Annotated in this window: 93 protein-coding genes, 2 tRNA genes, 2 other RNA genes, 2 pseudogenes and 2 riboswitches (1 of these 101 running past the window's edge); of the genes and pseudogenes, 51 read left to right on the top strand and 48 right to left on the bottom strand. The window is 56.3% G+C overall.

The window, feature by feature from the left end; translation table 11 throughout:
• The 6 genes from NP590_RS05000 to NP590_RS05025 form a co-directional block, all read left to right on the top strand.
• Positions 1-338: hypothetical protein (locus NP590_RS05000; protein WP_256601158.1), on the top strand; the 338-nt coding region annotated here is incomplete at its 5' end.
• 98 nt (positions 339-436) lie between these two features.
• Positions 437-661 carry a hypothetical protein gene (locus tag NP590_RS05005; RefSeq protein WP_256601159.1) on the top strand — a complete coding sequence of 75 codons (225 nt, stop codon included), beginning with the start codon at positions 437-439 and terminating at the stop codon, positions 659-661.
• A 4-nt stretch (positions 662-665) separates the two neighbouring features.
• A complete protein-coding gene (locus NP590_RS05010) occupies positions 666-1,085 on the top strand; it encodes a hypothetical protein (RefSeq protein WP_256601160.1) in 420 nt (139 codons plus the stop codon).
• A gap of 157 nt (positions 1,086-1,242) precedes the next feature.
• Positions 1,243-1,485, top strand: coding sequence for a DUF2442 domain-containing protein (locus tag NP590_RS05015; protein WP_256601161.1), 243 nt, complete (start codon positions 1,243-1,245; stop codon positions 1,483-1,485).
• Between the two features lie 136 nt (positions 1,486-1,621).
• Entirely contained in the window at positions 1,622-2,842 is a 1,221-nt protein-coding gene (locus NP590_RS05020; protein ID WP_256601162.1) for an aspartate kinase, read from the top strand.
• A 203-nt stretch (positions 2,843-3,045) separates the two neighbouring features.
• A complete protein-coding gene (locus NP590_RS05025; RefSeq protein ID WP_256601164.1) occupies positions 3,046-4,095 on the top strand; it encodes a type I glyceraldehyde-3-phosphate dehydrogenase in 1,050 nt (349 codons plus the stop codon).
• Between the two features lie 16 nt (positions 4,096-4,111).
• On the opposite strand, the gene NP590_RS05030 is transcribed toward NP590_RS05025, so the two are convergent.
• The 6 genes from NP590_RS05030 to NP590_RS05055 all read right to left on the bottom strand — a co-directional run bounded on the left by NP590_RS05030 (position 4,112) and on the right by NP590_RS05055 (position 7,470).
• The gene (locus tag NP590_RS05030) at positions 4,112-4,876 is read right to left on the bottom strand and encodes a Fic family protein (RefSeq protein WP_256601165.1); all 765 of its coding nucleotides are present in this window, start codon (positions 4,874-4,876) and stop codon (positions 4,112-4,114) included.
• Between the two features lie 21 nt (positions 4,877-4,897).
• The gene (gene tgt, locus NP590_RS05035; RefSeq protein WP_256601166.1) at positions 4,898-6,007 is read right to left on the bottom strand and encodes a tRNA guanosine(34) transglycosylase Tgt; all 1,110 of its coding nucleotides are present in this window, start codon (positions 6,005-6,007) and stop codon (positions 4,898-4,900) included.
• A 62-nt stretch (positions 6,008-6,069) separates the two neighbouring features.
• A complete protein-coding gene (locus NP590_RS05040; RefSeq protein WP_256601167.1) occupies positions 6,070-6,582 on the bottom strand; it encodes a hypothetical protein in 513 nt (170 codons plus the stop codon).
• A 169-nt stretch (positions 6,583-6,751) separates the two neighbouring features.
• A non-coding RNA gene (gene ssrS, locus NP590_RS05045) (6S RNA) lies at positions 6,752-6,931 on the bottom strand.
• Between the two features lie 21 nt (positions 6,932-6,952).
• Positions 6,953-7,246, bottom strand: coding sequence for a cell division protein ZapA (locus NP590_RS05050; RefSeq protein ID WP_256601168.1), 294 nt, complete (start codon positions 7,244-7,246; stop codon positions 6,953-6,955).
• A complete protein-coding gene (locus tag NP590_RS05055; protein WP_256601169.1) occupies positions 7,243-7,470 on the bottom strand; it encodes a TIGR02449 family protein in 228 nt (75 codons plus the stop codon). The genes NP590_RS05050 and NP590_RS05055 overlap by 4 nt, the downstream gene beginning before the upstream one ends.
• 108 nt (positions 7,471-7,578) lie before the next feature.
• Between NP590_RS05055 and NP590_RS05060 the strand changes: the two genes are divergently transcribed.
• The 18 genes from NP590_RS05060 to NP590_RS05145 all read left to right on the top strand — a co-directional run bounded on the left by NP590_RS05060 (position 7,579) and on the right by NP590_RS05145 (position 28,544).
• Positions 7,579-8,103, top strand: a complete 525-nt coding sequence (locus NP590_RS05060; RefSeq protein ID WP_256601170.1) for a UPF0149 family protein — start codon at positions 7,579-7,581, stop codon at positions 8,101-8,103.
• Positions 8,104-8,116: 13 nt separating this feature from the next.
• Entirely contained in the window at positions 8,117-9,427 is a 1,311-nt protein-coding gene (pepP, locus tag NP590_RS05065; protein ID WP_256601171.1) for a Xaa-Pro aminopeptidase, read from the top strand.
• On the top strand, positions 9,428-10,636 hold the full coding sequence (ubiH, locus tag NP590_RS05070; protein WP_256601172.1) for a 2-octaprenyl-6-methoxyphenyl hydroxylase: 1,209 nt from the start codon (positions 9,428-9,430) through the stop codon (positions 10,634-10,636).
• A gap of 86 nt (positions 10,637-10,722) precedes the next feature.
• Positions 10,723-11,211, top strand: a complete 489-nt coding sequence (gene sixA / locus NP590_RS05075) for a phosphohistidine phosphatase SixA (protein WP_256601173.1) — start codon at positions 10,723-10,725, stop codon at positions 11,209-11,211.
• A 124-nt stretch (positions 11,212-11,335) separates the two neighbouring features.
• On the top strand, positions 11,336-14,077 hold the full coding sequence (gene secA / locus NP590_RS05080) for a preprotein translocase subunit SecA (protein WP_256601174.1): 2,742 nt from the start codon (positions 11,336-11,338) through the stop codon (positions 14,075-14,077).
• A 118-nt stretch (positions 14,078-14,195) separates the two neighbouring features.
• Complete coding sequence (locus tag NP590_RS05085) at positions 14,196-16,700, top strand: glycogen/starch/alpha-glucan phosphorylase (RefSeq protein ID WP_256601175.1); 2,505 nt, start codon at positions 14,196-14,198, stop codon at positions 16,698-16,700.
• 3 nt (positions 16,701-16,703) lie between these two features.
• Entirely contained in the window at positions 16,704-17,174 is a 471-nt protein-coding gene (gene trmL, locus NP590_RS05090) for a tRNA (uridine(34)/cytosine(34)/5-carboxymethylaminomethyluridine(34)-2'-O)-methyltransferase TrmL (protein ID WP_256601176.1), read from the top strand.
• 715 nt (positions 17,175-17,889) lie between these two features.
• Positions 17,890-19,512 (top strand): VPLPA-CTERM-specific exosortase XrtD, encoded by a 1,623-nt coding sequence (gene xrtD, locus NP590_RS05095; protein ID WP_256601177.1) that lies wholly within the window; start codon positions 17,890-17,892, stop codon positions 19,510-19,512.
• A gap of 252 nt (positions 19,513-19,764) precedes the next feature.
• On the top strand, positions 19,765-21,453 hold the full coding sequence (locus tag NP590_RS05100; RefSeq protein ID WP_256601179.1) for a glycosyltransferase family 4 protein: 1,689 nt from the start codon (positions 19,765-19,767) through the stop codon (positions 21,451-21,453).
• A 132-nt stretch (positions 21,454-21,585) separates the two neighbouring features.
• Entirely contained in the window at positions 21,586-22,311 is a 726-nt protein-coding gene (gene pyrF / locus NP590_RS05105; protein WP_256601180.1) for an orotidine-5'-phosphate decarboxylase, read from the top strand.
• Positions 22,312-22,396: 85 nt separating this feature from the next.
• Positions 22,397-22,942 carry a shikimate kinase gene (locus NP590_RS05110; RefSeq protein WP_256601181.1) on the top strand — a complete coding sequence of 182 codons (546 nt, stop codon included), beginning with the start codon at positions 22,397-22,399 and terminating at the stop codon, positions 22,940-22,942.
• The gene (gene aroB / locus NP590_RS05115) at positions 22,923-24,005 is read left to right on the top strand and encodes a 3-dehydroquinate synthase (protein WP_256601183.1); all 1,083 of its coding nucleotides are present in this window, start codon (positions 22,923-22,925) and stop codon (positions 24,003-24,005) included. Before NP590_RS05110 ends, aroB begins: the two co-directional genes overlap by 20 nt.
• On the top strand, positions 23,995-25,527 hold the full coding sequence (locus tag NP590_RS05120; protein WP_256601185.1) for an SPOR domain-containing protein: 1,533 nt from the start codon (positions 23,995-23,997) through the stop codon (positions 25,525-25,527). The genes aroB and NP590_RS05120 overlap by 11 nt, the downstream gene beginning before the upstream one ends.
• Positions 25,528-25,589: 62 nt before the next feature.
• Positions 25,590-26,654, top strand: a complete 1,065-nt coding sequence (gene hemE / locus NP590_RS05125; RefSeq protein WP_256601186.1) for a uroporphyrinogen decarboxylase — start codon at positions 25,590-25,592, stop codon at positions 26,652-26,654.
• A gap of 2 nt (positions 26,655-26,656) precedes the next feature.
• A complete protein-coding gene (locus NP590_RS05130; protein WP_256601187.1) occupies positions 26,657-27,088 on the top strand; it encodes a hypothetical protein in 432 nt (143 codons plus the stop codon).
• Positions 27,089-27,143: 55 nt separating this feature from the next.
• Positions 27,144-27,522: a transfer-messenger RNA gene (ssrA, locus tag NP590_RS05135) on the top strand.
• 234 nt (positions 27,523-27,756) lie between these two features.
• The gene (locus tag NP590_RS05140) at positions 27,757-28,047 is read left to right on the top strand and encodes a type II toxin-antitoxin system TacA family antitoxin (RefSeq protein WP_256601189.1); all 291 of its coding nucleotides are present in this window, start codon (positions 27,757-27,759) and stop codon (positions 28,045-28,047) included.
• Entirely contained in the window at positions 28,044-28,544 is a 501-nt protein-coding gene (locus NP590_RS05145; RefSeq protein WP_256601190.1) for a GNAT family N-acetyltransferase, read from the top strand. The genes NP590_RS05140 and NP590_RS05145 overlap by 4 nt, the downstream gene beginning before the upstream one ends.
• Here NP590_RS05145 and NP590_RS05150 read toward each other — a convergent pair.
• The 4 genes from NP590_RS05150 to NP590_RS05165 all read right to left on the bottom strand — a co-directional run bounded on the left by NP590_RS05150 (position 28,537) and on the right by NP590_RS05165 (position 33,381).
• Positions 28,537-29,943, bottom strand: a complete 1,407-nt coding sequence (locus NP590_RS05150) for a 3'-5' exonuclease family protein (protein WP_256601191.1) — start codon at positions 29,941-29,943, stop codon at positions 28,537-28,539. The two genes, NP590_RS05145 and NP590_RS05150, sit on opposite strands and share 8 nt — an antisense overlap.
• Positions 29,944-30,110: 167 nt before the next feature.
• The gene (locus NP590_RS05155) at positions 30,111-31,727 is read right to left on the bottom strand and encodes a diguanylate cyclase domain-containing protein (RefSeq protein WP_256601192.1); all 1,617 of its coding nucleotides are present in this window, start codon (positions 31,725-31,727) and stop codon (positions 30,111-30,113) included.
• The gene (locus NP590_RS05160; protein WP_256601193.1) at positions 31,727-32,134 is read right to left on the bottom strand and encodes a type 2 periplasmic-binding domain-containing protein; all 408 of its coding nucleotides are present in this window, start codon (positions 32,132-32,134) and stop codon (positions 31,727-31,729) included. The genes NP590_RS05155 and NP590_RS05160 overlap by 1 nt, the downstream gene beginning before the upstream one ends.
• A 2-nt stretch (positions 32,135-32,136) precedes the next feature.
• Positions 32,137-33,381, bottom strand: a complete 1,245-nt coding sequence (locus NP590_RS05165; protein ID WP_256601194.1) for a hypothetical protein — start codon at positions 33,379-33,381, stop codon at positions 32,137-32,139.
• A 361-nt stretch (positions 33,382-33,742) separates the two neighbouring features.
• On the opposite strand from NP590_RS05165, the gene NP590_RS05170 reads away from it, so the two are divergent.
• Both NP590_RS05170 and NP590_RS05175 read left to right on the top strand, forming a co-directional pair.
• Complete coding sequence (locus NP590_RS05170; protein WP_256601195.1) at positions 33,743-35,350, top strand: alkaline phosphatase; 1,608 nt, start codon at positions 33,743-33,745, stop codon at positions 35,348-35,350.
• Between the two features lie 183 nt (positions 35,351-35,533).
• The gene (locus tag NP590_RS05175; protein WP_256601196.1) at positions 35,534-36,295 is read left to right on the top strand and encodes a hypothetical protein; all 762 of its coding nucleotides are present in this window, start codon (positions 35,534-35,536) and stop codon (positions 36,293-36,295) included.
• A gap of 180 nt (positions 36,296-36,475) precedes the next feature.
• On the opposite strand, the gene NP590_RS05180 is transcribed toward NP590_RS05175, so the two are convergent.
• The 4 genes from NP590_RS05180 to NP590_RS05195 all read right to left on the bottom strand — a co-directional run bounded on the left by NP590_RS05180 (position 36,476) and on the right by NP590_RS05195 (position 42,287).
• Entirely contained in the window at positions 36,476-37,207 is a 732-nt protein-coding gene (locus NP590_RS05180) for a VPLPA-CTERM sorting domain-containing protein (protein ID WP_256601197.1), read from the bottom strand.
• Between the two features lie 348 nt (positions 37,208-37,555).
• Complete coding sequence (locus NP590_RS05185) at positions 37,556-38,650, bottom strand: metallophosphoesterase (protein ID WP_256601198.1); 1,095 nt, start codon at positions 38,648-38,650, stop codon at positions 37,556-37,558.
• A 305-nt stretch (positions 38,651-38,955) separates the two neighbouring features.
• Positions 38,956-39,537 (bottom strand): hypothetical protein, encoded by a 582-nt coding sequence (locus tag NP590_RS05190; protein WP_256601199.1) that lies wholly within the window; start codon positions 39,535-39,537, stop codon positions 38,956-38,958.
• Between the two features lie 227 nt (positions 39,538-39,764).
• Positions 39,765-42,287, bottom strand: a complete 2,523-nt coding sequence (locus NP590_RS05195) for an ExeM/NucH family extracellular endonuclease (protein ID WP_256601200.1) — start codon at positions 42,285-42,287, stop codon at positions 39,765-39,767.
• A gap of 219 nt (positions 42,288-42,506) precedes the next feature.
• Between NP590_RS05195 and NP590_RS05200 the strand changes: the two genes are divergently transcribed.
• Entirely contained in the window at positions 42,507-44,570 is a 2,064-nt protein-coding gene (locus tag NP590_RS05200; protein WP_256601201.1) for a PhoX family protein, read from the top strand.
• A 555-nt stretch (positions 44,571-45,125) separates the two neighbouring features.
• Here NP590_RS05200 and NP590_RS05205 read toward each other — a convergent pair.
• From NP590_RS05205 to NP590_RS05240, 8 genes are all read right to left on the bottom strand, one after another.
• On the bottom strand, positions 45,126-45,782 hold the full coding sequence (locus NP590_RS05205; RefSeq protein ID WP_256601202.1) for a hypothetical protein: 657 nt from the start codon (positions 45,780-45,782) through the stop codon (positions 45,126-45,128).
• Positions 45,783-46,043: 261 nt separating this feature from the next.
• On the bottom strand, positions 46,044-46,697 hold the full coding sequence (locus NP590_RS05210) for a PEP-CTERM sorting domain-containing protein (protein WP_256601203.1): 654 nt from the start codon (positions 46,695-46,697) through the stop codon (positions 46,044-46,046).
• 102 nt (positions 46,698-46,799) lie between these two features.
• On the bottom strand, positions 46,800-48,917 hold the full coding sequence (locus NP590_RS05215; protein WP_256601265.1) for an alkaline phosphatase PhoX: 2,118 nt from the start codon (positions 48,915-48,917) through the stop codon (positions 46,800-46,802).
• Between the two features lie 538 nt (positions 48,918-49,455).
• Complete coding sequence (gene tatC / locus NP590_RS05220) at positions 49,456-50,229, bottom strand: twin-arginine translocase subunit TatC (protein ID WP_256601204.1); 774 nt, start codon at positions 50,227-50,229, stop codon at positions 49,456-49,458.
• A complete protein-coding gene (tatB, locus tag NP590_RS05225) occupies positions 50,222-50,542 on the bottom strand; it encodes a Sec-independent protein translocase protein TatB (RefSeq protein WP_256601205.1) in 321 nt (106 codons plus the stop codon). Before tatB ends, tatC begins: the two co-directional genes overlap by 8 nt.
• A 5-nt stretch (positions 50,543-50,547) precedes the next feature.
• Positions 50,548-50,757 carry a twin-arginine translocase TatA/TatE family subunit gene (tatA, locus tag NP590_RS20565; RefSeq protein ID WP_371927246.1) on the bottom strand — a complete coding sequence of 70 codons (210 nt, stop codon included), beginning with the start codon at positions 50,755-50,757 and terminating at the stop codon, positions 50,548-50,550.
• Between the two features lie 343 nt (positions 50,758-51,100).
• The gene (locus NP590_RS05235; RefSeq protein WP_256601206.1) at positions 51,101-51,835 is read right to left on the bottom strand and encodes a PA4824 family protein; all 735 of its coding nucleotides are present in this window, start codon (positions 51,833-51,835) and stop codon (positions 51,101-51,103) included.
• A gap of 196 nt (positions 51,836-52,031) precedes the next feature.
• Positions 52,032-53,642, bottom strand: a complete 1,611-nt coding sequence (locus NP590_RS05240) for a choice-of-anchor I family protein (protein ID WP_256601207.1) — start codon at positions 53,640-53,642, stop codon at positions 52,032-52,034.
• Positions 53,643-53,894: 252 nt separating this feature from the next.
• Between NP590_RS05240 and gspG the strand changes: the two genes are divergently transcribed.
• From gspG to NP590_RS05275, 7 genes are read left to right on the top strand one after another with little or no spacing between them, the layout of a single operon-like run.
• Positions 53,895-54,326, top strand: coding sequence for a type II secretion system major pseudopilin GspG (gene gspG / locus NP590_RS05245; RefSeq protein ID WP_256601208.1), 432 nt, complete (start codon positions 53,895-53,897; stop codon positions 54,324-54,326).
• Between the two features lie 8 nt (positions 54,327-54,334).
• Positions 54,335-54,841: a type II secretion system minor pseudopilin GspH gene (gspH, locus tag NP590_RS05250; protein WP_256601209.1), complete on the top strand. Its 507-nt coding sequence runs from the start codon at positions 54,335-54,337 to the stop codon at positions 54,839-54,841.
• Positions 54,838-55,236 carry a type II secretion system minor pseudopilin GspI gene (gene gspI / locus NP590_RS05255; protein ID WP_256601210.1) on the top strand — a complete coding sequence of 133 codons (399 nt, stop codon included), beginning with the start codon at positions 54,838-54,840 and terminating at the stop codon, positions 55,234-55,236. Before gspH ends, gspI begins: the two co-directional genes overlap by 4 nt.
• A complete protein-coding gene (gene gspJ, locus NP590_RS05260) occupies positions 55,233-55,814 on the top strand; it encodes a type II secretion system minor pseudopilin GspJ (RefSeq protein WP_256601211.1) in 582 nt (193 codons plus the stop codon). Before gspI ends, gspJ begins: the two co-directional genes overlap by 4 nt.
• Positions 55,811-56,728: a type II secretion system minor pseudopilin GspK gene (gene gspK, locus NP590_RS05265; RefSeq protein ID WP_256601212.1), complete on the top strand. Its 918-nt coding sequence runs from the start codon at positions 55,811-55,813 to the stop codon at positions 56,726-56,728. Before gspJ ends, gspK begins: the two co-directional genes overlap by 4 nt.
• Positions 56,721-57,914 carry a type II secretion system protein GspL gene (gene gspL / locus NP590_RS05270; RefSeq protein ID WP_256601213.1) on the top strand — a complete coding sequence of 398 codons (1,194 nt, stop codon included), beginning with the start codon at positions 56,721-56,723 and terminating at the stop codon, positions 57,912-57,914. Before gspK ends, gspL begins: the two co-directional genes overlap by 8 nt.
• On the top strand, positions 57,895-58,413 hold the full coding sequence (locus NP590_RS05275; RefSeq protein ID WP_256601214.1) for a type II secretion system protein M: 519 nt from the start codon (positions 57,895-57,897) through the stop codon (positions 58,411-58,413). Before gspL ends, NP590_RS05275 begins: the two co-directional genes overlap by 20 nt.
• Before the next feature lie 229 nt (positions 58,414-58,642).
• On the opposite strand, the pseudogene NP590_RS05280 reads toward NP590_RS05275, so the two are convergent.
• Positions 58,643-59,176: pseudogene (locus NP590_RS05280) on the bottom strand (REP-associated tyrosine transposase).
• A 361-nt stretch (positions 59,177-59,537) separates the two neighbouring features.
• A riboswitch (cyclic di-GMP riboswitch) is annotated at positions 59,538-59,610 on the top strand.
• A gap of 108 nt (positions 59,611-59,718) precedes the next feature.
• On the opposite strand from NP590_RS05280, the gene NP590_RS05285 reads away from it, so the two are divergent.
• From NP590_RS05285 to NP590_RS05330, 10 genes are all read left to right on the top strand, one after another.
• Positions 59,719-60,519, top strand: a complete 801-nt coding sequence (locus tag NP590_RS05285) for a hypothetical protein (RefSeq protein WP_256601216.1) — start codon at positions 59,719-59,721, stop codon at positions 60,517-60,519.
• 199 nt (positions 60,520-60,718) lie between these two features.
• Entirely contained in the window at positions 60,719-62,287 is a 1,569-nt protein-coding gene (locus NP590_RS05290) for a hypothetical protein (RefSeq protein ID WP_256601217.1), read from the top strand.
• A gap of 360 nt (positions 62,288-62,647) precedes the next feature.
• Positions 62,648-64,264, top strand: coding sequence for a ShlB/FhaC/HecB family hemolysin secretion/activation protein (locus tag NP590_RS05295; RefSeq protein ID WP_256601218.1), 1,617 nt, complete (start codon positions 62,648-62,650; stop codon positions 64,262-64,264).
• Between the two features lie 48 nt (positions 64,265-64,312).
• A riboswitch (cyclic di-GMP riboswitch) is annotated at positions 64,313-64,391 on the top strand.
• Between the two features lie 44 nt (positions 64,392-64,435).
• A complete protein-coding gene (locus tag NP590_RS05300) occupies positions 64,436-75,082 on the top strand; it encodes a filamentous hemagglutinin family protein (RefSeq protein ID WP_256601219.1) in 10,647 nt (3,548 codons plus the stop codon).
• Between the two features lie 360 nt (positions 75,083-75,442).
• On the top strand, positions 75,443-77,230 hold the full coding sequence (locus NP590_RS05305) for a DUF2341 domain-containing protein (protein WP_256601220.1): 1,788 nt from the start codon (positions 75,443-75,445) through the stop codon (positions 77,228-77,230).
• 17 nt (positions 77,231-77,247) lie between these two features.
• Positions 77,248-77,652, top strand: coding sequence for an ExbD/TolR family protein (locus NP590_RS05310; RefSeq protein WP_256601221.1), 405 nt, complete (start codon positions 77,248-77,250; stop codon positions 77,650-77,652).
• Between the two features lie 7 nt (positions 77,653-77,659).
• Positions 77,660-78,316, top strand: coding sequence for a TonB C-terminal domain-containing protein (locus NP590_RS05315; RefSeq protein ID WP_256601223.1), 657 nt, complete (start codon positions 77,660-77,662; stop codon positions 78,314-78,316).
• Between the two features lie 16 nt (positions 78,317-78,332).
• Entirely contained in the window at positions 78,333-80,051 is a 1,719-nt protein-coding gene (locus NP590_RS05320; protein WP_256601224.1) for a putative porin, read from the top strand.
• A gap of 11 nt (positions 80,052-80,062) precedes the next feature.
• A complete protein-coding gene (locus NP590_RS05325) occupies positions 80,063-80,713 on the top strand; it encodes a hypothetical protein (protein ID WP_256601225.1) in 651 nt (216 codons plus the stop codon).
• A 251-nt stretch (positions 80,714-80,964) separates the two neighbouring features.
• Positions 80,965-81,636, top strand: a complete 672-nt coding sequence (locus tag NP590_RS05330; RefSeq protein WP_256601226.1) for a TVP38/TMEM64 family protein — start codon at positions 80,965-80,967, stop codon at positions 81,634-81,636.
• A 15-nt stretch (positions 81,637-81,651) separates the two neighbouring features.
• Here the strand turns inward: NP590_RS05330 and eutC are convergent, their stop codons facing one another.
• Positions 81,652-82,431 (bottom strand): ethanolamine ammonia-lyase subunit EutC, encoded by a 780-nt coding sequence (gene eutC, locus NP590_RS05335; protein WP_256601227.1) that lies wholly within the window; start codon positions 82,429-82,431, stop codon positions 81,652-81,654.
• Positions 82,431-83,810 carry an ethanolamine ammonia-lyase subunit EutB gene (locus tag NP590_RS05340; RefSeq protein WP_256601228.1) on the bottom strand — a complete coding sequence of 460 codons (1,380 nt, stop codon included), beginning with the start codon at positions 83,808-83,810 and terminating at the stop codon, positions 82,431-82,433. The genes eutC and NP590_RS05340 overlap by 1 nt, the downstream gene beginning before the upstream one ends.
• A 195-nt stretch (positions 83,811-84,005) precedes the next feature.
• Between NP590_RS05340 and NP590_RS05345 the strand changes: the two genes are divergently transcribed.
• The 3 genes from NP590_RS05345 to NP590_RS05355 all read left to right on the top strand — a co-directional run bounded on the left by NP590_RS05345 (position 84,006) and on the right by NP590_RS05355 (position 85,655).
• Complete coding sequence (locus tag NP590_RS05345; protein WP_256601229.1) at positions 84,006-84,218, top strand: DUF6447 family protein; 213 nt, start codon at positions 84,006-84,008, stop codon at positions 84,216-84,218.
• A 27-nt stretch (positions 84,219-84,245) separates the two neighbouring features.
• Positions 84,246-85,088 (top strand): endonuclease/exonuclease/phosphatase family protein, encoded by an 843-nt coding sequence (locus NP590_RS05350; RefSeq protein WP_256601230.1) that lies wholly within the window; start codon positions 84,246-84,248, stop codon positions 85,086-85,088.
• 108 nt (positions 85,089-85,196) lie between these two features.
• Complete coding sequence (locus tag NP590_RS05355) at positions 85,197-85,655, top strand: hypothetical protein (RefSeq protein ID WP_256601231.1); 459 nt, start codon at positions 85,197-85,199, stop codon at positions 85,653-85,655.
• A 290-nt stretch (positions 85,656-85,945) separates the two neighbouring features.
• Here NP590_RS05355 and NP590_RS05360 read toward each other — a convergent pair whose 3' ends face one another.
• The 5 genes from NP590_RS05360 to NP590_RS05380 all read right to left on the bottom strand — a co-directional run bounded on the left by NP590_RS05360 (position 85,946) and on the right by NP590_RS05380 (position 91,355).
• Positions 85,946-86,542, bottom strand: a complete 597-nt coding sequence (locus tag NP590_RS05360; protein WP_256601232.1) for a hypothetical protein — start codon at positions 86,540-86,542, stop codon at positions 85,946-85,948.
• Between the two features lie 7 nt (positions 86,543-86,549).
• Positions 86,550-86,885, bottom strand: a complete 336-nt coding sequence (locus tag NP590_RS05365; RefSeq protein WP_256601233.1) for a DUF1508 domain-containing protein — start codon at positions 86,883-86,885, stop codon at positions 86,550-86,552.
• 259 nt (positions 86,886-87,144) lie between these two features.
• The gene (locus tag NP590_RS05370; protein ID WP_256601234.1) at positions 87,145-90,480 is read right to left on the bottom strand and encodes an NAD-glutamate dehydrogenase domain-containing protein; all 3,336 of its coding nucleotides are present in this window, start codon (positions 90,478-90,480) and stop codon (positions 87,145-87,147) included.
• 104 nt (positions 90,481-90,584) lie between these two features.
• A complete protein-coding gene (locus NP590_RS05375; protein ID WP_256601235.1) occupies positions 90,585-91,007 on the bottom strand; it encodes an ATP-binding protein in 423 nt (140 codons plus the stop codon).
• Between the two features lie 9 nt (positions 91,008-91,016).
• On the bottom strand, positions 91,017-91,355 hold the full coding sequence (locus tag NP590_RS05380) for an STAS domain-containing protein (RefSeq protein WP_256601236.1): 339 nt from the start codon (positions 91,353-91,355) through the stop codon (positions 91,017-91,019).
• Positions 91,356-91,630: 275 nt separating this feature from the next.
• Between NP590_RS05380 and NP590_RS05385 the strand changes: the two genes are divergently transcribed.
• Positions 91,631-93,283, top strand: a complete 1,653-nt coding sequence (locus NP590_RS05385) for an alpha-keto acid decarboxylase family protein (RefSeq protein WP_256601237.1) — start codon at positions 91,631-91,633, stop codon at positions 93,281-93,283.
• Positions 93,284-93,302: 19 nt separating this feature from the next.
• Positions 93,303-95,543, top strand: a complete 2,241-nt coding sequence (locus NP590_RS05390) for a PAS domain S-box protein (protein WP_256601266.1) — start codon at positions 93,303-93,305, stop codon at positions 95,541-95,543.
• Between the two features lie 125 nt (positions 95,544-95,668).
• Here NP590_RS05390 and NP590_RS05395 read toward each other — a convergent pair.
• The 5 genes and pseudogenes from NP590_RS05395 to NP590_RS05415 form a co-directional block, all read right to left on the bottom strand.
• Positions 95,669-96,706, bottom strand: a pseudogene (locus tag NP590_RS05395) (tyrosine-type recombinase/integrase); the annotation flags it as partial.
• 17 nt (positions 96,707-96,723) lie between these two features.
• On the bottom strand, positions 96,724-99,177 hold the full coding sequence (locus NP590_RS05400) for a hypothetical protein (protein WP_256601238.1): 2,454 nt from the start codon (positions 99,175-99,177) through the stop codon (positions 96,724-96,726).
• Positions 99,174-100,913, bottom strand: a complete 1,740-nt coding sequence (locus tag NP590_RS05405; RefSeq protein ID WP_256601239.1) for a hypothetical protein — start codon at positions 100,911-100,913, stop codon at positions 99,174-99,176. Before NP590_RS05405 ends, NP590_RS05400 begins: the two co-directional genes overlap by 4 nt.
• Positions 100,910-103,468 carry a transglycosylase SLT domain-containing protein gene (locus tag NP590_RS05410; RefSeq protein WP_256601240.1) on the bottom strand — a complete coding sequence of 853 codons (2,559 nt, stop codon included), beginning with the start codon at positions 103,466-103,468 and terminating at the stop codon, positions 100,910-100,912. Before NP590_RS05410 ends, NP590_RS05405 begins: the two co-directional genes overlap by 4 nt.
• 3 nt (positions 103,469-103,471) lie before the next feature.
• Entirely contained in the window at positions 103,472-103,999 is a 528-nt protein-coding gene (locus NP590_RS05415) for a virion core protein, T7 gp14 family (protein ID WP_256601241.1), read from the bottom strand.
• Between the two features lie 496 nt (positions 104,000-104,495).
• Between NP590_RS05415 and NP590_RS05420 the strand changes: the two genes are divergently transcribed.
• On the top strand, positions 104,496-105,053 hold the full coding sequence (locus NP590_RS05420) for a recombinase family protein (RefSeq protein ID WP_256601242.1): 558 nt from the start codon (positions 104,496-104,498) through the stop codon (positions 105,051-105,053).
• Positions 105,054-105,120: 67 nt separating this feature from the next.
• Positions 105,121-105,378 (top strand): hypothetical protein, encoded by a 258-nt coding sequence (locus NP590_RS05425; protein ID WP_256601243.1) that lies wholly within the window; start codon positions 105,121-105,123, stop codon positions 105,376-105,378.
• 727 nt (positions 105,379-106,105) lie between these two features.
• Here the strand turns inward: NP590_RS05425 and NP590_RS05430 are convergent.
• The 13 genes from NP590_RS05430 to NP590_RS05490 all read right to left on the bottom strand — a co-directional run.
• A complete protein-coding gene (locus NP590_RS05430; RefSeq protein WP_256601244.1) occupies positions 106,106-106,777 on the bottom strand; it encodes a hypothetical protein in 672 nt (223 codons plus the stop codon).
• Positions 106,778-107,202: 425 nt separating this feature from the next.
• Entirely contained in the window at positions 107,203-109,149 is a 1,947-nt protein-coding gene (locus NP590_RS05435; protein ID WP_256601245.1) for a cell wall-binding protein, read from the bottom strand.
• Positions 109,150-109,177: 28 nt separating this feature from the next.
• Positions 109,178-110,122 (bottom strand): toprim domain-containing protein, encoded by a 945-nt coding sequence (locus NP590_RS05440; protein ID WP_256601247.1) that lies wholly within the window; start codon positions 110,120-110,122, stop codon positions 109,178-109,180.
• A gap of 113 nt (positions 110,123-110,235) precedes the next feature.
• Positions 110,236-110,607 carry a hypothetical protein gene (locus NP590_RS05445; protein ID WP_256601248.1) on the bottom strand — a complete coding sequence of 124 codons (372 nt, stop codon included), beginning with the start codon at positions 110,605-110,607 and terminating at the stop codon, positions 110,236-110,238.
• A gap of 2 nt (positions 110,608-110,609) precedes the next feature.
• Positions 110,610-110,897: a hypothetical protein gene (locus NP590_RS05450; protein ID WP_256601249.1), complete on the bottom strand. Its 288-nt coding sequence runs from the start codon at positions 110,895-110,897 to the stop codon at positions 110,610-110,612.
• Positions 110,894-111,283: a DUF7673 family protein gene (locus NP590_RS05455; RefSeq protein ID WP_256601251.1), complete on the bottom strand. Its 390-nt coding sequence runs from the start codon at positions 111,281-111,283 to the stop codon at positions 110,894-110,896. The genes NP590_RS05450 and NP590_RS05455 overlap by 4 nt, the downstream gene beginning before the upstream one ends.
• A gap of 289 nt (positions 111,284-111,572) precedes the next feature.
• Positions 111,573-112,064 (bottom strand): hypothetical protein, encoded by a 492-nt coding sequence (locus NP590_RS05460; RefSeq protein ID WP_256601252.1) that lies wholly within the window; start codon positions 112,062-112,064, stop codon positions 111,573-111,575.
• Positions 112,061-112,282, bottom strand: coding sequence for a helix-turn-helix transcriptional regulator (locus NP590_RS05465; protein ID WP_256601253.1), 222 nt, complete (start codon positions 112,280-112,282; stop codon positions 112,061-112,063). Before NP590_RS05465 ends, NP590_RS05460 begins: the two co-directional genes overlap by 4 nt.
• Positions 112,283-112,515: 233 nt before the next feature.
• Positions 112,516-113,187 carry a phospholipase D-like domain-containing protein gene (locus NP590_RS05470; RefSeq protein ID WP_256601254.1) on the bottom strand — a complete coding sequence of 224 codons (672 nt, stop codon included), beginning with the start codon at positions 113,185-113,187 and terminating at the stop codon, positions 112,516-112,518.
• A 3-nt stretch (positions 113,188-113,190) separates the two neighbouring features.
• On the bottom strand, positions 113,191-114,408 hold the full coding sequence (locus NP590_RS05475) for a tyrosine-type recombinase/integrase (RefSeq protein WP_256601255.1): 1,218 nt from the start codon (positions 114,406-114,408) through the stop codon (positions 113,191-113,193).
• A gap of 162 nt (positions 114,409-114,570) precedes the next feature.
• Positions 114,571-114,644, bottom strand: a tRNA-Cys gene (locus NP590_RS05480).
• Positions 114,645-114,690: 46 nt separating this feature from the next.
• A tRNA-Gly gene (locus NP590_RS05485) sits at positions 114,691-114,766 on the bottom strand.
• A 60-nt stretch (positions 114,767-114,826) separates the two neighbouring features.
• Positions 114,827-115,343, bottom strand: partial view of a hypothetical protein gene (locus NP590_RS05490; RefSeq protein ID WP_256601256.1) — the 3' portion only. 11 nt of this gene lie beyond the right edge of the window; the window shows 517 of its 528 coding nt (coding positions 12-528); its start codon lies beyond the right edge, outside the window; it ends in the stop codon at positions 114,827-114,829.

The following is a 115,343-nucleotide window of genomic DNA, read 5'->3' on the forward strand; positions in this document are numbered from 1 at the left end:
TTGTGTATGAAGTCGCCATATGGAGTTATGACAAAAATTTATTGGATTCCATAAATGAATTGGAAATGGATGGTGTTGAATATGGAAGTATTGTTTTTGATGATGCTTTTTCAGCTGAAAACATAACAGCATATATCAACATGGGTGCGGCTCAGATTAATTTTCTTGCTATCGCATTACCACTTCTTGTTTCAAGAAAAAAGCAAGAGGACAATAAAACTGAAATTTATATTAGGACAAGCGAAGTAAATATCGATCTCAAAAACCTTGTTGCTAAATACACAAAGCAAATAAAAATTCAGATTATAGAAATGTCAGATAAAAAAGAGGGAAAATAAACGTGCACGATTGTAAAAATATATTGCAAACTTTCGAGTATTTGGCTCCTTGCAAAGTTTATTAGGTCGACCTTTTTAGAGCTTTTAGGTAGAACATAATGAGTAAAGGCTTTATATGTAGCGTGTTATCAACTCAAAGACAGCGGCAACGTTTTTATTGGATCCGCAACTTTGTTGCCCTATTTTGTGCGGCGGGAACATTTAAAGTAGTTGGTGGTACATTAGGCGGAATTGTCGCTATTGGTGCTTTATTGGGTGGATATTTTACTATTGCGCCAGTGATAGCATTTCTTGTCTGTCTATTTGAACAAATGAATTCGTAAAACCATGGCTAAAAAAAGCTCTGGAGGCATCGGCCTCATGATTGTTGTTGGACTATGTGTTGCCGCTTACAAGTGGACACAAGAAAACATGGATACTGTTCTTATAGTTGGCGGAAGCATGTTGTTAATTTATATTTTGCTGTGGAGTCACAAGAGAAAAAAACATGCTGCGTGGATGAAGCATCTTTATGACAAGTACAAGGATGCTGAAGTCGTCGATGGAATTCTTAATTCTATGTTCTGGAAAGGTATGACGGAAGAGCAATTGATAGATTCTCTCGGTAGCCCAGATGCAATTGATACTCAGGTTTTAAAGACCAAGCGTAAAGAAATTTGGAAATATAACGAAGTTCGAAAAGGTCAGTTTGCCACCAAGATTACAGTTGAAAATCATAAGGTAATTGGCTGGGATAAAAAGTCATAGGCAAAGGGGGCTAGGGCGCTGGCTATCTTACGCTTTAACTCGTATGCCACTTTCGGGTGTGGGGACGAACCAAGCCAAGGGTACGCATCGCGTACCTTATTTAAACGGATGGTTTGGAAATGGCACACGATTAGTATTGCCCCGCTGGAGTAACGAAATGAAACTAAAGCAGATTGAACATATTGAAGCCTACCGTTTTATATTGACATTCGAAAACGGCGAAATCATACAGGCTGACTTGAAAGGGTTGATTGGTTCATTTATAGCCGAGGATGCCTTGCAAACAGCCCGAATTGATCCGGATTGGGGGTGTTTGGAATTTAATCAGGGGGCGGCCGATATAGAGCCTAAAACCTTGTATCGATTCGTTTGCGAAGCGTGTCAGCAGGAAGCTGCTTAGTTTTTGAAAGTTTACTGGTGTTATTCGGTATTAAAGTAACCGTCGCGATAGCGACACATTATTCCCCTCACCCTAGCCCTCTCCCTGAGGGAGAGGGCATTTAGGGGGTGTTATAAAGCCAAAAGGTCAATAAAACATGGCATTGTACGTCTATAAATTCGGCGGTACCTCCGTCGGCACGGTCGAACGCATTAAAGCGGTGGCCGAGAAAGTCAAAAAAGCCCACGACTCGGGCGATCGGATTGTGGTGGTGGTGTCGGCGATGAGCGGCGAAACCAATCGCTTGGTGGCGCTGGCCAAGGAGATGCAAATGCAGCCGACCGATCGCGAGCTGGATGTGCTGTTGTCCACCGGCGAGCAGGTCACCATCGCGCTGTTGTCGATGGCGTTGCACAATCTGGGTTGCGAGGCGCGCTCGTATACCGGGCCGCAAGTGCGCATACTCACCGATAGCGCTCATACCAAGGCGCGGATTCGCGAGATCGACGAAGCCAAAATCCGCGCCGATCTGGATGCCGGCCGGGTAGTGGTTGTCGCCGGTTTTCAGGGTGTGGACGAACATGGCAATATCACGACATTGGGGCGTGGCGGTTCCGATACTACCGGCGTGGCGCTGGCGGCGGCTTTAAAGGCCGACGAATGCCATATCTATACCGATGTCGACGGCGTCTATACCACCGACCCGCGCGTGGTGCCCAAGGCGCGCCGCCTGGAGCAGATTACCTTCGAGGAAATGCTGGAAATGGCCAGCCTGGGCTCCAAAGTCCTGCAGATCCGTTCGGTCGAATTCGCCGGCAAATACAACGTTAAATTGCGCGTGTTGTCTTCGTTCATGGAAGGCAACGGCACCCTAATTACCTACGAGGAATCAGAAATGGAAAGAGCGTTAATTTCAGGCATCGCGTTTAACCGGGACGAAGCCAAGCTGACGTTGACCGGTGTGCCCGATCTGCCGGGAGTGGCGTCGAAAATTCTGGGGCCTATCGCCGCCGAGAACATCGAAGTCGATATGATCGTGCAGAACATTTCCGCTCACGGCACCACCGATTTTACCTTTACCGTCAACCGCAACGATTTCGCTCGTGCCAAAAACGTGTTGGAAGGCTTGCGGGCCGAACTGGGCGGTAGCAGCCAGGTGATCGGCGACAACAGCATCGTCAAGGTGTCCATTGTCGGCGTCGGCATGCGTTCGCACGCCGGTATCGCTAGCACTATGTTCAAAACCCTGGCCGATGAGGGTATCAACATTCAGATGATTTCCACCTCCGAGATCAAGATTTCCGTAGTGGTGGACGAGAAGTATCTGGAACTGGCGGTGCGGGCCTTGCACAAGGCGTTTGGTCTGGACCAGGACTAAAGCTTTAAGGGAGCGAAGCGGCGGCCAAGCCGGCGCTTGACTTGAATCGGTTATTGCCCTAGTTTGATTTTGCTTTTTAATAAATCAGCTACCCATAACAATAACAAATTCGCCATGACCTTAAAGCCATTCTCATCTACAGCGTATCCCTTGCCTTACCCGCCGGGTTTGCCGGTTTTTCCAATCGCCAAGGATGAATGGTCATGAGTTTGAGTGTGGGGATAGTCGGTTTGGGCAGGATAGGCGGCGGGGTGTTGCGGAACAACTTCGCCGAGGAGCCTGGCGGGAAATACGATATTCGGGTGGTATGCGATGTGATGCCCATCGATCACGTCGCTTATCTGATCGCCCATGACAGCACCTACGGGCGGCCGCCGTTTACGGTGGATTATCAGGGCAGCGATTTGATATTGGGCGGCAACAGAGTGCATTATCAGCGCGTCGACCGCCGCCGCAGTCCGCCCGAGGACGACAGTTTTGCTCCGCTCAGGGAATTCGATCTGGACGTGTTGTTCGATGCCACCGGTACCGCGTCGATCACGGACTTTCGGGCCCTGATACGGCAAAAAGTCGCCAAAAAGATTCTCTGTACCTGGAACGTGGCGGGAGGCGACATCAGCATGGTGTTCGGCGTCAACCATCACAATTACAATCCGGCCCTGCACGATGTGATTTCCGCCAGCACCTGCACCGGCAACGCCATGGTGCCGTTGTGCTACATTCTCGACAAACATTTCGGCGTCGATTACGCCCGCATCATCACTATCCATCCGGCGCTGTCGGATCAAAAAGTTCTGGACGGCTACCATCCGTCCTCGCAATTGGGCCGCGCTTGCGCGGTGTCTATTGTGCCGACGCCCACCAATGTCGGCAAATCCACCGCGCTGGTGCTGCCGGAATTGGACGGCAAGCTGGATTCCTTGTCCTACCGGGTGCCGACCGCGATCGTTTCGGTGATCGACTTTACCGCCAATTTATCGCGCGAGACTAGCCTCGAGGAAGTATCCGACCTGTTCAATGCTTATGCCGCCGGCGAGTTGGCGGGGATTCTGCACTGCGAATACGGCGCCTGGGGGCATCAAAAGGCCAGTATCGATTATCAGCAAACGCCTTATTCGGCCATTGTGTTGATGGAGCATTTGACCCTCAGCAATTGCCGACAGCTAGGCGTGGCCTTGATGCACGATAACGAATACGCCTATTGCCGCAGGGTATTGGATGTCCTGGGCGTGCTGGAAAGACGTAAGCAGTAATGGCGGCTTACGGCTATCAAATAGTGGCTTGATGTTCCAACCGGTGTAATAAATTTTGAGCGTTAAGCACGGCTTGCTTGGCGATAAACGCTTGCCATGCTTGCGGTTCGCCAGTTTGCGCGGCATTGAATGAGGCCGTGTAGTCGCTCCAAACCACCCGATTGGCGACAATATTTAGGACGGGAAAGCCTTCGCTCAATAAAACCAGGTTCATCAACAAGCGCGCGCACAGGCCGTTATAGTTTTGAAAAGGCAGTAGCGATAACAGCCGGAAATGTGCTTCGGCGGCAAATACCACTGGGTGTAAAAACGGTCCCTCCAGGTTGAGCCAATGCAGATGTGTTTCCAGCAAATGCGCTATCTGTTCCGGCGGAGGCGCGGTTTGGCCGCCTATCAACCGGCCTTCTTGGCTGCGAAAGGCGCCGCCGATCTGATGTTGCACGCCTCGGGACAGCATGATATGGAGTTTTTGCAGCAGGCTGGCCGACAGCAGATTTTGTTCCCGGGCTTGGTCGCGGATGAAGTGAATGGTTTGGTAGTGGTTCAATGCCGTCAGATTTTCCCCCATCGGTTTACCCGGCAGCATCAGGCCGTTCCTGATCACCATGTCGGTTTCGGCCAGATTCAGGCTGCTGCCTTCCAGTGCATTGCTGTCATGGGTGTAGTCGATGTCCAGATTTTTTTGCAAAGCCGGGGTAATCTCATGCGCATGCAGTTGCAACTCCGCCTTAAGCAGGTCGATTTCGGCGAGCAATAAATCCAGACTATCGTTAATGGTCATCGGCAAGTCCCCCGGGGCAGCTTAGTTGGGCGGCTTTGCGCCGCGCAGTTCGTAAAATTCACCTACAAAGTCGCCGAAGCGCTGTTCGGCTATTGCATCGCGCATGCACCGCATCAGCTCCAGATAATAATGCAGGTTATGAATGGTATTCAGGCGCGACCCCAGCATTTCCTTACATTTATCGAGATGCTTCAGATAGGAGCGAGAGTAGTTGCGGCAAGTGTAGCAACTGCAAGCCTCATCCAAGGGGCGGGTGTCGAACTGGTATTGGTTGTTGCGGATTTTGATAACGCCATGACGGGTGAATAAATGGCCGTTACGGGCGTTGCGGGTCGGCATCACGCAGTCGAACATGTCAACGCCGCGGCGCACGGCTTCCACCAAGTCTTCCGGAGTGCCTACGCCCATTAAATAGCGCGGTTTGTCGCCCGGCATGTCCGGCATGATGGCGTCCAGCGTGGCCAGCATTTCGTGCTTGGGTTCGCCGACCGACAAGCCGCCGATGGCGTAGCCGTCGAAGCCAATCCGAGTTAAACCATTGATCGATTCGCGGCGCAGTTCCGGATACATGCCGCCCTGCACGATGCCGAACAGCGCGGAGGGGTTGCCGTCGTGGGCGACCTTGCTACGTTCCGCCCAGCGCAGCGACAGCCGCATCGAATCGGCGGCTTGCTGGTAGGTGGCGGGATAGGGCGTGCATTCGTCGAAAATCATCACGATGTCCGAACCCAGATCGCGCTGTACCTGCATGGATTCTTCCGGACCCATAAAAATCTTGCTGCCGTTGACGGGGGATTTAAAGGTCACGCCCTGTTCGCTGATTTTGCGCAGGGCACCGAGGCTGAAAACCTGGAAACCGCCGGAATCGGTCAGAATCGGTTTTTGCCAGCGCATGAAGTCGTGCAAATCGCCGTGGGCCTTCATGACTTCCATGCCGGGGCGCAGCAGCAAATGAAAGGTGTTGCCGAGTATGATTTGCGCGCCCAGATTTTCAAGGTCTTCCGGCGTCAGCGATTTTACCGCGCCATAGGTGCCGACCGGCATGAAAATAGGGGTTTCCACCGCGCCGCGGTCAAAGGTCAGTTGGCCGCGACGAGCAGCGCCGTCGGTGGTTTTGAGAGTGAATTCCATAGCTTATAAAAACATAAATGCCCGGTATTATCCGGGTTGAGCATGAGTCGGGCCGGCGGTGTTTAGATGTCCATCAGCAGCATGGGGACGCCGTAGGTCAATACAAAATAACTGAAGGCGAAAATCAGGCTGACGCTGAAGCGGTAGTTGAAAAATTGTCTGAAAATATAACTGACGATGGCGATATACCACGCGACCAGAAATGCGGCGGCGGCGATATTGATGGTCTCGCGGGACTCGATGTGTTCCATGGTCATCCATAAATCCAGCATCTCCGCGGCCACCGCCAAGGTCATGATGAAATTTTCGCACACGAAGATCGAGGTGTATAACTGGTTGAAGTAATGCCATTTTTTCTCGACCAGCAGTAGCGTGGCTATCGATGAAAATGCCATGATGAAGCGCCCCAGCACTTCCAGGGTGCCGTCGGCCGGGTCTGAAATTAGCCCTTCGACGATGCAGCCGGAAACAATGTAGAAGCTTACATTTTTCCACATGAAGGAGCGGGGTGGGACCAAGTCGGCCGGGTTGTTCAGAAACCAACAGCTGGAAAGATACTTCAGCAATAAATTCATAATGTCAGGCCGGCGCGGCGCCGAAAAGGTAATGGAAAAAATCAGTCGCGCATTATAACCGCCGGGAAGGAAAGAAAAACCGTTGTTGTAAGGACGAGTAGGTTAATCGCCGAGCCGGTCGCGCGGAGTGACTTGTCGCGGGGATGGGGAATTGCGGGGAAGGGAATTGAGATCTCCCGCCTGCGCCGTCTCATGCTTTCGTCCTTGAACCGGAGGTTCAAGTGGAAACCAAATCCAGTCAATCAGGCTTCCTGAATAAACAGGCATGCGCACCATGAAAGGCAAAAAGTTTCCGGGGTAAAAACAGGTTCAGGAAACACCCAGCATTGCTCGAACGCTGCAGGAGATAGGCTTGCTATTTTAAACAGGTTTAGGAATTTTCTAAAACCTTTTCTATTTTTTGGCGTAAATCGATTATGCGGTCACAGAAATCGCCATCGACGGCCGGGCTTTTGCCGGTGACCGCATCATGGGTCAGGTTCAGGGCGGCCAATACGGCAATCCGGTCGGCGCCGGCAACCTTGCCAGTGTCGCGAATTTTGCGCATTTGCCTGTCCAATTCCTGAGCGGTCTGAATCAAGCCGGCCTGTTCCTCCTTGGCGCAGGCGATTTTGTATTCCTTGCCGAGAATGTTCAGTGATACCGCTTGAATGGTTTTGCTCATGAATCGTGTTCCATTGCTTTCAGGCGGGCAATCATGGCTTCGACGCGAGCCTTGGCCTGTGTGGTTTTTTCCAATAGTTTGGCTTTTTCCTTCACCAATGCATCTTGTTTGACTTTCAGCGATTTGTTCTCGCTCTTCATCAGATTGTATTGCGCAATCAGCGTATCCAGTTTCGCTTCCAGCGATGCCAATTCCGTATAAGGGTCTTTTTCCGATTGGGACATAGTAAAGTGTTGGCCGATACGACATTAAAATCATTCAAAACGACGATCAATGTTAGCATAAGAGCCGGTTTTAAACAGCTTTAACAAAGAAGGAAAGTCAGGAAAATCATGTATCGGGCCGTCAGTTCAATTTTGCAAAAATACGATGCCGACATGGGTGCGGCCGAAGCCCATGGTATCGCGGCGGGTATGTTGTGCGTCGAGCACAAAGTGGATGCGGCCGGTTGGTTGCATGAATTATTTACCGATCAAAACGATTTGTTCGATGAAGATCAAACGGTGTTGCGGGAATTGTTCGAAGGCAGTCGGAACTTGCTGGATCCGGACAATGGCGAATTCAGCTTCGATTTATTGCTGCCGGATGAGGACGAGCCTCTTGCTGACAGGGTGGAAGCTCTGCGGGTGTGGTGTCAGGGGTTTTTATTCGGGGTCGGCTATGCGCATACCGATGCGGATTGGCCCGGCGACAGCGCCGAGGTGATGCGCGATTTGATCGAGTTGACCAAAATCGATAGCGATGCCGAGGGCGAGGAAGATGAAGCCGCGCTGGTGGAAATCCACGAATACGTGCGTGCCGCTGTATTGACCGTGCGGGATCAGTTTGCCGAATACAAAAACACCACCATGCATTGATAGGGATGCCGGAATGAAACAAGCCGAGTTTAAAAAACGCCGCGCCACGCTGATGAAGCAGATCGGCAAGGGCAATATCGCCATTATCGCCAGCGCACCGCATCAAACCCGTAATCGCGACGTACAGTACCCTTACCGGCAGGATAGCGATTTTTATTATCTGACCGGCTTCAACGAAGCCGAATCGCTGGCGGTGTTCATTCCGGGCCGCGAACAAGGCGAATATGTGTTGTTCTGCCGCGAGTTCGATCAGACCAAGGCGCTGTGGGAGGGCGCCCATGCCGGTCTGGAAGGCGCGACCAAGCATTACGAGGCCGACGACTCGTTTCCGATCGACGATCTGGACGATATTTTGCCGGGCATGCTGGAGAACAAAGGCAAGGTGTTTTACCCGATGGGCAAGGACAGCGAACTGGATCACAAGTTGCTGGACTGGATTAACAATATCCGCAAGCAATCGCGCAGCGGCGTGACGGCGCCGGGGGAGTTGGTGTCCCTGGAGCATGTGCTGCATGAAATGCGCTTGTTCAAGAGTCCGGAAGAACTCAAATTGATGCGCCGCGCGGCCGAGGTATCGGCCCGCGCGCATGTGCGGGCCATGAAAACCTGCCGGCCGGGCCTGTACGAATATCAAGTCGAAGCCGAGCTGCTGCACGAATTCATTCAGGAAGGCCTGCGGGCGGTGGCTTATCCGTCCATCGTCGCCGGCGGCAAGAATGCTTGCGTGCTGCATTACATCGAAAACAAGGACAAACTGCATAAAGGCGATCTGCTGCTGATCGACGCCGGGGTGGAATGCGACCATTACGCCGCCGACATCACCCGCACCTTTCCGGTATCCGGGAAATTCAGCGAACCGCAACGTTTGCTGTATCAGCTGGTGCTGGATGCCCAGGCCGCCGCGTTGGAGCAGATTCGGCCGGGTGTTGCCTGGAATAAGGCCCACGAGGCATCGGTGGAAGTGCTCACCAAAGGTCTGGTGGAATTGGGCTTGTTGAAGGGGCGGGTCAAAAAACTCATCAAGGACGAAAAATACAAACAGTTTTATATGCATCGCATCGGCCACTGGTTGGGCATGGATGTGCACGATGTGGGGGATTATAAAATTAAGGACGACTGGCGCTTGCTGGAGCCGGGCATGGTATTGACCGTGGAGCCGGGCTTGTATGTGCCGGCCGACTGCGAAAGCGTGGACAAACAATGGCGCGGCATCGGTATTCGTATCGAGGACGACGTGCTGGTAACCAAGGGCGGCCATGAAATTCTTACTCATGGCGTGCCGAAGAGTATCGCGGATATCGAAGCCTTGATGCGGGGTGACTGAATGCGACATCACTATGATCTGCTTATTGTCGGTGCCGGTCTGGCCGGTAATTGTCTGGCATTGGCTCTGAAAAATAGCGGTCTCGACATCGCCGTGGTGGAAGCCGCCGGCCACCGGCAGTTAAGGGATGCGCCCGGCGGCGATCGGGCTCTGGCCCTGGCGGCCGGTACCGTGCAATTATTGCAAGGTCTGGGTGCCTGGGAAGGAGTGGCCGATAAAGCCACCGCCATCAAAAACATCCATATCTCCGATCGAGGTCATTTCGGAAAAACCCGCCTGTCCGCCGCGGAGCAGCGTGTGGAGGCCCTGGGTTATGTGATTGCCGCCCGAGACATAGAAGAGCATCTGGCCGATCTGGTTTCCCAAACATCGGTGACCTGTATGTACGAAACACGGGTGGCGGGCTTGATGTCCGGCCACGATGCGGTCAACGTCAGTCTCAAGCAGCAGAATCAATCCTTGAATTTGACCGCGCAATTGTTGGTCGGCGCCGATGGCGGCCAGTCCACGGTGCGCAAATTGTTGGACATTCCCCAGCAAATCACCGAGTACGGCCAAACGGCCTTGGTTACCACGGTGCAAGCCGGCTTGCCGCATCTGCATACCGCTTACGAGCGTTTTACCGAGCAGGGGCCGTTGGCCTTGCTGCCGACGGCCGGCCGGCGGTTGGCGGTGGTGTGGACGCGGGAACACGAGCACGCGGCTGCCCTGATGGCGAGCGGTGAAGCCGAGTTTATGACGGAATTGCAGGCCTGTTTCGGCTACCGTCTGGGTGAGTTGAAACTGGCGGCGCCGCGGCGGGCATTCCCGCTCAGTCTGATTCGGGCCGACAGCATGGTGTCCGGACGCGCGGTCATCATCGGCAATGCTGTGCATCAACTGCATCCGGTGGCCGGGCAGGGTTTTAACCTGGGTATCCGCGACGTGGCCGAATTGGCGCAACTCGTGCTCAAGCAGGCGCAACAACGGGGCGATATCGGCGCGGCGGAATTATTGGACGCTTACGCTGGCCAGCGCATGGCCGATCACAATAAAACCATAGGCTTTACCGATAACGTGGTGCGGATATTTTCCAACGATTGGCTGCCGGTCGCGGCAATGCGCAATACCGGGCTGGCGCTTTTGGACCAACTGCCGTTCGCGAAAAAACTGTTGGCCCGGCATGCCATGGGAATTGCAAAGCCCTTGCCCAAGCTCGGGAACGGCTGAATGCCACGACATTTTTCGCGCCCCGCTGCTAACGTGCTCTTTGGGGCTGGGGAAGGCGTGTTTGCTTTTGTTGAAGAGGAGATTCCATGCTCATTACCTGTTTAAGGCATGCCACGGCCGAACCTCATGCCGATCCGGACGCCGATGCCGAGCGGGCCCTAATTAAAAAAGGCAAGGATCAGGTGCTGCGGGTGGCCGAATTTTGCCGCAAGCATGCGCTGCTTCCCGCCGTGCTTTACTGTAGTCCGCTCAGGCGCGCGCAGCAGACCGCCAAGTTGCTGCATACGCATTTGCCGGACTGTCCGGCCGTCGAAACAGTCGATTGGTTGAGTTTGGGAACGGGCCCGGACGAGATCATCGCCGAGCTGAAAATACTGGCGGACGCCGGCGTCAACGACGTGTGGCTGGTGGGTCATGAGCCGGCCATGTCCGGCTTGATCGCCGGACTGATAGGCGCCGCCGGCGACGGCATTCTGATCAAAAAGGCCTCCTTGACCCGGGTTGAGGCGGACTTCTCCCGTTCGGCGGCGCAATTGCTCTGGAGCATGCCTTGCGCATTGATGACGGTGAAATAAGCGGTCTGCCGGTTTTCGTTAGCCTGGCAGGTCGTCCCGCCCGCTGGCGCGGTTGTTTTCTGGCGGCGGGAGCGGGATAAGGTTTATAATCGCCAGCTTTGAATTCAATAACATTGGAAGTATCATGCTGGGTAAGCTGGTTAAATTGGTAATTGGTAGCCGCAACGATAGGCTGATCAAGAAAAAACGCAAGCTGGTCAAAAAAGTCAATGCCTTGGCGGCTGATTATGAAAGCCTGTCCGACGCGGCCTTGCAAGCCAAAACGCAAGAGTTTCGCGACCGTCTGGCGGCGGGCGAGAAACTCGATAACCTGATACCCGAAGCCTTCGCGCTGGTGCGCGAAGCCTCCACCCGCGTTTTCGGCCTGCGCCATTTCGACGTACAGCTGATCGGCGGCATGGTGCTGCACAGCGGCAAAATCGCCGAAATGAAAACCGGCGAGGGCAAAACCCTGATGGCGACCTTGGCGGCCTATCTGAATGCCTTGCCGGGCAAGGGTGTGCATGTGGTTACCGTCAACGATTATCTGGCCCGCCGCGATGCCGAAACCATGGGCAAGCTCTACGGTTTTCTGGGCTTGACCACCGGCGTCATCGTCAGCGATCTGGATCACGACCAACGCAAGGCCGCCTATGCCGCCGATATCACCTACGGCACCAATAACGAATTCGGCTTCGATTATCTGCGCGACAACATGGCTTTCAGCCTGGAGCATAAAGTACAGCGCGAGCTGTTTTTCGGCATTGTCGACGAGGTGGATTCGATTCTGATCGATGAAGCCAGAACCCCGCTGATCATTTCCGGGCAGGCCGACGGCAGCACCGACATTTATCTGAAAACCAATCAGGTTATTCCGCACCTGACCCGCCAGCAAAAAGCCGACGACCCCGAGCAACAGGACCAAATGCCGGGCGATTATTTCGTCGACGAAAAATCACGTCAGGTGCATTTGACCGAAGCCGGTTACGAAAAGGTTGAGCATTTGCTGGTCGAGCAGGGTTTGATCCAGGAAGGTTCCACGCTGTATGACCCCGCGAATATCCGCCTGATGCATTATTTGAATGCCTCGTTGCGCGGCCACGTGTTGTTCCAGAAGGATGTCGATTATGTGGTCAGAAACGACCAGATCATCATCGTCGACGAATTTACCGGCCGGATGATGACCGGGCGGCGCTGGTCGGAAGGCCTGCATCAGGCCATTGAGGCCAAGGAAGGCGTGACGATTCAAAACGAGAATCAGACCCTGGCCTCCATCACCTTTCAAAACTATTTCCGCCTGTATCAGAAACTGTCCGGCATGACCGGCACCGCCGATACCGAAGCCTTTGAGCTTAACAAAATCTACGGTTTGGAAGTGGTGGTGATTCCGACCCACCGGCCGATGATACGCAAGGACATGGGTGATTTGGTCTACCTGTCGGCGCGGGAAAAATACACCGCCGTCATCGAAGACATCAAGGATTGTTACAAACGCGGGCAGCCGGTTCTGGTGGGCACCACCTCGATCGAAAAATCCGAACTGATTTCCGCTTTATTGGCCCAGCAAAACATTCCGCACGAAGTATTGAATGCCAAGCAGCACGAACGCGAAGCGCATATCGTCGAAAACGCCGGTATGCCGGGCGCGGTGACCATTGCCACCAATATGGCCGGACGGGGTACCGATATCGTGTTGGGCGGTAACTTGAGCGCCGAACTTGCCGCGCTGGGCGAGGAAGCCGACGATGCCGAAAAAGAGCGGGTACGCGGCGCCTGGTTGGACAGGCACGAAAAAGTCATCGCCGCCGGCGGTTTGCATGTGATCGGTTCCGAGCGGCACGAGTCGCGCCGTATCGACAACCAACTGCGCGGCCGTTCCGGCCGGCAGGGCGACCCCGGTTCCTCGCGGTTTTACCTGTCGCTGGAAGACGATCTGATGCGGATTTTTGCCTCCGACCGGGTGGCCGGTTTGATGCAAAAACTGGGCATGCAGGAAGGCGAAGCTATCGAGCATCCCTGGGTAACCCGTTCCATAGAAGGCGCCCAGCGTAAGGTGGAAGGACGTAACTTCGATATCCGTAAGGAAATCCTGGCTTACGACGACGTGGCCAACGACCAGCGCAAGGTCGTGTATGCCCAACGTAATGAATTGATGGCCGCGGAAGACATTTCGGACATCATCTCCGCCATCCGCTCCGATGTCATCAACGACGCCATCACTCAGTTCATTCCGCCTAAAACCATGGAAGAGCAATGGGACATAGCCGGACTGGAAGCCTATTTGCAAAAAGATTTGAACATGCCGTTACCGATTGCGCGGATGCTGGACGAAGACCGCACGCTGAACGAGCAAAAATTACGCAAACTCCTGGTCGAGAGCGCTGAACAGGAAAGCGCGACCAAGGCGGCCGCCATCGGGGCCGATGTGATCAAGCATTTCGAAAAATCCGTGATGCTGCAGGTGCTGGATAATAGCTGGAAAGAACATCTGGCGGCCATGGATCAGTTGCGTCAGGGCATCCATCTGCGCGGCTACGGTCAAAAAGACCCCAAGCAGGAGTACAAGCGCGAAGCGTTTGAAATGTTCAACAGTCTGCTGAACCATATCAAGGTCGAGGTGGTGACGATTCTGGCCAAGGTCCAGGTTACCAAGGAAGAGGATGTGCGGGCCATCGACGAACAGCGCCAAGCGCCGGTGGAAATGCATTACGAACATGCCGAGGCGCATTCCGCTTTCGAGCCGGAGCAGGAGCAACTGCCGCCGGCCGATGAAGCCGACGGCGCCGAACAACCCTTTGTTAGGGATTCGCAAAAGGTTGGCCGGAACGACCCGTGCCCCTGTGGTTCAGGTAAAAAATACAAACATTGCCACGGTAAATTGAGTTAAGTAAGCCTTTCGATTTCCACCAAGCAAAATGCGCCAATGCTGTAAAGCTGGCGCATTTTGCTTTGTAGTGTTAAGTTTTTGCCATTCAAGCATTCACAGCCAAAAAGGGAAATAAATGATGCCGCATAAAGTCTTCAGTAAGAGCAACCCTAAAGCCGATATCACCAAGCTCCCCAAACTGGGCATGGAAAGAAAACATATCACGGCCGATTTCAAACACTACTACAGCCACCGCCTGGGACGGGACGAAAACTGCCGTTCTCCGCATTATGCCTATGAGGCATTATCGCTCGCCATCAGCGACCGACTGGTCGAACGCTGGAAAAAAACCTACAACGTTTACCGCGACGAAGACTGCAAGAAAGCCTTTTACCTGTCCATGGAGTTTTTGATGGGGCGCTCGTTGAGCAACGCCATGCTGAACCTGGGCATAGACGACGAAGTCAGCAAGGCTCTGTATGACATGGGCCTGGAAGCCGAAGAGCTGTTGGAAAGCGAACCGGATGCCGGTTTGGGCAACGGCGGTCTGGGCCGGTTGGCGGCCTGTTTTATCGACAGTTGCGCCACGCTGCAATTGCCTGTTACCGGTTACGGTTTGCGTTACGAATACGGCATGTTTACCCAGGAAATCGTCAACGGCGAGCAGGTGGAAAAACCCGACCATTGGTTGCGCAACGGCAATGTTTGGGAAATCGAACGTCCGGAATACATGACTCGCGTTAAATTCGGTGGCCATACCCAAACTCATATCGACGAACGCGGCAATAAGCGTACCAGTTGGGTGGACACGCACGACGTATTGGCCATGCCTTACGACACGCCGGTGCCGGGTTACAAAAACGGCACGGTCAACACCTTGCGCCTGTGGAAGGCCATTGCCACCGAAGAATTCAACCTGCAGGAGTTCAACGCCGGCGATTATGCGGAAGCCGTGGCGCAAAAAAATACCGCCGAAAACATCACCATGGTGTTGTATCCCAACGATGCCAACGAAAACGGCAAGGCGCTGCGCTTGCAGCAACAGTATCTGCTGGCCTCCGCCAGCCTGCAGGACGTGATTGCCAACTGGGTGGGACGGCACGGCAGGAACTTCGCCAAATTTGCCGAGAAAAACTGCTTTCAACTGAACGACACCCATCCCAGCATCGCGGTGGCGGAATTGATGCGTCTGTTGATGGATATACACGGCTTGTCCTGGAATGAAGCCTGGGGCATTACCCGAAAAACCATGGCTTACACCAACCACACCCTGTTGCCTGAAGCGCTGGAGAAATGGTCGGTCAATTTGATGCAGAGTTTGTTGCCGCGGCTGATGGAGATCATTTTCGACATCAATGCCCATTTTCTGGCCGAGGTATCGGCGCGCTGGCCGGGCGAAAGCGAGCGATTGACGCGGATGTCGCTGATCGAGGAAGGTCATGTCAAACAGGTTCGCATGGCTTATCTGGCCATCGTCGGCAGCTTTTCAGTGAACGGAGTGGCCGAATTGCATTCCAAATTATTGAAGGAAGGCCTGTTCAAGGATTTTTACGAATTATGGCCGGACAAGTTCAACAACAAAACCAATGGCGTCACTCCGCGGCGCTGGTTGGCGGGCTGCAACCCGGAGTTGGCTGAATTCATCACCGCCACCATAGGTGACGGCTGGATCACCGATCTGTCGCAATTGGAAAAACTGAAACCCTATGCCGAAGACGCCGCGTTCCGAAAAACCTGGCGAGATCTGAACCAAGCCAGCAAACAGCGTCTGGTGGACTTCAAAAAAGCCGAGCTGGACATCGACATCAATGTGGAAGCGATGTTCGACGTGCAGGTAAAGCGCATACACGAATACAAGCGGCAAATATTGAATGTGCTGCACGTGATCCATTTGTACGACCGCATCAAGCGCGGCGATACCCAAAACTGGGTGGACCGCTGCGTATTGATCGGCGGCAAGGCGGCTCCGGGTTATGTGATGGCCAAAAAAATCATCAAGCTGATCAACAATGTGGCCAGCGTGATCAATAACGATCCCGAAGTGGGCGATAAATTGAAGCTGGTGTTCCTGCCCAATTACCGGGTGTCGGCCATGGAAAAAATCTGCCCGGGCGCGGATTTGTCCGAACAGATTTCCACTGCCGGCAAGGAGGCCTCCGGCACCGGCAACATGAAATTCATGATGAACGGTTCGTTGACCATCGGTACCCTGGATGGCGCCAATATCGAAATTCGCGAGGAAGTGGGCGAGGAAAATTTCTTTCTGTTCGGCTTGACCGAGCAGGAAGTGGAAGCCTTGAGGCCTAATTACAATCCGCAAACCTATATCGACCGGGATGCTGATTTGCAGGGAGTATTGCGTTTGCTGGAATGCGGTCACTTCAACCAGTTCGAACCCGGCATCTTCGACGATGTGATCGGTTCGATCAAAAGTCCGCACGACCCATGGATGACCATTGCCGATTTTCGCGGTTACCTGGATGCGCAGAAACGCGTGGACGAGGCTTGGCGCGATCAGGAATACTGGACCAAGATGAGTATCATGAATACGGCGGCCAGCGGCAAGTTCTCCACCGACAGAACCATTAGCGATTACAACCGTGAGATATGGAAACTGTCGCCCATCGATGTCAACAGCAAATAACGCATGCTGGATATTGTCCTGTACGAGCCCGAAATTCCGGCGAATACGGGCAATATCATTCGCTTGTGCGCCAACACCGGCGCACACCTGCATTTAATCCAGCCGTTGGGCTTCGAACTGGACGACAAACGGCTGCGCCGGGCCGGATTGGATTACCACGAATGGGTCAGCGTCAGGCAGTATGCGGACTTAAGCGACTATATCGAACGTAATCGGCCCGGACGGGTGTTTGCCCTGACCACCAAGGGCCGCCAGAGTTACGGCAAAATCAAATTCCAACGCGGCGACGCTTTATTGTTCGGGCCCGAATCGCGCGGCCTGCCGGCCGATTTCCTGGCAAAACATCCCGAGGCTTTAAAAGTCTATTTGCCGATGCGTCAGGAAAGCCGCAGTCTTAATCTCTCGAACACGGTGGCTATCGTGCTGTACGAAGCCTGGAAGCAACTAGGTTTTCCGGGAGCGCATAGCCGATAATTTTGGAATAGATTTAGATGCCTTGGCAAAATCCGCCGCTCGGGTGCCGCGCATTCCGGTGACTATCGCGACATGGGTCGGGACTGGCTTGCAGTGATTAATGCCGATATCGCTAACCGGGTTGCCGAGTAGTCCTCCGACTTGGGAAAAACAACACGGTTTACGTCGTAAGGGTCTTTTTCGGCTGCCGTCAGAGAGGCCGCGCGATAAAAGCAAGGTGCTTACGCTTAGCTGATGCAGTATCAAGCGTTTGTTCCATTAGAATTTTAAATATTGCTGTAATCAGGGAATGGCAGTATGGTTTGGCCGGTTTTTGCGTGAGACAAATCGTCGCACTGAAATTTGGGGCTACTTACTTATAATGGCCGCCTGCTTCGGCATGCGAATTATTCCCGGCCCTATGCGTGGGCTCGGCGATGTCGGAAGTGGCTTGTCCTTCGACTCGTTCCGGGTGAACGGTATTTAAGCAATCGGTCGCTGTGTGGCAAGGCAACTCGCGATTTCGCCCCCCCTTGACGGAGGCGTAAAGTGCGAGCCGGAATGAGTCTGTGCGGAGTTGACGGGAAGGATGTCCGCGGCAAGCGCTTGATTGCGCGGAGACGTCTATCGAATGGGCCGGTTGCGCTTGGTGCAAGATAACGACTGAATTTCGGGCCGTTAACTGGGTTGTTCCGCTGTTTGCGGGGCTTGTATGGACTTAACTTAATTTTTGCACATGGACTCTCAAGACACTACTTTAATCTCATCCGGCTCTTCGTCTTATATCTTCGCATGGTGGGGCTTGGCCTTGCTGCTGCTTGGCTTGGTGTTCCACGAAAGCTTGGCTGAAATGGCCGGTATCTGGATGGGGAGCGAGGAATACAGCCACGGTTTTTTTATTCCCGCCATCAGCGTCTATTTGATCTGGGTGCAACGCAATGAACTGAAATGCACGCGGGACTTTAAGTCGTCTATCTTGGGCGTCGCCATTTTGTTGCTGGGGTTGCTGCTGTTTTTATTGGGCGGCTTGGCCACCATACGCACCATTCAGCACTACGCCTTTATAGTGGCCGTTACCGGGATTTTTGCCGCCGCCTTCGGTAGACAGGGTTTAAAGACTGCTTGGGTGCCGCTGGTTTTTCTGCTGTTCATGGTGCCGTTTCCACAATTCATCATCAATAACCTGTCCTCCAAGTTGCAGCTGATGTCGTCCTGGCTGGGGGTTGAATTCATTCGCGCCTGCGACATCATGGTGTACCTGGAAGGCAACGTCATCGATCTGGGCGGTTATAAGCTGCAGGTGGTGGAGGCCTGTAGCGGGCTGCGCTATTTGTTTCCGCTGGCCAGTCTGTCATTTTTGTGCGCTTATCTGTTCAAGGGGCCCGTTTGGCAAAAGCTGTTGATATTTCTGTCTTCGGTACCGCTGACCATATTCATGAATAGTTTTCGTATCGGCGTGATCGGTATTCTGGTGAACCACTGGGGTACCGAAATGGCGGAAGGTTTTTTGCACGATTTCGAGGGCTGGGCGGTGTTCTTGCTTTGCATGGTATTGTTGTTCATCGAAATGTGGCTGTTCTCGCGCCTCAGCGGTAGAAAAACCGCTTTTGCCGAATTGGTGCAATTGCCCGATGAATGGTTCGCGGCCGGTAAAAGCGTCCAAATGGATTGGTATTTGAATAAATCGGTATTCGCGGTGTTGGCCTTGATCGTCGCGGTTGGCGTGGCGGGCGTGTTTGTGCGCGGCGACGAGGAGATTATTCCGCAGCGCAAGGCCTTTCTTAATTTTCCTATGCAATTGGGCGACTGGCGCGGGCACCGAGATTACATCGAGAAGAAATATCTGGATGCCCTGAAGTTGACCGATTACGTCATTGCCAATTACGTAACGGAGGACGCGGCCAGCGCGGTGAATTTTTACTCGGCTTATTATCAATCGCAACGCAAGGGCGCTTCCGTGCATTCGCCTCGCAGTTGTATCCCGGGCGACGGCTGGCAGATTACCAGCTTCGGTCAGCGCGATTTTCCCGATCTACAGGTGCAGGGTAGTCCATTGCGGATTAACCGCGCGGTGATCGAAAAAGGCGATTACCGGCAATTGGTGTATTACTGGTTTCAGCAACGCGGTCGTTCGATTACCAATGAATACATGGTGAAATGGTATCTGTTCTACGACGCCATCGCCATGCACCGGACCGACGGCGCCTTGGTACGGCTGGTCACCTCCCTGGACAAGGGTCAGGACATCGAAGTGGCCGATCAACGTCTGCAGGCGTTTATGCGCGATATGGTGAAGGTGTTGCCGGATTATTTGCCCGGTAAAGAGGTCGTGGCGGCGCAGATCGTGCAAGCGGATTGAGTAATGGCGTTCTGCAAAAGCAGGAAATACCGGCTACCTTTATACCTTGAAGACGCCGCCGTAATCTAAGCACGTGGTCGTTATGCCCGTCAGCTCCGCATTTGGTCGGCAGTCCCAAGCGCGGGGCGGGCGCGGCTTTTTCTACCCACGCGGATTCTGAATTATTCCAAACAACCCTATGTTGCGTACGCCGGATAGATATCCGGCTTAAAGACGGCTTGATTCAAATGGCCGCCACCACCGGACTAAATAATGGAATTATTTTTAAGTTTTACCCTTTCGACTTTGATTAGCGTGTTATTGATGCCGTTTTTAATCAAGTCGGCTAAATATCTTGGCATGCTGGACGAGCCGGATGAACGTAAGGTTCATACTCAAGCCATACCCCGTTGCGGCGGCTTGGGGCTGTCTTTTGCCACCTTGACCACTATTCTGGTTCTGGCGCCGCTGGAACAGCCGTTTAGCAGCTTGCTGGTCGGCGGGGCCATTATTGTTTTATTCGGCTTGCTGGACGATATATTCAACCTGAATTATAAGTGGAAATTCCTGGGTCAGTTTATTGCCGTTATTTTCGTTTTACAGCAAGGGATATATTTAAAATTTCTGCCTTTCTGCGGATTGGACGACGCTCCGCTATGGATAGCCTACCCATTGAGTTTTATTTTTGTGGTGGGTGTGACCAACGCCGTCAATCTGTCCGACGGTCTGGATGGCTTGGCCGCCGGCATTATGCTGATGACCTTGGCGGCCGTGGCCTTTTTTGCCGATTATGTCGGCGGCAAGGATTTGGCGTTGATCGCCTTGGCCATCATCGGCGGCATTTTGGGTTTCTTGCGTTTCAACAGTCACCCGGCCGTTGTGTTCATGGGCGACACGGGCAGTCAGTTTATCGGTTTCATGGCGGCTTTTCTGTGCATTTATCTGGTCGAGCACGTCTATGTCACTTTAAACCCCGCGCTGCCATTGTTGTTGTTGGGCTTGCCGATACTGGATACCCTGACGGTAATGACTCAAAGGATATATAGCGGCAAGTCGCCATTTTCGCCGGACAAACGCCACATACATCACCGCTTGCTGGCCTTGGGATTCAGTCATGCGGAGGCTGTGTCCTGCATCTACACCCTGCAAGCGTTGTTTTTACTGGCTGCGTTTCTTTTACGTTATCAAAGCGACTTCGCGGTAATGGCTACCTGGGGCTTGATTTGCGCGCTGATTCTGTCGTTGTTTGTTTTGGCGGCGCATACCGGTTGGAAAGCGCGGCCGGAGCACGATCCGAGCGACCGTAGGCACAGTATTTTGCGGCGTTTTGATTGGCTATATTGGACTTGCAGGCTGTATATAGAATTCGGTTTGTTGATTTATTTATGGGTCATGATTTTTGCCATGTATAAATCGTTTGAATTATTTTCCGAGTCCGGGCCGGTTCTGCTCTCGAGTTTGTTGGTGTCGTCAGCATTGGTGTTTTTATTCAAGCGGCCATTGTTGAATTCCGTGGTTAAGCTGTGCGTTTATATCACTGCAACCTTCTCCGGCTTTTTGTTGACCTCGGACCACTTTAACAACCCTTACATTGATATCACTGTTGCGGCCTATTTGACCATGCTGATGGTGGTGATCTTTATTGGCATCCGGGTGACGCGCAGAAATGTGTTTTCATTTTCCACCCAGGATTTGTTGATTTCATTATTCGCCGTGGCGGCGGTATTGCTTTCCGATACGCCGTTTCCGGTAAATTTCTTATTCAAACTGTTATGCCTGGCGTACGGCATAGAGTATTTATTCAATTTTCCGCTCAGGGATTACAAGTTATTGAAAATGTCCGCGTTGTTGTCCGGCTTGATGGTTTTTTCGGTGCTGAGCCAAGGTTATGATGCCAAATCGGAAATATTCAATGCCGAAACGTCGTTGTCTTACTCCGCGTTTTTTTCGCCCTCGCCTTGACGCGGTTTGTAAGTCGCGGGGAACTCGGCTCCGGCCAAAGCCGGGGTTGGCGTTTTAAAGGACTTGCCGAGTCAAGATCGGCTAAAATGCCGGCAGTCCCGGATTTCTTTTATCGTTATTGGAAACTGCTACATGAGCGATGCATTTATCTCCACCAAACCCATTCCCGTTCGCGAACGCCTGATCATGGCACTGGACGTGCCCGGTATTCCCGAAGCGCGGGCCTTGGTGGAAGAATTGGGCGATGCGGTGATTTTTTATAAAGTCGGCATGGAACTGTTCATGTCCGGCGATTATTTTGCCTTTATCGAATGGCTGAAAGCCCGCAATAAAAAAGTGTTTGTCGATTTAAAATTTTTCGACATTCCGGCCACGGTCGGCCGGGCCATCAAGGCCTTGAGCAGCAAGGGCGTGGATTTGGCCACCATACACGGCAACGATTCGATCATGGAAGCCGCCGCCCAGGCCAAGGGCGATTTGAAAGTGTTGGCGGTGACGGCCTTGACCAGTCTCGATCGCGGCGACCTGGACGATCTGGGTTTTCAATGCGACGTCAAACAGTTGGTGTTGTCGCGCGCCAAGCGGGCCCTGCAAATCGGCTGCGACGGTATCGTGTCGTCCGGATTGGAAGTTTCCATGATTCGGGAAGAACTGGGGCAAAAACTATTGGTGATTACGCCCGGCATTCGTCCGGTGGACAATCGCGAAGACGACGATCAAAAACGCGCCGTCAGCGTGGAGCAGGCCATCCTGAACGGCGCCGATTATTTGGTGGTCGGCAGGCCGATTCGCGACGCGGCGGATCGCAAAGCCATGGCGGAAAAAATCCAGGGCCAAATCGCCGCGTTGTTCGTTTAAACCCTATCTCCCCCTGTCGGATTAAATTTTATTCCTGTTAAAAAGTGGGCATAATGCCTGCCTTTGTTTGCATCAACCTGTTTCGATGAAAAAACTGGAGAATATTTATCTGATTGGCTTGATGGGCGTGGGCAAAACCACTATCGGCAAGCAATTGGCCAAAGCCTTGCAACGGCCGTTTTACGATAGCGATAAAGTCATCGAAGACAGCATGGGTGTGGATATTCCGACCATTTTTTCCTACGAAGGCGAAGAAGGCTTTCGTTTGCGGGAACAGGCCGTGATTCAGCAATTGACGGCCTTGCCCGGCATTGTGATGGCTACCGGCGGCGGTTCGGTGATTAAGGCGGAAAACCGCGAGGCCCTGAAAGCCAGCGGATTCGTGGTGTATCTGCACTGTTCCATCGACAAAATTTTATACAGAACCCGCCACGATACGCAGCGGCCGCTATTGCGCACGGACAACCCGCGTCAGCGGCTGCAAAGTTTGCTGGTGGCCCGCGAGCCGTTGTATATGGCTTGCGCGGATTTTAAGATAGACTCCGGTTCCCTGCCCGGCAAAACCGTGGTCAAAACCATTTTGCAGCAATACAGGGCTGCCCTGGAACAACATGAAAGCATTGCAAGTTGAATTGGATAATGGTCGCGGTTACCCGATTTATATCGGTTCCGGCTTGTTGGCTCAAACGGAATTGCTGACCAGGCATATCCGTTCCAAGCAGGTGGCTATCGTCACCAACGAAACCATCGCCCCCCTGTATCTTGCTCCGCTGCGGGCGGCTTTGTCCGCTTATCAATTGGAGGCGGTGATTCTGCCGGACGGCGAACAATACAAAACCCTGGGATATCTGGAAAAAATCTTCGATCAATTGCTGGCCGCCAAATTTAGCCGCAATGCCACGCTGATTGCCCTGGGCGGCGGCGTGATCGGCGATATGGGCGGTTTCGCGGCGGCCTGTTATCAACGCGGCATAGCCTTCATTCAGATTCCCACCACCTTGCTGGCCCAGGTGGATTCTTCGGTCGGCGGTAAAACCGGCGTCAACCATGCGCTGGGCAAGAATATGATAGGCGCGTTTTATCAGCCGCAATGCGTGATCGCCGATGCCGACGTGCTGGACACGCTGGACGATAGGCAACTGTCGGCCGGTTTGGCCGAAGTGATTAAATACGGCCTGATTCGCGACCCGGAATTTTTAGCATGGCTGGAAGCCAGTATGCCGCTATTACTGGCGCGCGACAAGACTGCCCTGGCCCATGCCATCGAGCGTTCCTGCGCCAATAAAGCCGAAGTGGTCGGCGAGGACGAATTCGAGTCAGGCGCGCGGGCCACCCTGAATTTGGGTCATACCTTCGGTCACGCCATCGAAACCGGTAGCGGTTATGGGCATTATCTGCACGGCGAGGCGGTGGCCATCGGTACCTGTTTTGCGGCGGATTTATCCCGTAGGCTGGGCTGGCTGAACGACGCGGATGTTGAGCGTATCGTGGCGCTTTTTAAAGCCGCCAAACTGCCCGTTACCCCGCCGGCCAGCATGACTGCCGCGCAGTATGTGGATTTGATGGCGGTGGACAAGAAAAACGTGGACGGCAAAATTAGGGTGATTTTATTGGAAGCCGTGGGCAGGGCCTCTTTGCCGGTGAATGTGGAGTTGACCCACTTGCAAGAAACCTTGAACACCTATGTTGGATAAGGGCGACTTGACCTACAGTTATCAAAAGCGCCCGACCGTTGCCGGTAATTCAAGGCAGGCGGAGCGGGCGCTGATTACCGTGGATCGTTCGCAAAAGCTGGATTTGCTGATACATCTGCTGACCAATTTGCAACAGTCCATGATCGTCTGCGGGCCGGACGGTATAGGTAAAACCACCTTGTTGCATACTTTCGCCACAAGCCATCAAGATACTTGGCCGATTTGCCTGTTGCCGGGATCCGCCGCCTTGAGTTTCGAGACCGTGGTGGCTCAGTTGAGCCGGTTTTTGAATCTTAGCAATGCCAGCGTGAATTTCGACTTGTCCTCGCTGCGCGCCTTTTGCAACAAGCAGAAAGTGATATTGATCATCGACGATGCCGGTGAGTTGGTGCCGGGGCTGATTGGCGAACTGATCGATTTTGCCGATTCGCTGGCCGGGTTACGCTTGGTGTTGGCGCTGAGCAGCGACGAACTGCAAGCCAAGACAGCCTCCGACGGCGCCATGGAAGCCTGTCATATCATCGAACTGCCGCCCCTCAATCAGCGCCAATGTCTGGAGTATTTGCAAAATTTATCCGCTCGGCCCAGTTCGCCGCTTTTGTTTAATGCCATCAGCGACGCTTTGGTGGAAGACATTTACCGGCAATCCGAGGGCGTGCCGGGCAGAATATTGGCGGAATTACCGAAGTACAAACATTATCAACAGCGCCGGAGTCGGCAATTTGGCTTGTGGTTGGGGATTCCGGTCGTGGTTGCGGCGGTGGCTTTCGCCGTTAAGTCCTTCATGCCGGCGGAGATATTTGGCCCAACGGTTTTGCCCTCCGCCAGCCAACCCCTTCAGGGTGCCGATAAAGTAAGCCTCGATCCAGCCCCGCCTGTTATTGAGGCGGTGACGCCGCCGATAAACGGAGATCTCGTGCCGGCCGGCGAGTTGCTGCCGGAAGCGCGTATCATGCTGGAACCGGTACCGAATTCGGCTATCCCTGAACGGCTTGTCGAGCCGTTGCCGGCAGTGCCGCCGGTTGCGGAAAACATCCCGCCGTCCTTGCTTGATAAGCAAGCGGCCGTTTCGGAACCCGGCGTGGCGGCAGCGCCAGCGGAAGCCAAACAGACCGAGCCTGCATCGGGCGAATCCGCGCCGCCGGTGGAAGCCAAACCGGCAGAGCAGCCCGCGGCCGTTGTCGCACCCAAACCGGTCGCGGCCAAAGTTGGCAAAGTTGAGTCCGATGCCGGCAACCTCGATTGGATCATGGCTCAGCCGGCCAATAATTACACCGTGCAAGTCATGGTGCTTTCCAATAAGGAGTCCGCGCAACGCTTTTTACGCAAATATGCCGATTACCGGGATGTGCTGGCGTATTATCCCGTGGGCATAGAGGGGCAGGAAAAATACGTCATCATCTACGGCTCCTTCCCGACCTCCGTCGAAGCCTTGAACAATAAATCCGAGATGCCGGCCGAGTTTAACGGCGGCGTGGTGAAGCGATTTAATCAAGTACAAAAGGCTAGCCGGCGCAAATAATTTTTATCTTTAGTTTTGTAGCGGATGCCGTTCCAGCGGCGTCCCATTACCGTCCAAAATCAATGACACCATTAAAAAACGATTTATTCCTTCGCGCCCTGTTAAAGCAACCCGTGGAACGCACTCCGGTTTGGATGATGCGGCAAGCCGGGCGCTATTTGCCGGAGTACCGTGAAGTACGCAATAAAGCCGGCAGCTTTATGCAATTGTGCACGAATCCGGAGCTTGCTTGCGAAGTGACCTTACAGCCGTTGGATAGATTCAATTTCGATGCGGCGATTTTGTTTTCCGATATTCTGACCATACCCGACGCCATGGGCTTGGGCTTGTCGTTTGCCGAAGGCGAAGGCCCTCAATTTGCCCGCCCGGTCAGAACTGCCGCCGATGTGGCCAAACTGCCGATACCGGACCCGCATGCCGAATTACGCTATGTGGTCGACGCGGTAAGCTTAATCAAAGCCAATCTGCACGGCCGGGTGCCGCTGATCGGTTTTTCCGGCAGCCCCTGGACGCTGGCAACCTATATGGTGGAAGGCAAAAGCAGCAAGTCATTCCAAAAAGTCAAAAGCATGATGTTCGAACAACCGCTGCTGATGCATCAAATGCTGGATAAACTGGCGCAAGCGGTGGCGGCTTATTTGAATGCGCAAATCGCCGCCGGCGCCGATGCGGTGATGGTGTTCGATACCTGGGGCGGCATGCTCAGCCATGACGATTACCTGGAATTCTCCCTGCGCTATGCGCAACAGGTCAGGCAATTGCTGCATACCGACCGCGATGGTCGATCGATTCCCACCATCTTGTTTACCAAGGGCGGCGGCTTGTGGCTGGAGGCAATGGCCGATACCGGATACGACGCACTGGGATTGGATTGGCAAACCGACATCGGCAGTGCCCGTGCCCGTGTCGGCGACAAAGTGGCTTTGCAGGGCAATATGGATCCCATCACCTTGTACGCGCAACCGGAAGTCATTCGGGAGAAAGTCGGCAAGGTCCTTTACGCTTACGGACAAGGTTCCGGCCATGTATTCAACTTGGGGCATGGTATTTTGCCGGACATCGATCCGGAGCATGTCGCCGCCATGGTGACTGCCGTGCGCGAACTGAGCCCTCAATATCATCAATAACCGTGAAACAATTTCACGGCTTGGACCGGCTGTGCCGGGCGCATGGTGGCTGGCTTAAACCGGCGGATTTGGCGGGCCTGCTGCTGGCCGATCTAAATGTCTGTGAGTGCCGGATATACGGCTGCATGGGCGAGGACCCTGAAATCCTGCTGGCTACACTGTATTTGCTGCCGGACACGTTGAATTACGACAGCTTTGACCAGCGGCTGGATTTCATAGTCGCGGGCCCCATATTGCGGAATGATTGCGTGCCGCTGACGTATCGGCTGCAAGGGCGGGATTTCGGCATCAGCGGGCGCTGTTCGATGATTGCTCGGGTTTGCGGCGTCGATTTATACCTGCAGAGCAGTTACACGGGCGTGATCGGCGAGGTGGCGCGGCAGAAATTTTCCATCGCCATTAAACCTTTGTTGCAGCAGCTAAAAAGCTCATAGCGGGCAAAAAATAGTCCTACAATTTTTTCCGATATTCGATAGAATGAAGGCTCTTGGGGGCGACCTGGCTTCGACGTGGGTAGCAAAACCTCGGGTGCATGCCGAGCACAGTACAGCTCGTAAAACCTACTGAAAAAAAGTATTCGCAAACGACGAAAACTACTCAGTGGCCTTAGCAGCTTAAAACCTGCACCACTTCTCTGACCGGATGTACTTATGCGTCCGGAGTCCTTTCGGGGACGCTCGGGGATCATATTACATAAGCTCGCGCCAAGGCTTAGTTCGGAGCCCGAAGCGCTAAATCCAATCGAAATCGCTGTTGATCCTCTTGGCCCGACGGGTAGTCAACAGTTAAATCAAAAGCGCGGGATAAGCATGTAGAGCTTGTGGCGGAGTGCTTGCGGACGCGGGTTCAATTCCCGCCGCCTCCACCAATCACCCAACCCCAACTGGTTTCAGTTGGGGTTTTTTATTGCCTGTTGCTGCGGGTTCGCGGGGTTTCGTGCGGGTTTCTGCGGACTTCGCCGTTATTGCATTTTCGCGAGGAGACGATGAATTAATGGTCAATCGATCGGGAAAATTTATTTGCGAAGTGCAAGCAACTGGGTGTAGATTGCGTGCGTCGTTTGTACTAACATAATGAAGCAATTTAATCCCTTGAGGTATGTATGATGACTACAGCAGCTGTCGCAACCCGATCTGCACGACTTGGCCTGCGAGCTACCCCAGAGCAAGAAGCGATATTACGTCGAGCCGCCGAGGTGGCACACAAGTCTTTAACCGACTTTATTCTTGATAGCGCTTGCCAAGCAGCAGAACAAACCTTGCTCGACCAACGATTGTTTATGGTATCAGGCAGTCAATATCAGGCTTTTTTGGATTTATTGGATGGTCCAAGTGAAGACAATGAGGGGTTACGCGACTTATTTTCCCGAACTGCTCCCTGGGATAATTCGTGAATCACTCTCGCCCTGAGTCCCTTGGGGCATTGCACCATCTGGAATTATTTGACTGTGGCAAGCCCGCACTTAACGAATGGTTGGTTCGTCATGCCAGACAGGCACAAGGCAGTGGCTCAGCTAAAACCTTCGTCATTACGGGCGATACTCAACGAGTCATTGGCTATTTCAGTTTGACTGTTGGTCAGATCGACACGTTGGACGCCCCTGAGCGTATTCGAAAAGGAATGGGACAGTACCCCATTCCAGTCGCAATTCTTGCTCGTTTGGCGGTTTCCAAAGATCATCAAGGGCGCGGTATCGGCATCGGATTATTGCAGGATGCTATTCGACGATCGCTGTTGATTGCTGAGCAAGCCGGTATCCGGGCAATGTTAACGCACCCGATTGATGATGAGGCCGCCCGTTTTTACAGGCGTTTTGGATTTATTGCCTCTCCCTTACAAGAGCAACAACTCCTGTTATTGCTTAAAGACGCGCGGCGCTGGGTCAGGTAATCTTGCTAATCCCGCGGATGGTTTCATGGCGTGGCGTTGTACGTAAATGCACGACCTGCGTTTTCTTTAAGGCCTTGACCAAGGTCATATAGGTATCGCGATCAAACGCCGGCCTGCCTTGCTCCAGCAATGCTTGGACTTCGTCATCACTGCGCGCCGTGCCGAGATAACACCAATGATCGATGACGTGCAAATCGTCTTCCTCGCGAATGCCGATGGCGCCGTGGTAAGGCCAACTGCTCAGTTTGAGTTTGCTCATGGCGGTCAGTAAGCGCGTGGCGTGCTCCAAACCGGATTCCTTGCCGACACAGGCGCCACGACAGCGTTTGAGTTGATGGGCAAAGCAGGGTTTGCCGCTGCCAATCTTTTCAAGACCGAGCACGCCCAGGCATAGCTGATGTTGTTCGGCCAAACTGCGAAGCGCCTTTTCGGCATCCCGTTTATTACCGTACAAGCCATATAAATTATCCTGCGCGCCAAAGTCCAGATCATAGGCCCAAGTCAGACGCGGTAACAACTGATCCTGCTTCTGCTCCAGTTGCCAGGCACATAGTGCATTTTTGCGCCGCAGCCGTTGGTTATGCACCGGTGTCATCTGTTTGATCAGTTTGGCTTCGGTCAATAACGCCCCCAGCTCGCCACCGGTTTCAATCCAGTCGATACGCTTGGTTTGCTGCGACAAGCTCATCTCCTTGGCGTGGCGATGGTCCGCGGCAAAGTGCGATAGTACCCGCTGGCGGATATTGACGCTTTTGCCGATGTACAGCGGCAAATCGTTTTCGCCATAGAACAGATAAACGCCCGGGCCTTCCGGTAGATCGTGGACCAGATTGGGATCAAGCTGCGACGGCAGACTGGAACGTTGTACCAAATTCTTAACGGTGGTTTCGATGGCATCAGCCGAAAACTGCTGATGGGTATGTTGCCAGAATTGATGAATCAGTTGGGCATCCGCTAAAGCGCGGTGGCGTTCCTTGGCCTTTAATTGATAGCGTTCGATCAGGCTATCGAGATTATGCCGGTGATACTGCGGATACAGTGCCCGCGATAATTTTACGGTACATAGCACCTGCGGTTTGAACAGCAGGCCGACCCGTTTGAATTCATTTTTCAGAAAACCGTAATCAAAGCGGGCGTTGTGGGCGATGAACAGTCGGCCTTGCAATAAGGCATCGACTTCCTTGGCCACCTGTTCAAAGCAGGGTGCATTTTCGACCATGGCGTTGCTGATGCCGGTCATCTGTTCGATGAACAACGGAATGCGCATCTGCGGATGCACCAGTTGGCTCCATTCCCGCACGCCATCGTCATCCACCAGGACAATACCGATCTCGGTAATACGGTCTTTAGTCGCCGAAGCGCCGGTGGTTTCCAGATCGACAAAAGCTAAAGGTTGCATGGTAAAGTTCTAAAGGTAATGAAAGACATTCTGCTAGGCGCGACGCATAGCCGCGATTTTGGCCGTGAGAAACGCCACTACGCGGCGTTCCTCCAGGGACTTTCAGGGTGACAGGCGAAACCGGCAGTTACCAAAGCCGCGCTTACCGCGGCATCCGGCAGTTCTGGTTATTGCCCGTTTGCGGCGATTGTCTCCACGGCTATCGTGCCGTCCTCACGCAGGATAGCGAAACCGTTTCGGCCTTGGCGCTTGACTTCGTACATGGCTTGATCGGCGGCCTTGTACATGGTCTCCAGGCTTTGTTCGCCATCCTGTTCCAGACAGATACCGATACTGACGCCCACTTCCACACTCAATTGCGGCTTGAGTTGGATGGGCCGGCCAATCGCCGTGACGATGTCCCGGGCGATTTGGCGGATGTGTTCCAGGGACGCGCAGTTGACCAGCGCAATCAGAAACTCGTCACCGCCCAGTCTGGCGACGATATCGCTGGCCCGCACGCAATTTTGGAAACGTTCGGCGGCTTCTATCAGTACCCGGTCGCCGGCGTCGTGCCCGTGGGTATCGTTGATTTCCTTGAAGCGATCCAGATCGAGCAGGCACAAAACCAAAGTATCGTCCCGATTGCGCTGGCCGCGCATCAGGCTGATCAGTTTTCGGTCGGCCGCTTGTCTGCGCAGTAATCCTGTCAGCGAATCGTGATCGGCTTCATGACGCACGCTGGTTTCCGCCGCCACCCGCTCGGTAATGTCGTAAACCACGCCCTCGAAATTCTTCTCGGTCAAGGCCGACGATTGCAGGGATAGCAAGCAATGTACCCAGTTGTCGAGATTTTTCAAGCGTAAATCCCGCGCGACTGTTTGTTTGCGCTCTTCCGCCAAACGGATCAGTTCGCGCAACCTATCCGGATCGGCGAAAGCCAAGTCGGCAAAATCCCGCCCCAACAAGGCTTCCGTCGACGATTGTTCCAGCGCAATGACTTTACTCAAGGTCGGATTGGCGGTTTTTAACCTGCCGGCTTCGTCCAGCACAAAAATGCCGGCACTGGTGGTTTCGAAGATAGTGCGCAACTGCTGCTCTATGGTTTCGATTTCCTTGCGCAGGGCGTGTTCGGACTTAAATTTTTCCTGCAAGGTTTCCAGCAAGCCGTTGATATCTTCCACCAACTGGCTCAATTCGTCGTGATTGCCCGGCAGCGGTTCCAGGCGTTCCTGTTCGCCGGCCTTGATGGCATGCAGGGTGTCGGATACTTTCATCAGCGGCCGCGAAAGCAGGGAACGCACCATCAACAACACGATCAGCGCGGTCAGACCGATCAGCGCGGACGAATTCAACGCGCTGAACAGGGCGCTGTGCCGCGCCTCCAACAGATTGTATTGAGCTTCGGGCGTCGCCGACAGCCGGCCTATGACCTCGCCGTCTCCGAACGGCGAATACAGTGTGCGGCTGATTTCGGCCTGCCTGGGCACGTTGGTACCGCGTGCCTGTGTCAGAGCCAAGCCCGCGCTGCCCTCCAGCTTGGCTTCGTGGATAATGTCGTTGCGCAGCAGGCCCGCCAGTACATCCTCGCCGATACTACGATTATTGGAATAGGCCGCCACCGCCGCGGTGTTTTCCACGGTGTCCAGCAGCTGATTGATCATCAGCACGGTCTTTTCGCTGGAACGCTTGAATTCGGTGATGAACAGCAACAACGAGGTACAGGCCGAAAACAACAGCGCTACCCCAAATACCGCCTTGGCCAGTTTATGGTACAGATAGCGCTTTTTTTTGCCGGCGTTCATCAGTCCAATTGCAGCAGTACGCGAACGGTTTTGTCGGCGCTGGCCTTGTTGACGTAGCCGATGGCGCCCTCGTTTTCCCTCACCGTTCGCATCACCACCTCGTCGCTGGGCAGTTGCTGGGGCGGGGAGGCCTGACCGGTAAACATGATCCGCGCCCAATAGGCGTTGATCTGCTCCACCGGCCGGCCGGTCAGCTTTTCGTAAAACTCGGCGCGCAGAGGCGAGGGCTGGTCTATCGGCAAGGCGAATTTGCCGTTGGGCAAAACGCGGCTGCGGCCCAGGTAAATGTCCTGCACTTGTTTGGCGGTCAGGCTGTCGATGTCGTTTTTGACGTGGCCGATTACCAGAATCTCGGCCCGTACCGCCGGGATACAGGCCAGCAGCAATGAGATAAGAAAGGTTTTCATGTTCAAAAGATGAAATCCATGCCGACGGACCAAACGTTGACCGTATCGGCCGCCGCCCCGCTTGCCGGCCTTAGCCATAATGCGCTGCCATTATTGCCCAGCCAGTAATGGCTCCATTGCGTCTTCAGGTCGATATTCTCGGTAACGTCCCAGCGCAGGCCCAGGGATATCGATTTCTCGTCGACGCCGCCGGTGTTCAAGGTCAGGTCGGCGGCGTTTCGCAGCTCCAGCAGGGCCGGGACGGGCGCCAGCGGCGAGGAAACGCTGCTTCTGTCATTCAAGGTTTCCGAGATGCCCAGCAAGGTATACAGGGTAAGCTTGCCGACCCGTCGTCCAAGACTGAGATAGCCGCTGGCAACGCTTCTGTAGACATTTAATTCCGAATGAATATACGAGCCTTCCGCTTGAGCCAGCCACAGTCCGTCATCGTAGGCCAAGCCGACGGAAGTGAAATGCACAGCCTTGTCCTTGGCGGAGATTTTGGCCGCCAAACCCGATGCATCCGGCCAAACCGCACTCAATGCCGGGTCGTTGAGCGCATCGAGCAGCGGGTGTAATGGCGAGAGTTCGAGATTATTCAGCGCGTAGTTATAACCGATGCGGGCATTCCAGTTGCCTTGTTCGTAGGCCAGTTTAATGCCGGCCAAGGTATAACGCTGATCGGATTGCTCGGACAAGCCGATGGGCACCTGATTGAAGCTATGGCCGCCGAATACCTTGACGGTCAGCTGCCCCTCGCCGAGCGCGAATTTTTTCGCGATGTCCATGCCGTCGAAATGGTAAACCGGCAAGCCGCCGTAAAACTCATGGGGAGGGCGTATCCACGGATAGGCGTAGCCGACATCGCGGTATTCCGACAACATAAACACATCGAAACCCATCCTTCCCGCGCGGATATCCAGGTCGTCCAACGGCCGCCAGCGCAAAAATGCCCAATCCAGATTTTGTTCGACGAAATCGCCGGTGGTATTACGCGCCACCCATTGCACGGTGGCATGCCATGCGTTATTGAATTCCGCATCGACTTGCAGGCCGAGACGCGAATCGGTGTCTATCCCCCAGCCGCTGCCTACCCCCCGGCCTTGCTTGATGTCGCGGCGAAACCTCAGGCTGTCGTTATCCGTGCCGCTGGTTCCCAGGCTGCCGAAACCCTTCAGCGACAGCATGGACCGCTCCTCGTCGGCATGCGCGGCCGCGCCGGCCAGAGCCAGGGAGGCCGCGATGACAAAATTTATACAGAATTTCATGGTATCGGTCTGGGTTTCCGCAAAAGCGATGTGGCTGCATTCGGTCCCGCCCGCAAGCGAAAACAGCCTTGGGGAGATTCGCTTGCCGCTTGTATCGGTGGCGGGCTTTTCGCCAGCCGATCGAAGCGGGGTTTGTCGAGTAAATTAGCAGGTTTATGACGTTGCGCAATCATACCATTCCGTCCGCATTAACCCTATGGCCGATCGGTCTGTTGCGCCGGCGGGGAAAATGTTCGCCAACTCCGCAAGCAGCCGCGCCTAACCCCCGGCGACTTATTCAACGTCAGGTCCGCCGCGTCATCAAAATTTCACATTCAGGCATTAATTTAGCGCTTCCTAATTTCGCTCTCAGGGGGCAGCAATGACACATCGAAAAACGCCAAAAACGACAGCCTTGGCCGTGGCCATGGGCGTATTCGGCTTAAGCTTGTCGGTGGGCGTGGTCGCGCACGGCGACAAGGCTAAAAAGCCCGCGAATCAAGCGTCCGACCAGGTTCCGTCGTCCGCCGCGGAATGGTTCAAGGCCGGCCAAAACGCCGTATTGGTGAATAAAAAAGACCTGCAGGAACTGCGCAAGGCCAAAAACGTGATTCTGTTCGTCGGCGACGGCATGGGCGTATCCACCGTGACCGCGACCCGCATACTGGAAGGCCAAATGGCTGGTCGCGATGGCGAATTCAACCGCTTGTCATTCGAACGTTTCAGCCACATGGCCCACTCGGTTACCGCCAGCGCCAACCAACAAACCTCCGATTCGGCACCGACCGCCACCGCCATGGTGGCCGGCATCAAAACCAACGACGGCGCCATCTCGGTCGATCAAAGCATCAACCGTTTGGAGCCGAGCGCGGCCGTCACGGCGGCCAAAAGCGTCAAAACCATACTGGAGCGGGCCGAAGAACGCGGCCTGTCCACCGGCGTAGTGAGCACCGCCCGCTTTACCCACGCCACCCCGGCCGTGAATTACGCCCATATTTCCAACCGCGACTGGGAAGCCGACAGCAATCTGCCCGCCGGCGCCACCGTCAAGGACATCGCCCGCCAATTGCTGGAATTTCCATATGGCGACGGCTTGGAAGTCGCGTTGGGCGGCGGTCGTAGCTATTTCATGCCCAACAGCCTGAACGACCCTGAATATCCCAGCCAAAAAGGCCGCCGGGCCGACGGCCGCGACCTGACCCTGGAATGGATCTCGCAATACAACAACTCGGAATACGTTTGGAATCAGGCACAGTTTGACGCCGTCAACCCTAAGAAAACCGATCATTTGCTGGGTTTGTTCGAACGCTCGCACATGCGTTACGAAGCCGACCGTAAGGACGACGCCGCCGGCGAACCGTCATTGGCCGAGATGACCGATAAGGCCATCAAAATTCTGCAAAAAAACAAAAAAGGTTACTACCTGATGGTTGAAGCCGGCCGCATCGACCACGCCCACCATGCCGGCAATGCCTACCGGGCCTTGACCGACACCATCGCCTTGTCGGATGCCGTGAAAAAAGCCAGGGAACTGACCAATGACAAGGATACCTTGATTCTGGTTACCGCCGATCATAGCCATGTGTTCACCATCGCCGGCTACCCGTCGCGCGGTAACCCGATTTTGGGCAAAACCGCGGTTGACGGCGTTGAGCTGAAGGATTCCTTGGGCTTGCCTTACACCACCTTGTCCTACGCCAACGGCCCCGGTTGGACCGGCGGCATGCAGCGCAAGGAATTCAATCCGGCCAATGAAGGTACGGTTGCCGCTGCCTATGACGGTGGCAAATTGCGTCCCGATCTGGCTAGCGTCGACACCGAAAATCCCAACTATCTGCAGGAAGCGACCGTGCCGATGGGCTCGGAAACCCACGCCGGTGAAGACGTGGCAATTTATGCCGATGGCCCCGGCGCCTATCTGGTGCGCGGTACGTTGGAGCAAAACGCGATTTATCACGTGATGGCCGACGCGCTGGGCATGCGCAAGTAAACGTTTCGGTTCTCGCGCGGGAACCTTAACAAAGCGGAACCGGGGGACGCCTGTGTCCCCCGGTTTTTTGTTGTAGGCCGGAATAAGCGTAGCGTTTCCGGCAGGTTGGTGCGTTTTTCCGGAAACGCTGCGCTTATTCCGGCCTACCGATTTTTACAGACCATTTACAAGCTCAAGTTACCCATGTCAAATCGAAGCCGCCAAATCTTGATCCACCTTATCGTTGCCGCGCTAGGGCTAACCCTGACCGCTTGCGGCACGCCATCGGCGCAACGCAAGGCCAATGTAAACATCATCGATCCGGCCGTCGCCAACCCGCCGGCACTGGCGGCCGAATTCGTCACCACCCGCGCCGGCGAAGAACACCGGCATGAGTCGCCTCACGAGGAACAGCAAGCCGCGCCGGAGACAGTCGAATGGCGTATCTGGCGGGACAGCCGGCAAATCGTCACGGAACGGCCGCGACTGGGTATCGGCGAATTATGGCAACTGGATGGGCAGACCATCATTCACCGCAAGCTGTACCACGCGGATCGGCGCGCCATCGAATTTCAACACGACGACTTGAAAATGCTGCAGAGCGCTCCTTCCTGGCAAAAACTGTCGCTGATGCTGGATCCGCAATTGCTGCGCCAATTGAGCGCGGGCGACATCGAATGGGTGGATGGCTATCCGGTGCGGGAATATAGCGGACAGTTGGAAGGAACCGACTGGCGCGTGGTGATGCGGATGGACATAGCCTTGCCGAGCATCATAGAGCGGCGGCATGGCGAGTTTTTCGAGCGCACCGAATTGCTGGCGTCTTATCCCTTGAGTCAGTCCCCCTGGCGGCCCACCTCGGCGGACGCTTACGAAATCATCGACTTCGCCGACCTGGGCGACAAGGAAACCGACCCCTTCGTGATAAAGGTACAGGCGCAAATGGGGCATGAACATCATCATTAAGCGATAAGCAAGGCAAATGTAACCGGGCCGGGTACATATCCACTATCCGATACGGAGAGGTCGAGCGGAAACCGAAGGTGCAAGCTCCGGCCTACCGCTACGCAATCAGCTGTTGGTTACGCTAGCTTGCATGCCGCGGTCGCTGTTGCAAGCCGCGGCATGGCCGGTTCAAGGCGTCGATCAGGCGGCAACGGACATGTTGCGGCGTCTATGCAAGCCCAGCAGGGCAACCAGGCCCGAACCCATCATCCAGAACGCGGCCGGAACCGGAACCGGTGAGCCGGTGACGCTGACCATGTCGAAGCGCCAGGTACCGCTTGCGGCGTAGTTGCTGGCGGAATTGGAGGCCAAATAGCCCAGCGAGTCAGGGGCAAAGCTGGCTACGATGCGGAAGGCGAAATTCGCGTTGTCCGCCACGCCGGCAATGCTGCTGAAGTCCACGCTGCGGCCGTTGAACCAGGTGTCGCCGGCATTGCCGTCGAATAGCGTGCTGTCGATAAAATTGATGCCGTCCAGCGAATATTGCACGAGTTCATAACGAGAGCTGGTGTTGCTGTGGCGCAGGTCGTAGCTGATCGCGATGTCCTTCAAACCGACGGTGCTGACGTTGAATTGCACGCCGCGGCTTTTGTCGCCGGTGCCTTGGGCGGCATAGCCGGTGGTTTGCCAGCCGCTGTTGTCGGTCAGGGCCGGGTCGGAGGAACCGCCGTTGGCCGCGCCGCTGCTGAACGAGCCGCTGATGCCGCCCAGCAAGGATGCCGTGCCGGAGCCTATGCCGGGCACTATGGAACCCGTGCCGGTGCTGCCGTCCGGCACGCTGGAATTGAAGTTCCATTCGCTGATGACGGACGCTTGGGCGCCGGCGGCGGACAGTGCCAAGGCCATGACGGCGACAAGGGATTGCGATTTCATGAATACACTCCTGTAAAAGCGGTTGAAACAAAGTTGAAGGTGTAAGCGGCCCGATTCGATTGCTGAACCATGTCGGGCTGTCGCGGCGCGACTGCGCAATTTATAAAGAACTCACGTGACCGGACGGTGACGGAAAAATTATCGTTTTGTGACGTAGGTTTGGAGTGCCGAGCTATTTTTGCCACTTCCCTATTGCCAAAAAAGATGGCGGGCGGGGCGTATGGTGAAGTTATGGTGCGGATGCGATATCTGAATCGCCGGCCGACGATAAATAAGGGATTGGCGGAGCTGTCGTAAACAATCTCCCCCAATCCCCCTGTTCCAAAAGTAACGGTTGTTTGTAAGCAATTACGGCTGCGGATGTTGCTCCAGATTGGTCTCGACGATTTCCTGATGCACCGAGAAGACCTCGGCCGAATTGGGGTCGACTTCGACACGCAACCAATGCACGTCGTCGGCGCCGAAGGTTTCGATGCGGGTGGCGTTTTCGATGCGACGTTTGCTGATGGCGCCCAGCATGGGTTTATCGACCCGGAAGTAGTGGGAATCGCCGTGTACCAATGCCACCGGTTTTTTGAAGTCAACGATTTCCCGCTCCAGGTCGGCGAGGATTTCCTCGAAACCTCTACGGCCGCTGTTGCCTTTTGCCAGTTCGAAACCGGGGTTGGCCTGGAACATCAACAACACGCCTCGGGCATTTTCGGCCGTGGCCTTGGCGAAGGTCTCGCCAATCCAGGCCCGCGCCGCTTCGATACGACGAACCACTTCCTCATTATCGGCGGCGGTGCGGCCGGCAAAGTTGGCTAGCGCATTGTTGCTGCCGACGATATGCAGGGTGGCGAACATGACGTTTTGTTCCTTCCAGCGCACGTTCTCGACGAATTCGGCATATTGGGCGTCGTCCGCTTGGGTTTCGACGCGCATGGTTTTTCGGCCCAGGGTTTGGCCCGGCAGCGGATAAAACACCTCGCGCAGTTTGCTCAAACGTTCCAGCGGCTGGTAGCCGCCATTGTTGGCGCGATGGCAATCCGTCCATTCGTTATCGCCGGGTGTCAGAATGAAGGGCTTTTTGAATGAGGAAAATCGTTGCAGGCGGTCGAGAAACATTTCATCGGAACACAGGGTAGAGCCGTTTTTGATATCGCCGGCGTGCAACACCCATTTCAATTGCTGGTCGGCGTTGATTTCGGCAATGACATTATCCAGCTTCCAAAAATCGACTTCGTTGTACGGCACGTCGCCAATCAGGGCGAATTCGAATTTACCGTGGCCTTGGGCGTTTTGTTGTTGCGGCCCGGCCAAGACGGGTTGAACGCAGCCGGCCGTGCAGAATGCGGCCAGCAAGGCGATGTTTTTCAGCAGGGGTTTCTTGACGTTTACAGGCATTAAGCCGGCTTCGGCCGCGAAGATTTTTGAAAATGATCGACCAGCTATCGTTGACATGGAGCCTCCCGGTATTGGGTTATTGGATGAATAAATCGCTAAGGATTCCGACCCTAATAATTTCGCTATTTATATCCCTCACCCTAGCCTTTTCCCGGAGGAGTTTGTCGTAAAAGCTCCCTCTCCTTTATGCCCCGTGGGTGCGGTGGGAGAAGGAACTGTTTCTATTTTTACGACACCCTCCGGAGGGGAGAGGGACAGAATGCGGAAGTTTTTAGGGGCGTAATCCTAAAAGTGTGCCACCGGCCGGTTACAGCCCGGTTAAGGCTTTGTTAACGATTTGTGATGGCCGGCGGCAAGGCCGCTTAGGCCGGGATGGGGGAGAGGCGGCGTTTGCCGCGCCAAGTCAACCAAGCGCCGCTGGCAAACAGCAGCCCGGCGGGCGGCAGCGGTACAGCGGCAATGTTGACGTTCAAGCTAGCCGACATCGAAAGCGAATTGCCGAACAAGTAAATCAGGCCTTGATTGAGGTCGGCGGGGTCGGCGGTCATGCTCAGTATCGTCGCACCGTCTGCCAGTGCCTGAAAGCGCAAGGTTCCCAGATGCAGGTCGCCGCTGAAATCGTTGGCCGCCAGGCCTGGAAAGGCCGAGCCGGCCAAATCCAAGTTAAGGATTTCAGCATCGTCCGAGAACAGCGGATTCAGCCAGCTTGCGTTCAGTCCCAGCAAAGCCGGGGAAACGTTCAGATTGAAGCCAAAAGCCAGCAGCAGGTCGTCGGCGTAGCTGTCGGCAAACACGTCGCGGGCTATGAGGTCGACGTCGAACACATCGCCGACCCGGATCGTGTCGGTTTGGGTCCGCAAGGCCAGCGATGGCACGGCGGCTTGCAGTGGCGAGGAGGATATGGCCGCCAGCAGGCCGGCGACGATGAGTGGTTTGATGTTCATGTTCTTCACCTTGAATAATGGTAAGGCTTACGCCCAAAATAACTTCCTTATTTAAATCCCTCACCCTAGCCCTCCCGGAGGGGAAAAGAATGCGGAAGTTATTACTCTGAAAGCCACGGTAGGAGCGACGCGTAGTCGCGATTCGTAAGGTCGTCATCGCGACTGTGCGTTGCTCCCACGATTTTTCCAGCCTTGTTCCGGCAGTTAAGCCGCCGCGATAAACAGGATCATTGCGCCGGCTTGCGTTGCAGGTAGGCCAGATAATGCGCGTACCAGATGCGGTAGTCGGCGTAATCGGCGCAGCCGCTGGCGTTGTAATCCGCCTCGCGCTTGAAACCCGGCTTGTTGGCGCATTTACCCAATTGCGCGCGGAAAACGCCGGCATCGCTGCTATCCACGTCGCCGTCGCCGTCCAGATCGCCGGGCACGAACAGTTGCAGCAGCAAGGGATCGTGGTCGGACGAGCGGTAGGCATCGGGCGCATAAAAACTGTCGATTTGCCCCGCCGATTTGAACTCCACGTTGTAGTCCAGAGCGCGCGGCTCGTCGGCGTTGATATGCCAGTCGGTCACGGCTTTGACTTGCGGCGCCAGCGCCGCATTGGCCAGGGCATGATCCAGGTAACCGGCCCCGCCCTGGAACACATAACTGTAAGCAACTTGGTTGCCGAGGCGGCTTTCCGGCAGATTGTCGTAGCCGGCGTTTTTCAAGACGCTGATCGGGTCTTCCTGGGCGTAGCTGTTCAAGTCGCCAATGATCAGCGTGTGAGGGCTGCTCTGGCCGGTCGGGTCGCTATCCAGCCAGCTTGCCAGCGCCTGGGCGGCGGCGGTGCGGGTCAGGTTGCAGTTGCCCTGGCCGTCGCCGGTATCCGGGTCGTTGACGTCGTCGCAGGCCGAGCCCTTGGATTTCAAATGATTGACGGCCACGGTCAGGGTTTTGTTGGAGGCCTTGTCCAGGAAGCTTTGCGCCAGTGTCGGCCGGTTCTTGCCGTCGTTGAAGCGGCTGTCGACCGATTGGTCCAGCAGGCGGGCGCTGCCCAGCGGCACGACCTTGGCCGCTTGATAAATCAAGCCGACGGCGATTTCGTCACTGCCGATTTTGTTGACGCCGACGTTGACAAAGGCGTAACGGCCGGCGCCGGTCTGCTGGTTGAGGCCGTTGACCAGATCGGCAATCGCGCTATCGGCGCCGTAGCCGTCATTTTCGATTTCCATCAAACCCACGATGTCCGCGTTCAGGCCGGCGAGAGCGTTGACGATCTTGGCCCGCTGGCGAGCGAACTCCAGCGGGCTGTTGGCGCCGCGCGAGGTCGGAAAGCCGCCGCCCGCGCCGTTGCCGTTGAAGTAATTTAGCACGTTGAAACTCGCCACCTTCAAGGAGGCATTGGCATCGGCAAGCGGCGCCGAAGGCCGCGGATGACTGTTGCCGAACTGCAATGCCTGCGTGGGTTGCAGGCGGTAGGCGCCGAAATCGTAAGCCAGGATGCCCACCGCGCCGGTGACGCTGTCGCCGCCGCGCAAGCTGTTGGCGGCGCTTAGGCCGGCGGGTTGCGGATAGATCAGCGGGTCGGGATTTTGCGTGTTGGAGCCGTCGTCGATCACCAGACGGTCCAGGCTGTCGAGAGCTGCTCTATCGATTGCGGCCTGGCCGGGCGCGGCCACTTGAGTCGGCGCGAATTGTCGTTCCGACGAGACGATGAACTCGCCGAAACGCGCCAGATTGAAGTTTTCGTTGACCAGCAGCGTTTGCGGCAGCCTTACCCGCATGCCTTCCCAGCGTTCCGGATCGTTGGTTTGCGGGTCGAACGGCAAATGAATGTCGAGCGCCGCCGGCAGCGGCAGGCCGGCGGCGCAGACCTCGACGGAAGACACGCCAACCAGGCGGGTCATGCCGAAGCTTTCGTCGACCTTGCCGACCACGTGGACGCGGTCGCCGACCCGTACCGGCGTGTTCGACTGCACGAACAAACCTTCCGAGCTGGCCGGGTCGTTGTCGGCCTGAGGTTGTTGCAGAAAAAAGCCACCCAGGTTAGCCGAACCGCCGAAGTCGCCGGTAACCGTCGCTTCGACGTGCTGTACCGAGCCGTTCAAGGGGCTGACCGGGCCGCTGCCTTGAATCGCGCCAATCGGCGTGGCCGGCTGGCCGCATTGCGAAACCGGCGGCGGGTTGCCGGAGTCGTCGCCGAAAGTCTGGCCCTGATTCGGCGCGCCGAACGACGCGGCCGATTCCGTCTGCCAGGCGAAGTCTTCGTAATGCCGGCCGCTGCCTTTCAGTTGCAAGGACTGGCCGGCCGGTGTGCCGCCGGACTGTTGCACGCCGATGTCGACTGATGTCATGCCGCTGGCCGGGCCGTTGCTGGCGCTGAAAGTGCCTTCGTAACTGAGAAACTGCACCACCGCGCCGCCGGCGTTCACCAGCGCGATGCCGTCCGGCGCGCCGTTTTGAATGCCGTTGCTGGGGTAGGCGATGCTTAGGGTGCCGAAGCCGTTGCCGGTCTGGTCGCCCAGTGTGCCGCTCAGCAGCTTGGAATCGTAAACCGCGCCGCCATTGCCGTTGTAAAGCAGCAGGCTCCAGCCATTCAGATCGGTACCGGCCGGGCCGGCGATTTCTATGGCTTCGCCGACATCGGTGCCGGCGTTGTCGTAATGGATTTCATTGATGAACACCGGCGTGGCGGCCTGGGCCTGGGCGGACAGGCCCAGCGTGGCCGACAAGGCCAGCACGGAAGCCATGGGTTGGGATGTGAACATATTCCGATCTCCGAAATGTGGCGGTAAACGAGGCAAGCGCTGCCGTACCGGCCATATTTCAAAGCAGTCATGTGACAAAGCCATGAGGATTTGTTGACGAAACGGTAAAACGTAATACGCGCATTGTTGTCATTTTTCGGTCTTAAACCTGTCACGGATTTTTCATCTCCCGTTGCTAATTTGAGCGCTCAACCTTAGCCAACACGAGAGAGAACTTACATGAACGATAACGAGCATAACCTGATCGACTCCGGCGACGAGCCGATGAGCAATCATTCCGACAACCCGCATTTTTCCAGCATTCTGGAAAAGCGTTTGTCCCGCCGCGACATGTTGAGCGGCAGCTTGACCGCCGCCGTGGCCGGCATGTTCGGCGCTTCCAGCCTGGGCAATGTCGCGGCGGCGGCCGGCAGCTTTTTACCGCCGGCGGCCGGCGCTAATCCGTCTTTCGCCTTGAACCCAAGCCTGGGTTTTGCGGCGGTTCCGCCCACCCGTTCCGATAACGCTACCGTACCGGCCGGCTATAAAGCACAAACCCTGGCGCCTTGGGGTACCCCATTGACCGGCAGCTATCCCGCTTATAAAGCCGACGGCAGCAACAGCGGCGCCGAGCAGGAGCAGCAAGTGGGTTCGCATCATGACGGCATGCATTATTTCCCGATGGCCAGCAATCCGAACGGCCACGGCTTGTTGTGCGTGAATCACGAGTACGTCGATCAATACAACCTGCATCAAGGCGGCGCCATCAACAGCAATCCGCGCCCGGAAGACCAAGTCCGTAAGGAAATCGCCGCCCACGGCGTCAGCGTCATCGAAGTCAAGAAAGACCCATTCACTGGCGAATGGGGCGTCGTGCAGGGTGGTTACAATCGCCGCATCACCGCCAACACACCGATGGAAATCCGTGGTCCGGTGCGCGGCAGCGATTTCGTCAAAACCAAATACAGCCCCGACGGCACCATGACCCGCGGCACCATCAACAACTGCGGTCACGGTTATACACCTTGGGGCACTTACCTGACCTGCGAGGAAAACTGGTCGGGTTATTTCGTCAATCGCACAGGTCGTCCGCGCGAGCACGCCCGTTACGGTGTCAGCACCAGCGCCGGCCGTTACCGCTGGGAAACCGCGCAGGGCGGCGCCGATCAATACATCCGCTTCGACGCCTCGGTTAAAGCGGCCGATCCTGTCGACGACTACCGCAACGAGCCCAACGGCCAAGGCTGGATCGTCGAGATCGATCCGTTCAACCCCAACAGCACGCCGAAAAAACGCACCGCGATGGGACGTTTCGGGCACGAAGGTTGCTGGTTATCGCCGCCGCAATTGGGTCAACCGGTCGTTTTTTACTCCGGCGACGATGCGCAAAACGAATATGTCTATAAATTCGTCACCAAGGCCCGTTACAGCAAAAACGTCAATGGCGACATCCTGGATCAAGGCACTTTGTACGTGGCGCGCTTCAACGACGACGGCACCGGCGAATGGCTGGCATTGGACATCAACGACTTGGCGTTCCAGGCCGCCGCGTTTGCCAAGGGCGTGGCTTTTGCCGATCAGGCCGACGTATTGGTCAACACCCGTCTGGCGGCCGACGTGGTCGGCGCCACCAAAATGGACAGACCGGAGTGGGGCACGGTGCATCCGCAAACCCGCGAAGTCTATATGACCATGACCAACAACGGCAGCCGCAACGCCGGCAATATCGACGCCGCCAATCCGCGCGGCCCAAATCCTTACGGCCATATCATCCGCTGGCGCGAGCAGGGCAACCGTTCCTGGGCCACCAAATTCGAGTGGGACATCTTCGTGTTGGGCGGTATCGAATCCGACAGCCAAGTGTTGCCGGAACAAGGCGGCCCCGCGCTGACCCAAGACAACATCTTCGCCAGCCCGGACGGTTTGTGGCTGGACCAAAACGGCATCCTGTGGATTCAGACCGATATGAGCGGCTCTCAGCAATTGTCCGGCCCCTTCGGCGCCAACCAAATGCTGGCCGCCAACCCGATCAGCGGCGAAATCAAGCGCTTTTTGGTCGGTCCCAACGATCAGGAAACCACCGGTGTGGTGTCGACCCCGGACGGCAAAAACCTGTTCGTCAACTTCCAGCATCCTGGCGACCGCTCCAGCGCCAGCCTGGGCTTCACCAGCAACTGGCCTGACCACGGCGCGGTGTATCGTCAACCCGGCGATGCGGTTGTGGTAGCCGACCCGGTGGGTCCGCGTCCACGCAGTTCCACCATCGTCATCACCCGCGAAGACGGTGGCGTGGTCGGCTTGTAAGCGTTTTACGCTTAGCCCGGACAGGGACGTTCGGGCATTAACCCAAGCGCATGAACAACAAGGCCGGTTTTACCGGCCTTGCTTTTTTTGCCTGGAGAGTTTGGGCATGCGGGAGGTCATCCCATCGCTCATGAGAGGGCGCCGTAATGGCCGATCAGTCCCTTCTCCCGCCGCACCCACGGGGCATAAAGGAGAAGGTTAGGGTGAGGGTATAAAAATCAACGCCTTGCCTTGTTATTTCCCCTCACCCCAGCCCTCTCCTGCAAGGAGAGGGAGCTTTTTACGACGCCTACCATGAAGGCACGGCCCCGGCCGGTGGTGGCAGTCCGGTGGGAGAGACGCATAGTCGCGAAGATGGTATTTGTCGGATTCCGGGAAGTGCTCGTCATTTCGGCGGCGATTGGCGAAATCCGTACTCCACGGACGGAGCTAAGCTTGCCATCCATGGTAATGGAGGCCCGTTCTTGTGACCATTGGGTATCCCGGCGGCCAGTCCGGCGCTGCCCAGCGGGAATGCCCTATTGCGGACATTCCCACAGTGTTTTCAGTCGGCGATCAGGCGGCTTCGCGGCGGCGTAGGCCCGCCAAACCGGCCAGAGCCGAGCTGAACAACCAAATGGCGGACGGAACCGGCACTTGCGAAACGTCGCCGTTGAATACCGCAATCGCATAACCGTTGCCGGTTTTCAGGGCGTCGGTTTGCAGGCCTAAATCGGTCAGGAAGGACCAGGCGAAATTGGCCGGGTCGGGGGCGTATTCGGTAGCTGTCCAATACAGGTCGGCTTGCAAGTTGGACAGCGGGCCCTTGTTGGTCAACTTGCCGTCGATATAGTCGCCGTTGCTGGCGTATGCGCCGCTGTTATTCAGCGTGACGTAATACAAATGAGCCAGTTCGGACGCCGGGCTGGAAATGTTGTAGCTCCAGTCGGTGCCGCCGTCCACGCTCTCGGCGTATTGAAACGATGAACCGTTGACCGGAGAAACGGTCGGCAAGCGCCAGCCGCTGATGCCGGCATGAGACAGGCCGGCTACCCAGTCCAGCGCCTCTTGCCAGGATTGAACGGCTTGGCTTTGGTTCAGCCAGGTGACGTTCAAAACGGTGTCGTAGTACATGTCGTTGCCGCGCGCTTCCAGGGCCGCTTCGGAACTTGCGGTGAACAACATACCGGCGGATAAAGCCGAAGCGAGCAGTAAGGGTTTGCCTGAAATCATGTAGAGACTCCTTGTGATAATGGTGAATGGGATGATTATGTGTCGCACTTCACACATTAAGCCTTCACTGTGACGGAGTCGTTACCTGTATATAAAGGTTTGATGACAGATTGGAAGGAAGGCAATACCGCGAGCCATAGCCTCTGCTGACCGAAACCGCAACGCCGCCCCTTGATCGTCTGGATGAAGGGGCGGACTTATAAGGAGCCGAAAAGCCATGGCTAAATCGCCAAGCGGGTTTTTCCTTTAAAACAAGAGCAATCAGGCGCTCAACGGACCGTTGCGGCGCTTGCCGGCCATGGCGGCCAAGCCCAATGCCATCAGGCACAGGATTGACGGTTCGGGTACAGTAGTCAGGTGAAACGCCCTATCGCCGGCGTCATTGAAACGCTCGCCCAGAAAGTCTTGATAGCCCAGGCCGTCGCCCACGTTGCTGGAGGCCCAACCCCACTCGGCGGGAGAGTTCAGGCTGGGTTGAATAGACAGCCAGTATTGGGTGTTTTCCAGCGCAAGGAAGCCGCTGGCCAAAACCGTGTGGTAGCTGTACATCACTATGCTGCCCAGATCGCTCAGCAAGGTTTCACCGGCGGAACCGGCTACGGTCTCGGAAAACAGCAGCGAAGCGGGGGCATTGTTGTTATCCGACCAAAACTCGATCAAGAATTGGGAAATGCCGCCGTTTGAAGGTGCGTCATAAAAACCGCCGGTCCAGCTGACCTCGGTAACCGTCAGTGTGCGGGTCAATGTGAAATTATCGTAGACCTTGGCGTAGTCGCCGAATGAGACGGGATCGTTCTGCGAAGAGAATGCATCGCTAGTGCCGTTCCAGGCTTGGTCGTAATCGAAACTGCTTGCTTGAGCGCCGCCGGCCATCAAGCCAAGCAGCACTATCATTGACATCATGTGTTTTTTCATGGGTTTACCTAATATTGATTTCGTAAATTCATTGGGTTGAGAGAGCCGCGCGGCGACGGAATGTCATCCGGCCTGTCCGCGCGGCTCCGTTGCTGGTTGCCGTTACGATCTGCGTTTGGGCGGCGTCAGGTTGCCGCCGGTGGTCCGCGTGGTGAAATAACCGCTTACGCCGCCGACGGTGAGCGACGAACGCGTAACGAACAGCGGCGAAGCCGACGACAGGTGCCGCATTTGTAGGCTTTGTTCCGGTTTCAGTTCGCCGTTGGCATTGGTCCACGGACCGTTACCGATGCGGTATTCGGCGTTGCCATCGCAGACGATAGTCGTCGGCAGGTTGAAGCCGGTCAGTACGATGCTCGCGGACTCGATCAAGCTGTTGGCCGCCACGTTTTCCTGTGTGCCGAAATCGAAGGCATCCGGCGTCGTGCTGGCTTCGGCGGTTGTTGTGCGGAATGCCGCCGTGGTGCGGCTGGCGCCGCTGCTCAGGCCTATCGTGACGGTGGTTTCGACGGCTTCGCCTATGGTTTCCGCGCTCAAGTGGCGCACGCGCAAGGTCTGGCCAGCCTCAATGGAGGCCGCTTCGTTGGTCCAATTACCCTCATCAATGCTGAATTCGGCGTTATTGCCGCCGCCTATGCTGACCGTCAATGGGCCGATAAAACCGTCGATGGCGACGGATTCGGACTCCACGAGCACGGCCGGTGCCACGTTCAAGCGCTCGATAAAGCTGAAGCCGTCGGCTTTTTGCAAGGCGCGGAAGCGCGGCGGAATGGTCATTTCATAAATCACGCCACGGTTCTGGGTACCGCTCAGTCCGCCGGGGCCGGCTTGGCTGGAGAAATACAGTCGCGAGCCGTCGGGGGTAAAGGCCGGGCCGCAAATTTCCGAACCGCCGCGAGTGATTTGCATCAGCAATTTGGGTTGCTGGTTGTTGGTGATGATGGCCAGACGCATAGCTGTGCCGTCTTCCGCCACCAACACGTCGCCGCCAGGGCTGACCACCACGTTATCCACCTGGCTGTAATTGCTCAACGCGCCATTGGCGTTGCGCAGGTTGGTGAAGGCTTGGTTGTTGTGGGTGTCGTAAATCAGCTCGATCAAATCGTTTTCGATGTCGATCGCCCAGATGCGGCCGTCGCCCTTGCTGGCAAAGAACATCACGCCGCGGGTCGGTTTGCTGCCAGCGCTTGGAATGGTACGCAGACCTTCCGGAATTTCGTAATACCAGATGCCTTCGCCGCCGTTGAAATTGGTGCCGTTGCTGCCGGTGTCTGCTACCCACTGGATAGGACGGGCTTGACGTAATTGCGAACTGCCGCTGGCGGTATTGGGAACCACGATGTTATTAAAACCGGGTAAATCGTTGAACTGCGGGATGAACAAACGCTGCGATACACCGCTTTCCATGCGCATGCGGGTAACGCCGTCGGCCGTTACTTCCAGATCGTCCGGGTTCGAGACGAAGCGGACGAATTTGCCGGGATTGGTGTCCAGGGTTTGATAGCAGACGTGGTTGATAGGGTCGATAGCCACCGCCTCGCGGCCGTTGCGGGCGCCCAGCGCGTCCAGGCGGCGTTGCGGTACTACGCCCCAAGGGTCGCATTCAAAAGCGTAACCGCCGGTGACTTCCTCGCAGGTGATCCAGGTACCCCAGGGCGTTTGACCGCCGGCGCAGTTATTGCGGGTACCGGTGCAGATGCGGTAATAGTCGATGACGTTGCCCTCGGCGTCGAAGCGGATCGAACTGACGCCGCCAAACGCGTTGCCGGTGGTGGATCCTTCTTCATGATTGGAAACATAAACCCAACCGTCGTCGGGCGCCATGAACACCGCGCCGCCGTCGGGATCGATATGACCCAGCGGTTGACGGCTATCGTCGAGGGTAACCGGATTGACGTTGTAGCGCATTACCACCCGCACGTCGAAACCGGCCGGTCCGTATAGCTGGTGATTGACGGACGCGATATTGTCGCCGACGGTTTTCAGTTCCAGCGGGCCGAAGTCCTGGCCGCCCAATGGGCCGTAGGGAATATCCAGTTCCGGTCCGCCGACCAGTTGGGTTTGCGCAATCGCGTCCTTGACGACCCAGGCCGGCAGACTGGCCGCGCCCAGACCCAGAAAAATACCGCGCAACACGGTGCGGCGGTCGATGTCGCGTTGCATGACGCCTTCGAGCGGGCCGGATAGCCCCGCTTCCTTCAATTCGTAATTTGTTTTCATTTTCAATGTTATAGCTTGGTTGGTGGAGCCGAAAGCATAAATGCGAGCTGTGACACGATTGTGAAATTGATGTTAGCGGTTTATGACATGCAAGCGCGCGGGCCGAGGCGCCGAATAGGCTTCCGTTACAGATAGTCTTTCCCTTTGGAAACTGCCGTAAAAGCCATAAAAGAACCCTCTCCCTCCGGGAGAGGGCAGGGTGAGGGTATAGAAAATCAACGCCTTACCTTGTTATTTCCCCTCTCCCCAACCCTCTCCCGCGAGGAGAGGGAGCTTTTGCGACAGCCTCCCGAGGGAGAAGGGACTGATCCGATTTTACGACAGCATCCTTAGTCAAAAGGGGAGCTTGTTACTCTGAAAGTAAAATATTAGGTTGGGTGAGATTGCTTGCCGGACAGGACGCCGTGAATACGTCCGTGTAGGCTCGGCGGCGGCATCCTTGCCGCCAACGCCTGTCCAACAAGCAACCGCGCCTTGGAAGATTGTTTTTATGGGCCGGGGCGATGCGCCGGGTTCATGAGCGTTAGTAGCAAAATCCCTAGCGGTTGTCCGGCGCCAGTTCGGTTGTCCTGTCGGATTTGGCGGTGGAAAGGTAGGCCAGCAGCACGCCGAGCTCGAACAGCAGCCAGATCGGCACCGCCATCAGGGTTTGCGAAATGACGTCCGGCGGGGTCAGCAGTGCGCCGATGATGAAGGCTCCCACGATCACGTAAGCGCGTTGGTCATGCAGGGTGCGGTATTCGACCAAGCCGCTTTTGACCAGCAACAGGGTGAATATCGGCACTTCGAACACCGCGCCGAAGGCGATCAGCATGCGTATGACAAAGTCCAGGTAATGGCCGATGTCGGTCATGACGGCCACCCCTTGCGGCGCGGCGGTTACCATGAAACCGAAGATCACCGGAAACACCGCGAAATAGGCAAACGCCAGACCGAGGTAAAACAACAGCGTGCTGGCCAGCAGCAAGGGGAAAAACAGGCGCTTTTCCGCCCGGCGCAAACCGGGGGCGACAAAGGCCCAGGCCTGATAAAGCAGAAACGGCACCGCCAGCAGCACGGCGGCCAGGAAGGCCAGTTTGAAAGGAATCAGAAACGGCGACGCCACTTCGATGGCTATCATTTGCGAGCCCGCCGGCATATAGCGCAGCAGCGGGTCGGCCAGTTGGGCATAAATCTCGTTGGCGTAATAAGCCAGTCCGGCAAAAACCAACAGCACGAATAGCACCGATTTCAATACCCGGTTGCGCAGTTCCAGCAAATGTCCCAGCCAGCTCATGCGGGCGGAATCCCCGGAAAAATCTCCGTCAGCCATGGCTTGCTCCGCTGGATGCGGGCGCCGGCCGGCCTATCGTTTCCGCCGACTCGGTTTGACTGGCGGATTCCTGTAACAGCGCCAGCGGATCGATGCGCGGCAATTGCATGGATTCGTTCAGGGCCCGTAATTCCTTCAATTCTTCCAGGTCCAGTTCGCGTTTGATTTCCGCCTTGGCATCGTGCAGCAGCGAGCGGGCCTTGCCCAGCCACAGTGCCGCTTCGCGGGCCAGCTTGGGCAAACGTTCCGGGCCCAGTACCAGCAGGCCCACCAGACCCACCATCAGCATTTCCGAAAAACCGACGTCGAACATGGCGCTCAGGAGCTATGTTCGGCGTTTTCGGCAAGCGGTTTTTTCAGCGCGCCGGTTTGAGCCGCGTGCTCGTCCAGCGCGGGCTCGTTCATGGCCTGTTTAAAGCTGCGTATCGCGCCGCCCAGGTCGCCGCCCATGCCGCGCAGTTTTTTGGTGCCGAAAATGATGATGACCATGGTTAAAATCAATAGCAGTTCCGTGACGCCTAAGTTCATATCGAATACCTCGTGATGTTGATGAATTGTGTTTGTTAACTATTTAGTTTTAGCTGCCTATCCCTTCTCCGGGACGAGTGTGTCGTAAAAGCCATAACAGAACCCTCTCCCTCCGGGAGAGGTGGCTTTTACGACACCCTCCGTAGCGGGATGGATAATGATGCCGCGCGCCGAATAGATACTGTTTTTGTTGCCAAGCCCGGCTCGAGCGATTTTTTACAAAAGCCTCGCGGCGGAGCGGGAGATTGCCACCCGGATATGCTAGCCGGGGTTTATGACAATACGGTGAAGAAAGTTAAAAGCAGGAGCAGTGGAGGCGTTACGAATCGCCAGACGAGAAATGTCAATCGGGGGTGACCAGACGAATCCCCAAGGTCCACCAGCGGTCGCGGTCGTCCTTGACGTTTTTGCCTATCGTGCCGTCGAACTGCAGCGTATCGCTGATCACATAACGAAAACCGATCTGACTTTGCCATTTGGCGTGCAAGGGTGCGTACGGGTCGCCGTAATAAATTTCGGCAACTCCGTGCAAGCCGGCAACAATGTGACTTTGCATGCCGAATCCGCCGGTCGTTGCGGTTTTCCACAACTGGTCCGTTTGCGCGGCGGCCACGCCCAGGTTGGCGTGCAATTGCAATTTGTCGTCGAACAAAGACTCGGTGGCGGCCAGAAAGCCGAATGCCGTGCTGCCCTCGGGTTTCAGCGAGCCGTATCCCCAGGGTGGAATGAAACCGGCCACCCATGCCAGACCGGGCGCGCCATCCGGCAGCGGCTCGAAGGCTAGTGCCTTCAGTTGAAACAAGGGACCGTTGATGCCGTAGCCGGCATCAACGGCAGAGTAATTACCGCCATGGACGAAACCGCTGGTCAATTCCAGCCATTCGGTCGGGCCGTAAGCGGCCAACACATTGTGGCTGATGCCTTCCCGGTTGGCGTCCAGCCAACTTTCCAATTGCGCCAATCCCTCGCCGACCACCCGGGCATCGTCGGTCACCAAGGGGCGGATGGCATGAGCCGTGTCGAATGAAAACAGGGTCAGAGGCAGTGCAAGGCTGGCGGCTTTCAAAAGCTTACGCATAGCGCCGATGATTTTAAGATTGTGGGAGCTTGGATTATAGCTTCCTTGCGGAGACGGGTTTGGTAAAACCGTTCCCACGGCTTCAACGAGCCGGCGCCCATGATGGCCCCGCAAATCGCGACCACCATCAATCCCGGCGTAAGCCGGCCAATCCGGCGAGCCGGGTCGGGCGAAGGCCGCGACCCGGCGGCGGCCTTTAGTTCTTGCGGCGGGAAACGCCCAAAAATCCCAGCATGACCGAACCGAACAACCATACCGCGCCCGGTACCGGCACGGCCGAAACCTTATACAGCGAAGTGGTGCCGCTGACTTCGTTGGCGACGGCCAGATAATGGCCGCTGGCGTTGCTGAAGAAGCTCAAGCCTTCCGGGCTGATATCGCCGGCGGTGAACAGCATGTCCAGAAACGTGATGTTGGCCAAGTCGGTCAAGTCCCATACCATCACGGCATTGGAGCGTTCCAGGCCCAAAAACAGCAGGTCGCGGCCGTTGACCTGGCCGACCACCGCGCTTTCCGGTTCCGGGCCCTTGTTGTCGCTACGGGTGTCGTCCCATAATTGCGGATAAAAGGCCATGATGATCTGTTCCAGTTGGTTGCCGGAGTCGAATAGCATGGTGCCGGCCGCGTCCAGAATCGAGAATGAGCGGCCGCCGAACACGTGAATGGCATCCAGATCGCCGTCGCCGTCCAGGTCGCCGCTGGTCGAAACGGTCAGGCGGTTCAGTTTGTCGTTGTTGGTCTGCCAATCGGCGCCGTGGGCCAAGGTCATGGCGTCGTTCAACGCCGCATCGATTACCGCGCTGCCCAGGCGGAGTTCATCGTTGCCGCCCGGCCAATCCGCCCGCGAGTCGCCTTCGTTGGCGATGACGTAATACTGCTTGCCGGATTTTTCAAAGCCGGCAATGCCGTCCGGCATATACATGCCCTGCACGTTCCAGTTTTGGATGTTGCCGTTCAGCGGGTTGTTGCCGGCACCGTCCCGGTCGGATACGTCCAGACCGTTGCCGGGCAGGCTGTGATCCTTCAGTCCCAGCGCCTTGATGGCGGTGACGCTGGCGCTTTCGATATCGACGATGGCCACCGAGTTGGCTTCCTGCAGCGTGACCATGGCGGTGGTGCCGTCCTTGCTGACCGCGATGTACTCGGGTTCCAGATCCTGTGCCACGCTGGCGTTGGGGCCGGTCAAGCGCACGCCGGCGGCTTTCAAAGTGTCGGCCTGGGCGTTGAAGGCTTCGAAGCTGGCGGTTTGTACATTAAAAGTGGCGGTATCGATGATGCTGACCGAGCCGAGCGGGTCGCCGCTGGGGCCGACCAGATAACTGCTGGGTTCGCCTTCGTTGGCGACCAGCAATTTGCCGCCGTTGGGAGTAAAGGTCACCGCATCCGGGTTGGCGCCCACCGTCACGTCTTGCAGTACGTTGTAGTTGCCGGCATCGTAAAACCGCACCAGACCGGGATCGGTTTTGATCGGAGCGGTCAAGGCAATCGCGGCCAGACCGTTACCGAGCGCCACGCTGTTGATGCCGCCCAGGCTGCTGGTGTCGATGCTTTGCAGCAAATTGCCGGACATATCCAGGATATCGATACCGCCCAGGCCCAGATTGGCGCCGTTGGCGTCGGTGCCCGCCACCCACAGGCGGTCGTTGGCCGCATCGAAAGCCACGATTTCCGAGCCCATGGCCTTGGAGCCGTTGGCGGCGGTGTGGTTAAAGGTCCATTCCAGATTCCAGTTAAAGCCGCCGGCGGCGCTGGCCGAGCCGGATGCCAGCGCGGCGGCGATGGCGAGAGCGATGGATTTGCGTTTCATAATGTCGTTTCCGGTTTAAGTTGCGATTCGAATAAGCGGCGCGGGCGCTCGATAATGCGAAGCCCGTCACACGAATGGCATCTTAAAAACCGATTGTGACAAAACGGTTAAACCGCTCGAAATCCCAAAATTGTCCTGCTTACGCACGGGACTTGACGGGGTTTGTCATACGCCTGTCACGTTGGTTTCTTAATATTTCCGTCACAACAGCCGCCGGCCGGCTATCCGTTTGCACAACACTTTTTGACTGGCATGAACAAAAAAATACAGCAAGGTTTTACTCTGATCGAAGTAATGATCGTGGTGGTGATATTGGGGATACTGGCGTCCATCGTGGTGCCGAAAATCATGGGCAGGCCGGACGAAGCCCGCGCCACCCGCAGCATGCAGGACATCCGCGCCATCGGCGCGGCGCTGGATTTGTACCGGCTGGATAATTTCAGCTACCCCAGTACCGAGCAGGGCCTGGAGGCTTTGGTGACCAAGCCGGCGGGACTGGCGCCCGGCGCGCATTGGAAGCAGGGCGGCTATCTGGACCAACTGCCGACCGATGCCTGGGGCAAGCCCTACATGTATCTGAAGCCGGGCCTGCACGGCGAATACGATTTGTATTCCTTCGGCGCCGACGGCGTGGAAGGCGGCGAAGAGGCCAATGCCGATATTGCCAACTGGAAGCTTAAATAAACCGGGCCATGCGCGCCGGCGGCTTTACGCTGATCGAATTATTGATCGTGCTGGTGTTGATCGGCGTCATGACGGGCATGGCCATGCTGGCTATCGGCAACGACGGCAAGGACAGGCGGCCGCTGCTGGAGGCGGAGCGCCTGCAAACCCTGCTGGACCTGGCGGAACAGGAAAGCCAGTTGCGCGGCCAAGCCATGGCGCTGGAACTGTTTGCCCACGGCTACCGCTTTCTGATCCTGACCGAATCCGGCTGGTTGGAAGAAACCGGCGACGCGGTGTTTCGGGCCCGCGAACTGGACGGCGATTTACGCCTGGGCCTGCGGATAAACGACAACAAGCAAGTGCTGGCCGCCCGGCCGGGCTTGGGGGCAAAGCCCCGGCCGGGCATATTGCTGATCCCGGATGCTCAAGCCGACAGCATACGCATAGACATCGGCGATTCTCACGGCAGCCTGCAGATCGGCAATGGCGGGGAGCGCGGTTGGGAAATCGCCGCCGCCGGAGTTATCCCATGACCGGGCTCCACGCTGAGCCCGAATCTTCCCGCCGGCGCCAAGCTGGTTTCACCTTGCTGGAAGTGTTGATCGCATTGGCGATACTGGCCATCCTGATGAGCGCCCTGATCAAAATCGCCGCCAACAATATCCGCAATCTGGGTTTTCTGGAAAACGCCACCCTGGCCGAACAGGTGGCGCACAACCGTCTGCTGCAACTGCGTCTGACGGAGGAAAGGCCGGAGACCGCCGAGGGTTGGGAAGACATGGCCGGCCGGCGCTGGTTTTGGCGCATTTCGCGCTCGGTCGGCCATGGCATGGGAAGAGGGGTTTTGCGCTATCGGGTACAGGTGTTTGCCGACGGCGAAAAAACGCCTTATGTCGAGCTGATCGGCTATGTGCCGGAGCCGTCGTGAACGGAGGCCGGGTTCGGGCCCGAGGCTTTACCTTGCTGGAGTTGCTGATTGCCATGGCGATTTTCGCCATCATGGCCGGCATGGCCTACGGCGGCTTGAAAGCCGTCCTCGATGCCGGCCGGGCCACGCGGGGCAGGGCGGAACAAATGCAACAACTGCGGCAGGCCCTGTATTTATTGAACGAAGATTTGCAGCAGGCCGTGCCGCGCGCGGTGCGCGACGAGCTCGGCGACCTGGAGGACGAGTTTCGCGGCGGCATGGGCCGGGAATTGTTGACACTGACCCGCGCCACGCCGGAATTGTTGCCGAACAATACCGCAAGCGGCCTGCTACGCGTCAGTTACCGTTTCGAATCCGGCGTCTTGTACCGGCTGGTTTGGCATACCCTGGACAGGACGCAGCAAAGCCGGCCCTTGCGAAAACGCATCATGGAGGCCGAGGCCTTGCAAATCCGCTTTTTCGGCGCCGATTGGAGCACAAGCTGGCCGGTGGCCGGCGCCGGCTTGCCCAGGGCGGTGGAAGTGACGCTGAATGTGCCGGGCCTGGGCCGGATTCGGCGCGGATTTTGGTTGCGATGAGCGCGGGACGGCGGATGCGGCGGCAACGCGGAGTGGCCTTGATTACTGTGTTGCTGGTGCTGGCCTTGGCCACCGTGACCATAGTGTCCATGTCCGGCGAACGGCAACTGGATATTCGGCGCACCGAAAACCAGCTGCGCGGCGATCAGGCCTGGGCCCATGCCCACAGCCTGGAGAGCTGGGCCTTGGCGCGCCTGCGGGACGAGGCCGGCGACCGGCAAAAGCCGCTACGCCTGCGGGAAGACGGCGGCGCCGAATTGCGGGCAAGTCTGGCCGAAGCGCAGGGCAAAATCAATTTGAACAATCTATTGGTGGACGGCGAAGTCAGTCAGACCGATGCGCAGCGCCTGAGGCGGCTGTTGCGGCACTTGGAACTGAACGGCGAATTGCTGGATGCCATCCTGGACTGGATCGATGCCGACGGCGATATTCGTTATCCGTTCGGAGCGGAAGACGAAGCCTATTCCCGCCGCCAGCCGCCGGGCAGAGCCGCCAACCGCGAGTTTGCGGATCTCGGCGAATTGCGTCTGATACAGGGCGTGACGCCGGAAGTTTTTCGCAAGCTGCGGCCTTTCGTCAGCGTCCTGCCGGGTTATGCGCCCATCAACGTCAACACCGCCGCTCCCGAAGTGCTGCGTTGTCTGGCGGACGACATCAGCGCCGACCGAGCGGCTTCCATGTTTCGGGCCAGCGGCAAACCCTTCGCCGATCTGGATGAGTTTTTAAAGGACGAGGCGGTGCTGGGCAGCGGCATCGGTAGATACGGTTTGAGCGTGCAGAGCAAATACTTTTTATTGGCGGGATCGGTGGATATGGGCGGGACGCGTTTGCGTTTCGAATCGCTGTTGCGCAAGGACGGCGACGGCGCCGTGGCAGTGGTCGGCCGCGCGCGCGAAGGGTGGCAATATGACTGAGCCGATATTGCTGCGGGAATTGTCCGGCCCGCAACAAGCGCAATGGCTGGATTTGGCGGCGCCGGCCGACGGCGTGCATGTCGGCGGTCTGCGCGAACTGGCCGGTCTGGCGCGGGAGCGGCCGCTGATCCTGGTTTGGCCGGCGGCCTCGATATTGTTGCTGCAACTGGATCTGCCGCTACGCGGCGCCGGGCAAATCGCCAAGGCTCTGCCGTATGCGCTGGAAGATTCGCTGGCGCTGGACGTCGAGGCTTACCATTTCAGTTGGTGCCGGGCCGCGCGCGACGGAGCCATAGCCGTGGCCGCCGTCGACCGGCAAGCGATGACGGCCTGCATGGCGCGCTTCGCGGCGGCCGGCTTGCGCTTGAGCATGGCCTTGCCGGAACCCTTGTTGTTGCCGTGGCATGCGGGCGAATGCGCCATGTTGCTGGAAGGCGGCAGCGGCGTGTGCAGATTCGGCGCATGGCTGGGCGGCGGCGGCGAGGCGGATTTGTGCGGCGTGTTGCTGGAAAAACTCCATGCGGACGGACAACTGCGAGGCAGTTTGCAACTGTGGTCCGCGCCCGGAGGCGCGGATTTCGGCCCGCTGCCGGTCGAAGTCCAGGCGCGGGAATGGCGGGAGCCGCTGGCGCTGTATGCCGAGCAATGGCGGGCGGCGACCGGCTTGAATCTGCTGGTCGGCGCATACGCTCCGCCAAGCCGGCGTTCCGGCAGCCTGAAGGCATGGTTGCCGGCGGCCTTGATTTTACTGGCCGCCTTGCTGGCGCAACTGGCCGGGCAGTGGAACTTGCAGCGGCTGCAACAACAGCAATTGCAAGCTTTGGAGGCCGACAGCGAGGCCTTGTTCCGGCAAACCTTTCCGGAAGTCAAGCGCTTGGTCAATATTAAGGCGCAAGCGGATCAGCAGTTGCAGGCCTTGCATGAGCAATCCCGGCACAACGCGGGCGGCTTTTTGGCCTTGTTGCATGTCGCGGGCGGGCCATTGATGGAAGCCCCGCAAATCAGGTTGCAAGGCCTGCAATTCGACGGCGAGGTGTTGCGTATCAAACTGCTGGCGCCGGACGCGGCCGGCCTGGAACAATTTAAAGATAGGCTAAGCGGCGAGGGCGGCACGCAGGCTGATATCGTGGCGGCGACCGGCGTTGCCGAAGGCGTGGAGGCGGAAATTGCCATTCGACAAAACTGATGTGATCCGGCGTTGGCGGGCCTTGTCGGCGCGCGAACAAATGTTGGCGGTCGCTGGTATGGCGGTGGTCGCTTTGGCGGCGGTCTACGGCGGGCTGTACGAACCGATGCGGGAGGAAAACCGGCGCCTGCGGCAACAACTGCAAGTCCGCCAACAAGTTCGCCAGCATTTGCGGGAGGTGGCGCAACGGGCGGCGCAACTGCGCGGGTCGGGCGAATACAGCGCTGTTTCGCCCATGGAGCCGGCGGCGGCCATTGCCGGCAGCAGCCGGCAGTTGGATCTGGAAAGCTATATCGGCAAGCGGCAAGCGGCTGCGGAGGAGGGGATAGAACTCGAGCTGCAAGCCATTCCCTTCGACAAGCTGGTCTATTGGCTGGCGGTCATGCGGCAACAGCATGGCGTGGTGGTCGCCAAGCTGGACATGCGGCGGCACGCGGCCGACAGCCCCTTGCTGGACGGCACGCTGACCTTGGGCGGCATAAACCGTGGGCCGGAATAAGCTCGGCGTTTCCGGCAATTCGAGACCGGCGCGCCGGAAACGCCTGGCGGCTTATTCCGGCCTACAACTTTCGGTATTTCGGCAAGGGCATGGTTTTTTTCAAATTCGACGAGCGGTCGACAGCGCCTTGCCGGACGGCACGCTGGCATAAATCGGCATAAATCGTAGGCCGGAATAAGCACCGCGTTTCCGGCAATTCAAAGCCCGCGCGCCGGAAACGCCTGGCGGCTTATTCCGGCCTGCGTATCCATTCCGGCGCAATATTCGCGGGATCAAGGCCGGCGGCGGCCCAATCGTGGGTATACCAGCCCCGGTTGACGAAATGTTTAAAGGAACTATGCGGCCAGTCGGCGGGAGAATGCGCCAAGCCGTGTTTGACCGGATTGTAATGCAGATAATCCAGGTGGCGCCGAAAGTCGCTTTCGTCGCGCAAGCAATGCTCGTAAAAGCGCGGTTGCCAAACGGTTTTGGCGCCGTCCGCCTTGACCCTGGCGCTAATGCGCCGCGAAAACGCCGTTTTCACCATTTGCCAGCGGCTGGAAAAGTCGGCGTCGTCCGGCGGCAGGCGCCATATGCAATGCAGATGGTCCGGCAAAACCACCGCCGCCAACAGATCGAAAGGCCGCTTGTTCTTGACCTCCCGAAACGCTTGCCGAAGCAACATGACCCGTTGCCGGTCGCAAAAAATCGCCCGGCGTCAATAAGTCACCACGGTAAAAAAATAACAGCCGCCCGGAATGTACAAACGTCGGTAGTCGCTCATGAGGCAAAGTCGGCCGGAAAAGTGGTTTGCCAGCCTAGCGCGCGCAAGCGTTTTCGGCAAGCCGGTGTGCCGGAAACGCCTGGCGGCTTATTCCGGCCTACAAGTCTCCTTTGTATCACCAATGTAATACGTTTAACCGAATTGTCATGGACGTGTAACTGAAACCGCGCATTTGCTTTGAAACAATATGTCCAAGGCTCGGGGGAGCGTATGCGCAACCTCCGGCCAACGGATAGGGAAAACGTGGGAACAGGGACGGCACGCAGAGGGAGCGGCAAGGGAGCGGGTTAGGGAGTTGGAAAACAGGGGGTTCAAAAAATGGTAGCGGGGAAACGCCACTCTTTGAGTGTTAGATAGTAAAGCGTGTAAAAGCCAAACCCGTCGCGAGGCGGGGACGGAAAATCACGGGTCTTGATGTTAGTCGTACTCCCGCCGGGAGTAGCCGCGTAAGGGCTTGCCGCCCGCAAGGGCGGCAATGACAAGGAAGCCAAGACGGCCGGATCGTCACCTTGTGTACAACCAATTTAAACATGAGGAAATCTATGAAAATTTTAGCTAAATCGGTTGCCGTCGCGGCAATCGCCATGTCCATGACCGGCGTTGCCGAGGCCCGTATTCAGGCTATCGGCGATGCAACAGCTGACGGTAGCGAGTTGTTGTTCAACTTGGTCAACTATACCGCCCAAAACAGCTACACGCTGGATCTGGGTATCACGATTGCCCAATTCCGCACCAGCAGCGATCAGACTCTGGATTCATGGTCCGCCTTGTTGAATGCGGACAGCAATTTTCAAGCATTCCTGGCGACTTACGATGCCAGCCACAACGTAACCTGGGGTGTTTCCGGCGGTCATCAGCTGTTGAATGAACTGAGCGATTTACCGATCTTCGGTTTCTACACCACCTCGGTAAGCGCCGCGCCGGCGGTAATCGACGTTAATGCCGCCGATATTAACAACACACAAGGCGTGTGGAGTACGCTGGTTGCGGACATTCAAACCCAGGACAGCAACGCCAACAACCTGAGCACCTTTAGAAGCGTCGGCGAGCAAGGTTATACCGCTGTTTACGGCAACGACTTCCTGACCGCGCTGCCATTCCAGGCCCAGGGCAATGTCGGCGAAGCGCTGGCTTTTCTGCAGGAAAGAGTCAATGCCGATGATTTCGATACCGGCGAATTGACGGTTTTCGGCGGCAAATGGTTGTTCGACATCAACAACGGCGTCGCGGTACTGAAATACGACGTATCGGCGGTATCTGAAGTACCGGTGCCGGCCGCCGCGTGGATGTTCGGTAGCGCTCTTTTGGGCCTGCTGGGTCTGAACCGTCGTAAAGCCGCTTAAGCCTTTAGGATTCCGGCCCTAATAACTGCCCTATTTATACCCCTCACCCTAACCCTCTCCCGGAGGGCGAGGGAACAGAATGCGGAAGTTATTTTGGGCGGAATCCTTAGGCAGGCAAACGGCCGGCGCGTCAGGGATGACGGCTTTGCCACGGCGGCGGGCCGGCCAAGGTATGTTTTTAATTTCCATGGTAATCAATATGAAAAAGCACGTATTATCGGCCGCCGTTGCGCTGGCTTCTTTGGCGGGATTCTCGCAAGGCGCTCTGGCGCACGCACCGGGCGTGACGCCCGATCTGGAAATCTTCATGTCCGGAGCCACCGCGCCGGATAAAGGCCTGAAAGCCCTGTTCACAAGCATGTGCACACCCGGCACGCTGGATATCTACCGCGACGATCCGGGCGCGGCTTCCACCAAGGGCAGAAACCACAACGCCTTCTTTTGCACCGTATCCGCCTCTGAAATCCCCAACCTGACGGTAAACGGTTCGGCGGTAACCAGCGCGAAAATTCTGTTTCACAAACGTTCGCAAGGCGGCTCGGCGCAGGGCGTCAACCCCTTGATCGACGGCGTGGCGATTGCGCACATGCGCATAGACAACGGCAACTGCACCAACGTGGGCTCGGGCAACTGGGATTGTAACGCGGCCGGTGCCAACCTGGTGAACGTGGTGTCCGATGCCGGCGTATCCGACGTGGAACCCAAATTGTTCGTCGGCCCCAACAAACCTTCCAATGCCTCGGCGGTTAATCCAGCCCAGGCCGATGCGGTGCTGACCGTGGTGCCGGCGGCCTCCCTGATTTTCGGCGTGCCGGTTACCGACAACCTGTATATCGCCCTGCAAAAAGCCCAGGGCTTGCTGGATGCGCCCAGCAGCTGCAGCGCCGGCGCTTATACCGAGGCCTGCATGCCCAGCCTGAGCAAGGAGCAGGTGGCTACCCTGGTATCCGGTCAAATCAAGCGCTGGAACGAGTTCAGCGTCAACGGCACTGCCCTGACCACCCTGACCGCCGGCATGACCTATACCGACGACACCGTCAACCCGCCGGTGGTGCGCAACGTCACTCCGTCCGATACCAAGCTGCATTTTTGCAAGCGTATCGACGGTTCCGGTACCGGCGCGCAAATGTACGCCAAATTCCTCAACAACCCCTGCAGCACGGCCGGTCTGGATCCTGATTGGGGCGGAAGCGCGCTGGCTGGTCCGGTCAAGCACGAGGTATCCGGTTCCGGCGACATGGAATTGTGTCTGACCGACTTTGCCCGCGGCACCAACACGGCTAAAAAAGTCACCAGCACCAACCCAGACGTGTTCACCACCGATGTCAATCCCAGTTTAGCCACCGGCTGGGCCATCGGCATGCAAAGCCTGGAAAACAATGCCACCCATACCAGACCTTACCGTTTCGTCAAGGTCGACGGCGTGGCGCCAACCCTGGAAAACGTCTTCAAGGGCAGATACATGGACTGGGTGGAATATACCTTCCAATACCGTAAAGCCATCAGCCAGGACAAGAAAACCGTGATCGCCCAAATCGCCAAGGATGCCGGCGCGCCCAGCATCATTGCCACCGAGTTGAATTCCGGTTTTGTGCATCCGTTCGGCCCATCGGGCTATCTGGCTAACGGCAATAACTTCAGCTACAGCCATACCTTGAATCTGAATGCGCCGGTCAACCCCTACTCGCACGAAGTCAAGGGTTCCTTGAGCAACTGCCAGGTACCGGTTATCAAATCGGTCGTCAACAACAACAAGCCTATCAATTAAGGCTCGATAGGGACGGACGGGCGGCAGGGACGCCGCACAGGGATGTAGTTTAATCGGCCGGCCGCGGGTTTCTGCGGTCGGCCGGAGTCACGAGGCCCGGCCAGTCAATCTTGCCGGGTCTTGCTTGACTTAAGTTGCCGGCAGGCAGCGACGATGATTTGTCAAGACATTTTTACAACACTTTTACGGGTATGTCTGACATACCTTTTTTTGTTTAGGCCGACTCGCCGACTTGTCACAAAACCTTAAAGATTCCTGCCTAGAATAGCCGGCTGGCGGTTTTCAGCGGGAGAACCGGTTTATTTCGGAACATTCCAAACCATGCAGTTAAACGATACCCGATTCGCAAACGTTGTCCTGATGGCGACCAGCTTTGTATTGCTGGCGCCCGGCCCGGTCCGGGGCCAGGAAGTGGAGATGATGGACGAGGCGGAGCAAACACAAGCGCAAGCGGAGCAGCCCGGCGGGCAAGCCAATGCAGCCAGCTTCGATTTGCTGGAATTACGGATCAAGGGCAACAGCCTGATCGAGAAAAAACAGCTGGAACGCACCATTTATCCGTTTCTGGGGCCGAAAAAAAGCATAGACATCGTCGAACAGGCCCGCGCCAGCCTGGAAGAGCTGTATCGCAGTCTGGGTTATCAGACCGTGGCGGTGGATATTCCCGAGCAGGATGTCAAAAACGGCGTGGTGTATCTGCAGGTTTCCGAAGGCAAAATTTCCAAATTGCGGGTCAAGGACTCGCGGTATTTCGATCAAGGCCGGATCAAGGCCACGGTGTCCGAGCTGGCGGAAGGCACGGTACCCAATTTTCCCAAGATGCAGGCCCAGCTGGCGGAGCTCACCGCCCAGAGCAACGATAGACAGATCGTGCCCATCCTGCGAGCCGGCGAAACGCCGGGCACGCTGGAAGTGGATTTGAAGGTCAAGGACGAACTGCCCTTGCACGCCAAGCTGGAAATCAACGCCCACAACACCGCCAATACCTCGCGTTTGCGCACCATCGCCTCGGTACGCTACGACAACCTGTGGCAGAAATATCATAGCGCTTCCTTGATGTATCAGACCGCGCCGGAAAATCCGCAAGAGGTGGATGTGCTGGTGGGCAGCTACGTGATGCCAGTGTTCGATAGCGACAAGCGTTTGGCCATGTATGCGGTCAGTTCGTCTTCTACCTCGCAGGTGGCCAGCGCCGGTGCGCTGGCCGTGATCGGTACCGGCGATATTTACGGCGCCCGCCTGATCAGCCCGCTGAAGGCACTGAAGGATTATTCGCACAATCTGACGGTGGGTTTCGATTACAAGGATTTCAAGGAAGATTTGGCCTTGCTGGGGGCGGATACCCTGAAAACCCCCATTCATTACCTGCCGTTCATGGCGCAATACAGCGGCGTTCTGCGCGGCAAGGAGTCGCTGTTGAGTTTTAATTTCGGGGTGAATTTCGCTATTCGCGGCTTGGGCAGCGAAGAAAGGCAATTCGCCGAGAAACGCTTTCTGGCCCGTTCCAATTACGCCTATCTGACCGGCGGGTTGAATTTTCGCCACGATCTGCCCTGGGACATGATGCTGGTCAGCCGCGTCAACGGCCAGTATGCCGATTCGCCGATGATCAGTAACGAACAGTTTTCCATGGGCGGCGCGCAAAGCGTGCGCGGTTACCTGGAAACCCATGCCCTGGCCGACGACGGCATCACCGGTTCTCTGGAGTTGTACAGTCCGCGACTGGCGCCGAACGATTGGGAGAAGGTGGATAACTTGCGGCTGTTGTGGTTCGTGGACGGCGGACGCGGCTGGTTGGTCGATGCCTTGCCCGGTAATGAAGACAACATTGCCCTGGCCTCCACCGGCATGGGTTTGCGTTTCGATTTGTGGCGCCACCTGCAGGGCGAGTTCGACTTTGCCATCCCGCTGCTGGAGCAGGGCGATGTGCGGGTGGGCGAGAACCGGGTGGATTTTCGTCTGGCCACCCAGTTTTAAACAGAATGCAAGTAGCGCGGCTTACGCTTCGGCCGGCCCGCATGACATCAGAATTAATGCCAAACCCGTTGCGAGGCGGGGTCGGAAAGCCGCGAGTCTTGCTGGTCAAGATAGTCGGGTTGCCAGTCGGGCGTAGAGCCGGGCTGTTGATCACCAAACAGAGGCATCGCAATGGCTTACAGGCAGCAGAACAAACATAGCAAACCCACCGACTTTCGCTTGAATACCTTGGCGGCCTGTATCAAAACCGCCGTTACCGGCGGCATGCTGATGTCGTTTGCCACCCCGGTATGCGCCGAACTGCCGGTGCCCAGCGCGGTATGGGCCAGCATGGGCGGCGCGATAGCCTCGGTCAATCCGGCCGGCACGGCGATGCATATCGAGCAGCAGACCGACCGGGTGATATTGAACTGGGACAAGTTCAACGTCAGCGCCGGCAACAGCGTGAATTTTCAACAACCCAGCAGCAGTTCAATAGCCCTGAATAAAATTCATCAGGCCGATCCCAGCCAGATTCTCGGTACCGTCAGCGCCAACGGCCAGCTGTATTTGGTGAACAATAACGGCTTTGTGTTCGGCAAGGATTCGCGGGTCAACGCCCGAGGTCTGGTGGCTTCTACCCTGGATATCAGCGAGGAAACCCTGCGGGCCGGCATCAGCAAAAGGTCGGGCATCGATCAACAGGCCGCGCTGGAAGGGAACGGCGACTTTTATCAGCGGGACGGCAACGGCAATTTCAAGCTGGATGCCGACGGCAACAAAATACCCGTCAAAATTCTGACCGAAGCCGGCGCCAAAATTTCCTCCACCGAAGGCGGGCGGATTTTGATCATTGCGCCGAGCATAGAAAATCGCGGCGATGTCAGTTCGGCCGGCGGGCAGGTGGTGATGGCGGCGGCAACCGACAAAGTGTATCTGCAGGAGGCGCCGTTGCCGTCCGAGGACCCCAACGCGGACCCGGTCGCCAACAGCGACGTGCGCGGTTTGTTGGTGGAAGTGAAAACCGGCGGCAAGGTGGAAAATCTGGGCAATATTTCCGCCGATCGCGGTAACGTCACCCTGGTCGGTTTTGCCGTCAATCAAAACGGCCGGGTATCGGCCACCACCGCCACCAACGTCAACGGCACCATACGCCTGTTGGCGCGCGAAAACGGCACAGCCCAGTTGATTGCGGGCAAAACCCAGTTGATTCCGGGTTCCACCACCCGCGTGGCCGACAATGGCGACGGTCTGGGAACGTCGGCGCGGGTCAGTTTCGGCGAGAACAGCAAAACGGAAATTCTGCCGGAAGTCGAGTATGGCGTGGAAACCCGCACCGTGCAGGGCAGCGCGCCCGTGGAGGTGGTGGTGGAAAAAACCGCCATAGACGCCCAGCCGCAGCCGCAATCGCGCATCGAAGCCGTGGGGCATAAAGTGCACGTCAAGTCCGGGGCCAACATCACCGCGCCCGGCGGCAAGGTCGAACTCACCGCCACCCGGGCACCGGCCAACCCGGTGGCGGACAATTCCGCCGTCAACGACAGCCGGGTATTGATCGATTCCGGCGCTCGCATCGACGTATCGGGTATCGATACCGTGACACGCAGCATGGAAAGCAATGTCATCGAGGTGGAACTGCGTAACTTCGAATTGAAGGATGCGCCGCTGCAAAAAGACGGCGTGTTGAAAAACGAGAAGGTTTCCATCGACATTCGGCAGGGCTCGCCATTGACCGATATCGGGCCCACGGTGGCCGGCATCAAGCGCACCATTGCCGAACGGCTGACCGAGGGCGGCGATATCGTGTTGCGCTCGGAGGGCGACGTAATCGTCGAAAAAGGCGCGGTGCTGGACGTATCCGGCGGTTTCATCACCTATCTGGACGGCTATATCAACACCAGTAAATTGATTTCCAACGGCCGCCTGATCGATATCGGCGTGGCGGACCCCTTGCGCCGCTACGATGGCATTTACGGCCAATACACCGATAGCTCCGAAAAATGGGGCGCGGCGGCCACCCGCACCTGGTATGCCAGCGGACCGTTTTCGCTGGGCCGCTTCGAGCGCGGTTACGTGGAAGGCAAAAATGCCGGATCGTTGACCATCAGGGCCAATCAAGTGGTGCTGGAAGGCCAGTTATTGGCCAAAGCGGTCAACGGCCGCTATCAGCGCGAGATTGCCGATCAGGCTCGCGGCGGCATCTTGAATATCAATACCCGCTTCAACGATAACAACGTGCAGTCGGTGGAATTCACTACCACGCCGGCTCAGCCGCTGAATCTGGGTATAGACGATGTATTGCCGGGCGGCTACGGCAATGTGCTGGCCTTTCAGGCCGGCAGTTTGCTGAGCGGCGGTTTCAGCGATGTCAGCATTAACAGCAACGGTAAAATCACCGTCAACCGCAATGTCGATCTACGTCTGGCCGACGGCGGTTCGGTCACCGCCGCCAACGGCTCGGTCGAGCATGTCGGCGGCTCCTTGCGTCTGGTCGGCGGCCAGATCGATATTCAGGGCCGCATCAGCGGCGCCGGCGCGCGGGTGGATTTGAATACGGTTCTGGTTACGCCCGCCGCCAACGTCAACGGCGATATCGTCATCGGGCCGGCGGCCGTGGTCGATTTGCAGGGCAATTGGGTCAACGATTTCGTGACGCCGGCCAATCTGGACGGCAAATCGATAGCCATAGAAGGCGGTAAATTCAGCGCCACCATGGCCGGCGCCAGCGGCGGCAGTCTGTTGCTGCAAAAAGGCAGCGTGATAGACGTCAGCGGCGGGGCGCAAGTAAGGGCGGATCGCACGCTACGGGCCGGCAAGGCCGGCAGCGTTACCTTGGTGGCCAAGCCGGAAGTGGAAAACGTGGGGGCCAACATTGAGCTGCGCGGCCTGATCAACGGTTACGGTATCGGCCAGGGCGGCCGGTTTGTGCTGGTGGCAAACTCGGTACGGGTGCGCCGCGAGGAAGAGTTGGATAACAGCCCCGGCATTAAGCCCTTGCAATTGACGGCGGATTTCTTCGGTCGGGGCGGGTTTGCCGATTACGAAATCGGCGCCAACCTGAACGGTCTCAGCGTCGAGTCCGGCGCGGTAATCAACTTGAGCCAAAGCAATCGCATTCTAAATAACAGCTTTTTGCAGCAGGCCAACGCCGCCGGCATTGCCGGCTTCAGTCGCGTGGGCCGTCTGGCCGAGCAGTTCCGCGCGGCCGGCTCCCTTAAATTGAGCAGCGATCATAGCGCCGGCAGCAATCCGGCCGCCAATCTGACGCTTGCCCAGGGCGCGGCCATCGTGGCCGATCCGTTGAGCAAAATCGAATTGGTGTCCGACTCCGGTCTGATAGTGGACGGCCGAATTCAGACGGCGGGCGGCAGCGTGCAGCTGAGCATCATACCCGATCAAAGCAACCTCGATCCGCAATATCAGGCCACGCAAGGTATCTGGTTGGGGGCTAACGCCCGCATCAACGTGGCCGGCAGCGCGCGGGTCATGACGGATGCGCTGGGGCGCCGCTACGGCGAGGTGTTCGACGGCGGCAGTGTAGTCATAGACGCGCAACGCGGGTTCTTTGCCTCCCAAGCCGGCTCGTTGATCAATGTGTCCGGCACCCAGGCGCTACTGGACGTGCCGGTAATCAATGCGGGCGGCGTCGGGGCAACGTACCGCGCCACTCAAATCGGCTCCAATGCCGGTAACATCGACATCACGACCGCCGAAGGCGCATTCATGGCCGGCGGCATGCTGGCCAGGGCGGGAGCCGCCCCCGGCGCGGCCGGCGGTTCGCTGACGTTGATATTGAATAGCGATAATCGTAGCGACCCGGAACCGCTCAGTTCCAGTTTTCCGGCCGCCGCCAGGACCATTCTGATCACGCAGCAGCAACAAACGGTATTGAGCGGCGGCTTTGCTCGGCCCGGCGATGCCTTGCCACAGGCTGAAAACGGTAAAGCCTATTTGTCGGTGGCTCAAATCGATGCCGGCGGTTTTGCCTCTCTGGCGCTGGCTACCCAGGGGGTCAACGGCGACAACAATGTGCTTTACGACAACGGCGAAATCCGCTTTGTCGGCGATATTCAATTGAATCTTGCCAACCGCATTGCCCTGGATAGCGTCAAGCTGGGCTGGCAGCGGCAAAATGCCGGCGACAGCGGCTTGGTTTCCTTGAACGCGGCCAGCGTCGCCTTGGGTTCGGATTTACAGCGCCAGCCCAGCTGGCAGCCCAGCGCCGGCGACGGCCATTTAAAAGTCAACGCGAAACTGATCGATTTGATCGGCGGCATGACCACCCTGGGTTTCAACCGGGTGGATTTGACGGCCGCCAACGACATACGCCTGAAGGGCATACGGGTGGACAGCAACGAACTGGATTTCGTCGGTCAGTTCAAAACCTATTCCCAGCTCAATCTGACGGCGGCGCAGGTGTATCCCACCTCCTTGACCGATTTTACCCTGGCGGTGGCCGGCGATCCCGACGGCAGCGTGACTATCGCGCATTCCGGCGCCAAGGCTGGTCAGGTCTATTCGGCCATGGGCAAATTGACCATCAGCGCGCCTAACATTCAGCAGAACGGCACGCTGTTGGCGCCCTTGGGCGAGATCAATTTGCAGGCCGGCAAAAACATCGGCTTCGGCGGCCAAAGTCTGACCTCGGTGTCGGCGGCTGGAAAAATCATTCCGTTGGGCGTGACGCAAGGCGGTTTGGAGTGGATGTTGCCGCTGGCCGGCACCGGCGGAAACATGAACGTGGTCAATCCGGATATCAAGCCGGCCGACTTCGATAAAAAATTCATCTTCGAATCGCCGCGGAAAAAAATCACCGTCAGCGCCGACAAGATCCAGCGCGAGGAAGGCGCATTGGTGGATTTGTCCGGCGGCGGCGATTTGTTGGCTTACGAATTCATTCCCGGCGACGGCGGTACCCTGGACGTGCTGGATTCGAATGGGGTATTTGCCATTTTGCCGGGTTTCAACGGTTATGCGCCGTATGATCCAAGCACTTTCCCGGCTTCCGGCCTGCAAATAGGCGAGCGGATTTATCTGTCCGCCGGCTCCGGCGTGGCGGCGGGTTTTTATACCCTGCTGCCGGCCCGGTATGCCTTGTTGCGGGGCGCCTTTTTGGTCACGCCGCTGGCGAGCAATAACGTGGTGGAAGGCTCCAGCCGTAGCCGGGTGGATGGCGCCGCCATCGTTTCCGGCTATCGCGGTTTCAGCGATACCGGCTACCGCGATCAACGCTGGTCGGAATTCGTGGTCGAAGCCGGCGGCATTGCCAAAACCCGTAGCGAATATAACCTCAGCTATGCCAGCCAATTTTTCGCCAAACAGGCCGAGAGCCGCGAGCTGGCGATACCGCGTCAGGTGCAGGATGCCGGCCAGTTGGTGTTGAACGCCAAAACCGCGCTGGAGCTGGTGAATGTGATGGCTGAAGTCGGCGCGGGCGGTCGCGGCGGTCTGGTGGACGTGGTGGCTGAAAAACTGGCCATCGGTAGCACCGCCGATACCGGCGATATCGAGCTGTCCGCCGCCGATATCGATAAGTTCAACGTGAATAGTTTGTTGCTGGGCGCGGTGCGCTCGTTCGACCCGCTTACCGGCCATATCAGCCTGGATGTACGGGCCAAAACCGTCACCGTGGCGGAAAACACCGAAATAGTGATTCCCGAGCTGATGTTGGCGGCCACCGACCGGGTAGAATTATTGGCTGGTTCGCGCATCGATACCAGTGCGGGCAGCGGCCGAGATCAGACCGTATCCACATTGGAAGTGACGGGAGACGGTGCCCTGTTGCGGGTATCCGCCGGAGCGCAGGCCAACGTGCTGCGTAGCGGCAATGCCGGCGCCAAGGGCGATTTGTTGATGCGCGCCGGAGCGACCATCAGCGCCGGTTCCGGTTCGGTATTGATGGAATCCTCGCGCACCACCAAAATGGACGGCGAACTGGCGCTGGCGGGCGGGGCGTTGAAGCTGGTGGCGGAATCCATCAATCTGGGCGAAACCGACGACAGCCTGAGCGGCTTGTCCCTGGACAATGCCATTCTTAGCGGACTGACCGCCAAACAAACCGTGTTGTCCAGCCGCGGCATGGTGAACATCTACGGCGAGTTGCCGCAAACCGGCGGCGACGGTCTAGCCTTCGGCTTCGGCGATCTGGTGATCGATGCCCACGGTCTGGCCGGCAAGAACAATGCCGGCGACCAGGTGGTATTGAATGCCGATCATTTCACGCTCACCAACACGCATGCCAATACCGCGCCTGCCCATGGCGACGGCAGCGGCAGTCTGCTTATCAACGCCAATCAGGTGGTGCTGGCCGACGGCAAATATAGTCTGTCCGGTTTTAGCGATATTCGCTTCAATGTGGCGGAACGCGTGTTGGGCAGCGGAAACGCGGTGCTGACTAGCTTGGCCAATCTGACCGTCGATACGCCGGTTATGACGGCCGAAAACGGTGCCGCTACCAGCATATTGTTGCCGGGTCGGACTTTGGCCTTCGGGCCGGGTCTGACGGAAGCGGCGGCTCAAGGGCAGGGTATCGCCGGGCAGTTATGGCTGGAAGCCGACAGCATAGACTTGAATACCACGCTGATTTATCGCTCCGGACGGGTAAGCTTGAATGCCTTGACCGGCGATATCGCGCTGGGCGAACAGGCTTTGGTGGATGTCGGCGGCAGCGTGGTGGCGGCCGGTTTGAGCGGTTTGGTGGCCGTGAATGCCGGCAGCATTGCCTTTAATGCCTGGCAAGGCGATATCGCCACTCATGCAGACAGCCGCTTGTTGTTGAATGCCGGACACGCCAAGGCCCAGGCCGGCGAATTGGCGCTACGGGCTATCCAGGGCGTGGCGGATTTGCACGGCATCATAGAGGCGCAAGGGGCGGAAAAGGCCTTGGGCGGCAGCTTGAGCGTGGATAGCCAAACCCTGGCGGCGGGCGGCTTCGGCGCCTGGATAGACCGGTTCGCCCAGGCCGGCTTTAGCGGCGGCATCGATTTTCGCTTGCGTAGCGGCGATTTGACGGTCGGCGCGGACGAAAGCATAGAGGCCGGACGGATTCAACTGGCGGCCGACAGCGGGGCGGTCAATGTTGCCGGTACCTTGGATGCGCGCGGTGGGCAGGGCGGCAGCATCGGATTGGCGGCCGAAGATGCGATTGGCGTGTTGGACGGCGCTAAATTACTGGCGGGCGCCATAGCCGAAAACGGCGCCGGCGGCAAAGTGTGGCTGTCGTCCATCGATGACAGGCAAAATCCGGATGGCGCCGGCATCGTCATTCAATCCGCCGCCGGCATAGACGTGTCGGCCAACGGCGACGGCAAGGCCGGCGAGGTCGTATTGCGGGCCGAGCGGGTCGGCAACGACATTGCGGTGGCCGATATCGCCGACGGAGTTATCGTCGGTACCGATGCCGTGCAACTGGAAGCCGTGCGGATTTATGACTACAGTGTTCTGAATCAGACAGCCCTGGACACGATACAAAGCCATACCCAGCAATATATGGATGCCGCCTATCCGCTGGTGAGCGCCCGTTTCGGTAACGGCTACCAGCTGCTGCCCGGCGTGGAAGTGCGTAGCAGCGGCGATTTGACTCTGAGCGCGCAGTGGGATTTATCCGGCTGGCGCTACGGCCCGGACGCGCTGCCCGGTGTATTGACCTTGCGGGCCGGCGGCGACCTGATGCTGAATCAGTCGCTGAGCGACGGTTTCGTGCAAGGCTTTATCGATACGGTGGATTTCGGTCCCATCGGTATTTCCGATATGTTGCAGTCCGGCCGTTCCTGGAGCTTTAATTTGATTGCCGGCGCGGATATCGGCGCTGCCGATAATCTGGCGCTGCAAATGCCGGCGGCTATTTCGGCACCTGCCGCCAAGGGAGACCTGAAATTGGCGGCAGGGGTGAAACTGCGCACCGGCACCGGCGATATCGTGGCGCGGGCCGCCCGCGACATCGTGCTGGCGAATGCCAATTCGGTGATTTATACCGCCGGCCGGCCGGACGATGCGAATCGTTGGGGTAGCGGCGGCGAAACGTTCGGGGTGTTCTTTTATGCCGAATACCCCTTGGAAGGCGGCGATATCGATTTGCGGGCCGGCCGTAACTTCGAGGCGAAACCGGCCCAGCAGTTACTCAGCGAAGCCTTGGTCAGAACCGGCAACTGGAGCCGGAATACCGATCATACCGGCGAGCGGCCGACGGCTTGGGGCGTTGCGTTGGGCGTGAATGAAGCCAATCCGGATTTCGTCGCCAATCATCAACAAAGCGTGGCTTCGTTCGGCGGCGGTAATGTCAATATCAAGGTAGGCGGCAACGTCAACGACTTGTCGGTATCGGTCAGCTCCAGCGGCAAGCAGGTGGGGGCCAAGGCCGATCCGAATAATCCGGGCAGTTTGGATTTCATTAGCAACGAATTGCTGATCAACAACGGCGGTTCGCTGCAATTGACGGCCGGCGGGGATATTAACGGCGGGGTGTTTTACGTGGACGGCAACAGCGCTTCGCTGACGGCGGGCGGTTCGTTTAAGGCCGGCGACAACACGCTGCCCGGCCAGCATAATTTAAAACCGATTGTGGCGCTGGGCGATACGGATTTTAGCGTCACGGCCGGCCGCTCGCTGGCTCTGGAGGCCTTGGTCGATCCGTTCTTTGCCACCTTGCCGACAAAGACCTCCGATGTGGAAGGCATCAGCAATCGTTTCTTCCGCTACGGCGCTGACAGCAGCGTGAGTTTGCTGGCCTTGTCCGGCGACATCAGTCTGGAAAACGATTCGGCCCGCCTGAATGCCGGCGCCAATACCCAGTTGCTAGGCGATGCCAATTCCCTGGCATATCCGGCCAGTTTGCATATTGCCGCGCTGTATGGCGATTTGAGCTTCAACAAGGGTTTGACCCTGGTGCCCTCGGCGTTGGGGGCGCTGACTATGTATGCCGGCGGTCAATTGACCGGCAACGCCGATATTCATTTGAGCGACGCCGATCCGGTACTGCTGCCGACGGCGGTCCTGCCCAGCTCGACCAGCGACGAATTGTTGCGTATTACCAATTTGCTGAATCCGAAAATAGGCGGCTCGGATAGCCACGCCGCCCGGCCGCTGCATACCGACGACCCGAATCCGGTGTTGATTAGCACCGGCACCGGCAATATCGGCAGCCGGGATCTGAATCTGGCTTTTTATCTGAACAAGCCGACCGAAGTTTCGGCCGGCAAGGATATCGTGAAAACCCTGTTCAGTATTCAGCATAACCGCGACGGCGCTGTCAGCGTGATTCAGGCCAACCGGGATATCAATTTCCCGGTCACCTTTAACCGCCTGAACGGCATCATAGACGAGGTCAATCAAGGGCTTGAGGTAGCGGGTCCCGGCCAATTGACCGTGCTGGCCGGGCGCGACGTCAATCTCGGCGCTTCGCTGGGAGTGGTGTCGACCGGTAATCAGGGTAACCCGGCACTGGCCGAGGAAGGTGCCAATATCAGCGTGATCGCCGGTCTGGCCAAGGGCGGCATCGATGCGCCCGGCTTCGCCGCCGGTTTTGTCTACGGCAATCCGCTGTTTGCCGACATGGCGCAACGCGTGGGGGCGGATGCCGACCTGGCACGGCGTTTCCGCGCTGAAATGCAAGCGCTGACAGGTCAGCAGTTGGATACTCAGCAGGCATTGGCGGCTTTTGAAAGCTTGAGTCAGGCGCGGCGGGACGCCATTTCCTCCTCCTTGGGTCTGGAAGGGGTAACCGGCGGCGAACAGTGCTTTCGCCAGCAATTGCTGACGGAAATGCGCACTATCACCGGCGACCAAAGCCTGACATTCGACGGCGCGACGGCGGCCTATGCCGGTTTGAGCGACGCGCAAAAACTGCGGGTGTCCGGCAAGTTGGTCGGCGCGGCGCAGCCCATGTATACCTACATTATCAAGCGCGCCGCGATCGATCTGGCGCGGGCCGGCGTCAAGCAGGATCAGGATGCCAACGAATTGAAATTGCTGGCGGCCGTGGAAGCTTTGTTCCCGAAAACCACCGTGCTGAACGGCAACAGCCAGTACAGTACGGATCCGTTGCGCGGCGTGATCACGCTCGGCGGCGCCAGTGCCGGCTCCATTCTCGATGCCGGTTATCGAAATGCCGGCTCCCGGCCTTCGGAAGGCGATATCGCCATGTTCCTCAGTACCATTCAAACCCGGGACGGCGGCGAAGTGGCGGTGTTTGCGCCGGCCGGCGGCATTTTGGTCGGTTTGGCGACATCGAATATCGGTCTGCAAAAAGGCGACGATCAATTAGGCATCATCGTTAATAAACAAGGCAACGCCAATCTGATCGCTCGCGACGATATCGACGTCAACGTATCGCGGGTGGTGACGCTGGGCGGCGGCAGCATTCTGGGCGGTTCCACCGAGAACGACTTCGATGCCGGCCGGGCTCCGCAAACCGCCTTGGCGGCGCCGCCGTTAAAAGTCAGTTACGACGCCATCGGCCAGGTGGTGCTGGAAGTGGCGCCGCTGTTGGCGGGCGGAGGTGCCCGCGCCACCGGACGCGGCGATATCACCCTGTTCGCGCCGCGCGGCATCATCGACGCCGGCGAAGCGGGGATTGCCGGCAACAACGTGATTCTGGCGGCCACCGCCATCATGGGAGCCAACAATATTTCCTTCGGCCAAAGCGCCACGGGGGTGCCGGCGGCACCGACCGGCGGTATTGCGGCCGGCCTGGCCGGGGTGGGTAATGTAGCCGCCGCCGTCAGCAAGGCGGTGGAAAGCAGCACGGACATGAGCAAGGACGCCGCCAACTCGCTGGCCAAGGCGGCCGGCGGCATGGGTATCCTCAGCGTTGAGGTGATCGGCTTTGGGGATGACGGCTAGAATTTAGGATTCCTTCAATTGCCGGAAACGCCTATCGGCTTACTTGTGCCCTATGGGTATTCCGGCCTACACGGCTTGGCGTTTTACGGGAGCGCCGATGATACCGGGCCCGGAGTCGAGTCCGTGGGCCGGAATAAGCTCCAGCGTTTCCGGCTTCCTTAAATCTCCGGAAACGTCTGTCGACTTACTTGTGCCCTATGGGTATTCCGGCCTACACGGTCTTGCGTTTTCCGGGAGTGACACTTGGCTGTCCGGGGTAGCGATGACTACCGGAGTCGAGTCGGAAAAAGCTTGTTTGTGTCATAAAACTGTAAAAAATTGTCGGCATAATTCGCTAAATGTATTGATTTGAGGTTAAAAATGAAGCGAATTGTTTTGTTGGCGTGCGCCATTATGTTGTTGCCGGGTGTGGCGCAGGCGTGGTGGAACGGCGATTGGGGTTACCGGAAGAAAATTTCCATCGATGCGCAGCAATTGCAGCAGCAAGGCGTCAAGCCGGTGGCGGAAGGTTTGGCGGTGATACGCCTGCACACCGGCAACTTTGCCTATTTCATGGATTTGGCCGAACAGGGCAAGGATTTGCGTTTCATTGCCGCCGACGACAAAACCCCGCTGAAGTTTTATATCGAGAAAATCGACCCGGTCAATGAAATGGCCATTATCTGGGTGAAACTGCCCGGCGACATAGGCAACGCCGGCGAGCCCTCGATCTGGATGTATTACGGCAACGCCAACGCGGCGGAAGCCAGCGAGAGCGGCGGCATCTTCGATGTGGCGCAATTGCTAACCTATCACTTCAATGCCGATGCGGTGAGCGATGCCACCGCCTACGGCAACCAGCCGGCCACAGCCAACAATACCCGTATCGACGGCGGGGCGGTCGGCGATGCCGCCGCCTTCAACGGCAGTCAGTCGATCGGTGTTGCCGCTTCTCCCGCCATTCAGATGGCCGAGAATTTCGGCTGGACGGTATCGGCCTGGGTCAAGATCGACCAGGCCCAGGCCGACGGGGTGGTGTTCGAGCGCGATGGCCTTAAGGTTTCCGTTAAAGGTCAGACCCCGGTATTGAATGTCAACCGCAAGGAAGTAGCCAGTCCGCTGGATATGAATTTGTCCGCTTGGCATCACTTGGCGGTGACGGCCAATGAAGAAGGTTTCACGTTTTATGTCGACGGCAAGCCGGCCGGGGTATTGGCGCCCAGCCAGCCGGGTTTTCAAGGCGACTTGAGCATAGGCGCGGCGGTTGACGGCAGTCGCGGCCTGATAGGCGCCATCGACGAATTCGCCATCGCCAAGCTGGCGCGCGACGCCAACACCCTGGCCTTCAATGCCTTGATGCAGGGTCAGACTTCGGCCCTGCTGACTTATGGCGAAGACGCGACGCCGGACAGCGAGGGCGGCGGCGAATCGCGCATCATGGCCATCCTGAACGACGTCACGGTGGACGGTTGGGTGATTATCGGCCTGTTGGCGGTGATGTTCGTGCTGAGCTGGATAGTCATGCTGGTGAAGGCGCTGGTCATCAATAAAAACATTGCCGAAAACCGCAAATTCGAAGATGCCTTTCAAAAACTGAATGCGGCCGAAATTGCCCAGCTGGACAGGGAGATGACCGAGGACGACGAGGATTTGGACGAATCGCCCTTGCTGGCACTGACCGGCGGCCACGGCCAATATGCCGGATCGTCGCTTTACCGGCTTTATCATGTCGGCGTCGAGGAAATCAATCGCCGGCTGGCCAAGGCCGTCGGCGCCGATGCCGCCGAAGCGGGCATTTCCGACAAGGCCATCAATACCATCCGGGCGGCCATGGAGTCGATTCTGGTGCGCGAAGTGCAAAAACTGAATAACCAGATGGTGTTGTTGACCATCGCCATTTCCGGCGGGCCGTTTTTGGGCCTGTTGGGCACGGTGCTGGGGGTGATGATCACCTTCGGCGACATTGCCGCCAGCGGCGAGGTCAACGTCAACGCCATCGCGCCCGGTATTGCCGCGGCCTTGGCTACCACGGTGGCGGGTCTTTTGGTGGCGATTCCGGCCCTGTTCGGTTACAGCTATCTGGCCAGCCGCATCAAACTGGTGACCGCCGACATGTACATCTTTGTCGACGAGTTCAGCGCCAAATTGTCCGAACGTTATAGCGATTAGGCGGGAGTTTAAGCTTTATGCGTTATCAGGAAGAACTGGACAGTTACGACGAAATCAACGTCACCTCCATGCTGGATTTGGCCTATGTGCTGTTGATCGTGTTCATCATCATGACCACGGCGGCGGTGCAGGGCATACAGATCAATCTGCCCAAGGCCAGCAATCAACCCAGCTTGGCCAAGCCCAAGACCAAGGCGATTACCGTTACCGCCGAAGGCACCATTTTTCTGGATACCTTTCCGGTCACCATGGAACAGCTGGAATCGACTTTGTTGCAATACAAGGCCGCCGATCCCTCGCTGCCGGTGGTGGTGAAGGGCGACGCCACCGTGATGTATCAGAGCGTCATCGACGTGCTGGCCTTGCTGGGCAAGCTGGAAATTACCCAGGTAGGTCTGGTTACGCAGAATCTGGTCAAGTAGCAAGCGCATGACAGAACACGGCAAGAAACATTTTCGGGTCTATGTGCCCAAGATTATCGGTGGAGTCATTGCGCTGATCGTGCTGTTTTTTTTCGTCAAGATGGTGATGCATTTTCTCGAGAATCAGCAGGAAAAACCGCAACGCAAGATTCAGCCGGTGACCTTGGTGGCTCCGCCCCCGCCGCCCCCGCCGCCGCCCAAGGTGGAACCGCCGCCGCCGGAACCGGAGATGGAAAAAATCAAGGAGCCGGAACCCGAGCCGGAGCCCGAGCCGATGCCGGACGAGGCGCCGGCCAGGGATTTGGGGCTGGATGCCGACGGCAGCGCGGGATCGGACGGCTTCGGCTTGGCCGCGCGCAAGGGCGGTACCGGCCTGTTCGGCGGCGGCAATCCGTTTGCCTGGTACGGCGGCATCATCAAGAACGACATTGTCAACCTGTTGAGTAACTACGAGCAATTGCGCCGCAAGGGCTATACCGCCGTCGTCAAGCTGTGGTTGCGGCCGGATGGTTCCGTCGACCGGTTCGAATTGTCGCGCGGCAGCAACGACGCGGAAATCGATCAACTGCTGGAAATAGCCCTGAACAAATACAAGCGGGTCAACGAGGCACCGCCGCCCGGTATGAAATTGCCGATTAAATTGAAAATTACATCACGCGTTTAAAACTTTAGGTATACCCATGAACCATCAAAAATGGCTGCTGGCCCTGGCTATTTCAGGGCTGGTCGGTGTGGCGCACGCCGGCGAAAAGGAAGAGTTGCTCAAGCTGCGTAACACCACCACCAACTTGATCAGACAATTGGTCAAACAAGGCGTCATCACCGACAAAATGGCGGACGAAATGATCAAGCAGGCGGAAGCCGACGCCGAACAGCAGGCGGCTGTCGCCAAGGCGGAAGCGGCGGCCCAGGGAGTCGTGCCCGCCGACGAGGTACGGGTGGCCTATGTGCCGGATTTTGTCAAGGATGAGATTCGCCAACAAGTTCGGAGCGAGTTGCGCGAGGAAGTGGTCGGCGATGTGATGGCCAAGGCCAAGAACGAGCAATGGGGCCTGCCGAACGCGCTGCCGGAATGGACCCGCAAGTTCAAGCTGTCCGGCGATTTGCGCTTGCGTTCGCAGCACGATTTCATGGCGGAAAACAATATCTCCGGGCCCAACACCGCCTTGTTCTATCCGGATGTGATGGCCATCAACGATGCCGGCGGGGTACAGGCGGCCGGCATTGACGCGGCCGTCAACACCAGCGACGACAGGCAGCAATTTCGCCAGCGCTTGCGACTGGGGATAGATGCGCAAATCACCGACAGCGTTTCCGCCGGTGTGCGTCTGGCAACCGGTAACCAGCGCGACCCGGTGTCCACCAACCAAACCCTGGGCTTTACCGGCCAAAAATACGAATTCGCCGTGGACAGGGCTTATCTGAAATACGAGGCCGTCGACGAGCATAAATTCAAATGGCTGAGCGTGAAGGGCGGCCGCATCGCCAATCCTTTTTATACCGGCGGCGGCGAGTTCACCGGCGGTAGCGAGATGGTCTGGGACACCGATCTGTCGTTTGAAGGGGCGGCGGCCACCTATTACCACAATTTGCAAGGCGGCGGTTTGAGCAACGCCGGCGAACCACCGCGCTCGCTGTTCTTCACGGCCGGAGCGTTTCCGTTGCAGGAATCCGCCCGTAGCAGCGATAAATGGTTGTTCGGCGGTCAGGCCGGTCTGGATTGGGGCTTCGATAATCAGGACAACTTCAAAGTCGGCGTCGCCTATTACGATTACGTGAATGTGCAAGTCAAACCCAATACGCAGGACCCTTTCACCTGCGATCTGAACGACTTCGCCAATAATGCCTCGCGGCCGGACTTCGTGCAGGGCGGCAATACCCTGGCCACCATCTGTAGGGAAGGCAATAGCGTCGACCCCGCTTCGCAAACCGGTTTGCCGGGCATGCTGGGTCTGGCGTCCGATTACAACATTGTCAATATCAATGCCTCGTACGACTTTGCGGCCATGGCGCCTTATCACGTAAGGCTCAGCGGCGATTACGCCAAAAATATCGGCTTCAACAGCGCCGAGGTTAGCCGCTTGTTCGGTTCTACGGTTGACGACCAGACCAGTGCCTGGCAACTCAGGCTCGATTACGGTTGGCAGGTGGCGGAACGGCCGGGCCACTGGAATGTTTTCGCCGCCTATAAATATGTCGAGCGCGATGCGGTGCTGGACGGTTTGAACGACTCCGACTTCCATCTCGGTGGCACCAATAACAAGGGCTGGTTCATCGGCGGCAACTACGGTTTGATGAAAAACGTCTGGCTGACCGGACGCTGGCTGACCGCCGACGTGATTACCGGACCTCCCTATGGCGTCGATGTGTTGCAAGTCGACATCAATACCCGATTTTAATGGAGGTGTGTATGCCGGTAATCTCGCGTAAAGTGTCCGCAATCGCGCTGGTCCATGTTTTGGCGGTGGCTGTTGCAATGCTGCCGGCCGAGAGCCGGGCGGTACCGCGCGACGCCGGCGCCAATAACGGCGCCGTGTTGAAGCTGCAAGCCATGGTCAAAAGCCTGACGGCGGAGCGGGATGCGGCCAAAACCGAAGCCGCCGCCATGGCGGGCGAACTGGAACAACTGAAAAAGGACAAGGCCGCCGCGTTGGCCGCCAAGGACAGTCTGGGCAGCGAATTGGCGGCGCGGAAAAACAGCGCCGACGCGGTGCGCAATCGCCTGGAAAGTACCGAAAGCCGCTTGCGGGATGTTTCCGATAGATATACCCAAACCAGCAACGCCAAGGCCGCGCTGGAAAATGATTTGGCTGCCTTGCAAGCCAAGCAGCGGGAAACCGAGCAGCAATTGCAAAGCTGCGGCCAGCATAACGTCAAGCTGTTGCGGTCGGCGCAAGAGTTGCTGGAGCGTTATCAAAACAAGGGGCGATTCGCCGGGCTGTTGCAGGACGAACCCTTGCTGCAATTTCACAGCGTGGAGGTACAAAACATCGCGCAGGAGTATCAAGACCAGATCAGCGCGGGCGAGTTTGCCGCAAAAACCTCCTCCGAAGCGCGGTAGGTTGCCGTTTGTTGCATAGCTCTTTCGCGAGGGCAGGGAGCTTTTCGACAGCATCATGGACGGGGAGTAAATCGGCTGTTTTTAGCTATGGCCGCCGATGCCAATATGAAAAAATGCGGCAAAGTCCACAGAGTACGTCTCCGCCCGTAACAAAAAACCAGTCACCAAGGCGTTACCGCGCGGGCCGGGAAACTATAGCGCCAACCTAAAAACGGATATTGATTCATATCTGATTTCAGCGGTCTTTACGCATGCATACGAAACACACGCTTTTATTGTTGCTGCTGGTGCTGTTCGGCGTTGCCGTTTACAGCTTTGCGGGCGCTCCCGGCTTGAACGACATTCAGGCGCACAGGCAAGCGCTTGCCCTGTTTATCGAAAGCCACTATGCGTTTTCGGTCGGTGTGTTTTTCATGCTGTGCGTGATTTTTATCAATTCTCCGCTGCCCTTGGCGGCGGTGATGAAAATCCTCTCGGGCTATTTTTTCGGTTTTTATGCCGGCGCGGCTTATAACGTCGGTGCCACTTTACTGGCTTGTCTGATCGGCTTCTGGCTGAGCCGCCATGCTTTCAGAAGCCGATTCGAGCAATTGTTTTATGCCCGTCTGGAAGCCGTGGAACACGAAATCGAGCGCAACGGCTTTTACTATTTTCTCGGTCTGCGCATCGTCATGGTGGTGCCGTATTTTCTGATCAACATCCTGGCCGGCCTGTCGCGCTTGTCGTTCAAGGATTATCTGCTCAGTACTCTGTTCGGTGTACTGCCGGCTTCGTTGATTTATGCCAACGGCGGCGAACAATTGGAGCAAATTCGCTCTACTGCGGAATTGTTCGATTGGCATACCGTGATTGCGTTGCTGTTGATGGCCACGGCCAGCTTGTTTCCGGCGTGGTGGCAGCGTAGAAAGCGCCGGTCGGGTTGATGCCATGCGGCTGACTTAACGCGCGTTCAGCATTGGTTCGCCGTCACTTGGAACGGCCCCTTCCCGCATGTCGTCTTTTAAGGCCACGCCGGACAGTTGCCGCTGCAGGGCTTGGCGGGTCAAATAGGCCAATTTGGCGGCCGCGGCGGTGTAACTCATGCCGGCGGGCGGGCGAATGTTGGACAGGCAATTGCGTTCGGCGTCGGTGCGGCCCGGTTGCGGGGCGTGGGTCAAATAAATCCCCAGGCTGTCCGCCGCGCTCAGGCCGGGGCGTTCGCCGACGATAATGACCGAGGCTTTTGCGCCCAGCAGCGCGCCAATCTCGTCGGCGACGGCGACCCGCGCGTTCGCTACCAGACAGATAGGGCTTATGCTTAACGCGCATTCCGCATATGCCTCTATCACGGCAGCCAATAGCGGCAAGCCGTGCGTTTCGACAGCGGTCGACGACAGACCGTTGCTCACCACCAGCGCCACATCCGGCGCGGGCACTTCCAGCGCTTGCAGGGTGTCGCGGCTGGCCGGCGCCAGTATCCGCCCCAGATCCGGCCGCTGTAGATAGTGCCGTCGGTTGAGGATGGGAGTTGCCAATGCCAAGCTTTGCCAAGTCTTCGCCGCCAGCACTTGGGCAAAATGCTCGACCGACCAGGCTTGATGCACCGCATCCCGCGCCATGGCATGGGCCAATTGAAATTCCAGTTGGGGCTGGGTCGGCGTGGCGCAGCCGGCCCGGCCCTGGCCAATGCGGGCCTGGGTGTAACGCCTGAGTTCGAACCAGGGGTCGCGCGGCGCCATTATTGGATCAACGTCGACAGCCGGCCCAACAACTGGGTTTTAGCCGAATTGGCGGATAAACGGTTATCGCCGTCGAAAATGCCCATGCGTTCCAGCCAGCTTTCGAATTCCGGCGCAGGCCGTAAGCCCAGCACCTGGCGCAGATACAAGGCGTCGTGAAACGAGGTACTTTGGTAAGCCAGCATCACGTCGTCGGCACCCGGTATGCCCATGATGAAGTTGCAGCCGGCGACGCCGAGCAGGGTCAGCAGATTATCCATATCGTTCTGATCGGCTTCGGCGTGGTTGGTGTAGCAGACGTCGCAGCCCATCGGCAGGCCGAGCAATTTGCCGCAGAAATGGTCTTCCAGGCCGGCGCGGAGGATTTGTTTGCCGTCATACAGATATTCCGGGCCGATGAAACCGACTACGGTATTGACCAGCAAGGGCGAGAATTCGCGCGCCACCGCATAGGCCCGCGCTTCGCAGGTTTGGGCGTCGACGCCGTGGTGGGCATTGGCCGACAGCGCGCTGCCCTGGCCGGTTTCGAAATACATGACCTGATTGCCGACCTCGCCGCGCTTCAGCGCTTCGGCCATGGCTTTGGCTTCGCGCAGCAGCGCCAAATCGATGCCGAAGCCGCGGTTGGCTGCTTCGGTGCCGGCGATGGATTGGAACACCAAATCGACCGGCGCGCCGCGTTGCATCAACTCCATGGCAGTGGTGACGTGGCACAGCACGCAGGATTGGGTGGGAATTTGGTAACGGCGGATCACGTCGTCGAGCAACTCCAGCAAAGTCCGCACATTGTGCAGATTATCGGTGGCCGGATTGATGCCGATCACCGCGTCGCCGCTGCCGTAAAGCAAACCGTCTATGATGCTGGCGGCGATGCCGCGCGGGTCGTCGGTCGGATGATTCGGCTGCAGGCGGGTAGACAGGCGCCCGTCCAAGCCCAGCGTATTTCGAAAGCGGCTGATCACCCGACAGCGCCGGGCCACGGCGATCAAGTCCTGGTTGCGCATGATCTTGCTGACCGCCGCGACCATTTCCGGCGTCAAGCCGGCGGCCAAGGCCGACAGGTCGCCGCCATCGGCCAGCAGGCGGTCGCGGAATTCGCCGACCGACAGCGATGCCAGTGGCGCAAAGGCGGCCGGGTCGTGGCGTTCCAGTATCAGACGGCTGACCTCGTCGTGCTCCGGCGCAATCAGGGGCTGTTCCAGGAAGGTCGTCAACGGCACCTCGGCCAGAATCTGCTGGGCCACGGCCCGCTCGACTTCGGATTCCGCCGCCAGTCCGGCCAATTCGTCGGCCGCCCGTTTGGGCGAAGCCTTGCCCATCAGAATGCGCAAATCGGCGAAGCGAAGCTGGCGGCCGTTTACGGTTGCCGAATAGTGCATGATTGGAAAAGCGCCGTCATACCGGAAGAAAAGGATGCATGGGAGAATACGCCGGCCATGTGACCGAATGATGACAAAGGCAAGCCGCATGAACTTGCCGTCTCTAATAAATCTGTAACATTTGCCGGTTAAACTGGCAAAGGGTTCGGCGCCGTTGCCGGCCCGACACTTTATTATTTATTCCGGAACCACCCGATGAGCGACGCAAACAGCCAAACTCCCACTCTGACCATAGGCGATAAAACCCATCCCATTGACAGTCTCAGCGATATTGCCAAGGCGCAATTGACCAATCTGCAAATTGTCGACGCTGAAATCCAACGCTTGCAGCAACAAATGGGTATCGCCCAAGTCGCGCGGGAAAGCTTTCTGGCTACCCTGCAAGCGGAATTCGCCAAACTGGGTTAACCGCAAGCATAAACCCTGGCCGGTATCATGGCGTTTTCACTGTTAACGCTCAATCTGCACACCTACCAGCAGCATCCGAGCCACAACTGTTTTGAAACCATGCACTTGCACGAACGCGAGGTGCATATCATCGCCGAAGCCGTTGCCCAGCAAGGCATAGACGTGATTTGTTTTCAGGAGGTCGGCGAATATAGGCACGATCCGATGACCCAGCCGTATGGCGAGGAACCGTCTAACATGGCGTTCCGGATTTGCCGGCGTTTGCGGGAATGGGGGCATTGGTTCCATATTCATCAAGACTGGAGCCACATCGGTTTTCAGCATTGGCGCGAAGGCACGGCCATCCTCAGCCGCCACCCCATGCACCATAATTATTCGGCTTACGTGTCAAACGATAGCGGCAAGGACAATTACATGTCGCGCAATATCACCGTCAGTTGCATCGACTTGCCGTGGTTCGGTTTGCTGCATATAGCCAATGTTCATTTGAGTTGGGCGCACCACGGCTTTTACCAGGAATACGGCCGTTTGACACAACTCATCGCCTCCCGCCGGCATTTCGGTGTCCGGGGAGATTTGATGGTCGGCGATTTCAATGCGCCGGCCGGCGATCACGCCTATCGGCATATCGTCGGCAACGGCGAATATGTCGACCAATATCACGAACTGCATCCCCGGCGGTTTTACGAACCGACCTTTCGCGGCCAGATCGACGGCTGGCGCCACAGTCCGCCCCGGCGCATCGATTACATCTTCAAACGCAACGGTCACCCGTTGCGGGTCCGCGAAATGACGCCGATTTTCAACGACGCCTTTTACCCTAGCGTTTCCGACCACTTCGGCTATCTGGCCCGCTTCGAGCTGTTTTGAGCCAAAGTCTTCTCGTCGGCGTGAAATTTTGGTAACCGGACCTTAATCGTTCTGTCACGGCCGCGTGCCTAAAATCCGGGCTTTCTATTTCGCACCGGAAGCCATGCAATGAAAATCCGCGTTCTAATTTATCTGGCGATTGGCTTGTTATCCGGCTGTGCGGCGGAAATCGCCCGACAAGCCGCATGGCCGGAAACCTTGCCGCCGCAAGCCGGGTTTGTCGGTCATTATGAACAAGACCGCAACAATGCCGAGTTGCAAAACTTGGAGCAATACCTGAACTGGATTGAGTGCTTTTACCTGGGCCGGGAACTGTATTCGAGCGGCTGGAACCAAATCAGCGGCGATTTGGCGGCCAATATTACCGATCCCGGCATCAGACTCGAAACAGAGGCCAAATTGCGCCGTTTGGGCATCGCCATTGCCGGGGAATGGGCCAAGGACAATAGCGTCCGCCGCATCACGACCCGGCATGTCGCGATATGGGGCAATGCACTGCGGAAATCGGCGGAGAGGGGTGAAATACCGGACATCGTCGAGGGCCCGGATTCTTCATGGATCGCGTGACATTGAAAGAATATAGTAACGCTCATGAAGACTGGGCATCGCCCCGGCAAATGAAAGTAGTGCAGCTGGGCACGGTTCCTCGCCGGACAGGACGCCGTAAATACGTCCGTGTAGGCTCGACGGCAGCATCCTTGCTGCCGACGCCTGTCCAACAAGCAACCGTACCCGCTCGATTTTTTACTTTCAGAGTAACGTTCATGAAGGCTCGGCATCGCCCCGGCATATGAAAGTCAACGGCGTTATGTCGTTAGTTTTTGGGCGGTTGACACGTGACTTTCAGAGTAACCCATTCAACCCTTTTCCAAACTGCTCCGGCGCTTTTCAAGCACGCTCAGAAAAGGCCGCATGGCATTCATTGCCACTTGATACAGGGCAAATGCGTCGGCCGGGTCCTTTTGTTTGAACTCGGCTACTTCGTTTAAAAAACGGTGCAGCATTTTGATCAGATTTTCGATGGTCATCGCCAGCCAGGCATCGTTGGTGATCCATTTGTCGATAAATTCGTCCAGGCGCTCGAAAGTGCGTTTCAGCAGCGGGTAGGCGGTCTGGGTTTCCTTGAATTCGCGCAGGGTCATGTAGTCAAGATAGGCTTGGTCGGATGCCACCCGCGGCCGATTGGTAATGCCGAGATACGTGGCTTTGAAATCGGCGTGGATGGCGTCGAATCTGTCGTTGAAGTCGGCCTCGGCGGCAATCTCCAGCAAGGGCCGCATATTCTCCAGCGTGAGCCGGTAGCATTCGTCGATAGCGCTGGCCATCTTGTCGAATTGCTCGACAAAGGCCGGCTTTTTCAGTTCGGCCTTCAGCAGCTTTTCGATGGCGGCCAATTCGCCGGACGTGACGCAAACCGTGGCCAATTCCCGCGCTATTTTGAGTTCAATGCCCATCCGGTTTCTACACCGTTAGATCGACGATTTCCGCCACGCAGGCATTATCCTTGACCGCGTGCAGGGCGTTGTCGAACACCATGTTTGAATTGTATAAAACGCTTTTGACAATGATGTTGCCGGCGGCATCCTTGATGACGAAAAACGTATCGCCCTCCGCCACCTTGCCGGCGGCTATCTGATTACTCATTAACGAGCCGGTTCTTACTTCCTTGATGTCCCGCATGGCGGCTTCCTTGTTGTCGTAATCGCCGCTCATCAGGATGAGTTCGCCCTTACCGTCAAGGAAATTAAAAAAATACTGCTTTTCAGCGTTGGTTTTAAGCTCAAAAGTGGCTGGCATGGTTCTGTTCCGGAAGTTGTCGATTGAATGGGATTTGCGCCGATGGCATTTCAGGCCCGTTCGGCGCTCCCGATAAACGGAAAAGCAAGCCGTGTGCCAGCAAAAACATTCATACAATCAAGGGGGTATCTGTATTCAGCTGGGGGCTTGTCGGGTTTGCCACACGACATTGACGCTTAAGCCCGGCTGTTTGGCGGAAGTTCCAAGTCGGTGCGCCGCCGAAAATCAATGCGGGCCTGTCGGGCCCGCGGCTGTAATTTTATGCCGCCGGCTCCAGCAGATTGCCGAATGCTCTGATCAAGGTGACATAGGCCAGCAGGTTCAAGGGGGTCAGTTTCTGATTTTCCAGATAAATTTTACGGTAATACTTTAGTTGAGTTTTATCGATATGCTTGGCGATGTAATCGGCGCAGTCCGCCGACTGCCTGAGCAACATTTTGCCGACCAAGTCGGCGCTAAAGCGGTGAATGTCCGCGCGGAGAGAGTTACAAACGGATTTTACCCAGTAGTCGCGATGGGGTACTTCGCCGAGTTGTTGTTCAATGTGATTTAAGCCGAAGGTTTGGCTGATGTCGGTCAATAAGCTCAATATGACGAGCAGATCCCGCTGATTGCCGACCACCAGGGAAACCATGAAAGGGAAATCTTTCAGGCGATTTATCGTTGCCAGTTTTTCGGTCAATTCGGCGGGTATTCGATTCGGTTCCGCACTGTTCGGTTGTTCCGCCGGGGCTTCGCCGATTGGCCGGTTTAAATAGTCTTTGTAGAGTTTTAAATAAGCGCCATAGCTGTTTATGGTTTCCGAATCGGGACAAATATTTTTTTTATGCAGGACGGTCCAATCGGAAAACTCGGTCAGGGTATTTTCTATTTGCAGTAATAATTGATATTGCAGATTGGCCTCCACCGTATTGTCCAAGGCATAAATGGCTTTTCTGAGGTCGTGGGCCCGCAGGACGCTGTCGAAGGTCAAATAACTTTTCACAAAGGCCAAAATGCTGCCGTTCTCTATGTCTTCATAATGGCTCAGAAAAGCGCAGCCGGCTTGATTGACGATATAGTTGCTTATCACGGTGGATTTGATTTCATTGGCCAGCGGATGGGTGCAAAGATATTGTTGATATTGTTCTACGAAGGATTCCGGAAAATAAGCTTGTAAATAAGCGCCGCAGCAACCGTCATGCAATATGTCGGTGTGATTTTGGATTTGTCCGGTCAAGTACATTTTGCTGGCGGATATCAATACCGCCAGCTCCGGACGGGTAAGCATCTGGCCGGGCCGGGCTTGAATTTCGCCGGTTCGCGGGAAGGATTCCACGGCCCGGTCCAAAAAGCCGGCGGCTTCCAGCCGCTCCGCTACTTGCATGAATGCGGCCGGGTTTTCCGCGCAGCGTTTTTGCTCCAGCGACAGGCACAGGCTTTGCGCATAATTGTCCGCCAATACCAATTGGCAGACTTCTTCGGTCATGCCTATGAACAGGCTTTGATAGTCCTCGATTATGTTTTTCTTGTGCAAACGGGTCAGCAGTATCTTTAAATTGACTTCGTGATCGGAAGTATCGACGCCGGCGGAATTGTCGACCGCGTCGGTATTGATGCGGCCGCCGCGCAATGCGTATTCGATGCGGGCGGGCTGGGTGAAGCCCAGGTTGGCGCCTTCGCCCACCACCAGCGCGGCCAGTTCGCAGGCGTCCACCCGCACATTGTCGTTGCCGCGATCGCCGACATCTTCCGATTTTTCCGTGCCGGCCTTGACATAGGTGCCTATGCCGCCCAGCCACAACAAATCCACCGGCGCCTTCAACAAGTATTGAATCAGCGTGTCGCCGTCGATGGATTTGTAGCGTATGCCCAGCCATTGTCTCAATTCGGCGGAAACCGGAATGTCCTTGTCGCTCCGTTCGTAGACTCCGCCGCCACGGGAAATCAAGCCGCGATCATAATCGTTCCAGCTGGATCCCGGCAGTTCGAACAGGCGTTGCCTTTCCGCAAGCGCCCTGTCCAAAGCGGTTGGATTGGGGTCGAGAAAAATATGCTGGCCGCTGAATGCCGCCAACAGGCGGATGTGGGGCGACAGCAGCATGCCGTTGCCGAACACGTCGCCGTCCATGCTGCCTACGCCGACCACCGTGAAAGCTTGCGTCTGAATGTCCTTGCCGAGCTCGCGGAAATGCCTTTGCACGCATTTCCAGGCACCGCGGGCGGTGATGCCCAGCGCTTTGTGGTCGTAGCCGCGCGAACCACCGCTGGCAAAGGCGTCGCCCAGCCAAAATTGATATTCGGCCGCCACGCCGTTGGCGATATCGGAAAACTTGGCGGTGCCTTTGTCGGCGGCCACCACCAGATAGGGGTCCGGATCGTCGTGCACCACGATGCCGGCGGGGCTGACGATGCTGTCGTCATGATAATTGTCGGTCAAATCCAGCAAACCGCGCATCAGGCGTATGTAGGCGTTTTTGCCGGCGGCCCTGAAGTCCTGGGGAGCGCCGTGATTTTTCACCACAAAGCCGCCCTTGGCGCCGGTGGGAATAATCAGCGCATTTTTGCTGATTTGGGTTTGCATCAGATCCAGTATTTCGGTTCTGAAGTCGTCGATGCGGTCGGACCAGCGAATGCCGCCGCGCGACACTTTGCCGCCGCGTAAATGTATCCCTTCCATATCGACGCCGTGCACGTAAATCTCATATTGCGGCTTGGGCGGCGGCATATCTATTACGCCCAGGCTGTTGATTTTGATGGCGATAAAGTAATCGTCGCATAGTCTGCGTTTATGAAAATTGCTCCTGACCGTGGCATCGATCAGATTGAACAGGGTGCGCAAGATACGGTCATCGTTGATGTGGGCCACCGAGGCCATATCCTCCAGCAAGCGCAGGCGCAGCGGGAACAAAACCTGTTCCTCCCTGACCAGGGCATCCCGCCAGTCGGGATGGGGTCTGAAGCGGGCTTCGAAATATTCGTAAAGGCCTTTTGCCACTTGCGGGTTATTGATCAGCGCCCGGTGAATGCTGTCTTTTGTGGTGCGCTGTTCCAGTTGCAGGTAATAGTTTCGATAGGTGCGCAACACATCGCAGGCTTGCCAGTCCATGGCGGTGGTAATGACCAGTTTGTGGAGGGCGTCGTTTTCCACCCGTTCCGACATCACGGCCTGTATGGTTTCCAACAGACTCTGTCTGATGAGCTTGACGGGTTGGCATTGGCTGCTTGCGGCCTTGATGGTGAAGCTTTTGATGGTGGCGTGAACGCCGTCTATCGAAAAACCGAATTGCACTTGGTCGATGACCCGCAAATTCAGGTTTTCCAGTATCGGAATAAACTCATCCAGATAACGTTCTCGCGGGCTGTAGAAATGCAGCCGGTAATACGGGTGGTTGGCGTAGGGTTTGACCAATGAAACGCTTTGCCGATTGGAGTTTAGCAAGCGCTCCAATTGCAGAATATCGTTGAAGGCAAATCGCGGCGAAATCAGATTCCGGTAATCCGGCGGAAACAAGGCATGATATTTTTGCCATAACGGCGGCCCGTCCTGTTTGCCCAAGGCTTTTTCAATGAATATCTTCAGGTTTTCCGGCCATGATCGTGTCCGTTTATGCATGTGTTTGCTTCCCGCCGAGAATTGGGTTTTCAGGCTAGTTGGTTAATAGTTGTTATTTGACTGAATACGGCTGCTTTGCGTTTCCGTCGGCGAATGCCGGAGGGTTACAGGTTTTTGATGATTTCCAATACATTGTATTCAGTCTGTCGGGTGTAGGTCACCGAATCCATCATCGAGCGGATAAAGAACAGTCCCATGCCGCCTTCCGTGGGATGGTCGAAATCAGGCGCCGGCACTTTGTCCAGATCGAAGCCTTGGCCGTGGTCGTAAACCTTAATGATTAACTGATCCCGTTGCAGGTGTATCGAGATGCGGACCGTGTCCTTGTGTTGGTCGTCGTTGGCGTGTTTGATGACGTTGGCTGTTGCTTCGGTTAATACCAGGTTTAACTGATAGGCCAGCGCTTCCCGGTCGCCCGTGTAGCCGTCCAGTTCCTTGACGATGCGTTCGCCTATGCTGCCGATCAAGTCCAAATATTTGGTATGGGAGGGAACGATAACGTCAACTTGTATTACGGAGGAACACATAAGGCATCTCTATGGCTGATTGCTGAGTACTTCGTTTATGTCGGCATAAATTTCAAAAACCCGCGTCAGACGGGTAAGTTCAAACATCGATAATACTTGCGGTTGTATATTGGCCAGCATGAATCGTCCGGACTTGGCGGCCAACTGTTTATGGCCGAATAATAAGGCTCCCAGGCCCGAGCTATCAATAAAGCGAACCTGTTTTAGCTGCACTATGAGTTGATTTTCGCCGCTCTCTATTATTTCCAAAAGATATTCTTTTAATTCGGCCGAATTGTGAGCATCTATTCTTTCGTTTTGAATGGTCAGCACACTAAAGTTATTTATTTTTTCCAGGTTGAAATTCATTTTTTTTATGGTAGGTATAAATATTTAAACTCATTAAAATCGCAGCTTAGCACCAATCCCAAAAATATTGAATCAATTCGGTTGGCGGCGCTCTATGCGGCGTGCCTTGCGTATTGAGACAAGGCCGGCCGGGATTCGTTCTTCGATGTATCGTCGGTTTGGTAAATCGCTTGCCCGGGGACGGCAATCGGATGTACTGTGCAAACCGAATAAAGAGGACTCCCTAACGTGCGGACGGCCTGAAACCCAGCGTTTTTTTTACAGGATAACTGCTTATGAATACTGTTAAGTTCGATTGCATCGGTCAATACCTGCTCGAGCGTTTATACGCGGCCGGCGTCAAGCATGTGTTTGGGGTGCCTGGGGATTATGTACTGGGCTTTTACGATTTGATGGATAAAAGCCCCATCCAGCATATCGGCACCACCCGCGAGGATACCGCGGCCTTTGCCGCCGACGGCTATGCCCGCTGTCTGGGATTGGGGGCGCTGGCCGTGACTTATGGGGTGGGAGCCTTGAATACCGTCAATGCGGTGGCCGGCGCCTTCGCGGAATCCTCGCCGGTCATTGTGATCAGCGGCGCGCCCGGTGTGCGCGAACAGCGCGACGATCCGTTGATCCATCACCGTTTCGGCCCGTTCAACTTCCAGCGGGAAATTTTTGAACGCATCACTTGCGCCACGGCGGTGCTCAACGATCCGGTTATCGCCTTTCGCCAGATAGACCATGTCATCGCCGCCGCCCGTCGGCACTGTAAACCGGTTTATATCGAAATCCCCCGCGATCTGGTGTTGCGGGAAGGCTATCCGATGCCGACGGAAGCGCATGAGCCGCTGGCTAGCGACCCGGCCGCATTATCCGAAGCCGTGGCGGAAACCCTGGCTTTGCTGGGGAAATCGGTTTCGCCCATGGTCATGGCCGGTATCGAACTGCATAGGCGCGGTTTACAGAATCAGCTGGTCGAACTGATAGAACGGGCCAATCTGCCGGTAACCGCCACCTTGACCGGCAAGTCCGTGATCGGAGAGCGGCATCCGGCCTATTTGGGTATTTACGAAGGCGCGATGAGTTCGGAGCATACCCGCTATGTGGTGGAGCAATCCGATTTATTATTGATGCTGGGGGTGACGCTCAATGAAGTCGATACCGGTATATACACCGCCAAGCTCGACCCCAGGCATACGGTACGCGCTGCGCTCAATGAGGTGGTGGTCAGCGCCCATCGCTATCCGCGGGTGGCGCTGGCGGATTATTTGAGCGCCTTGGTGGCGGCCGTCAAACCCGCCCAGGCGGCAATTCCGCCGCGGCCGGCCCGCGCGCCGGCCAGTTCCTTTCCCTCGGCCGACCAAGCCATCACCTGCGGCCGCTTGATCGAGCGGATCAATCAGGCGCTCGGCCCTGAAATCATTGTCGTGTGCGACGTGGGCGATTGTCTGTTCGCGGCCATCGATTTACAGGTGCACGGCCAAAGCGAATTCCTGGCTTCCGGTTTTTACACCACCATGGGCTTTGCCGTGCCGGCCGCGCTGGGCGCGCAGGTGGCCCGGCCGGGACATAGGGCCTTGATTCTGGTGGGCGATGGCGCGTTTCAAATGACCGGTACCGAATTGTCCACCCAAGCCAGGTTGGGGCTGGATTCCATCGTCATAGTGTTTAACAATCGCGGCTACAGTACCGAGCGCTGTATTCTTGAGGGACCGTTTAACGACATCGCCGGCTGGCGCTTCGACCGCCTGGGCGAGTTGTTCGGGCCGCTGCAAGGTTTCGATGTGACTACCGAACAGGAATTTGAATCCGCCTTGCTGCAGTCTTTGGCTTGCCGAGACCGGCCCAGCATCATCAATGTGCATTTGGCCTCGGACGATACTTCCGCCGCCATGCGCAGGCTGGCCGAGCATTTAAAGTCCAAGGTGCAAGGCGAAGACTGAAGCCCGCCAAAAAGTGACCATGTTTAACCCGGACGACGGCTCGCTATTCAATCTGTTGATCGTCAGATACGCTGGCGGCGACCGGGCGCCCTATATCGCGCAGGCCAACGAAGCGGCGCGCAGACTGTTGGGGTACAGCGAAACCGAGCTGGCCGGTCGGCCGCTGAGCGTGATTTTCGCCGAAAACAGCCTGTCGCCATGGTGGGAGGAAGCGGCAAACCAGCCCGACAACCTTATCGATAGTCGTTTCGAAGCGGAAGTCATCAGCGCGGATCATCGCCGTATTCCGGCATGGGTGTCGGTTTTGTCGTGGCACGAACGCACGGCGCGGCCCGCGGATTATATTCTGCAAATTCAGCCTATCAAATCCAGCGACGATGTATTTGTGATGCGGCGGGTGGTTGAACAAAGCGCCAGTGCCATGATGATTACCGACCGGCACGGCAGGATTGAATACGTCAACCCGAAATTTACCGAACTCACCGGCTATGCGGCGGAGGAGTTGATCGGGCAAAACCCGAACATGTTGCAATCCGGCCATATGCCGCCCGCGTTGTATCAAAGTCTGTGGGACACTCTGCTCGCGACCGGCCAGTGGCAAGGCGAAGTGCGCAATAAAGCCAAGGATGGGCGGGAATATTGGGTTTATGAAAGCCTTAGCGCGATAAAAAATCGGGCCGGCGACATCACGCATTTTTTGGCCGTGGAGGAAGATATCACTCATCGCAAGGCGGTGGAGTCGGCCTTGTCCGAAAGCGAGCAGCGCTTCCGGCAAATGGCGGAATTGTCCGGCGAATGGCTGTGGGAGCAGGATCCGGCCGGTTATTACCTGTATAGCAGCGCGGCGGTCGAGCAGATTTTGGGTTTTACCCAGCAGCAAATCATAGGCAAGCATTACACGGAACTGCTGACCGCCCAGGACAAAGCCACCCAGACCGGTTACTCCAGCAATCAACATGCTTTTCGTGCCTTGATCAATCATTATCGGCACAGGGACGGTCATTTGGTGTTGACCGAGTCAACCGGTTTGCCGTTGTTTGACGACAGCGGCAAACTGCTTAAATGGCGGGGCGTGGACAGGGATATCACCGCGCGCCTGCAATTCCAGAACGATCTGATCGAATCGGAAAGGCGTACCCGTCTGATTATCGAAAGTTCGCTGGATGCCATCGTCATCATGGATGCCGACGGCATCGTTACCGATTGGAATCGACGCGCCGAAAAAATGTTCGGCTGGTCCGCCGCCGAAGCCATGGGCCGGCCGCTGGTTCAACTGATCATCCCGCAACGCTATCACCATGCATATCATCAGGGCATGCGGACTTTTCTAAACAGCGGAGAGGGGCCTATCTTGAATCGGCAGACCGAGCAACTGGCGGCCCGGCGCGATGGCAGCGAATTTCCGGTCGAGTTGAGCGTGTCGCCGTTGAAAGTTGGCGATAGCTATATTTTTAGCGGTTTCATACACGATATTTCCGGGCGCCGGGCGGCGGAACAGCAAATTCGTCAGGCAGAGGTCGAATTGGCGATTGCCCAAAACGAGATCAGAATCGCGCAACAGATTCAGTCCACCCTGTCGCCCGCGGCAGCCATTGAAACCGATGAGTTTGCCATCGCCGGTTTATGCGTGCCGGCGGATAAAGTGGGCGGCGATTATTACGATTATTTTTTTCGCAACGGTAGTTGTCTGGATATCGTGATTGCCGACGTTTCCGGCCATTCGATCGGGCCGGCCTTGTTCATGGTGGAAACCCGTAGCGTCTTGCGCGTGCAACGCGATGAATCCGTTACCCCGGCGGAAGCCCTGGGAATATTGAACAGATTTCTGTTCAACGATCTGAATAACGCCGATTACTTTATCACTCTGTTTTACATGCAGGTCGATCTGGCCGGGCAGCATATCCGTTATGCCAATGCCGGCCACCCGCCACCGCTGTTGTTTAATCGCCCGCAAAACCGCTTCAAGGAACTGGATGCCGACGGCTTGATAGTCGGTATCAGGCAAGAAGTGGAATTTGAAGAAAAATCCCTGCCGTTGGCGGCGGGGGACGTGATTCTGTTTTATACCGACGGCTTGGCCGAAGCGGAAAATCCGCAGCGGGAATTCTTCGGCTTGCAGAGGGTGAAAAGCGTGTTCCAGCAAAATTCGCATCTGCCGCCGGGAGCCATTATCGAAGCGATAAGCGCCGCCTTGAAGCAGTTTTGCCAAAGAACCCGCTTCAACGACGATATTACGCTCATGGTATTCAAGTGGCGCTGAGGCGGTCGGCGGGTTAAACGATTGCGCGTATCAAAACGACTCCGCTCGACGCTCTTTGCTGGAAAATTTTCAAAGCCGTTTGACACATAAAGCCCGTGACCGGTGAGCGGTTTGAGTTCTTCCAATATGGCAACCGCCTGGCGCGCAAGCGGTACGATGTGTTGCACTTTGGTTTTAGTGACCAGGTAACGCCATTCGGCGGTTTCAAGGTTAACGTCTTGCCATTGCATGGCGCGAAATTCGCCCGGACGGACGAAAAACAGCGGCGCCAGTTTCAAGGCGCAAACCGCCGGCAGTGATCCTTGATAGCTGTCGATCGCGCGTAGTAGTTCGGCGACTTCTTTGGGTTCGGTGATTGCGGCGAAGTGTTCGTCCTTGGCTGGGGGTAGCGCGCCTTTCAGGTCTTGGGTGATGTCGCGGTCGACGCGACCGGTGGTGACGGCGTACCGGGATACTTGGCCGCAGATTTGCAAGGTACGGTGGGCGGTTTCTATGGTGCCGCGCTCTTCAACGCGGCGAAGACAAACCAGGATGTCTTTCGGCAGGATTTCCGAGATTGGTCGATCACCAAGCCAGGGGAATATGTTTCGCTCGAGCATGCGCTTGGATCGGTTGTTCTTCTCGGTCCAAGTCTCAACCTTTTTTGATCCCCATTCGCGGGCGATGACTTCGAAGCTGTTGGCTACGCTCTCGGCGCGGGCTTCCTTGACGGCTTTGCGGTTTTCGCCGGGGTCGATCATCGCGGCAACCAGCTTTCGGGCTTCGTCGCGTTTTTCTCGGGCTTGGCCTAGGCTGACTTCCGGATAGGTGCCTAGCGAGAGTTGTTTTTCTTTGTTGTCGAAGCGGTATTTAAACCGCCACCACTTACCCCAACCGCTTTCGGTGGGCTTGACTAGTAGGAACAATCCTTTTTCGTCGAATAGCTTGAAAGCCTTGCCGTCTTTGGCTTTGTCGCTTTTGTGAGCGTTGCGGCATGCGGTATCGGATGTTACCCCCAGTTGCCCCCCGCATTTCAATGAATCCCGTTGAACGCTATTGAACAATAAAAAACCCACTAAGCTGCGACCTCTACCACAAAATACATTGAAAGCATCGTTGTTGCTGTGTTTCATAGATTTTATTTTTAGATATACCGCCAAAAATACCGCCACCATTAAAGCCATACCCAAGTTTTTGACATTTATGGCCCTGTCGCCTGGCTCAAATCTGGCACCCTTTGCGGACTATTCGTCCCCGGCTTCCACCAATACCGCTGCTTAAATTCCCGCTGTGCTCGCTGCTCCATTCTGCGCAGGTAACCGGGCGAGACCATTTCTTGCGCCTGCTGGAAGATCAAGCGATCCAGAGCCGCTTTGGCGTACCAAAGCGAAGAGCCCGGCGTTAAGCCCTTGAGCGTTCGTAAGGCTTCCGCGCTGGCGTGGGTGTCTTCGCCTTGCAGAGCCTGAATCAGGTTGCCCTGGCTTAGGTTCAACAGTTCTTCGGTAAGGCCCAGCGACGGGCCCAGCATGCCGGCGAAAGCGCTGGTACCGTGCTGGCTGGATTGCGATTGCAGGAAGTCGCCGTAAAAGCCCAGCGAACCGCCCTTAAGCGCGGCACGGCCCCAGAATGACGGTTGTTGCATGTCCAGCGGATCGCGGCCGTTGAATAGCTCGTTAAGTTGCACACCCACGGCACCCATCAACGTGGTGCCCAAGATCATCGCCGCCGAGTATTCGGCCTTGCTGATGTGGCCGGGATCGTTGAGCAAACGCCGCCAGTGCCGGGTCATCATGGTAATGGGAAAAGATTTGAACTGTAAGACCGAGCGGCCCAGCTCGCCCAGCACGGTGCCGGGTTGCAAGCGACCGGTGGTCATCGCCCGTTCCCGGGCGCCCGGTTCGATAATGGCATTGCCGGTTTCTTCCAGAATGACCCCTTGGAATTTGTCCGCGGCCGCGCGCACGGCTTTGGCGTCGCCGTCAACGTTTAAGATAGATCGCGCGGTCAATACCGGTGTGCCTTGCCATGCCTCGGGCTTGGCTTGCCGCCAGATTTGCCAATCGGCATCGGTAATGCCTTTAGCCAGCAATAGGGAATGGTCGCCGGTGTCCAATTTATCCAGCGAGTCATAACGCTGAACCATGCCGCCTAATTGGTGCATCATCATTGCCGCAAAACCTTGCCGGCGGGCTTCGGTCATAAACGACAGGCCGGACGCCCGAATCACGGCCCCCGAGACTTTGGCGGCAAAGCCGTTGGCTAGATTTTCCTGTCCGAAACGGTCTATTGCAAATAACGCCGTATCGAGTCCAAAGCCCAAGGCGCGGGCTTGCCGCCGGGCCTCTTCGCTGTTCAAGGCCTTGAATTGGTTTAACAGGTAGTCGGTGCCGCTCATGTTGAGCGCTCTGGCGGTCACTATAGCGGTGGGGTCATCGGCAAACGAGGTGATGACGGCCGAGCCCAAGCGAATATTCAAGTAACTGCGCACCGCCCCCGCCCAACGGGCCAAGGTTTCATTGCCGGGCTGCATGCTGTTGCCGGCGACTTCATCATACAAGCGTTCGGCAAAGCCGCGCTGTTTGCGGATTTGCGCGGGCGCGCCGCCGGCTTGCGCCGCGTCTTGTTCGGCCTTATCCAGGAAGGTGCGAAACAGCAAGTCCGGATTGGGGCCCAGGGTTTCCGCTAGGGCAATGTCGCGGCTCATCTGGTTAATGTGGCCGACGATGGTCGCCATCAAGGATTTTTCAGCAAAGCGGGCGTGATAGCGCAAGTAGCTGTCGGCGTCGGCAAAGTGTAATTGCCGATGCTCGCGGCCCCGGTTGGCGCGACTGCCGGTACCGTAACCGCCTTGGCCGGGTGTCCTCTTCATCACGCCGTCGTAGACAATCGAGTCGTAAGCATGGCCCAAAAACACGCTTAACTCGGCATCGCTCATCCGCATACCGTCTTCACGACTGTAACGATTGCGGTCCAGTAACGGCAGAATGAAATCGACCCACGCGGGTTTTCCGGCCTTGAAAATCAAATAACTGGCGTGGGTTTGCGGATGCGCCCAATCGTCCAGCTTGCCGATCATACCGCCTGCATGGTTAAAACGGCTGCGCATGGCTTCGAAGGTTTCGTTCAAACGTTTGGCAAACGCCTTGGCTTCGGCGTTGCCGGTATCGATGCCGCGCAGCTCGCGAAATACCGGCACCATGGCCGCATCGTTTTGGATGATGCCCAACAGCTTGGGGCCGAAGGCTTCAATTGCATCGGACAGGCTGCGGGTGTATTCGTTGTACACGGCTCGATATTTGGTCTCAGCAGACTGAATGTTGTCTTTGCCGTCGAAGCGCGGCGCTAACAGCCGATCTATGTTATCGATCATCGGTCCCGGCTGGCGTTCGAAGTAATCGCTTAAACGTTGATGGGCCAGAATGGTCAGGCCGATGCGTTGCTGTTTCTTGGCGGCGTCGGCCTTGAGTTGTTCGGCGGCGCCTTGGGCGGCGGCCTGCAAGCGCTGGGCTTCGGTCATGCCAAGGTAGGCTTGGCGGTCGCGGTTGGCAAGTAGTACCTTGTGCTCGCGAATCCGTTGCTCGATTTTTTGCGCTTCGCCCGCTTTCAAAGGCCGGCCAAGGGCTTGCGATACGGCAGTAATACAATCGTTTCTCATGCGTGGTCTCCGAATTTCAGAAAGCAGTTAATGGCGGCTTGGGTGGCGGCGTCCACGTTATCCAGGTCGGCAAGATCGTTATCGACCTCGGCCAGTAAGTCGCGCAAGCGGGCTTGACGTTCGGTGCCGTCGTCATCCAGAAACGCTAAGACGGTATCGCCATGCGTCTCAACCCATTGGCGGGCGGCGTCGATTTCCGGCGATACGCTGCGTGTCGTCGAAGTATCGGATGTTGATTTTGTCGGATTAGATTGAGTGGCATCGGCCGATAGTTCGGCCTGAGGTTTCGTGCCGTTTGAGTCGGCGGGCGGCTTGGCTTCCGTTGTCAGGGTGGCCTTGACGGGTGCGCGGTCGTTGCTGCCATAAGGGCTTTCTGGCTCGGTCGAGTCGCGGCTGGCTGGCCGGTTGTCCGGTGCGGCATCGAATTCAACCGACCGAATAAAACCGTTTTCGCGTAAATGGCCTTGTTCGATCCGCGATAGCTCGGCATGGGCGGCGCGGTATTCGTCGTCGCGCGTCAACTTTTCGCCAATCGTGTTCAATAGGGTTTGCAGGTCGGCGCGGTCGTTTTGCCGCGCGGTGGCCGCCATGCGTTCGGCCCGTGCGGCCACCTGTCGCGCGGGCGCTCTGGGTTGCTCGGCTCTGGCCTGTTCGATGAAATCCGCCTTGGTGTATCCGGATACAGCGGCGTCGTTATCGAAACGGTTTAATTTGTATTCGAGGTCTGCCTGTTGCCGTTCCAAGGCTTGGCGGTCGCCGCGACTCATCCGGTTACCGGCCAGCGCGATTAAATCCGGCGCATAGTCTGGGCGTTCCGATAGCGGTAGCGCCGCCGTGGCTGGTTCATCGTTTAACAAATGATCCATGGCCCGGTAGAAGGTCTCGACGTGCGCGTTAGCGACTGCCGGATTCGCCGGTAAACCGGGTGCTTTGTCGTCGATGCTGCGGGCTTGGTTGGCGGTCAAGGCGGCGTCGATATCCGACGGTTTAGCGTGAACATGGGCCAAGGCGCCAAAGCCGGCACCTAAGGCCGCGTCGATGGCTAAAGCTGTGGCATCGTTCCAACGGTATTGCTCGGCCTGATCCTGATAGCCGGCCTCGGCTAAAATCTGATGCTTGGCGTAGCGCTCGGGTATGCCAAGCGCCGCATTCGTGGCGGCACCCGTAGCGATACGCTGAGCCAGTGCCGGCACCTTTAAAACTTGCGATACCGGCAAGGCAGCCGGTGCTGCCACACCGATGGTATTGGTTAAGCCAGTGACTGCGCCGAATGCGGCCGCCGTCGCCAAAGGCTTGCCTTCCTGGACTTGCTCGGCGGTGTCGCTGATGCCGGATAGCACGCCCACGCCCAGCGGGCCGGTAGCAACCGCTTCCGGTACCACGGTCGCCAAACCGTTGACGATTTGCGCGGCAATACCGTGGGTGCGGGGATCCAATCGCAAGGCCTTGCGCCGACTAATCGCCGGATCGACCACGGCGCCCATCCACACGTCTTGAAAAGTCTCGCCACTGTCCAGGGCTTTATCCAACGCTTTCGGCCATTGAGACAGTGCCAAGCCGCCCACGGCCTGGGCTTCCGTGCCGATGGTTTGCAAGGCGTTGCCGTAGGTATCGGCTCTATCAAGTCCCGTGAACAAGCCGGGTTCCGCTTCCGCTAGGTCTGCACTATCGCGTGCCAGCATCGCCCGTTGGTTGCGGGCAAAATTAGGGCTGAGGGTTTCGAATAAATAACTCATGGGTTGAACTCCAGAATGACAGGCTGCCCGCCCACGCTGAGCATGCTCGTACCGTTCTGCAGCGCGTAGCGATTGGCGCCGACCGGTATCAACGGCATTTTGCCGAAAGGCACCAGCGCGGCTTTATCGCCGAGTTGTTGTCTGAGCTTGGCCTCGGCTTGATCCAAAAACTCGGTTTCATCCATGCCGAACGGCATAATCACTTTCTTGTCGGCATGTTCGGCAATACCGCCGGTGACCGATTGCACCGCTTCATTGAGCAAGTTTTCATTCACGAAACCGCCTTCCGATTTGGCTTTGTCCATCTTGGCCGCGTAATACGCCCGCACCGCCGACACCACGCCTTGCTCAGTGTCCAGGTCGCCGGCCAAGGCATCGCCCAATAAGCCATAAATCGATTCGTTGAGTTTGCTCGGCATAGTCACACCGGTCGATTTACCGTCTTGCTGGCGTGTGGCTTTGCTGGGGTTCAGGAGCGCTTCGCCTTTCAAAATAGTTCGGGCCACGTCTTCGCCGCGAATAGCCGTTACCGAATCGCTGAATAGCCCGCTGGTTTTCTGTATGCGGTCCATGCCGATCAGCGAGCCGGCCAGCGTCGTGGCCGGCGAGTCTGGGCGGATTTGCTGTAAGGTCAGTGCGTAGCCTTGCGGATCGTTGATGCCATCAGCCAGGGTTTTCAAGGTTTTGAGTTGGTCTTCGTCGGTGCCGTCGCTCAGGCGCTGCGTCAGCTGGCTGGCTTCCTCTTTCGTGAGCACGGTGTACGGCGTGTCGTATTGTTCGGCCAATTGGCCGGCGAGAGCGGCGCGTTGCAGCAACTCCTGTTGCGCGTCCCGCCCGTTGGCCCAATTGATCGGATTAGCGTTATAGCCGTTTTGAATCGCCCACTCCACGGGATCAGCCTGACGTGCCTTGTCTGCGGCCTCGATAGCCTTGGCAAGTAGGTCGTATTGTTTCTGCTCGTGTTCGAAGTTGGGTGTCCCGGCTTGCGGTTTGCTATCGGCCAACAGTTGCGCCGCTTGGGCGGTTGGCAGTGTTTTTACGCTGAAATACGCGCCGGCAAACGCCATGTTATCGCGGTATTCCCGATAGGCCGGCTCCCATTGTTCGCCAAAGGCCCGTTGGAAATCGCTGGCCGGCACCAAGGCGCCAGGCTGGCCGGTGTGGGTGGCTTGGCTATACTGGTCGTTGACCGCGCGCTTCAACTCGACCGCATAGATATTGCGGCCGTGTTCTATCTGTGATCGTGCGGCATTCAGCCATTTACGCCGGTCCTGTTCATTCATCATGTCGGCCGGGGTGCCGGTTTTTAGATTGCGCAACACGTTGGGCACGTAAACATCACGGGTCGTGGCCGGTATATGCTGCAGCCAATCGGCCCCGCCTTTCTCGATGGCTGCATCCACCGCGCCTGCCCCCGCATTGTAAGCGGCCGCCACTTTGGCCGGGTCGTCGTTGTAGCGCTCGCGCAGTTTGTCAAACAGCTCGGCACCGACGCGGTTGTATTCCGCCGCTGAACGCTCGCGGGCCGGCGTGATGCCGAAGCCGGGCGCGGCAGCGGTTGCGTGGGTCACCTGCATGGCAAACATGGATTTACCGTCCGACGATACCAGCGGTCCGCCGCTGGCGTCAAAATCCTTGCCGCCGCTTTCCTGTTGCAAAATGGCGGCTTTTAGCCGGTCTGTACCCAATAATGCCGTGATTTCTGCGGGATTCGATTCGAGCATGCCGGCCGCCCAATGCTCGGCAATCCTGTCTTGAATGCCGATGCGGTCGTCAGGGTCCAACTGTTCGCCGAAACGTTCTTGAATGCGCATGGCCGGTGTATGCTCGCCATGTTGCAGCGCGGATAACGTGGATTGCTTGAGCGCTTCGGAAATCCGTTTACGACCGGAGACCTGGCCCGCTTCTTCGCTGCCGTTCTGCAAACGGCTCAGTGCCTTACTGTCTTCCATGATGCCGCTAATCCCGTCGTCGATAATCGCTTCATCGTTATAGTGCAACGCGATATTGCGCGTTTTGGTATCAATAGCCTCGGTCAATACGCCTTGTTGGTAATTGCGATTCTGTTCAAATTGGTGGCGTTTTAAATACCCTTGCACGCGAACGCCGCTCTTGTCCGCGTATTCCTGAAAGGCTTGGCGCTGTTCCTCGTTGCCAAGCCCTTGTAGGATTTCACCGATCTTGGTTTGCCGATCCTCCAACACGTTGTCCATCAACGGTCTGCCGTTGTCCTGCCTGAGAACCGCTTTGCCGGTTTGGTCAAGCCAACCGGGCGTGTTGTCGTTGCCATAGGCGGCATCTTGGTCGTAAATATCCATCTGATTCGATGCATCCTTTACCAGCATGGCGTTATTCTTTTTCACCTCCTCGGCATGTAAACCCAATGCGATCTTTTCGGCGGATTTGACGGCATCTTTCGCCAAGTCAATTGCAGCCATTTTGTTGGCATCAAGAAAGTCGGCTGCAGTGCGGCCACCTTGCGCACTAATGTTTATATTGGGTAGGCCTTGCTGTGGGGTGCCGCCCGTGGTTGCTATTGGGACTCTGATTGCCATGGCTTACGCTCGCGGTTTTGCGGATGAGGATGAAGCTTTGGCGGAATAATAGGATGTAGCCGAACTCAACAGCGACGAAGTTCCGGCTATCACGCCAGCCTTGACCGGATTGGCCTGTTTTGCCTTCCATCGCTCGAAATCCGATGCGTTGTTAAAGTTACTAGCCTGTACGTCGTATCCCCAAGCTTCGCGGGCGGCGTTGCTTTGTATCGTTTCGACTTCTTCCTGACTTAAAAACCGTGTGCTGGCTAATAAGTCAAGTGCCGACCCTTGCGTGACATCCACGCCGGATGCAGCCAGAGCGGCACGCTGGGTGCCGATTAATTGCGCCTGTTCGCGCATGGTTTTTTGCGCTTCCAATTCCCCGCGTTGTAAGGCATCGCTGCGGTTGTACAAGGCGATCTTGGCGTTTTCCGCGTCGACCTGTGCTTGGTAATTGGCGGCTTTCTTTTGCGCGTCGGCTTGTTCGGATGCGCTATAGGCGGATAAACCCGCGCTGACAGCAGCAAGAGCTGCAATGGCCCATGGCATAAATTACTCCTTATAAAGCGATAGATGAGTGATATCTCATTAAGCTGAATTGCCAATTGAAGAATCTGAAAATACTTGTATCTCATTGACTTTAAAGCTTAAAAAGGCTTCATCTGATTATATACCCTGTTTTAAAAGTCGATTTTTGCCTTCGAGAATGGCTTAAGCGGCTATCGAACGAGTGAAGGTTTAGCGGGCTAGCCGTAGCAATCGAGTCGCTAAAGGAAATGCCTTCCGGAGAGAGGAAAGAGGGGATTTAGCCAATACCAAGCAGTGCGGTAAAAATTAGCTTTTTTTGCGTAAAACCCTGTCAAGCGTTTTTTTATTAAATTTGAAAATAATTTGCATGTCATGTGTAAATTTAAGTACACATTTTTTTACACTTTACACGAGCCCCGCTAGACCGCATTCCGTCATGTAAAATAAACTTGATTTGACAATTTATTTACACTCGCCATAATAAGTCTAAGACTTTATTTTACACATAGGCGGATTTATGAAAGGTCAACACATCGGATACATTCGGGTCAGTTCCTCGCTTCAAAACACCGAACGCCAATTGGCGGATGTAACGCTTGATCGCGTCTTTACCGACAAGGTCAGCGGCAAGGATATTAATCGCCCGGAGCTGGCCAACTGCCTCAACCACTTGCGGGATGGCGACGTGCTGCACGTGCATTCCATCGACCGCCTGGCGCGGAATCTGAAAGACCTGCAACACCTCATCGAGCAGCTCACGGGGCGCGGGGTGTCGGTCAAGTTCTACAAAGAACATTTGAACTTCGAAGCGGCCAATACTTCGCCCATGCAAACCCTCATGCTGCAAATGCTGGGCGCGTTTGCCGAATTCGAACCGTCATTGATTAAAGAACGCCAGCGCGAAGGCATTGCCGCAGCCAAGGCCCACGGCAAGAAACTGGGCGCCCCCGCCAAACTGACAGCGGAACAGGCCGCCGAGATTAAAGCCAAGATAGAAGCCGGCGAAGAGAAAAGCGCGGTGGCTAAGGCTTATGGCATCAGTCGGCCTACGCTTTACAAGCTGTTGGCCGCTTGAAAATTAAATTTTGACACAGTATCTTGGCGCCAAGATACTGTGTCAAAAACAGCAAACAGGAACACGTATGGACATTCAAAAGATTAGCAAAAACGGAAAATCCGAATTAATGCGGCTTGCGGATACTAAGCACGATGGCTTGTCAGTTAACTACAAAACCAGCTATCAGAGCCGTGCTGCAGTGGCATCCAATGGCCGTTACATTTACAAACATATCTGCGCCAATCCTGCTTGTAATGCTGAATTTCAGGGAATCAAAACGGCGCGCTTTTGCTCAAATGCATGCAGACAGGCAAACAAACGTTCTAAGTCTGCCAAGGCTTAGCCGCATAAGCGGAAAGTGGCTTAAAACGTTATAAACTCCCCCTGCCCCAAGTCCTTACGCCGAGAGGTGGCGGCAAGAGTCGTGCCAGCGGTGGCGGCGTTTCCAGGTTGTGGGAATATCAATTACTGTGCAAAAAACCCAAATCGTCAACCCGATTTCTGTGCAAATTCGGGATATTGTCAACTGCCAGGCACTCATTTAGCATTGCATTGGATCGAAAAGTCCCGCTGAATCCTGAAACCGCTTAGACGGGGATCGGGCTGGTTAAATGGTCTGGCTGGGGACGATATGCCAAGTCAATGATCCGCTCGTGGGTATTATCAGCGCCATGGCCACCCAAGCTTTCCCGGATTGGCCCACTTGGTTTCTCGCCGGTTGAAATTCCGTTTCGCGGTAGCCGGCTCGATGTTTACATAGCCGCAATAGCTATCAGCACGGCATCAAAAAAGCATTGATTAAAGCCATGACATGGCTTACTGTAAGTCACACTTTCTACCCGCTTCCGGCAACAAAAAATGTCTAAAGCGCCCCGCAAATCTTCCAGGATTTAGCGATTTTCCCATTCAAGACCCTGCCGCGAGCAGGTCTAAAATGTGCCCTAATAGACGCAAAAATGGACACAAAAAGACACATTTCGCTATTTTTTGTTAGCTATCCTTATAATCGTCAACAAAAATGTTAACAAAAGGCAACATGTGCCTAACAAGTCATAATTGGCTAATTTCACTCAATTTGTTTGGTCGGATTCAATCGCTTCCGGTCGAACATAGCCAAACCGTCTCGGATAAACCGTTTCGCGCACACGCACCCAGCCCAGCTTTTTCATAATCCGCCCTACGGTGACTTGGTCAATCTTCTTTATCCTGATTTCGTCGATATCAAACACTCGAATCAACAAATCGTTCGTGGTAAACCAGCGCTTTCCGGCGGCCTTAGGACTGTTCAAGTATTCGCTCAGTAACTTTTCCCATTCATCAGGACGTGTAATTCGTTTGTTGACCGAAAGTCCCAGTGCCGACCGCGTGTAATAACACCAGTCCGGCGGTAAAAGCGCCACTCTGCCGAATCGCGTTAGAAAGTAACTCACTTTGATCGGGTCGCAATTCGGAATTTTCCAATAAAACCGGAAGGTCTTTTGCCGTTCGCCATAACGATGGCCGTTCTGTCTAAAATCTCGGCCGGCCGCCTCAGCAGATTGGTACAACCTCGGGAAATTGGCAGCGTCTCTTCGTTTATTCTCACGATATCCGCACTCTGTTGCTGCCCATTCCTCCCGAATTTGCTTTCTGATCTCGTTGGCTTTGCGTTGACGCCGGATTTCAACAGTCGAATCTTCTTCGGTTTTGTTCGATTCGCCCCGCTTTCCTTGATCGCGATTTTTAATCTTTGCCGTAGTCATGGATTTCCTTAAATTAAAAATATATGTGTGTCATATGCTGAAAAATATGGGGAGTTCGGGGAGACAACCCGCTAGCCCTTGTGTGGCGTGGCTTTGAGCACTCCCCAAGGCCTAAAAAAAATTGGGGAACTCCCCAAAAAAATCGCCCAAATTATTGGGGAGAAGCCACTTTTAGCCGATTTTTTCGCAATTTTTGTTTTTCGCCGGCAGCTCAATGCTCCCCAAATTATTTGGGGAATCTCCCCATAAAAATTATTAACTTGGGGAGCCTGCAAACCCAGGCAGAATAAGCCTTTAAAAGACTATCTCCCCAAACTCCCCAGAAAAAAATTAACTATATAGGCAGTTGTTTTTTTACTTGTCGATTTTTCCCGGCGTATTGATTCGCGGAAGTTCCCCAGGTTTTTTTGTGGATCGTTTCATTGTCATGATCCGGATTCGATCAATTCCGCGGCCAAAACGATTACGCGGCGCGTGCACTGAGGGCCGTTTACTGCACGTTTTACTTGGGTTCGCGGCTTGCCGTTTCTATCTCGCTCTTCGGCCAACAACAGTTTCATGTCAGACATCCGGCGCCACAATGCGGATGAGCTCAACAAGAAAGCATCCCCCTGAGACTTAGCCAGCGATTGAACAGCGGAAAATGCTGCATTGGGATCCAGCCAAACTTCGTCAGGTTTGTCTTCGGTGCCTTGCCGATGCCAACCAATACAGTTGCCGCAAGGCTTGAATTGCTTCTCGCCGATTAAATCGTTACCGGCGTCGCGCCACCCCCATGAATAAGGCCGCGTCTTTGGCGGTCCTTTCTCAAAGGTGGTGGTAATGTGTCCGTTACCCGAGCTCAACACCGAGCGCAACAACTCCATAAAGCGTTGCACTTCGCATCGCTCGCTTTGATATTCCGCTTGCTCGCCAAGCGCCGTTTTCAATCCGTCTTCGATCCGAGCCAACAGGGCGTTGCTTTCCACGGCTGTTACATTGTCAACATCCAGTAAATAATCAAGGAAGGTTTCAGTTCCGGCCACCAGATTGGAGAAAAGTTCGGGGGCGCGGGGATGAGACGCTGCAAAGCCGTCTCGAATAGCCCCATCGCGCAACTGTCGAACGACAAGAGGGAAATCGGCCTTGAGCTGGTCAAGGCGCGGCGCAAGCCATTGGAGGTAACTTGCCATCAGCCCGGAAAATAGGCCGGCCGCTGCGGCTTGCTGTAGCTTGGTTAAGGTCGCGTTATCAACGTCGGCGCGATTAAGTTCCAGCATCAACAAACGGCCGGCTATTGATTGAGAGCGGGGCGTGTCTTCCCCCGTTATAACGACCATAGACCGATTAAACGGGGCGGCAATGGCTTGGCAATCAGTAGTCCGCCTTCCACGGCCGGCCGCGTTTCCTATGTTTCTGACCAACCGTTCTACGTAGCCATGAAGCTTGTCGGCTTCCGCCCTTGAGGTGCTGGGCTTGAAATCATCAATGGTAATGATGCCGTCTTTCGCTTGATGGATTTTAAATTCCAGGTCGGTGATTGAATCTGACCAATTGGCCGGGAAACTCCTGTCGTGAAAGTCGCCGAAGAACGATTGGGCAATTGCCGCCACTGCGGACTTCCTGGAACCGGTAAGACCATGCAGCCATAAGGCAAAGTCGGTAGACTTGCATTCGTCAAGAGGTGCGCGCGCTACAGCAGCGAACAGCGTTGCGCCGACAGCCGGCTTGCCGGGGCAAATATCCAATAGCAGACGCATGGCGGCATAGGCTTGCTTGAGTTCGTCGCCCTGCAAGGGAGCCGGCAGTTGATACCGACCTATGTTTCCCTGGCCCATATCCACCTGAACATCATTCATCAGTCCGTTCGTCGAGATTGCTCCGGTGCCGGTCAGGTAGCGCCATTGGCCGTCTATTTTCTTCCAGCCCGTAAACTTGTACACCGTGCATCGCGGAATATCGCCTTTCAACTGCGAGAACAATTGAATGCAGGCCCGCAAATTGTCTTTCTTGGCGGCGCCTGGATGTAGAAAAGGCAGCATGCCCCAGGCTTCGTTAGGCCAGTTACCTTGATTCGACATAAACGATTTTGCGGGCACGTCGACGGCCGGCAATGTGACTCCGTCAGCGCGGCGGCCTTCGATGCGTAAAAAAGCCGTATCTTTCAAATCATTGTCGGCAATGACTTCTTCGGTTATTCGGGCGACGAAATTGCACAATGGAAACTCAGATACGTTAGTGCCGTTCTGCGATTCGCGTTTTTTAACTTGATAAAACGATCCGTTTTTAATCATGTAATCGCCAAACGCATTCGAAAAATTCCACCAGTTGCCGCCACCGTTGCCAGAATCAGCCGCTTTCCCGGCTTTCTTGCCGGCCGGCTTTTTAGCCATTTGGACAACGTTAGACACGGTGGGTGTATTAGAGTGGTCTGTCATCGATAGTCTCTTGGTGTAAGGTGATGGCCATATCGTTAAAGTCGCCGGCTATGGGCGGTATGGCGACTAGGCCATCAACCTCAACGGCGGCCTGTTCGGCCTTGGTCAGTCCGGGGTTTCCGTCGGTATTGGAATCATTGTCCGCACAGAACACGATTTCCGCCTTGGGTAAGCGTTCGCGAACGATGCGGCCAACGGCCAGCAAGTTGTTAGCGGTGAAGGCGATATAGGTTCGAAGGCCAGTTTCCTCAAACAGCGTGGCAGCCGTGGCGAAGCCTTCACAGATCAACACCTTCTCGCTACGGGTACCCAGCCACCAGAAAAGGCCCGCCAAGCCGCCACCGGCCAGAAAGTCTTTATCGCGTTCGAATAGCGGATGCTTACCGGGAAAAATGCCCTGCAAGCTGCGCAGGGTGCCGGTGGCGTCGTGCATGGGGATAAGCAAGGTGTTGGGTATTGCGATGGTCTGGCGTTCGCTCGCGGCGTTTTTAATCGTCCGTTTCCAGGTGCCGACGCGGGCGCCATGGGGCTGGATATGCTTTTTTAGCAAGTAGGAATGGTCGGCCGCTGCAGGATTGGCAGCTTGCCAAAGGGCGGCAGCACGTTTGGCGGTTTTGTCGGCGCGCTGCTTCTGTTTGGCCTGCCGGCGTTGCCGCTCGGCTTCGATGCGCTCCCGGTCCGCTTCCCGTTCTTCGCGGCTGAGATGGCGGTCAACAAAAAAACTCTGCTTCTCGCCGGTCTTATGATTCCAGGCCATACCGCCTTGACCGTCCGGAAACAGCTTGATGCGTCCGTCGTTTTTGCCGCGCGGATCGTCGGCCAAGTCGGCACAATGCCAGCGGCCATCAGAGGGTACGTGTTTAAATTCCACGCCGATAGCCGCGCAACCGGCACGAGCAGCATCCTCTAGGTTTTGGTAGTTTGTCATTAGCAATCCTTGCCGGACGTGCAAATCTTGCCGCCGTTGGGTAGAATTACCCTGCTTTCTGGTGGAAAGTTGCACGAAACCGGCTGTTGATGTGGAGTCAAAAGCCGGTTTTTTTATGCCCGGTTGATATTGCCCGTTTCGTTATCTACGGCTTGCCTTTGATACCGTTCGGGATTTATTAAACGATCCGTAGCGCAATCGCCGATATAAATCATTCCCGCAATGGCATCAATCTGCTGCGACAAGCTAATCAGTAGCGTCATCACTGAGTGCTTGCTTTGTAGGTTCCCACCATTCTCATCGTTTCCAATCAGGTAACCGATCCCGGCAACCGTCTCGGCTAAGTCTTCGGCGTTGAGGTGGGCTTGTTCGACAAAACCGGCGAACCATTCAAGTTCTTCGGGATTCATTTGCTGGCTGCTTTTTTCCCAAAGGTTTAAAAGTGCCCGGCGGACAGTAGGTGCACCCATGTTTTCCGTTTTCATGCCTAGCCTCCCACATTCGCCGAATGAACAGGCGTTCTGGCGGCACATTCGACCATAAAAGCTATTTCTCGCATGTCCTTGATGTTGCCGACTGATGCTTCCAATACGGCGATGGCTTGCTCGCCCTCTATTTCATAGTCGTTGATGAAATTGTTTAGCAGCATCGAAAGCAGCGCCTGTGTTTGATAGCACATCATGCCAAGCTGATTCGCGACCTTTTCGATATCGTCAACCTTGTCCATCAGTATTCGATGTTTGAAGGGCTGATTGGCTTGCGTGTTCGAGCTCATGCCGCACCTCCTTCTTGAGCCCAGCGCTCGAAAGTCTGTGGACCATTGTCCAGGTAGTGATGAATCTCTTTAGCGGTCGCGCGGGCATCCAATGCCAGCACGGCCATGCAATCATCGAATAGCGCCTTATCCAGGCCGCGCAGCGTGGTCAGGTTGAACTTAAAGCGGTAGCCGTTATACAGCCCTAGCAGAAAACGACGCACGGTTCCGGCTTGGCCGGTGTCGCGCTCGGCGATTTCAGCCAGGCGTATCAAAGCCGGGATGCCGGCCTCCGTAGCAGCTTGGCGTTCGGCGTCTAAATCAAGGATTTGTTGAAAGAAGTCGCTAACGGCTTCGGGTTGTTGGGTGGTTTCTGGGCGGATTTCGCCCGTGGCTTGGGTATTCATACGGTTGACTCCAGTTGATACGAGTAACCGTCACTAATGCTTTCCACGGCATTGGGTGACGGGCTATCCAAGGGTGGAAAACCGCCAACTGGAGCGGCCAAGCGCGAAGCTTGCCTCGAACAGCCCGCCATAACAGAACGCAAACGGCACAAGGCCGCGCTGAATGGCAGACATAAAAAAGCCGCGGTAGGCTGCGGCGATTTTTCGCCAGTTGTAAACGGGTTTCCACGCCCGATGCTGGATGTGCCAGCGGGTATCAGAATAGCCCTTGAAAGAAAGCAGGTCAAACTCATTTTAACAACTCCCGCAACTGGCTAAGCAACTGTCCAGCTAAATCGATGCGGAATCCGGCCCGTCGCATGAAAAAACGCTTTTCCTCCGCTGCGGAATCCGGCTGGGCTTTGACAATTTCAAACGTCTCCGTAGCGCATTGAAGGATGCGCTCCAAGAGTGCCAATTGATGCCACGCTTTATCAAACCTATCGGCTTTGGCAAGGATCGCAAATCCATCCAATAGAGAGCCGATGAGTACGGCAGTCATGTGTGCCGGTGCTTTTTCTTCGGGCGTTTTAAAGCCGTGGCAATCACCGATAACGCCCACCATCATATTCAGTTCGGCCCTGGTTAATATCGGGATGGCCGCAATGGGCCATGTAAACGGTTTTTGCGGGTCCTTTTCCGAGTGCGGCGCATGCCCGAAAGCAATACGCGCGGCGTTTGCTCTGGCTAAAGTTTCGGCGCTCACGCCTGGCAATGGTTTGTGATGAGTATGTTTATTCACTTATGGACTCCAGTTCGTGCAATCAAGTTCTTTATATCCTCAACTTTCCAGGCACTTGTCCGCTTTGAAAGCTTCACTGGTTTTGGATAAATCCCATCCTTAATTCCCTTCCACCAGGCTGATCGACTGACAGGAAAGATGGGTGGAGTTGGTGGAATGGCTTTTGGGTCGCCCAGTATTTGTCTTTCGCGAACATAGCCGGTATCTGGTAGTGTCATCGTTGAACTCTCTATTGATTTTTAGGCAAAAAAAAGGCCCGAACGCAAAAGCGGTCGAGCCGGTTGGATGGGTGTAGTCGAATTTAAGGCATAAAAAAAGCCCGCCAAGTTATCCGGGCAGGCTTTCGCTATTTTGGGAATTTGTACCCTGTTTTTGGGTCAAACGTCAAGTTCAGTATTGTCGTTTTTAGTGTTTTAAAGTCCAGTTAGACCATTCTTGCATTTTTAAATCGCTATAACTTTAGATCGGCTGGCCAAATTCTATATATTCCGCCGTTGCGCCTTGGTTGCCATTCTCCGCCGGCTGCCAAACCTTTGTCGGTCAATTCGAAACTGTTTTTGACCAGTTTTAAGTAACCCTTTGCCGCCATGCGCTTTTTCAAGTCGGTTTCATTCAAACCCAGCTTTTTAGCCAACTGCGCTTCGCTCAGTTTCCCGGACTTATTGGCGTTGACTGCTGTAACGCTGTGGAGTGTCGCTGCCCGTTTAGGCATCATATCGAGTATATGGCTCACCTCTTGGACGACGTCGCCGTACGCAACTGCATCGTCTTTCCGGTCGATCGAAATCCCCATTTCCAGATTGTGAACTTGGCTGTACTGGTAAAGATTCATGCTGGTGATAATGCACTGGCTTTCGCTTAGGTAGCATTTGGTATGCAAGTCATCCAGTCCTAAGGTTGGAATGCGCTGTTGCTGAAACCATTGAATATCGTCGGGTTGCTTATTGTCGGCGCGGTATACCATCTGCACGGCCAAGCCTTCGCGCATCTTGGCTTCCAACGTCCGCTTTATTGCATCACTGAGTTGTAGATAGGGACTGATTAACACCAATCGGCGGCTGGCATTACGGATCAAATCCTCTATGGCATTGGTAATACCGTGATTTTTTAGAAATTTCGCCATGTTTTAGCCTTGCTTCCGAATCGGAATCACTTGAGCTCCTGCCTTCAAACCGTGCAAATAATCCGCCCAGGCTTGCATCATTTTTCTTCGTTCCGGTAGGTGCGCGGTGCGGTTGTAGGCCCGGCCATTAGGATCGCGGACGGCGTGCGCGAGTTGGTGCTCGATAAAGTCCGGACGAAAGCCCAAAATTTCGTCCAACATCGTTCTAGCCATGGCGCGGAAACCGTGCGCGGTCATTACGTCTTTGCCGTATCCCAGGCGCTTTAAGGCGGCGTTGAGTGTGTTCTCGCTCATACAGCGAATGCCCGATGGTGTTCTTTCGGATGGGAACGTAAAAAGGCCGTGTCCAGTCACCGGGTGCAACTCGTATAAGATTTCGACTGCTTGGCTCGATAGTGGGACGATGTGCTGTACTTTGGTTTTGCTTACAAAATACCGCCATTCGGCTGTTTCAAAATTCACGTCTTGCCATTGCATGGCTCTTAGTTCGCCTGGCCGTACGAAAACCAGCGGTGCCAATTTTAGTGCGCAAACCGCCGGTAACGAGCCTTGGTAGCTATCGATTGCGCGTAATAACTCGGCGACCTCTTTGGGTTCGGTGATGGCGGCAAAATGTTCGCCTTTGGCTGGGGGTAGGGCGCCTTTCAGGTCTTGGGTAAGGTCTCGCTCGACGCGTCCCGTGGCTACGGCGTAACGGAATACTTGCCCGCATATTTGCAGGGTGCGGTGCGCTGTTTCTATGGTGCCGCGTTCTTCCACGCGGCGCAGGCACGCCAGTATATCTTTCGGCTGTATATCGGCGATTGGCCGGCTGCCTAGCCAGGGGAAAATGTTGCGTTCCAGCATGCGCTTGGAACGGTTGTTTTTTTCGCTCCAGGTCTCTACCTTTTTTTGTCCCCACTCGCGGGCAATCACTTCAAAGCTGTTGTTTGCGCTCTCGACCTTGGCTTGCTTGATGGCTTTTTTGTTTTCGCTGGGATCGATACCGCCATCCAATTGTTTCTTGGCGGTATCTCGTTTGTCGCGGGCATCTTTCAATGTGGTGCTTGGATACACGCCCAAGGCCAGTGTCTTGCGCTTTCCGTCAAAGCGGTAGTTGTAGCGGAAATATTTTGCACCGTTAGGATTTACCAACAGGTAAAGTCCTTTATCGTCTTGCAGCTTGTAGGGCTTGTCGGGGCTGGGTTTTGCGTTACGAATTGCGGTATCGGTGAGCGGCATGGCGGTATCAACTCGGCAAAGTTGGAACATACCGCCATAAATACCGCCTAAAGTGGCGGTATGTCAATAGACAACGTTAGACAGTGTTGGACAATAAAAAACCCGCTAAGCCTTGTAGCTTGCGGGTTTTTGGACTGTATTGGACTGCTTTAAACCGACTAATGGAGGCTGCGACCGGAATCGAACCGGTGTATACGGCTTTGCAGGCCGCTGCATAACCACTTTGCTACGCAGCCAACGTCTGAAATAAAAAAGCCGCGAACTACGCGGCTTTTTTGAATTTGGAGCGGGAAACGAGACTCGAACTCGCGACCCCAACCTTGGCAAGGTTGTGCTCTACCAACTGAGCTATTCCCGCTTTGCTTTCGATCCGTGCATTATATCGACAAAAATGTTTCTGTCAACACATTGTAAAAAATTATTGCAGATTGATTGCCGAGGTCCAGGCTTTTTTGCCTTGGCATTCGCCGGCGGCAGTGATTTCGACTTCCGCCCAGACCAGATTTTTATCAGTACTGTCGTTTTGCGATTGCACCAGTTTTACCGGAGTATTCATGGGCATGTGTTTGCAGGAGCCGTCTCTGTCCGCTTCCTCGGTATCGTCGTAAGCAGCCATGGAGCCGGGTACGGAAACCAGTCTTACGGTAGCATTCGGATCGTAGGTGTTAGGGCTCTTCAATACGTAGCTTTGACCGGGAACCATGGCTTTGGCTTGATGTACCGGTAATTTCGGATCGGAACCGCCGGACATGACCAAAAAAAGAAATATCACAACGATTGCGCCAACGCCGCCAAAGAAAACCTTGGGGTTCGACTCTTTTAGTTCCAGCAAGGTGGCTATCAAGTTACTGGCGGAGTTTTGAGCGGATTCCAGAACTGCGTTGCCCTCGGTCGCGGGCTGTTCAGCTTGGTTTTCCGATTCGTTGTTGTTGTCA

Source organism: Methylomonas subterranea (assembly GCF_024505185.1).
Lineage (GTDB): Bacteria > Pseudomonadota > Gammaproteobacteria > Methylococcales > Methylomonadaceae > Methylomonas > Methylomonas subterranea.

Bases quoted from the DNA above. Each gene is read 5' to 3' on its own strand.
- NP590_RS05435 (WP_256601245.1), bottom strand. From the start codon at position 109,149: ATGGCTAAAAAGCCGGCCGGCAAGAAAGCCGGGAAAGCGGCTGATTCT.
- gspK (WP_256601212.1), top strand. From the start codon at position 55,811: ATGAGCGCGGGACGGCGGATGCGGCGGCAACGCGGAGTGGCCTTGATT.
- aroB (WP_256601183.1), top strand. From the start codon at position 22,923: ATGAAAGCATTGCAAGTTGAATTGGATAATGGTCGCGGTTACCCGATT.
- NP590_RS05345 (WP_256601229.1), top strand. From the start codon at position 84,006: ATGAGCGACGCAAACAGCCAAACTCCCACTCTGACCATAGGCGATAAA.
- pepP (WP_256601171.1), top strand. From the start codon at position 8,117: ATGAAACAAGCCGAGTTTAAAAAACGCCGCGCCACGCTGATGAAGCAG.
- gspH (WP_256601209.1), top strand. From the start codon at position 54,335: ATGCGCGCCGGCGGCTTTACGCTGATCGAATTATTGATCGTGCTGGTG.
- trmL (WP_256601176.1), top strand. From the start codon at position 16,704: ATGCTGGATATTGTCCTGTACGAGCCCGAAATTCCGGCGAATACGGGC.
- NP590_RS05300 (WP_256601219.1), top strand. From the start codon at position 64,436: ATGGCTTACAGGCAGCAGAACAAACATAGCAAACCCACCGACTTTCGC.
- NP590_RS05165 (WP_256601194.1), bottom strand. From the start codon at position 33,381: ATGAAATTCTGTATAAATTTTGTCATCGCGGCCTCCCTGGCTCTGGCC.
- NP590_RS05325 (WP_256601225.1), top strand. From the start codon at position 80,063: ATGCCGGTAATCTCGCGTAAAGTGTCCGCAATCGCGCTGGTCCATGTT.
- NP590_RS05050 (WP_256601168.1), bottom strand. From the start codon at position 7,246: ATGAGCAAAACCATTCAAGCGGTATCACTGAACATTCTCGGCAAGGAA.
- NP590_RS05215 (WP_256601265.1), bottom strand. From the start codon at position 48,917: ATGAAAACAAATTACGAATTGAAGGAAGCGGGGCTATCCGGCCCGCTC.
- NP590_RS05175 (WP_256601196.1), top strand. From the start codon at position 35,534: ATGTCAAATCGAAGCCGCCAAATCTTGATCCACCTTATCGTTGCCGCG.
- NP590_RS05020 (WP_256601162.1), top strand. From the start codon at position 1,622: ATGGCATTGTACGTCTATAAATTCGGCGGTACCTCCGTCGGCACGGTC.
- NP590_RS05150 (WP_256601191.1), bottom strand. From the start codon at position 29,943: ATGCAACCTTTAGCTTTTGTCGATCTGGAAACCACCGGCGCTTCGGCG.
- NP590_RS05355 (WP_256601231.1), top strand. From the start codon at position 85,197: ATGAAAATCCGCGTTCTAATTTATCTGGCGATTGGCTTGTTATCCGGC.
- NP590_RS05310 (WP_256601221.1), top strand. From the start codon at position 77,248: ATGCGTTATCAGGAAGAACTGGACAGTTACGACGAAATCAACGTCACC.
- NP590_RS05305 (WP_256601220.1), top strand. From the start codon at position 75,443: ATGAAGCGAATTGTTTTGTTGGCGTGCGCCATTATGTTGTTGCCGGGT.
- NP590_RS05240 (WP_256601207.1), bottom strand. From the start codon at position 53,642: ATGAAACGCAAATCCATCGCTCTCGCCATCGCCGCCGCGCTGGCATCC.
- NP590_RS05330 (WP_256601226.1), top strand. From the start codon at position 80,965: ATGCATACGAAACACACGCTTTTATTGTTGCTGCTGGTGCTGTTCGGC.
- secA (WP_256601174.1), top strand. From the start codon at position 11,336: ATGCTGGGTAAGCTGGTTAAATTGGTAATTGGTAGCCGCAACGATAGG.
- tatB (WP_256601205.1), bottom strand. From the start codon at position 50,542: ATGTTCGACGTCGGTTTTTCGGAAATGCTGATGGTGGGTCTGGTGGGC.
- NP590_RS05350 (WP_256601230.1), top strand. From the start codon at position 84,246: ATGGCGTTTTCACTGTTAACGCTCAATCTGCACACCTACCAGCAGCAT.
- NP590_RS05375 (WP_256601235.1), bottom strand. From the start codon at position 91,007: ATGTGTTCCTCCGTAATACAAGTTGACGTTATCGTTCCCTCCCATACC.
- NP590_RS05170 (WP_256601195.1), top strand. From the start codon at position 33,743: ATGACACATCGAAAAACGCCAAAAACGACAGCCTTGGCCGTGGCCATG.
- NP590_RS05410 (WP_256601240.1), bottom strand. From the start codon at position 103,468: ATGGCAATCAGAGTCCCAATAGCAACCACGGGCGGCACCCCACAGCAA.
- NP590_RS05445 (WP_256601248.1), bottom strand. From the start codon at position 110,607: ATGAAAACGGAAAACATGGGTGCACCTACTGTCCGCCGGGCACTTTTA.
- NP590_RS05235 (WP_256601206.1), bottom strand. From the start codon at position 51,835: ATGCGTAAGCTTTTGAAAGCCGCCAGCCTTGCACTGCCTCTGACCCTG.
- NP590_RS05195 (WP_256601200.1), bottom strand. From the start codon at position 42,287: ATGTTCACATCCCAACCCATGGCTTCCGTGCTGGCCTTGTCGGCCACG.
- NP590_RS05180 (WP_256601197.1), bottom strand. From the start codon at position 37,207: ATGAAATCGCAATCCCTTGTCGCCGTCATGGCCTTGGCACTGTCCGCC.
- NP590_RS05385 (WP_256601237.1), top strand. From the start codon at position 91,631: ATGAATACTGTTAAGTTCGATTGCATCGGTCAATACCTGCTCGAGCGT.
- NP590_RS05010 (WP_256601160.1), top strand. From the start codon at position 666: ATGGCTAAAAAAAGCTCTGGAGGCATCGGCCTCATGATTGTTGTTGGA.
- NP590_RS05400 (WP_256601238.1), bottom strand. From the start codon at position 99,177: ATGAGAAACGATTGTATTACTGCCGTATCGCAAGCCCTTGGCCGGCCT.
- NP590_RS05185 (WP_256601198.1), bottom strand. From the start codon at position 38,650: ATGTCAACGATAGCTGGTCGATCATTTTCAAAAATCTTCGCGGCCGAA.
- NP590_RS05365 (WP_256601233.1), bottom strand. From the start codon at position 86,885: ATGCCAGCCACTTTTGAGCTTAAAACCAACGCTGAAAAGCAGTATTTT.
- NP590_RS05005 (WP_256601159.1), top strand. From the start codon at position 437: ATGAGTAAAGGCTTTATATGTAGCGTGTTATCAACTCAAAGACAGCGG.
- gspI (WP_256601210.1), top strand. From the start codon at position 54,838: ATGACCGGGCTCCACGCTGAGCCCGAATCTTCCCGCCGGCGCCAAGCT.
- NP590_RS05420 (WP_256601242.1), top strand. From the start codon at position 104,496: ATGAAAGGTCAACACATCGGATACATTCGGGTCAGTTCCTCGCTTCAA.
- NP590_RS05465 (WP_256601253.1), bottom strand. From the start codon at position 112,282: ATGACACTACCAGATACCGGCTATGTTCGCGAAAGACAAATACTGGGC.
- pyrF (WP_256601180.1), top strand. From the start codon at position 21,586: ATGAGCGATGCATTTATCTCCACCAAACCCATTCCCGTTCGCGAACGC.
- NP590_RS05425 (WP_256601243.1), top strand. From the start codon at position 105,121: ATGGACATTCAAAAGATTAGCAAAAACGGAAAATCCGAATTAATGCGG.
- NP590_RS05290 (WP_256601217.1), top strand. From the start codon at position 60,719: ATGAAAAAGCACGTATTATCGGCCGCCGTTGCGCTGGCTTCTTTGGCG.
- NP590_RS05040 (WP_256601167.1), bottom strand. From the start codon at position 6,582: ATGAATTTATTGCTGAAGTATCTTTCCAGCTGTTGGTTTCTGAACAAC.
- tatC (WP_256601204.1), bottom strand. From the start codon at position 50,229: ATGGCTGACGGAGATTTTTCCGGGGATTCCGCCCGCATGAGCTGGCTG.
- NP590_RS05200 (WP_256601201.1), top strand. From the start codon at position 42,507: ATGAACGATAACGAGCATAACCTGATCGACTCCGGCGACGAGCCGATG.
- gspL (WP_256601213.1), top strand. From the start codon at position 56,721: ATGACTGAGCCGATATTGCTGCGGGAATTGTCCGGCCCGCAACAAGCG.
- NP590_RS05055 (WP_256601169.1), bottom strand. From the start codon at position 7,470: ATGTCCCAATCGGAAAAAGACCCTTATACGGAATTGGCATCGCTGGAA.
- NP590_RS05315 (WP_256601223.1), top strand. From the start codon at position 77,660: ATGACAGAACACGGCAAGAAACATTTTCGGGTCTATGTGCCCAAGATT.
- NP590_RS05285 (WP_256601216.1), top strand. From the start codon at position 59,719: ATGAAAATTTTAGCTAAATCGGTTGCCGTCGCGGCAATCGCCATGTCC.
- NP590_RS05205 (WP_256601202.1), bottom strand. From the start codon at position 45,782: ATGATTTCAGGCAAACCCTTACTGCTCGCTTCGGCTTTATCCGCCGGT.
- NP590_RS05120 (WP_256601185.1), top strand. From the start codon at position 23,995: ATGTTGGATAAGGGCGACTTGACCTACAGTTATCAAAAGCGCCCGACC.
- NP590_RS05030 (WP_256601165.1), bottom strand. From the start codon at position 4,876: ATGACCATTAACGATAGTCTGGATTTATTGCTCGCCGAAATCGACCTG.
- tgt (WP_256601166.1), bottom strand. From the start codon at position 6,007: ATGGAATTCACTCTCAAAACCACCGACGGCGCTGCTCGTCGCGGCCAA.
- NP590_RS05475 (WP_256601255.1), bottom strand. From the start codon at position 114,408: ATGCCGCTCACCGATACCGCAATTCGTAACGCAAAACCCAGCCCCGAC.
- hemE (WP_256601186.1), top strand. From the start codon at position 25,590: ATGACACCATTAAAAAACGATTTATTCCTTCGCGCCCTGTTAAAGCAA.
- tatA (WP_371927246.1), bottom strand. From the start codon at position 50,757: ATGAACTTAGGCGTCACGGAACTGCTATTGATTTTAACCATGGTCATC.
- NP590_RS05320 (WP_256601224.1), top strand. From the start codon at position 78,333: ATGAACCATCAAAAATGGCTGCTGGCCCTGGCTATTTCAGGGCTGGTC.
- NP590_RS05140 (WP_256601189.1), top strand. From the start codon at position 27,757: ATGATGACTACAGCAGCTGTCGCAACCCGATCTGCACGACTTGGCCTG.
- NP590_RS05380 (WP_256601236.1), bottom strand. From the start codon at position 91,355: ATGAATTTCAACCTGGAAAAAATAAATAACTTTAGTGTGCTGACCATT.
- sixA (WP_256601173.1), top strand. From the start codon at position 10,723: ATGCTCATTACCTGTTTAAGGCATGCCACGGCCGAACCTCATGCCGAT.
- NP590_RS05340 (WP_256601228.1), bottom strand. From the start codon at position 83,810: ATGCACTATTCGGCAACCGTAAACGGCCGCCAGCTTCGCTTCGCCGAT.
- ubiH (WP_256601172.1), top strand. From the start codon at position 9,428: ATGCGACATCACTATGATCTGCTTATTGTCGGTGCCGGTCTGGCCGGT.
- NP590_RS05450 (WP_256601249.1), bottom strand. From the start codon at position 110,897: ATGAGCTCGAACACGCAAGCCAATCAGCCCTTCAAACATCGAATACTG.
- NP590_RS05190 (WP_256601199.1), bottom strand. From the start codon at position 39,537: ATGAACATCAAACCACTCATCGTCGCCGGCCTGCTGGCGGCCATATCC.
- NP590_RS05470 (WP_256601254.1), bottom strand. From the start codon at position 113,187: ATGGCGAAATTTCTAAAAAATCACGGTATTACCAATGCCATAGAGGAT.
- gspG (WP_256601208.1), top strand. From the start codon at position 53,895: ATGAACAAAAAAATACAGCAAGGTTTTACTCTGATCGAAGTAATGATC.
- NP590_RS05430 (WP_256601244.1), bottom strand. From the start codon at position 106,777: ATGACTACGGCAAAGATTAAAAATCGCGATCAAGGAAAGCGGGGCGAA.
- NP590_RS05085 (WP_256601175.1), top strand. From the start codon at position 14,196: ATGCCGCATAAAGTCTTCAGTAAGAGCAACCCTAAAGCCGATATCACC.
- xrtD (WP_256601177.1), top strand. From the start codon at position 17,890: ATGGACTCTCAAGACACTACTTTAATCTCATCCGGCTCTTCGTCTTAT.
- NP590_RS05415 (WP_256601241.1), bottom strand. From the start codon at position 103,999: ATGCCATGGGCCATTGCAGCTCTTGCTGCTGTCAGCGCGGGTTTATCC.
- NP590_RS05110 (WP_256601181.1), top strand. From the start codon at position 22,397: ATGAAAAAACTGGAGAATATTTATCTGATTGGCTTGATGGGCGTGGGC.
- NP590_RS05390 (WP_256601266.1), top strand. From the start codon at position 93,303: ATGTTTAACCCGGACGACGGCTCGCTATTCAATCTGTTGATCGTCAGA.
- NP590_RS05370 (WP_256601234.1), bottom strand. From the start codon at position 90,480: ATGCATAAACGGACACGATCATGGCCGGAAAACCTGAAGATATTCATT.
- NP590_RS05155 (WP_256601192.1), bottom strand. From the start codon at position 31,727: ATGAACGCCGGCAAAAAAAAGCGCTATCTGTACCATAAACTGGCCAAG.
- NP590_RS05405 (WP_256601239.1), bottom strand. From the start codon at position 100,913: ATGAGTTATTTATTCGAAACCCTCAGCCCTAATTTTGCCCGCAACCAA.
- eutC (WP_256601227.1), bottom strand. From the start codon at position 82,431: ATGGCGCCGCGCGACCCCTGGTTCGAACTCAGGCGTTACACCCAGGCC.
- NP590_RS05015 (WP_256601161.1), top strand. From the start codon at position 1,243: ATGAAACTAAAGCAGATTGAACATATTGAAGCCTACCGTTTTATATTG.
- NP590_RS05160 (WP_256601193.1), bottom strand. From the start codon at position 32,134: ATGAAAACCTTTCTTATCTCATTGCTGCTGGCCTGTATCCCGGCGGTA.
- NP590_RS05440 (WP_256601247.1), bottom strand. From the start codon at position 110,122: ATGACAAACTACCAAAACCTAGAGGATGCTGCTCGTGCCGGTTGCGCG.
- NP590_RS05360 (WP_256601232.1), bottom strand. From the start codon at position 86,542: ATGGGCATTGAACTCAAAATAGCGCGGGAATTGGCCACGGTTTGCGTC.
- NP590_RS05060 (WP_256601170.1), top strand. From the start codon at position 7,579: ATGTATCGGGCCGTCAGTTCAATTTTGCAAAAATACGATGCCGACATG.
- NP590_RS05025 (WP_256601164.1), top strand. From the start codon at position 3,046: ATGAGTTTGAGTGTGGGGATAGTCGGTTTGGGCAGGATAGGCGGCGGG.
- NP590_RS05100 (WP_256601179.1), top strand. From the start codon at position 19,765: ATGGAATTATTTTTAAGTTTTACCCTTTCGACTTTGATTAGCGTGTTA.
- NP590_RS05455 (WP_256601251.1), bottom strand. From the start codon at position 111,283: ATGAATACCCAAGCCACGGGCGAAATCCGCCCAGAAACCACCCAACAA.
- NP590_RS05210 (WP_256601203.1), bottom strand. From the start codon at position 46,697: ATGAAAAAACACATGATGTCAATGATAGTGCTGCTTGGCTTGATGGCC.
- NP590_RS05295 (WP_256601218.1), top strand. From the start codon at position 62,648: ATGGCGACCAGCTTTGTATTGCTGGCGCCCGGCCCGGTCCGGGGCCAG.